This window comes from Nonomuraea sp. GTA35 (assembly GCF_041950525.1).
Taxonomy (GTDB): Bacteria; Actinomycetota; Actinomycetes; order Streptosporangiales; family Streptosporangiaceae; genus Nonomuraea.
The window spans coordinates 850707-962857 of sequence record NZ_JBGNUV010000002.1; the positions used below are offsets into that span (position 1 = coordinate 850707).

General features: G+C 71.8%; 104 protein-coding genes, 1 tRNA gene and 1 pseudogene (2 of these 106 cut by a window edge). 59 read left to right on the forward strand and 47 right to left on the reverse strand.

Going from position 1 to position 112151, the window contains the following annotated elements; translation table 11 throughout:
* The 3 genes from ACBJ32_RS10550 to ACBJ32_RS10560 form a co-directional block, all read left to right on the forward strand.
* Positions 1 to 507: the end of an AAA family ATPase gene (locus ACBJ32_RS10550; RefSeq protein ID WP_375126565.1), read on the forward strand. 936 nt of this gene lie to the left of the window's left edge; 507 of the gene's 1443 nt are visible here — the last part of the coding sequence; its start codon lies off the left edge, out of view; the stop codon is at positions 505 to 507.
* 22 nt (positions 508 to 529) lie between these two features.
* The gene (locus tag ACBJ32_RS10555; RefSeq protein WP_375126566.1) at positions 530 to 1246 is read left to right on the forward strand and encodes a glycoside hydrolase family 16 protein; all 717 of its coding nucleotides are present in this window, start codon (positions 530 to 532) and stop codon (positions 1244 to 1246) included.
* Between the two features lie 277 nt (positions 1247 to 1523).
* Positions 1524 to 2390 carry an alpha/beta fold hydrolase gene (locus ACBJ32_RS10560; RefSeq protein ID WP_375126567.1) on the forward strand — a complete coding sequence of 289 codons (867 nt, stop codon included), beginning with the start codon at positions 1524 to 1526 and terminating at the stop codon, positions 2388 to 2390.
* A gap of 123 nt (positions 2391 to 2513) precedes the next feature.
* Here the strand turns inward: ACBJ32_RS10560 and ACBJ32_RS10565 are convergent, their stop codons facing one another.
* On the reverse strand, positions 2514 to 3605 hold the full coding sequence (locus tag ACBJ32_RS10565) for a helix-turn-helix domain-containing protein (protein ID WP_357866260.1): 1092 nt from the start codon (positions 3603 to 3605) through the stop codon (positions 2514 to 2516).
* 76 nt (positions 3606 to 3681) lie between these two features.
* Here ACBJ32_RS10565 and ACBJ32_RS10570 point away from each other — a divergent pair, with 76 nt between their 5' ends.
* The 4 genes from ACBJ32_RS10570 to ACBJ32_RS10585 all read left to right on the forward strand — a co-directional run bounded on the left by ACBJ32_RS10570 (position 3682) and on the right by ACBJ32_RS10585 (position 7946).
* Positions 3682 to 4599, forward strand: coding sequence for a proline dehydrogenase family protein (locus ACBJ32_RS10570; protein ID WP_375126568.1), 918 nt, complete (start codon positions 3682 to 3684; stop codon positions 4597 to 4599).
* On the forward strand, positions 4600 to 6225 hold the full coding sequence (gene pruA / locus ACBJ32_RS10575; protein ID WP_375126569.1) for an L-glutamate gamma-semialdehyde dehydrogenase: 1626 nt from the start codon (positions 4600 to 4602) through the stop codon (positions 6223 to 6225).
* A 129-nt stretch (positions 6226 to 6354) separates the two neighbouring features.
* Positions 6355 to 7326: a GlxA family transcriptional regulator gene (locus tag ACBJ32_RS10580; RefSeq protein ID WP_375126570.1), complete on the forward strand. Its 972-nt coding sequence runs from the start codon at positions 6355 to 6357 to the stop codon at positions 7324 to 7326.
* Positions 7323 to 7946, forward strand: coding sequence for a DJ-1/PfpI family protein (locus tag ACBJ32_RS10585; protein ID WP_375126571.1), 624 nt, complete (start codon positions 7323 to 7325; stop codon positions 7944 to 7946). The genes ACBJ32_RS10580 and ACBJ32_RS10585 overlap by 4 nt, the downstream gene beginning before the upstream one ends.
* Before the next feature lie 597 nt (positions 7947 to 8543).
* On the opposite strand, the gene ACBJ32_RS10590 is transcribed toward ACBJ32_RS10585, so the two are convergent.
* The gene (locus ACBJ32_RS10590; protein WP_375126572.1) at positions 8544 to 9128 is read right to left on the reverse strand and encodes an ArsR/SmtB family transcription factor; all 585 of its coding nucleotides are present in this window, start codon (positions 9126 to 9128) and stop codon (positions 8544 to 8546) included.
* Positions 9129 to 9196: 68 nt separating this feature from the next.
* On the opposite strand from ACBJ32_RS10590, the gene ACBJ32_RS10595 reads away from it, so the two are divergent.
* The 3 genes from ACBJ32_RS10595 to ACBJ32_RS10605 all read left to right on the forward strand — a co-directional run bounded on the left by ACBJ32_RS10595 (position 9197) and on the right by ACBJ32_RS10605 (position 12402).
* Positions 9197 to 10444, forward strand: a complete 1248-nt coding sequence (locus tag ACBJ32_RS10595; RefSeq protein ID WP_375126573.1) for an MFS transporter — start codon at positions 9197 to 9199, stop codon at positions 10442 to 10444.
* Between the two features lie 56 nt (positions 10445 to 10500).
* Positions 10501 to 11307 carry a serine/threonine-protein kinase gene (locus ACBJ32_RS10600; protein ID WP_080040917.1) on the forward strand — a complete coding sequence of 269 codons (807 nt, stop codon included), beginning with the start codon at positions 10501 to 10503 and terminating at the stop codon, positions 11305 to 11307.
* 84 nt (positions 11308 to 11391) lie between these two features.
* Positions 11392 to 12402, forward strand: coding sequence for an ABC transporter permease (locus ACBJ32_RS10605; protein ID WP_375126574.1), 1011 nt, complete (start codon positions 11392 to 11394; stop codon positions 12400 to 12402).
* Between the two features lie 28 nt (positions 12403 to 12430).
* Here the strand turns inward: ACBJ32_RS10605 and ACBJ32_RS10610 are convergent, their stop codons facing one another.
* Positions 12431 to 13177: a lysophospholipid acyltransferase family protein gene (locus tag ACBJ32_RS10610; RefSeq protein ID WP_357866246.1), complete on the reverse strand. Its 747-nt coding sequence runs from the start codon at positions 13175 to 13177 to the stop codon at positions 12431 to 12433.
* Between the two features lie 210 nt (positions 13178 to 13387).
* Between ACBJ32_RS10610 and dhaK the strand changes: the two genes are divergently transcribed.
* From dhaK to dhaM, 3 genes are all read left to right on the forward strand, one after another.
* Positions 13388 to 14368 (forward strand): dihydroxyacetone kinase subunit DhaK, encoded by a 981-nt coding sequence (gene dhaK, locus ACBJ32_RS10615; RefSeq protein WP_375126575.1) that lies wholly within the window; start codon positions 13388 to 13390, stop codon positions 14366 to 14368.
* A complete protein-coding gene (gene dhaL, locus ACBJ32_RS10620; RefSeq protein ID WP_357867063.1) occupies positions 14368 to 14985 on the forward strand; it encodes a dihydroxyacetone kinase subunit DhaL in 618 nt (205 codons plus the stop codon). Before dhaK ends, dhaL begins: the two co-directional genes overlap by 1 nt.
* Before the next feature lie 123 nt (positions 14986 to 15108).
* Positions 15109 to 15483, forward strand: coding sequence for a dihydroxyacetone kinase phosphoryl donor subunit DhaM (gene dhaM, locus ACBJ32_RS10625; RefSeq protein ID WP_375126948.1), 375 nt, complete (start codon positions 15109 to 15111; stop codon positions 15481 to 15483).
* A 27-nt stretch (positions 15484 to 15510) separates the two neighbouring features.
* Here dhaM and ACBJ32_RS10630 read toward each other — a convergent pair whose 3' ends face one another.
* From ACBJ32_RS10630 to ACBJ32_RS10650, 5 genes are all read right to left on the reverse strand, one after another.
* Positions 15511 to 17202, reverse strand: a complete 1692-nt coding sequence (locus ACBJ32_RS10630) for a thiamine pyrophosphate-binding protein (RefSeq protein ID WP_375126576.1) — start codon at positions 17200 to 17202, stop codon at positions 15511 to 15513.
* Positions 17199 to 17972, reverse strand: coding sequence for a cyclase family protein (locus ACBJ32_RS10635; RefSeq protein WP_357866242.1), 774 nt, complete (start codon positions 17970 to 17972; stop codon positions 17199 to 17201). Before ACBJ32_RS10635 ends, ACBJ32_RS10630 begins: the two co-directional genes overlap by 4 nt.
* A 60-nt stretch (positions 17973 to 18032) precedes the next feature.
* The gene (locus tag ACBJ32_RS10640; RefSeq protein ID WP_375126577.1) at positions 18033 to 18893 is read right to left on the reverse strand and encodes an endo alpha-1,4 polygalactosaminidase; all 861 of its coding nucleotides are present in this window, start codon (positions 18891 to 18893) and stop codon (positions 18033 to 18035) included.
* Between the two features lie 214 nt (positions 18894 to 19107).
* Positions 19108 to 19782, reverse strand: a complete 675-nt coding sequence (locus ACBJ32_RS10645) for a hypothetical protein (protein WP_375126578.1) — start codon at positions 19780 to 19782, stop codon at positions 19108 to 19110.
* Positions 19783 to 19803: 21 nt separating this feature from the next.
* Positions 19804 to 20232, reverse strand: a complete 429-nt coding sequence (locus ACBJ32_RS10650; protein WP_185106564.1) for a CBS domain-containing protein — start codon at positions 20230 to 20232, stop codon at positions 19804 to 19806.
* Positions 20233 to 20370: 138 nt separating this feature from the next.
* On the opposite strand from ACBJ32_RS10650, the gene ACBJ32_RS10655 reads away from it, so the two are divergent.
* The 11 genes from ACBJ32_RS10655 to ACBJ32_RS10705 all read left to right on the forward strand — a co-directional run bounded on the left by ACBJ32_RS10655 (position 20371) and on the right by ACBJ32_RS10705 (position 31371).
* The gene (locus ACBJ32_RS10655) at positions 20371 to 21762 is read left to right on the forward strand and encodes an aminopeptidase P family protein (RefSeq protein WP_375126579.1); all 1392 of its coding nucleotides are present in this window, start codon (positions 20371 to 20373) and stop codon (positions 21760 to 21762) included.
* A gap of 136 nt (positions 21763 to 21898) precedes the next feature.
* Positions 21899 to 22690 carry an ABC transporter permease gene (locus tag ACBJ32_RS10660; protein WP_080040927.1) on the forward strand — a complete coding sequence of 264 codons (792 nt, stop codon included), beginning with the start codon at positions 21899 to 21901 and terminating at the stop codon, positions 22688 to 22690.
* Entirely contained in the window at positions 22690 to 23544 is an 855-nt protein-coding gene (locus tag ACBJ32_RS10665; protein WP_357866236.1) for an ABC transporter permease, read from the forward strand. The genes ACBJ32_RS10660 and ACBJ32_RS10665 overlap by 1 nt, the downstream gene beginning before the upstream one ends.
* A 4-nt stretch (positions 23545 to 23548) precedes the next feature.
* Positions 23549 to 24562 (forward strand): MlaD family protein, encoded by a 1014-nt coding sequence (locus ACBJ32_RS10670; protein WP_375126580.1) that lies wholly within the window; start codon positions 23549 to 23551, stop codon positions 24560 to 24562.
* Positions 24562 to 25605 carry an MCE family protein gene (locus ACBJ32_RS10675; RefSeq protein WP_375126581.1) on the forward strand — a complete coding sequence of 348 codons (1044 nt, stop codon included), beginning with the start codon at positions 24562 to 24564 and terminating at the stop codon, positions 25603 to 25605. Before ACBJ32_RS10670 ends, ACBJ32_RS10675 begins: the two co-directional genes overlap by 1 nt.
* Positions 25605 to 26630 carry an MlaD family protein gene (locus ACBJ32_RS10680; protein WP_375126582.1) on the forward strand — a complete coding sequence of 342 codons (1026 nt, stop codon included), beginning with the start codon at positions 25605 to 25607 and terminating at the stop codon, positions 26628 to 26630. Before ACBJ32_RS10675 ends, ACBJ32_RS10680 begins: the two co-directional genes overlap by 1 nt.
* The gene (locus tag ACBJ32_RS10685) at positions 26627 to 27652 is read left to right on the forward strand and encodes an MCE family protein (RefSeq protein ID WP_357866230.1); all 1026 of its coding nucleotides are present in this window, start codon (positions 26627 to 26629) and stop codon (positions 27650 to 27652) included. Before ACBJ32_RS10680 ends, ACBJ32_RS10685 begins: the two co-directional genes overlap by 4 nt.
* Positions 27649 to 28647 carry an MCE family protein gene (locus ACBJ32_RS10690; protein WP_375126583.1) on the forward strand — a complete coding sequence of 333 codons (999 nt, stop codon included), beginning with the start codon at positions 27649 to 27651 and terminating at the stop codon, positions 28645 to 28647. Before ACBJ32_RS10685 ends, ACBJ32_RS10690 begins: the two co-directional genes overlap by 4 nt.
* Entirely contained in the window at positions 28644 to 29984 is a 1341-nt protein-coding gene (locus tag ACBJ32_RS10695; protein WP_375126584.1) for an MCE family protein, read from the forward strand. The genes ACBJ32_RS10690 and ACBJ32_RS10695 overlap by 4 nt, the downstream gene beginning before the upstream one ends.
* Entirely contained in the window at positions 29981 to 30757 is a 777-nt protein-coding gene (locus ACBJ32_RS10700) for a hypothetical protein (protein ID WP_375126585.1), read from the forward strand. The genes ACBJ32_RS10695 and ACBJ32_RS10700 overlap by 4 nt, the downstream gene beginning before the upstream one ends.
* A gap of 17 nt (positions 30758 to 30774) precedes the next feature.
* Positions 30775 to 31371, forward strand: coding sequence for a 4'-phosphopantetheinyl transferase superfamily protein (locus ACBJ32_RS10705; RefSeq protein ID WP_357866224.1), 597 nt, complete (start codon positions 30775 to 30777; stop codon positions 31369 to 31371).
* Here the strand turns inward: ACBJ32_RS10705 and ACBJ32_RS10710 are convergent.
* Positions 31366 to 32298 carry a cation diffusion facilitator family transporter gene (locus tag ACBJ32_RS10710; protein WP_375126586.1) on the reverse strand — a complete coding sequence of 311 codons (933 nt, stop codon included), beginning with the start codon at positions 32296 to 32298 and terminating at the stop codon, positions 31366 to 31368. The genes ACBJ32_RS10705 and ACBJ32_RS10710 overlap by 6 nt on opposite strands.
* A gap of 34 nt (positions 32299 to 32332) precedes the next feature.
* Between ACBJ32_RS10710 and ACBJ32_RS10715 the strand changes: the two genes are divergently transcribed.
* From ACBJ32_RS10715 to ACBJ32_RS10725, 3 genes are read left to right on the forward strand one after another with little or no spacing between them, the layout of a single operon-like run.
* Positions 32333 to 32791 (forward strand): MarR family transcriptional regulator, encoded by a 459-nt coding sequence (locus ACBJ32_RS10715; RefSeq protein WP_357866220.1) that lies wholly within the window; start codon positions 32333 to 32335, stop codon positions 32789 to 32791.
* Positions 32792 to 32850: 59 nt separating this feature from the next.
* A complete protein-coding gene (locus ACBJ32_RS10720) occupies positions 32851 to 33501 on the forward strand; it encodes an LppX_LprAFG lipoprotein (protein WP_375126587.1) in 651 nt (216 codons plus the stop codon).
* 10 nt (positions 33502 to 33511) lie between these two features.
* Positions 33512 to 35179 carry an MFS transporter gene (locus tag ACBJ32_RS10725; RefSeq protein ID WP_375126588.1) on the forward strand — a complete coding sequence of 556 codons (1668 nt, stop codon included), beginning with the start codon at positions 33512 to 33514 and terminating at the stop codon, positions 35177 to 35179.
* Between the two features lie 60 nt (positions 35180 to 35239).
* Here the strand turns inward: ACBJ32_RS10725 and aspS are convergent, their stop codons facing one another.
* From aspS to ACBJ32_RS10750, 5 genes are all read right to left on the reverse strand, one after another.
* Positions 35240 to 36502, reverse strand: a complete 1263-nt coding sequence (aspS, locus tag ACBJ32_RS10730; protein ID WP_375126589.1) for an aspartate--tRNA(Asn) ligase — start codon at positions 36500 to 36502, stop codon at positions 35240 to 35242.
* Between the two features lie 296 nt (positions 36503 to 36798).
* Positions 36799 to 38193 carry a ribosome biogenesis GTPase Der gene (gene der / locus ACBJ32_RS10735; RefSeq protein ID WP_357866214.1) on the reverse strand — a complete coding sequence of 465 codons (1395 nt, stop codon included), beginning with the start codon at positions 38191 to 38193 and terminating at the stop codon, positions 36799 to 36801.
* 39 nt (positions 38194 to 38232) lie between these two features.
* Positions 38233 to 38889, reverse strand: a complete 657-nt coding sequence (gene cmk, locus ACBJ32_RS10740) for a (d)CMP kinase (protein ID WP_357866212.1) — start codon at positions 38887 to 38889, stop codon at positions 38233 to 38235.
* A 54-nt stretch (positions 38890 to 38943) separates the two neighbouring features.
* Positions 38944 to 40293 carry a carotenoid oxygenase family protein gene (locus tag ACBJ32_RS10745; protein ID WP_375126590.1) on the reverse strand — a complete coding sequence of 450 codons (1350 nt, stop codon included), beginning with the start codon at positions 40291 to 40293 and terminating at the stop codon, positions 38944 to 38946.
* Positions 40290 to 40919 carry a TetR/AcrR family transcriptional regulator gene (locus tag ACBJ32_RS10750; RefSeq protein ID WP_375126591.1) on the reverse strand — a complete coding sequence of 210 codons (630 nt, stop codon included), beginning with the start codon at positions 40917 to 40919 and terminating at the stop codon, positions 40290 to 40292. The genes ACBJ32_RS10745 and ACBJ32_RS10750 overlap by 4 nt, the downstream gene beginning before the upstream one ends.
* 118 nt (positions 40920 to 41037) lie before the next feature.
* Between ACBJ32_RS10750 and ACBJ32_RS10755 the strand changes: the two genes are divergently transcribed.
* From ACBJ32_RS10755 to ACBJ32_RS10765, 3 genes are read left to right on the forward strand one after another with little or no spacing between them, the layout of a single operon-like run.
* The gene (locus ACBJ32_RS10755; protein ID WP_375126592.1) at positions 41038 to 41886 is read left to right on the forward strand and encodes a glycosyltransferase family 2 protein; all 849 of its coding nucleotides are present in this window, start codon (positions 41038 to 41040) and stop codon (positions 41884 to 41886) included.
* On the forward strand, positions 41879 to 42775 hold the full coding sequence (locus ACBJ32_RS10760) for a glycosyltransferase (protein WP_357866206.1): 897 nt from the start codon (positions 41879 to 41881) through the stop codon (positions 42773 to 42775). The genes ACBJ32_RS10755 and ACBJ32_RS10760 overlap by 8 nt, the downstream gene beginning before the upstream one ends.
* A 20-nt stretch (positions 42776 to 42795) precedes the next feature.
* Complete coding sequence (locus ACBJ32_RS10765; protein WP_375126593.1) at positions 42796 to 42990, forward strand: DUF2795 domain-containing protein; 195 nt, start codon at positions 42796 to 42798, stop codon at positions 42988 to 42990.
* Between the two features lie 61 nt (positions 42991 to 43051).
* On the opposite strand, the gene ACBJ32_RS10770 is transcribed toward ACBJ32_RS10765, so the two are convergent.
* The 10 genes from ACBJ32_RS10770 to ACBJ32_RS10815 all read right to left on the reverse strand — a co-directional run bounded on the left by ACBJ32_RS10770 (position 43052) and on the right by ACBJ32_RS10815 (position 53880).
* Positions 43052 to 44200 carry an NAD(P)/FAD-dependent oxidoreductase gene (locus tag ACBJ32_RS10770; RefSeq protein WP_375126594.1) on the reverse strand — a complete coding sequence of 383 codons (1149 nt, stop codon included), beginning with the start codon at positions 44198 to 44200 and terminating at the stop codon, positions 43052 to 43054.
* Between the two features lie 74 nt (positions 44201 to 44274).
* On the reverse strand, positions 44275 to 45381 hold the full coding sequence (locus tag ACBJ32_RS10775; protein ID WP_357866201.1) for a prephenate dehydrogenase: 1107 nt from the start codon (positions 45379 to 45381) through the stop codon (positions 44275 to 44277).
* A gap of 88 nt (positions 45382 to 45469) precedes the next feature.
* A complete protein-coding gene (gene aroH / locus ACBJ32_RS10780) occupies positions 45470 to 45829 on the reverse strand; it encodes a chorismate mutase (RefSeq protein WP_375126595.1) in 360 nt (119 codons plus the stop codon).
* A gap of 69 nt (positions 45830 to 45898) precedes the next feature.
* On the reverse strand, positions 45899 to 47713 hold the full coding sequence (locus tag ACBJ32_RS10785; RefSeq protein ID WP_375126596.1) for a pseudouridine synthase: 1815 nt from the start codon (positions 47711 to 47713) through the stop codon (positions 45899 to 45901).
* Complete coding sequence (gene scpB / locus ACBJ32_RS10790) at positions 47710 to 48354, reverse strand: SMC-Scp complex subunit ScpB (protein ID WP_375126949.1); 645 nt, start codon at positions 48352 to 48354, stop codon at positions 47710 to 47712. Before scpB ends, ACBJ32_RS10785 begins: the two co-directional genes overlap by 4 nt.
* A gap of 457 nt (positions 48355 to 48811) precedes the next feature.
* Positions 48812 to 49630, reverse strand: a complete 819-nt coding sequence (locus ACBJ32_RS10795; protein WP_375126597.1) for a segregation and condensation protein A — start codon at positions 49628 to 49630, stop codon at positions 48812 to 48814.
* Positions 49627 to 50562, reverse strand: a complete 936-nt coding sequence (locus tag ACBJ32_RS10800) for a ParA family protein (RefSeq protein WP_375126950.1) — start codon at positions 50560 to 50562, stop codon at positions 49627 to 49629. The genes ACBJ32_RS10795 and ACBJ32_RS10800 overlap by 4 nt, the downstream gene beginning before the upstream one ends.
* A gap of 124 nt (positions 50563 to 50686) precedes the next feature.
* The gene (locus tag ACBJ32_RS10805) at positions 50687 to 51592 is read right to left on the reverse strand and encodes a site-specific tyrosine recombinase XerD (RefSeq protein WP_253746716.1); all 906 of its coding nucleotides are present in this window, start codon (positions 51590 to 51592) and stop codon (positions 50687 to 50689) included.
* Between the two features lie 15 nt (positions 51593 to 51607).
* Complete coding sequence (locus ACBJ32_RS10810; RefSeq protein WP_375126598.1) at positions 51608 to 52219, reverse strand: NUDIX domain-containing protein; 612 nt, start codon at positions 52217 to 52219, stop codon at positions 51608 to 51610.
* Positions 52216 to 53880 (reverse strand): CTP synthase, encoded by a 1665-nt coding sequence (locus ACBJ32_RS10815; protein WP_357866191.1) that lies wholly within the window; start codon positions 53878 to 53880, stop codon positions 52216 to 52218. Before ACBJ32_RS10815 ends, ACBJ32_RS10810 begins: the two co-directional genes overlap by 4 nt.
* A 110-nt stretch (positions 53881 to 53990) precedes the next feature.
* Between ACBJ32_RS10815 and ACBJ32_RS10820 the strand changes: the two genes are divergently transcribed.
* Genes ACBJ32_RS10820 through ACBJ32_RS10830 form a run of 3 tightly spaced genes read left to right on the forward strand, consistent with a single transcriptional unit; the run spans position 53991 to position 56631 of the window.
* Complete coding sequence (locus ACBJ32_RS10820) at positions 53991 to 54635, forward strand: DapH/DapD/GlmU-related protein (RefSeq protein ID WP_357866189.1); 645 nt, start codon at positions 53991 to 53993, stop codon at positions 54633 to 54635.
* 58 nt (positions 54636 to 54693) lie between these two features.
* Positions 54694 to 55821, forward strand: coding sequence for an NAD(P)H-dependent flavin oxidoreductase (locus ACBJ32_RS10825; protein ID WP_375126599.1), 1128 nt, complete (start codon positions 54694 to 54696; stop codon positions 55819 to 55821).
* 45 nt (positions 55822 to 55866) lie between these two features.
* Positions 55867 to 56631 (forward strand): GntR family transcriptional regulator, encoded by a 765-nt coding sequence (locus ACBJ32_RS10830; RefSeq protein ID WP_375126600.1) that lies wholly within the window; start codon positions 55867 to 55869, stop codon positions 56629 to 56631.
* Between the two features lie 28 nt (positions 56632 to 56659).
* Here the strand turns inward: ACBJ32_RS10830 and ACBJ32_RS10835 are convergent, their stop codons facing one another.
* Positions 56660 to 59020: an FAD-dependent oxidoreductase gene (locus tag ACBJ32_RS10835; protein WP_375126601.1), complete on the reverse strand. Its 2361-nt coding sequence runs from the start codon at positions 59018 to 59020 to the stop codon at positions 56660 to 56662.
* A gap of 68 nt (positions 59021 to 59088) precedes the next feature.
* On the opposite strand from ACBJ32_RS10835, the gene ACBJ32_RS10840 reads away from it, so the two are divergent.
* A complete protein-coding gene (locus ACBJ32_RS10840) occupies positions 59089 to 59997 on the forward strand; it encodes a phosphotransferase (RefSeq protein ID WP_375126602.1) in 909 nt (302 codons plus the stop codon).
* Positions 59998 to 60001: 4 nt separating this feature from the next.
* A complete protein-coding gene (locus ACBJ32_RS10845) occupies positions 60002 to 60610 on the forward strand; it encodes a DUF4126 domain-containing protein (protein ID WP_375126603.1) in 609 nt (202 codons plus the stop codon).
* 269 nt (positions 60611 to 60879) lie between these two features.
* Here the strand turns inward: ACBJ32_RS10845 and ACBJ32_RS10850 are convergent, their stop codons facing one another.
* Together ACBJ32_RS10850 and ACBJ32_RS10855 are read right to left on the reverse strand one after the other, a co-directional pair.
* Positions 60880 to 61677: an alpha/beta hydrolase gene (locus tag ACBJ32_RS10850; RefSeq protein WP_357866178.1), complete on the reverse strand. Its 798-nt coding sequence runs from the start codon at positions 61675 to 61677 to the stop codon at positions 60880 to 60882.
* Between the two features lies 1 nt (position 61678).
* Positions 61679 to 62488 carry a glucose 1-dehydrogenase gene (locus ACBJ32_RS10855; RefSeq protein WP_375126604.1) on the reverse strand — a complete coding sequence of 270 codons (810 nt, stop codon included), beginning with the start codon at positions 62486 to 62488 and terminating at the stop codon, positions 61679 to 61681.
* 119 nt (positions 62489 to 62607) lie between these two features.
* Between ACBJ32_RS10855 and ACBJ32_RS10860 the strand changes: the two genes are divergently transcribed.
* From ACBJ32_RS10860 to ACBJ32_RS10870, 3 genes are all read left to right on the forward strand, one after another.
* On the forward strand, positions 62608 to 63213 hold the full coding sequence (locus tag ACBJ32_RS10860; RefSeq protein ID WP_357866175.1) for a hypothetical protein: 606 nt from the start codon (positions 62608 to 62610) through the stop codon (positions 63211 to 63213).
* Between the two features lie 59 nt (positions 63214 to 63272).
* A complete protein-coding gene (locus tag ACBJ32_RS10865) occupies positions 63273 to 63848 on the forward strand; it encodes a Uma2 family endonuclease (RefSeq protein WP_375126605.1) in 576 nt (191 codons plus the stop codon).
* A 218-nt stretch (positions 63849 to 64066) separates the two neighbouring features.
* A complete protein-coding gene (locus ACBJ32_RS10870) occupies positions 64067 to 64942 on the forward strand; it encodes a serine protein kinase RIO (protein WP_375126606.1) in 876 nt (291 codons plus the stop codon).
* Between the two features lie 163 nt (positions 64943 to 65105).
* Here ACBJ32_RS10870 and ACBJ32_RS10875 read toward each other — a convergent pair whose 3' ends face one another.
* Positions 65106 to 65651: a PadR family transcriptional regulator gene (locus ACBJ32_RS10875; RefSeq protein WP_375126607.1), complete on the reverse strand. Its 546-nt coding sequence runs from the start codon at positions 65649 to 65651 to the stop codon at positions 65106 to 65108.
* A gap of 59 nt (positions 65652 to 65710) precedes the next feature.
* Between ACBJ32_RS10875 and ACBJ32_RS10880 the strand changes: the two genes are divergently transcribed.
* Positions 65711 to 66472 carry an alpha/beta fold hydrolase gene (locus ACBJ32_RS10880; RefSeq protein ID WP_375126608.1) on the forward strand — a complete coding sequence of 254 codons (762 nt, stop codon included), beginning with the start codon at positions 65711 to 65713 and terminating at the stop codon, positions 66470 to 66472.
* A gap of 37 nt (positions 66473 to 66509) precedes the next feature.
* Here the strand turns inward: ACBJ32_RS10880 and ACBJ32_RS10885 are convergent, their stop codons facing one another.
* From ACBJ32_RS10885 to ACBJ32_RS10905, 5 genes are read right to left on the reverse strand one after another with little or no spacing between them, the layout of a single operon-like run.
* Complete coding sequence (locus ACBJ32_RS10885) at positions 66510 to 67103, reverse strand: PepSY domain-containing protein (protein ID WP_357866169.1); 594 nt, start codon at positions 67101 to 67103, stop codon at positions 66510 to 66512.
* A gap of 58 nt (positions 67104 to 67161) precedes the next feature.
* On the reverse strand, positions 67162 to 69270 hold the full coding sequence (gene uvrB, locus ACBJ32_RS10890) for an excinuclease ABC subunit UvrB (protein WP_357866167.1): 2109 nt from the start codon (positions 69268 to 69270) through the stop codon (positions 67162 to 67164).
* Positions 69271 to 69305: 35 nt separating this feature from the next.
* The gene (locus ACBJ32_RS10895; protein ID WP_185106606.1) at positions 69306 to 69539 is read right to left on the reverse strand and encodes a helix-turn-helix transcriptional regulator; all 234 of its coding nucleotides are present in this window, start codon (positions 69537 to 69539) and stop codon (positions 69306 to 69308) included.
* A 14-nt stretch (positions 69540 to 69553) separates the two neighbouring features.
* Positions 69554 to 70408: an ABC transporter permease gene (locus ACBJ32_RS10900; protein WP_375126609.1), complete on the reverse strand. Its 855-nt coding sequence runs from the start codon at positions 70406 to 70408 to the stop codon at positions 69554 to 69556.
* Positions 70405 to 71319, reverse strand: a complete 915-nt coding sequence (locus tag ACBJ32_RS10905) for an ABC transporter ATP-binding protein (protein WP_375126610.1) — start codon at positions 71317 to 71319, stop codon at positions 70405 to 70407. The genes ACBJ32_RS10900 and ACBJ32_RS10905 overlap by 4 nt, the downstream gene beginning before the upstream one ends.
* A 140-nt stretch (positions 71320 to 71459) precedes the next feature.
* Here ACBJ32_RS10905 and ACBJ32_RS10910 point away from each other — a divergent pair, with 140 nt between their 5' ends.
* The 4 genes from ACBJ32_RS10910 to ACBJ32_RS10925 all read left to right on the forward strand — a co-directional run bounded on the left by ACBJ32_RS10910 (position 71460) and on the right by ACBJ32_RS10925 (position 76519).
* Positions 71460 to 73073, forward strand: coding sequence for an SPFH domain-containing protein (locus ACBJ32_RS10910; RefSeq protein ID WP_375126611.1), 1614 nt, complete (start codon positions 71460 to 71462; stop codon positions 73071 to 73073).
* 1 nt (position 73074) lies between these two features.
* Positions 73075 to 74316: an SPFH domain-containing protein gene (locus ACBJ32_RS10915; RefSeq protein WP_375126612.1), complete on the forward strand. Its 1242-nt coding sequence runs from the start codon at positions 73075 to 73077 to the stop codon at positions 74314 to 74316.
* 9 nt (positions 74317 to 74325) lie between these two features.
* Positions 74326 to 75099: a sporulation protein gene (locus ACBJ32_RS10920; RefSeq protein WP_357866158.1), complete on the forward strand. Its 774-nt coding sequence runs from the start codon at positions 74326 to 74328 to the stop codon at positions 75097 to 75099.
* Between the two features lie 67 nt (positions 75100 to 75166).
* A complete protein-coding gene (locus ACBJ32_RS10925; RefSeq protein WP_375126613.1) occupies positions 75167 to 76519 on the forward strand; it encodes a hypothetical protein in 1353 nt (450 codons plus the stop codon).
* Here the strand turns inward: ACBJ32_RS10925 and ACBJ32_RS10930 are convergent.
* Complete coding sequence (locus ACBJ32_RS10930; protein ID WP_375126614.1) at positions 76485 to 77270, reverse strand: class I SAM-dependent methyltransferase; 786 nt, start codon at positions 77268 to 77270, stop codon at positions 76485 to 76487. The two genes, ACBJ32_RS10925 and ACBJ32_RS10930, sit on opposite strands and share 35 nt — an antisense overlap.
* 160 nt (positions 77271 to 77430) lie before the next feature.
* Here ACBJ32_RS10930 and ACBJ32_RS10935 point away from each other — a divergent pair, with 160 nt between their 5' ends.
* The 4 genes from ACBJ32_RS10935 (at position 77431) to ACBJ32_RS10950 (ending at position 80232) form a co-directional block, all read left to right on the forward strand.
* Positions 77431 to 78456 carry a hypothetical protein gene (locus tag ACBJ32_RS10935; protein ID WP_375126951.1) on the forward strand — a complete coding sequence of 342 codons (1026 nt, stop codon included), beginning with the start codon at positions 77431 to 77433 and terminating at the stop codon, positions 78454 to 78456.
* Complete coding sequence (locus tag ACBJ32_RS10940; protein WP_375126615.1) at positions 78453 to 79070, forward strand: hypothetical protein; 618 nt, start codon at positions 78453 to 78455, stop codon at positions 79068 to 79070. The genes ACBJ32_RS10935 and ACBJ32_RS10940 overlap by 4 nt, the downstream gene beginning before the upstream one ends.
* Before the next feature lie 10 nt (positions 79071 to 79080).
* Positions 79081 to 79881, forward strand: coding sequence for an inositol monophosphatase family protein (locus ACBJ32_RS10945; RefSeq protein ID WP_375126616.1), 801 nt, complete (start codon positions 79081 to 79083; stop codon positions 79879 to 79881).
* A 108-nt stretch (positions 79882 to 79989) separates the two neighbouring features.
* Positions 79990 to 80232 carry a hypothetical protein gene (locus ACBJ32_RS10950; RefSeq protein ID WP_357866151.1) on the forward strand — a complete coding sequence of 81 codons (243 nt, stop codon included), beginning with the start codon at positions 79990 to 79992 and terminating at the stop codon, positions 80230 to 80232.
* An 8-nt stretch (positions 80233 to 80240) separates the two neighbouring features.
* On the opposite strand, the gene ACBJ32_RS10955 is transcribed toward ACBJ32_RS10950, so the two are convergent.
* The gene (locus ACBJ32_RS10955; RefSeq protein ID WP_375126617.1) at positions 80241 to 81413 is read right to left on the reverse strand and encodes an SLC13 family permease; all 1173 of its coding nucleotides are present in this window, start codon (positions 81411 to 81413) and stop codon (positions 80241 to 80243) included.
* 57 nt (positions 81414 to 81470) lie between these two features.
* Here ACBJ32_RS10955 and ACBJ32_RS10960 point away from each other — a divergent pair, with 57 nt between their 5' ends.
* Positions 81471 to 87032 (forward strand): TIR domain-containing protein, encoded by a 5562-nt coding sequence (locus tag ACBJ32_RS10960; protein ID WP_375126618.1) that lies wholly within the window; start codon positions 81471 to 81473, stop codon positions 87030 to 87032.
* Here the strand turns inward: ACBJ32_RS10960 and ACBJ32_RS10965 are convergent.
* Entirely contained in the window at positions 87029 to 88429 is a 1401-nt protein-coding gene (locus tag ACBJ32_RS10965; RefSeq protein WP_375126619.1) for a glycoside hydrolase family 43 protein, read from the reverse strand. The genes ACBJ32_RS10960 and ACBJ32_RS10965 overlap by 4 nt on opposite strands.
* Before the next feature lie 77 nt (positions 88430 to 88506).
* The gene (gene coaE, locus ACBJ32_RS10970) at positions 88507 to 89109 is read right to left on the reverse strand and encodes a dephospho-CoA kinase (protein WP_375126620.1); all 603 of its coding nucleotides are present in this window, start codon (positions 89107 to 89109) and stop codon (positions 88507 to 88509) included.
* A gap of 44 nt (positions 89110 to 89153) precedes the next feature.
* Between coaE and ACBJ32_RS10975 the strand changes: the two are divergent.
* Positions 89154 to 89285 (forward strand): annotated as a pseudogene (locus tag ACBJ32_RS10975) (Clp protease N-terminal domain-containing protein); the annotation flags it as partial.
* A gap of 445 nt (positions 89286 to 89730) precedes the next feature.
* Here the strand turns inward: ACBJ32_RS10975 and ACBJ32_RS10980 are convergent.
* The 6 genes from ACBJ32_RS10980 to polA form a co-directional block, all read right to left on the reverse strand.
* Positions 89731 to 90201, reverse strand: a complete 471-nt coding sequence (locus ACBJ32_RS10980; RefSeq protein ID WP_357867053.1) for a GNAT family N-acetyltransferase — start codon at positions 90199 to 90201, stop codon at positions 89731 to 89733.
* A 13-nt stretch (positions 90202 to 90214) separates the two neighbouring features.
* Positions 90215 to 91849, reverse strand: coding sequence for an alpha/beta hydrolase (locus ACBJ32_RS10985; protein WP_375126621.1), 1635 nt, complete (start codon positions 91847 to 91849; stop codon positions 90215 to 90217).
* Between the two features lie 129 nt (positions 91850 to 91978).
* Complete coding sequence (locus ACBJ32_RS10990) at positions 91979 to 93112, reverse strand: epoxide hydrolase family protein (protein WP_375126622.1); 1134 nt, start codon at positions 93110 to 93112, stop codon at positions 91979 to 91981.
* Positions 93113 to 93262: 150 nt separating this feature from the next.
* Positions 93263 to 94744 (reverse strand): 30S ribosomal protein S1, encoded by a 1482-nt coding sequence (gene rpsA / locus ACBJ32_RS10995; protein ID WP_253746805.1) that lies wholly within the window; start codon positions 94742 to 94744, stop codon positions 93263 to 93265.
* A 192-nt stretch (positions 94745 to 94936) separates the two neighbouring features.
* Entirely contained in the window at positions 94937 to 96046 is a 1110-nt protein-coding gene (locus ACBJ32_RS11000) for a polysaccharide deacetylase family protein (RefSeq protein WP_375126623.1), read from the reverse strand.
* A gap of 94 nt (positions 96047 to 96140) precedes the next feature.
* The gene (gene polA / locus ACBJ32_RS11005) at positions 96141 to 98831 is read right to left on the reverse strand and encodes a DNA polymerase I (RefSeq protein ID WP_357866139.1); all 2691 of its coding nucleotides are present in this window, start codon (positions 98829 to 98831) and stop codon (positions 96141 to 96143) included.
* Positions 98832 to 98962: 131 nt separating this feature from the next.
* Between polA and ACBJ32_RS11010 the strand changes: the two genes are divergently transcribed.
* The 6 genes from ACBJ32_RS11010 (at position 98963) to ACBJ32_RS11035 (ending at position 104300) form a co-directional block, all read left to right on the forward strand.
* A complete protein-coding gene (locus tag ACBJ32_RS11010; RefSeq protein WP_253759558.1) occupies positions 98963 to 99307 on the forward strand; it encodes a PaaI family thioesterase in 345 nt (114 codons plus the stop codon).
* Between the two features lie 586 nt (positions 99308 to 99893).
* Positions 99894 to 101033, forward strand: a complete 1140-nt coding sequence (locus ACBJ32_RS11015; protein ID WP_375126624.1) for a branched-chain amino acid ABC transporter permease — start codon at positions 99894 to 99896, stop codon at positions 101031 to 101033.
* A 16-nt stretch (positions 101034 to 101049) separates the two neighbouring features.
* Entirely contained in the window at positions 101050 to 102051 is a 1002-nt protein-coding gene (locus ACBJ32_RS11020; protein ID WP_357866136.1) for a branched-chain amino acid ABC transporter permease, read from the forward strand.
* The gene (locus ACBJ32_RS11025; protein ID WP_357866134.1) at positions 102038 to 103042 is read left to right on the forward strand and encodes an ABC transporter ATP-binding protein; all 1005 of its coding nucleotides are present in this window, start codon (positions 102038 to 102040) and stop codon (positions 103040 to 103042) included. The genes ACBJ32_RS11020 and ACBJ32_RS11025 overlap by 14 nt, the downstream gene beginning before the upstream one ends.
* On the forward strand, positions 103039 to 103833 hold the full coding sequence (locus ACBJ32_RS11030; RefSeq protein WP_357866132.1) for an ABC transporter ATP-binding protein: 795 nt from the start codon (positions 103039 to 103041) through the stop codon (positions 103831 to 103833). Before ACBJ32_RS11025 ends, ACBJ32_RS11030 begins: the two co-directional genes overlap by 4 nt.
* A 62-nt stretch (positions 103834 to 103895) precedes the next feature.
* Positions 103896 to 104300, forward strand: a complete 405-nt coding sequence (locus tag ACBJ32_RS11035; protein WP_375126625.1) for a hypothetical protein — start codon at positions 103896 to 103898, stop codon at positions 104298 to 104300.
* A 61-nt stretch (positions 104301 to 104361) separates the two neighbouring features.
* Here the strand turns inward: ACBJ32_RS11035 and ACBJ32_RS11040 are convergent, their stop codons facing one another.
* Positions 104362 to 105657, reverse strand: a complete 1296-nt coding sequence (locus ACBJ32_RS11040; RefSeq protein ID WP_357866130.1) for an ABC transporter substrate-binding protein — start codon at positions 105655 to 105657, stop codon at positions 104362 to 104364.
* A 326-nt stretch (positions 105658 to 105983) separates the two neighbouring features.
* On the opposite strand from ACBJ32_RS11040, the gene ACBJ32_RS11045 reads away from it, so the two are divergent.
* Positions 105984 to 106700 (forward strand): hypothetical protein, encoded by a 717-nt coding sequence (locus tag ACBJ32_RS11045; protein ID WP_375126626.1) that lies wholly within the window; start codon positions 105984 to 105986, stop codon positions 106698 to 106700.
* A 56-nt stretch (positions 106701 to 106756) separates the two neighbouring features.
* Here the strand turns inward: ACBJ32_RS11045 and ACBJ32_RS11050 are convergent, their stop codons facing one another.
* From ACBJ32_RS11050 to ACBJ32_RS11060, 3 genes are all read right to left on the reverse strand, one after another.
* Positions 106757 to 108061 carry an ABC transporter substrate-binding protein gene (locus tag ACBJ32_RS11050; protein ID WP_357866128.1) on the reverse strand — a complete coding sequence of 435 codons (1305 nt, stop codon included), beginning with the start codon at positions 108059 to 108061 and terminating at the stop codon, positions 106757 to 106759.
* A 229-nt stretch (positions 108062 to 108290) separates the two neighbouring features.
* A complete protein-coding gene (locus ACBJ32_RS11055) occupies positions 108291 to 109580 on the reverse strand; it encodes an ABC transporter substrate-binding protein (protein ID WP_375126627.1) in 1290 nt (429 codons plus the stop codon).
* A 152-nt stretch (positions 109581 to 109732) separates the two neighbouring features.
* Positions 109733 to 110317 (reverse strand): response regulator, encoded by a 585-nt coding sequence (locus ACBJ32_RS11060; protein WP_357866126.1) that lies wholly within the window; start codon positions 110315 to 110317, stop codon positions 109733 to 109735.
* A gap of 90 nt (positions 110318 to 110407) precedes the next feature.
* Between ACBJ32_RS11060 and ACBJ32_RS11065 the strand changes: the two genes are divergently transcribed.
* The 3 genes from ACBJ32_RS11065 to dapD form a co-directional block, all read left to right on the forward strand.
* A tRNA-Leu gene (locus ACBJ32_RS11065) sits at positions 110408 to 110481 on the forward strand.
* A 383-nt stretch (positions 110482 to 110864) separates the two neighbouring features.
* Positions 110865 to 111287, forward strand: a complete 423-nt coding sequence (locus tag ACBJ32_RS11070; RefSeq protein WP_357866124.1) for a pyridoxamine 5'-phosphate oxidase family protein — start codon at positions 110865 to 110867, stop codon at positions 111285 to 111287.
* Positions 111288 to 111442: 155 nt separating this feature from the next.
* Positions 111443 to 112151: the 5' portion of a 2,3,4,5-tetrahydropyridine-2,6-dicarboxylate N-succinyltransferase gene (gene dapD, locus ACBJ32_RS11075; protein WP_375126628.1), read on the forward strand. The gene runs 257 nt beyond the window's last position; only the first 709 of its 966 coding nucleotides appear in the window; it begins with the start codon at positions 111443 to 111445; its stop codon lies beyond the right edge, outside the window.

Genomic DNA, 112151 nt, shown 5'->3' on the forward strand with positions numbered 1-112151 from the left:
GTCGCCCACGAGCGCCGCTACTCCGAGGAGGGCAGCCCGCTGCTGTTCACGCTGTTCGACGCGATGGACGGCATCGGCGCCGACGCCGACGTCACGTTCATGCTCACCACGAACCGCGCGGACCTGCTGGAGGAGGCCCTCGCCGACCGCCCCGGCCGGGTGGACCTGGCCGTGGAGGTGCCCAGACCGGACCCGATCCGCCGGGCCGCGCTGCTGCGCCTGTACGGCGCCGGCCACCTGGCCGAACCGGACCTGGAGCGGCTGGTGACCAGGACCGAGGGCATGACCGCGTCGTTCTTCAAGGAGCTGCTGCGCCGGGCGGTGCTGGAGTCCCTGCGCGACGAGCCCGCCCCGGACAGGCCCGGCATGGAGCACCTGACGGTCGCGCTGGAGGAGATGCTGCGCGGCCACGAGGCCCTGACCCGTTCGCTGCTCGGCGCCCCGCGCACCGCCCCGCGTGCCGTCTCCAGAGTGACGGATGGGACAGAAGGGTTGTTATCCGAGTGAGATCTTTGCTTCGATGGACCGCATGCCTACACGCAGTCCGATCCTGGCGGCGGTGGCGCTCGCGGGCGTGGCCGTCCTCCCCCAGGCCGCGCACGCGCAGACCTCGGCGAGCTGGGGCCGCCCCGTCCTCGTGGAGAACTTCGACGGCTCCTCGATCGACACGAACCGCTGGATGGTCTACCACTCGCCCCAGGCCGCGCGTAACCCGCGCACGGGGAAGGCCGCCTCGGTCTCGGACGGCGTGCTGCGGCTGAAGGGCGGCCTGTACGGCGGCAAGGACCTGTCGGGCGGCGTGGCGACCCGGCTCGCCCAGGAGTACGGCCGGTGGGAGGTCAGGTTCAAGGCGGAGGCCGGGGCCGGGTACACGCCGGTGGCGCTGCTCTGGCCGGCCTCCCAGGACGGGGACTACTCCGAGGTCAACTTCGCCGAGATCGTCGACCCGAAGCGGCAGGGCGGCGGGATCTTCGTGCACAGCGGGCAGGGGCGTGCCAGGAAGGTGCTGCGGGGGGACTTCACGCGGTGGCACACGGTGGCGGTCGACTGGCTGCCGGGGCGGCTGACGTTCTGGATGGACGGGAAGAAGGTCTGGGACTATCGGGGAGCGCACGTGCCGGAGGGGCGGCGGATGGGGCTCGCGCTGCAGAACGACGTGGTGTGCGAGCCGCGCTGCCGCGACTCCGCCACGCCTGACACCGTGTCGATGTACGTGGACTGGGTGAAGGTCTACAAGGCTCGCTAGCGCGGTTCTTGCCCTGCCGCCTGGAACAGCGCCTCCATGCGAAGGTGGTGGCGGTGCAGGGCATCCGGCCGACGGTGGCCGCGTGGTCGCCGCGCATGTTCAGCGCCGGGCCGCTGCCCGGGATCCTCCCGTCCGCCCGGCATGAGAGCACCTGCTTCGCTGACCCGTGATGGGGTTTCGCGGTGTTGTACGCACCTGGCGGAGGCCGGGGTTCGAGCCGATGGGTTTCTGTCGGTTTCCTGGTCTAGATTGACGACCGACGAGAAGGAGCCACCCCATGACCGAGCCCAAGACCCACACCCTCGAGGTGCCCGGCGCCACCATCGCCTACGACGTGCGCGAGGCCGAGGGGAGCGGCGAGCCGATCCTGCTCATGATCGGCTCGCCGATGGACGCGACCGGATTCACCACCCTGGCCGGCCACTTCGAGGACCGCACGGTCGTGACGTACGACCCGCGCGGGGTCTCCCGGAGCAGACGGACCGACGGCCTGGCCGAGTCGACGCCCGAGCTGCACGCCGACGACCTGCACCGGCTGATCGACGCGATCGGCGGCGGCCCGGTCGACATCTTCGCCAGCAGCGGGGGCGCGGTGAACGCGCTGGCGCTGGTGGCGCGGCATCCCGGGCAGGTGCGCACGCTGGTGGCGCACGAGCCGCCGGTCGCCAAGGTGCTGCCGGACCGGGAGCGGGCGCTGGCCGCGATCAGGCACATGCGGCAGACGTACGAGCGTGAGGGCTTCGGGCCGGCGATGGCGCAGTTCATCTCGCTGACGAGCCACCGCGGCGAGTTCCCGGCGGATCCGAAGGAGCTGCCGGTGCAGGATCCGGCCATGATGGGCCTGCCGACGCAGGACGACGGGTCGCGCGACGACGCGCTGCTGGGGCAGAACCTCATCACCTGCACCCACTACGAGCCCGACTTCGAGGCGCTGCGGGCCGCCTCGACCCGCGTCGTGATCGGGGTCGGCGCCGAGTCGGAGGGGGAGATGGCCCATCGCGGGGGCGAGGGCGTGGCCGAGCGGCTCGGTACGAAGCCCGTGACCTTCCCCAGCAACCACGGGGGCTTCATGGGTGACGAGTTCGGCATGCCGGGCCAGCCCGAGGCCTTCGCCGTCACGCTGAGGCAGGTCCTGAGCGCGTGACGGCAGGGCCGCCTCGGAGCCGCACGGGCGCGCGGCCGGGCGACCTCCAGCCTCGTCAGCCGGACCGGTAACGGCCTCACCAGCCGGACCGGTAACGGCCTCTCAGCCGGGCGGCCCGCGGCCTCATGGGCGCGTAGCCGGGCGACCGTCCGGAGCCTCGTGGGCGCGTAGCCGGGCCGCCTTCAGCCCCATGTGCACGGCGAGCCGGTCGTCGCCGTCCGACAGGTCGCGGTGGATGAGGCGCTCGGCCTTGCCCAGCCGGTAGTAGAGCGTCTGGCGGTGGATGCCGAGCTCGGCGGCCGTCTTCTGCGCGTGGCCGCCGCGGTCGAGGTAGACCTCCACGGTCTGGGCCAGCTCGGTGTCCAGCGCCGCGGTCTCGTCGGCCAGCTCGCGCAGGTCCGCCTGGCTCAGCCGGGCCAGCAGGCGGTGCACGCCCAGGTCCTCCCAGCGGGCGATGGGCGCGTGGCGGGGGAAGTGCTCGGCGATGCGCAGCGCCTGGCGGGCCTCGCGCCAGCTCAGCCAGGCGTCGGCCGGGTCGGCGCGGGAGGCGCCGATGCCGGCCGCGGTGCCGTACGCGCTCTGCACGGTCTGCGCCACCTCCGCCGCCAGGTGGGCGGGGGCCAGCAGGGCGACAGGGGAGCCGGCGCGGGCCAGCACGCCGCGCGGGAGCGTCCAGAGTGCCGCCAGGCGCTCCTGCGACTCGCGGACGGCGATGGCCGCGACCGGGCCCGGCACCTCGATGGAGGCGCCGGCCCGCTCCTCCGGGTCGGCGGAGAGCAGGGCGCGCAGGCCGTGCCCGAGGTCCTGGCGGCTCCTGGCCTCCTGGGCGAGCGCGGCGGCGGCCCTGGCGACGAGCGGCGCGGCGGCGCGCAGGGTCTCGTCGGTCAGCTCGCCGGAGTCGAGCAGCCACAGGTAGCCGTAGGTGACGTCGGCGTGGCGCAGCGGCCAGCAGACTCTGGCCAGCACCTTGAGCTCGGCGTCGGCGGGGATCCTGACCGGGCCGCCGGCCCTGGCGATGCCGTAACGTTCGAAGTACTCGCGCACCTCCCCCGTGGCGCGCCGGCGCAGGATCGACTCCTGGCGGACCGTGTCGATGTCGCCGTGCTGCGCCCCGTACGCCAGCAGCCGGAACGAGCGGTCCTCCAGCGTCGCGGACGCGCCCAGCCGGGCGGCGATCTCGTCGACGATCTCTTGTAGGTCAGCCGAGTTGTGCATTTGTACGACAGCCTGCCACAAGCGGCGTTACGCCCGTCGATGGCCCCCTCTGAGCTGCGGTTTCTACACTGAACCCATGCTGGGTCAACTGCTGCTCGCCGCTTCGAGAAGCGGCGTCGTACGCCGCACCGTGTCAGGCTTCCCGCTCACGAAGAAGGTCGTGCAGCGGTTCGTCGCGGGCGAGGGCGTCCAGGAGGCCCGCGCCGCGATCGAGCGGCTGCGCGACGCCGACCTCGCCGTCACCGTGGACCACCTCGGCGAGGAGACGCTCGACGCGCGGGCCGCCGAGGACACCGCCAACGCCTACATCACGCTGCTGCAGGCCGTCGAGCCGCTCGGGCTCGGCGCCCGGGGCGAGGTGTCGGTGAAGCTGTCGGCCGTCGGCCAGCGGCTCGACGACTCGATGGCGCTGGAGCACGCCCGCGAGATCTGCGCCGCCGCGGCCGCCAACGGCTCGACCGTCACGCTCGACATGGAGGACCACACCACGGTCGACTCGACGCTGTCGATCCTGCGCAAGCTGCGCGAGGACTACCCGGCGACGGGCGTGGCGATCCAGGCGTACCTGTTCCGCAGCGAGCAGGACTGCCGCGACCTGGCCTCGGAGGGCTCCCGCGTGCGCCTGGTCAAGGGTGCCTACCGCGAGCCCGCGTCGGTGGCGCACCAGGGCAAGTCGGACGTGGACAAGGCGTACGTGCGATGCCTGCGGATCCTCATGGCGGGGAAGGGGTACCCCATGGTGGCGACGCACGACGACCGCATGATCGCGATCACCGAGCTGCTCGCCGACCGCTTCGGGAGGACGATCGGCGACCACGAGTTCCAGATGCTCTACGGAATCAGGACCGACCGGCAGGAGGCCCTGGCGGGAGCCGGTCACACGGTCCGCGTGTACGTCCCCTACGGCGACGACTGGTACGGCTACTTCATGCGCCGCCTCGCGGAGCGCCCGGCCAACGTCGCCTTCTTCCTTCGTGCCCTTGGGGGTAAGTAAATGGATGCCATCAGCAACGTCCCCGCACCCGCGAACGAGCGCGTGTACGGCTACGCGCCCGGCAGCGCCGAGCGGGAGACGCTGGCGGGCCGCATCAAGGAGCTGGCCGGCGCGTCGCTCGACCTGACCATGACCATCGGCGGCGAGCAGCGGCTCGGCGGCGGCGCCCCCATCGACGTGGTGCAGCCGCACAACCATGCCTCCGTCCTGGGCCGTACCAACGACGCTACGGCCCAGGACGTGCAGGACGCCATCGGGGCGGCGCTGAAGGCGGCGCCGGCGTGGCGGTCGCTGTCGTTCGACGAGCGGGCTGCGATCTTCCTGAAGGCCGCGGACCTGCTGGCGGGCCCGTGGCGGGCGACGCTGAACGCGGCGACCGTCCTGGGGCAGTCGAAGTCGGTGCAGCAGGCGGAGATCGACGCGGCCTGCGAGCTGATCGACTTCCTGCGCTTCAACGTGGCCTACGCCCGTCAGCTCTACGCCGACCAGCCGATCTCCTCGCCGGGCGTGTGGAACCGGATGGAGTACCGCCCGCTCGAGGGCTTCGTGCTGGCGATCACGCCGTTCAACTTCACCGCGATCGCGGGCAACCTGCCGACGTCGGCCGCGCTGATGGGCAACGTCGTGGTCTGGAAGCCGTCCCCGACGCAGCAGTTCGCCGCGCACTTCACGATGCGGCTGCTGGAGGAGGCGGGGCTGCCGCCGGGCGTGATCAACCTGGTGACGGGCAACGGGCAGGCCGTGTCGGAGGTGGCGCTGGCGCACCCGGCGCTCGCGGGCATCCACTTCACCGGCTCGACCGCGACGTTCCAGCACCTGTGGCGCACGATCGGCGAGAACATCTCCTCCTACCACGGCTACCCGCGCCTCGTCGGCGAGACCGGCGGCAAGGACTTCGTGCTCGCCCACCCCTCCGCCGACCCGGCCGTGCTCACGACGGCGCTGGTCAGGGGCGCGTTCGAGTACCAGGGGCAGAAGTGCTCCGCGGCGTCGCGGGCCTACGTGCCGCGCTCGCTCTGGAGCCGCATGCGTGACGACTTCGTCGCCACGGCCGAGTCGCTGACGGTGGGCGACGTGGCGGCGGACCTGTCGACGTTCATGGGCGCGGTCATCGACGGCCGGGCGTTCGCCAAGCACAAGGAGGCGATCGACCGGGCGCGCGCGGCCTCGAACATCGACGTGCTCACCGGCTCCTACGACGACTCCGTCGGCTACTTCGTCAAGCCGACCATCCTGGAGTGCGCGGACCCGGCCGACGAGATCTTCGTCAAGGAGTACTTCGGGCCGATCCTCGGCGTGCACGTCTACGAGGACCGCGACTACGACCAGGTCGTGGACCAGATGGAGGGCATCGCCCCGTACGCGCTGACCGGGTCGATCATCGCCCAGGACCGCTACGCCGTCGCCTCGGCCGCCGAGCGGCTGCGCTTCGCGGCGGGCAACTTCTACGTCAACGACAAGCCGACGGGCGCCGTCGTGGGCCAGCAGCCGTTCGGCGGCGGCCGCGCGTCCGGCACCAACGACAAGGCGGGCTCGATCTTCAACCTGACGCGGTGGGTGAGCGCCCGCGCGATCAAGGAGACGTTCGTGCCGCCGACCGACCACCGTTACCCGCACATGGGCTGAGCGCCCATCGCCGCCGAGAGCCCCCGGATCCTGCCTCCGGGGGCTCTCGGCGTTCTCGTCATGATCTTGGCGTAATCTGCAATATTCGTGTCGTTGACGCCACCCGGGCGCGCGACCAGCATGAAGGACATGCAGCGACGGATCCTGATCGTCGTCTTCCCCGGGTTCCAGCTCCTCGACATGGCCGGTCCGGCCGACGTGTTCGGGACGGCGGCACTGATCGCGCCCGGCGGCGGCTACGCGGTGGAGGTGGCGGCACCCGGCGGTGGCGCCGTGCCCGCGGGGAACGGCGTCACGGTCATGGCCGGCGCGCTCGGCGACGTCGCGGGGCCGGTCGACACGCTGCTGGTGGCGGGCGGGATGAGCGTGCCCGAGCACGTCGAGGACCGGGAGCTGATCGCCGGCATCGTCCGCCTGGCCGCCGGCGCGCGCCGGGTGGCCTCGGTGTGCAACGGCGCGTTCCTGCTGGCGGAGGCAGGGCTGCTGGACCACCGGCGGGTCACCACGCACTGGCTGTCCGCCGGCGAGCTCGGCAGCCGGTACGCGGCCGTCGAGGTGGACCCCGACCCGCTCTACATCGAGGACGGCGACGTCTGGACCTCGGCCGGCGTGCTGTCCGGCGTGGACCTGGCGCTGGCGCTGGTCGCCAGGGACCACGGCCACGCGCTCGCCAGTGACGTCGCCCGCGGCCTCGTGGTGTACCTGCACAGGCCCGGCGGGCAGAGCCAGTTCAGCACCCCGATGCGGGCCATGACGCCGCGCAGCGAGCCGCTCAGGGAGTTGCAGGCCTACATCGACGCGAACCCGGCCGCCGACCTCAGCGTGCCCGCCCTGGCCGCGCGTGCCGGGATGAGCGAGCGCCACTTCTCCCGCGTCTTCACCGAGCAGACGGGCCTGTCACCCGGCCGGTACGTCGAGCGCAGCCGGGCCGACACCGCCAGGCGGCTGCTGGAGGTGACCGGTCTCCCCCTGGCCGCGGTGGCCAGGCAGGCGGGCCTCGGCACGCAGGAGACGCTCTACCGGGTCTTCCGCCGGCACTGGCGGATCTCGCCCGGCGACCACCGCAGACGATTCCATGCCAAGGAAAGGCGAGGCCCATGAACGTAGCCATCCCGCTCTATCCCCGGTTCACCGCGCTGGACGCGGTGGGGCCGTACACGGTGCTGGCCTTCTCGCCGGGCTGCACGGTCACGTTCGTGGCCGGCCAGGCGGGGCCGGTCCCCGACGACCACGGCACGCTCACGATCAACGCCACCGCCTCGTACGCCGACCTGCCCGCGCCGGACGTGATCGTGGTCCCGGGCGGCAGCGGCACCTTCGACGCGCTGTCCGACGAGGCCCTGGTGGGGTGGATCAGGCAGGCGCACGAGCACACGCGGTGGACGACGTCCGTGTGCAGCGGCTCGCTGCTGCTCGGCGCGGCGGGGGTGCTGGAGGGGGTGCCGGCGACCTCGCACTGGGCGGTGCTCGACGAGCTCAAGAGGTACGGGGCCGAGCCGGTGAGCGAGCGCGTGGTCAGCGCCGGCAAGATCGTGACGGGGGCGGGGGTGTCGGCGGGCATCGACATGGCGCTGACGCTGCTGGGGCAGGCGAGGGACGAGGAGACGGCGCGGAGCGTGCAGCTCATGATCGAGTACGACCCGCAGCCGCCGTTCGACGGCGGCTCGGCGAAGACGGCCTCGCAGGCCATGATGGAGCGCGCCCTGAGCCTGCTCTCCTGAGCCTGCTCTCCCGGCCCGCTCCCCCGTTCCCGCTCCCCCGTTCCCGCTCCCCCGTTCCCGCTCCGCCGGCCGGCTTTCTCCGGCGCGGGGCAGGCGCCCCCGTCCCACCAGCCCGGGACGAGGGCGCCGCCCCTCCGGGCCCTATGTCCGGCGGGCCCGGAGGCCTCGCGCAGTGGTAAGGGCTACGGCGCCGCCGAACATTGCCCGCTCCGACGGCGGCGCCGCGCCCGGTCTCCTTCCCCGCGACCGCACGTGCCGGGGCCGCACGCGCCTGGACCGCACGCGCCGGGGCCGCGTACGGGCGCGCCCGATCGCGGGCGAGCCCCCGCCTGCCGCCCGCGGGAGCGTCCCGCGCCCTCCGGCCTTGGAGCGTTCCAGGAGGCCGGAAGGGCCGCGAGGCCCAGGGTCCGCGGTCCCGCCACCACCAGCGTCGGTGCTGCGTGCCATGGTCGACTCCTACGCCGGTCGAGCACTGCTCGTGACAGGCCGGGTGCCGAGAAAACTACGGCGTCGCGCGCAGCCCTGGCTTCAGGGCCGCACCTAGGGAAATCCCTAGGGTGAGATCGGCGCGGGCACCCCTGACCCGCGCCCCGCCGGTCAGCCGCCGTCTCCCGCGCCCACGGGCAGGACGTCGAAGTGCACGACGACGTGCCCGGCGCCTTCGCGGCCCCCGCCGTCCGACAGCGCCCGGTACCGCTCCAGCACCTCGAACACCTCGTCCCGCATCCGCGCCGTCTCCTGCGGGGTCAGCCGCAGTGAGCGCCGCCCGTACACGCTGGCCTGGACCCACTCCTCGGGCGCCGTGGCCGACTCCTCGCGCCAGCGGGCCAGTTCGGCGCCGCGCGTGCGTACCAGGTCGTCGAGCAGGTAGTCGAGCGCGCCCGCCACCTCGGGGTCGGCGGGGCGCGCCTCGCCGTAGGAGAAGCCGCCGGGCGTGACGCGCCAGTACTTCTCCTTGCCGCGGCCCATCCCGGCCACCACCTCGATCATGCCGTGCTTGGCGAGCTCCCTGAGGTGGTAGCTGGTGGCGCCGGTGTTCTGGCCGAGCAGGGCGGCCAGGCCGGTGGCCGTCGAGGGGCCGCGCTCCTCCAGCAGCTGGTAGATGCGCAGGCGCAGCGGGTGGGCGAAGGACTTCAGCGCGTTCGCGCCGAGCGTACGGGCGGAGAAGCTCTTGATCTGCATGACTGTGCAAGCCTATCTTTGCAAAGAAACCTATGCACACTTTTCCTTACACACTATCGGAGCAAGCCGTGGCGCGTCTCGGGCGATCGTTCGCCTTCCTGTGGTCATCCACGGGGCTGTCCAACCTGGCGGACGGCATACTCAAGATCGGGGCGCCGCTGCTGGCCGTGACGATGACCCGCTCCCCGACCCTGGTCTCCCTCGTGGGAGCGGCCGCCACGCTGCCGTGGCTGGTGCTGGCGCTGCACGCGGGCGCCATCGCCGACCGGGCCGACCGCCGCCGCGTCATGGTCCGCGCGAACCTCGTCCGCGCCGCCCTCCTCGCCTGCGTCACCGCCCTGGCCGCCCTCGGCCTGCTGAACCTGTGGCTGCTGCTCGCCGCGGTGCTGCTGGCCGGGGTGTGCGAGGTGTTCGCGGACCTGTCGGCGCAGTCCGTCCTGCCCATGACCGTCCCCGGCGGGGAGCTGACCAGGGCGAACGGCCGGGTGTCCACCGCCCAGATGATCGGCAACGACTTCGTCGGCGCCCCGGTCGCGGGCCTCCTCGTCGTGGCGCTGCCCGCCGCCGTCTTCGGCGCCCCCGCCGTCCTGTACGGCGCGGCGGGGCTGCTCCTGCTGGGCATGCGCGGCACGTACCGGCTGCCGGACCCGCCCGCGCGCCGCCCGATGCGGGCCGACATCGCCGAGGCGCTGCGCTACCTGTGGGGGCACCGGATCCTGCGCAGCCTCGCGATCACGGCCGGCCTGCTCAACCTCGCCAACGCCGGCTACTTCGCCGTCTTCGTGCTGTGGGCGGTCGGCGACGGGTCGCGGATCGGGCTGGAGCCGGGCGAGTACGGCCTCATGACCACGGCCTTCGCCGTGGGAGCGGTGTTCGGGTCGCTGCTGGCCGACCGGGCGGCGGCGGTCTTCGGCGAGCTCAGGACGCTCGTGGGCAACTGGCTGACCACCAGCGTGCTGCTCCTGGTGCCGGTGGTCGTGCCGTCGCCGTGGACGCTCTACCCCACCGCCGTGCTGTGGGGGGTGGTCGGCGCCGCGGGGAACGTCCTGGTGATCTCGGCCCGGCAGCGGCTGATCCCGGCCGGACTCCTCGGGAGGGTCAATTCGGCATACCGCCTCATCGGGATGGGTGGCATGCCGCTGGGAGCGGCCCTGGGCGGCGTCGTGGCGGAGCTCGCGGGGCTTACGGCCGCCCTCGTGGGCGCCACAGGAGTATGTTTGGTGGCAGTCGGACTGGTATGGCGCGCTTTGTCAGATCAATTTTCTGGGCCTCTGACCAGCGAACCTACACTTTCCGACATATCCAGATCACGTTAGGCACCCTACAGCCTGTGCTGAGGTGACATGATTATCCCCGAGCTTGAGGGGATGGTATGCGGAAGATCGGCGGACGGTACCTCCTGAACGAGGAGGCCGGTCGTGGGGGTATGGGAGTCGTCTGGCGGGCGTTCGATCAGCTCCTCCACCGTACGGTGGCGCTTAAGGAGCTGACCTTGGCCGGTGAGGCCGAGATGGTACGCCGCCGGGTGCTGCGTGAGGCGCGCATGGCCGCCGGGCTCACGCACCCGAACATCATCACGGTCCACGACCTGATCGAGGAGGGCGGCAAGCTCTGGATCGTGATGGAGTACCTCGACGGGCTCTCGTTGCACCAGTTGCTCTCGCAGGTGGGCACGCTGCCGGCCCAGTCGGTGGCGGCCATCGGGCAGCACCTGCTCGCGGCGCTGCGCACCGCCCACCAGGCCGGCGTGCTGCACCGTGACGTGAAGCCGGCCAACGTCATGCTGACCGGTGACCGGGTGGTGCTGACCGACTTCGGCATAGCGACCGCCGAGGGCGACATCCGCATGACCACCTCCCGCCGCCTGCGCGGCACGCCCGCCTTCATGGCGCCCGAGCGGCTGCACGGCGGGCCGGCCAGCAAGGAGGCCGACATGTGGTCCTTCGGCGCCACCCTCTACAGCGCCATCGAGGGCCAGCCGCCCTACCCGGGGCAGGACGCCGCCACGGTGCTCGGCATGGCCCGCAGCGGGCCGTACCCGCCGCCCCGGCGGGCCGGGGTGATGCGGCCGCTCATCGAGGGGCTGCTGCACCACGATCCGGTGCGGAGGTACACGCCGGAGCAGACGGCGGGGTTGCTGGCGGGCATGCGCGCCAGCGCGTACCAGGCGGCCATCTGACCGGTTGACGACCCGGTCGTCACAGGGCGGTTCCCGCGTGTCGGCGAGGGGACCGCGGCGCCCGCGTGCCTAGCGTGGGTGGGCATGGACGACCGGACGAGCCGCCGCTGGACGGCCTTCAAGGGGTCGCCGTACTTCCCGGCGACCGTGATCGTGCTGATTCTCGCCGCCGCGGCGGGGCTCTTCGCCGGGTCCTACACCTACGCCATGGCCGACCCGGCCCCGCACCGCGTCCCGGTCGCCGTGGTCGGGGTCAGCCATGAGACCGTGCGCGGCAGGGCCTTCGCCGCCGGTCTGGAGCAGGCGCTGGACGCCTCGCTCGCCCTGTCCTTCGACAACTCCTTCGAGCAGGCCGTCCAGGCGGTCGAGGAGCAGCGGGTCTTCGGCGTCATCGCGGTGCGCGGCGACCACGTCACGCTGAACGTGTCGAGCGCCTCGGGCGCGTCGGTGGCGCAGTTGCTCACCGAGGCGGCGCCGAAGGTGGCCCCGCGGGTCGGTGTGCGGCTGACCGTACGGGACATCAAGCCGCTGCAGCGGGGCGATCCGCGCGGGCTGGCGCTGTTCTACATCACCCTCGCGGCGGTGGTCATCGGGTTCATCGGGGCCGCCCAGCTCAGCGTCAACGCCGATGCGCTGGCCGCCGGGGAGCGCATCGCGTTCACCCTGGCGTACGCCGCGCTGGGCGCGCTGTCCATCGTGGCCGTCGTGGACTGGGGGCTCGGCGCGCTCGACCTGCCCCTGCTGGAGTCGTGGTTCATCCTGGCGCTGACCATGTTCGCCTCCGGGATGGTCTTCACCATGTTCAACACGCTCGTCCGGCGCTGGGCGATGGTGCCCACCTGGGGGCTGATGGTGCTGCTCGGCAACCCGTCCTCGGGCGGGGCGGTGTCCTGGCCGCTGCTGCCGTCGCCGCTGGGCGAGATCGGACGCTGGCTGCCGCCGGGGGCCTCCATCAACGCCCAGCACACCGCCGTCTACTTCGGCGGGCATCAGCGGCCGACGCCGTTCCTGGTGCTGGCCGCCTGGGCGCTGGTGTCGTGCGTCGTCTTCCTGATCTGGCGCGACCGCCACCCCCGGGGCCGTTCCGCCGAGTAGCCGCTCCCAGGGCCGGGACCGCCGGCCCTCAGTCGCGCCTGGCGCGGGCCTCGGCCTCGGCGGCGTCCATGGCCGCGGCCTCCTCGGGCGTCGGGGCCGTGCCGCCGAGGTGGGCGGGCTGCCACCACACCCCCTGCGGCACCTCCGGGTACGTGCGCTGCGCCCGATCCACCAGCTCCGACAGGCGGGCGTGCAGGTCGGCCGTGTGCTCGTTGACGTTCTCCCCGCGCTTGGGGTACATCGGCTCCCCCACCAGGATGGTGAGCGGCACGTGACGCTGCAGCAGCTTGCGCGGCCTGCCCTTGGTCCACAGCCGCTGGCTGCCCCACAGGCTCACCGGGATGATCGGGGTGCCGGTGGCCATGGCCATGCGGATCGCCCCGTTCTTGATCTCCTTGACGGTGAACGACCGGCTGATCGTGGCCTCGGCGAACACGCCGACCACCTCGCCCGCCTTCAACATCCGCAGCGCCGTCGCGTACGAGCCCGCGCCCGCCCCCCGGTCCACCGGGATGTGATGCATCCCACGCATGAGCGGCCCCGAGATCCGGTGCGTGAACACGTCCTCCTTGGCCATGAAGCGCACCAGCCGCTTCGACGGCAGCGCGGCGAACCCCGCGAAGATGAAGTCGAGGTAGCTGATGTGGTTGCTCACCAGCACCGCGCCCCCCGACCGCGGCACGTGCTCGGTGCCCTCCATGTGGAAGCGGATGTCGAGCACGCGAAAGAGGGTCCGCGCGGCGGCGATCACCGGCGGGTACACGATCTCAGCCATGTGCAGACGGTAACCTACTCGGGCGGGTGTCACGGTAGTCGGGAGGCTCACCGTGCCCCCGCAGGCCGCCGTGGGCGGTGCGCCTGATGCCGGTCGGATCGACGTCGTGGCCGGGCGTGACGGCCCTCGCCGGCTCCGGCTGCGGACGACATCCACCCCGCCCGCGCCACGACGCTTGCGCGGTCGTGAAAACGGGCAGATGTTTTGACCATGAAGAAGCTCATCAACTCGGCGGACTCCGTAGTTGAAGACGCGCTGAACGGCATGGCCGCGGCCCACCCGTCGCTCCGCGTCCACGACCGGGTGGTCTACCGGGCGGAAGGCCCCCGCCCGGGCAAGGTGGGCCTGGTCTCGGGCGGCGGCTCGGGGCACGAGCCGCTGCACGCCGGGTTCGTCGGTCACGGCATGCTGGACGCCGCCTGCCCCGGCGAGGTCTTCACCTCGCCGGTTCCCGACCAGATCATCGAGGCCACGAAGGCCGTGGACGGCGGCGCCGGGGTGCTGCACATCGTCAAGAACTACACCGGCGACGTGCTCAACTTCGAGATGGCCGCCGAACTGGCCGAGGGCGTCGAGGTGACCGGCGTGCTGGTGGACGACGACGTGGCCGTCCAGGACTCCCTCTACACGGCGGGCCGCCGCGGCACCGGCGCGACGCTGTTCGTGGAGAAGATGGCCGGGGCGCTGGCCGAGGAGGGCGCGCCGCTGGCCGAGGTCGCCGCCGTGGCGACCGAGGTGGACGAGCGCAGCAGGTCGTTCGGCGTGGCGCTGTCCTCCTGCACGGTCCCGGCGGCCGGGAAGCCCACCTTCGACCTGCCGGAGACGGACGTGGAGCTGGGCATCGGCATCCACGGCGAGCCCGGCCGGGCCAGGGTGCCGATGGTGTCGGCACGCGAGCTGGCGGGCGTGGCCATGGAGGCGATCCACGGCGACCTGCCGCTCCAGGGCGACCTGCTGGTGATGGTGAACGGCATGGGCGGCACCCCGCTCATGGAGCTGTACGTGGTGTTCGCCGAGGTGGCGGCGTTCGTCAAGGGCAAGGGGGCGCGGGTGACACGGTCACTGGTGGGCAACTACGTGACGAGCCTGGAGATGCAGGGCTTCTCCGTGACCGTCTGCCGGCTCGACGACAGGCTGACCCGGCTGTGGGACGCCCCGGTCGAGACGCCCGGCCTGCGCTGGGGGCGGTGATGGAGACCGCGCTGTTCGTGGCCTGGTTCGAGGAGTCGGCCAGGCTCGTACGCGCCGACCGCGACCGGCTGACCCGGCTGGACGCGGCGATCGGCGACGCCGACCACGGCACCAACCTCGACCGCGGCCTCACCGAGGTGCTCAAGGCGCTGGCCGACACGGCGATCGAGTCGGAGTCGCAGGTGCTGACGACGGCGGGCGCGACGCTGATCCGCCGCGTCGGCGGCGCTTCGGGGCCGCTGTACGGGTCGCTGTTCCGGCAGATGGGCAAGGCGCTGGAGACGCCGGTGACGCTGGCCGGGTTCGCCGCGGCGTTCGAGGAGGGCGTGGTCGCGGTCGAGCGGCTGGGCAAGGCCGCGCTGGGCGACAAGACCATGGTGGACGCCCTGGCCCCCGCCTCCCGCGCGCTGGCCCTGGCCGTACGCGACGGGGTCGGGGTACGCCAGGCGCTCGACCAGGCGGCGCGCGCTGCCGCGGACGGCGCCAAGGCCACGATCCCGATGCAGGCGAGGAAGGGGCGGGCCAGCTACCTCGGCGAGCGCAGCATCGGGCACGAGGACCCGGGCGCGGCGTCGGCGACGCTGTTCATGACGGCGCTGGCCACCGTGGCCGGATGACCGTGGCCGGATGACCGTGGCTGGATGACCGTGGCCGGATGAACGTGGCCGGATGAACGTGGCGGGACACACGGGTCCCGTGGTGGGCGGCGGGGCGACGACGGGAGGTGGCGGGGCGGCGTGATGGTGGGTTTGGTGCTGGTCTCGCACAGCGCCGGGCTGGCGGCCGAGACGGCGGCGCTGGTCCGCGGGATCGCGGGCGAGGACGCGCCCGTGGCGGCGGCCGGGGGCACGGAGGACGGCGGGCTGGGCACGAGCGTGGACCTCATCGAGGCGGCCGTGCGCGGCGTCGACAGCGGGTTCGGGGTGGTGATCATCCCGGATCTCGGCAGCTCGGTGCTGACCGCCCGGCTGCTGGAGGAGGACGGGCGGGTGGTGGTGGCGGACGTGCCGTTCGTGGAGGGCGCCGTGGCGGCGGCGGTGGCGGCCGGCGCGGGCGCCCCGCTGGCCGACGTGCTGGCGGCCGCCGAGGAGGCCCGCGCCTTCCGCAAGCTCTGAACACCCGCCCCCGCGGGCCGGGTGCGTTCAGTGCCCCTTGAAGGCCTCCTCCAGCCACCATGAGCCGCGCTCCCCCGCCACCTTGGCGTGCACGAGCAGCGGCCGGTCGCGCGGGCCGTCCAGCCAGCCGGCCACGCCCGCCAGGTCCTCCCGCCCGGTGACGGTCACGGCGGCCAGGCCGTGTCCGCGGGCGATGGCGGCCAGGTCGGCCGGCGGGAAGGTGACCGTGTCGAGCGGGTGACCGTGCGGCCCGAAGTGGTGCACCTCGGCCCCGTACGCCTCGTCGTCGTACACGACGATCACCATGGGCAGCCCGAGCCTGACCACGGTCTCCAGCTCGGCCAGGCCCATGAGCAGGCCGCCGTCGCCGAGCGCGGCCACCGGGAGGCGGTCGGGGCGGGCCAGGGCGGCGCCGATCGCCGTCGCCAGGCCCAGCCCGACCGACTGGAACGCCTGCGTGAAGCAGAACCCGCCCTCATCCGGGACATCGAGGAACATCGACGGGTATCCCATGAAATTCCCGGAGTCGACGGAGACGATCCGTTCCGGGGGCAGGAGCTCGTCCAGGCCGATCGTGAGCGTCCTCGGGTCGATCCGCCCGCCGCCGCTCTCGTCCTCGTACGGGACGGCCCGCCAGCGCCCCCCCGCCCGGATGCGCTCGGCCACCTCGGCCGTACGGTAGCCGGAAGCCTGCACGGCCCGGGCCGTCACCGCCCGGGCGACCGCGGCCACGTCGCCCACCACGCCCAGGTCGGCGGGGACGTGCGTCTTGAGCGCCGCGGCGTCGAGGTCCACCTTCGCCACCCTGGCGCCGGGCGCGACGAGCGAGCCGTGGCGGGTGGTCCACATGTTCAGCGCGCAGCCCCAGGCGACGACCAGGTCGGCCCCGCGGATCAGCTCGGCGGTCAGCGGCGTGGCGAACCCGCCGGACACGTCCAGGTCCCACGGGCTGCCGCGGAAGAGCCCCCTGGCCACCGCGGACGTCGCCAGCAGAGCGCCCGTCCGCCCGGCCAGCTCCTCCAGCTCGCGGCGCGCGTGCCTGGCGCCGCGCCCGGCGATGAACACCGGCCGCCGGGCCGCCTCCAGGGCCCCCGCCAGCGCCGCCGCCTCCTCCTCCGGCACCGGTCCGGCAGGCGAGCCGGCAGTCGAGCCGGCCCAGGACGAGGCGGCCTCACCCGGGCTGCCGGCCGGGCGCAGCAGCCCGGCGGCGAGCCCGGCCACGTCGCCGGGCCCCTCGTAGGGGGCGGACTGGACGTCGAGAGGCAGGTTCAGCAGCACCGTGCGGCGCTCCCCCACCGCCACCCGGTACGCCTCCACGGCCTGCTCCACGGCGGCCTGCGCCGAGGTGACCCGCAGCGCCACCGCTCCCACGGCGGTCGCCAGGGCGGCCTGGTCGATGTGGAAGTTGGACCGGGCCTCGGTGGCCTCGCCGGCGAGCACGATCAGCGGCGTACGGCTCTTGGCCGCCTCCGTGAGGCCCGTCATGGCGTTGGTGAGCCCCGGCCCCTGGTGCACCGACACCACGCCGGCCCGCCCGCTCATCCGGGCGTAGGCGTCGGCCATGGTGGCGGCGCCGCCCTCGTGGCGGGCGGCGACGAAGCGCGCGCCGCCCGCCACGAGGGCGTTGGTGACGTGGAAGTTGCCGCTGCCGACCACCCCGAAGACGGCCTCCGCCCCGCACGCGGCCAGGGCCCGGCCGACGGCTTCCGCGACGATCAACGTTCCACCAGGGCCAGCACGCGCACCGGGCTGCCCGAGCCGCCCACGATGGGCAGCGGCGGCGCGACCACGACGGCGCCGGTCACCGGCAGCCGGTCGATGTTGCGGAGCTGGGTGAGGCCGTACTTGCCCGCGCCCAGCAGGAAGGAGTGGCAGGGGAAGGCCGGGTCGAAGGAGTGGGCGGCGCCCGCGTCGGTGCCGACGGTCTCGACGCCGATGCCGAGGATGGGGCTCTCGGCGGCCAGCCAGCGCGCGCACTCCACGGAGACGCCGGGCGTGTGCGGCCCGGTCTCGTCGGCGTTCAGGAAGGCGGCCTGGTCGCCGGAGCGGGTGTCCCAGCCGGTGCGGTAAAGCAGCCAGCCGCCGTCGGGCAGCGGGCCGTTGGCCCGCTCCCACTCCTTGACGTGGTCGATCTGCAGGAGGAAGTCGGGGTCCTTCGACGCCTCCGCCGTGAAGTCGAGCACCACGGCGGGCGCGATCAGGCTGCGCGCGGGCACCTGGGAGACGTCGTGACCGTCGCGGCCGGTGACCCAGTGGACGGGGGCGTCGAAATGGGTGCCGGTGTGCTCGCCGGTGTGGATGTCGTTCCAGTACCAGCCCGGGCCGCGATCGTCGTACCGGCTGATCTCCTCCAGCCGGAACGGGATCGTGTTGCCGAACGGCTCGGGCAGCTGGAGGATCGGCGTCTGGGCAGAGAGGGGCGCCGTCAGATCGATCACTTCGATGGCACCGCTGCGCACGCTGTCCACGAAGCTCCGCAACACCGACATGTTTCCTCCTTGGTGGGTTGAGCGCATCCTCCTACGCTCGCCCTACCAGTGCCAACACCTCTACCGGCAGGCGGTGCGGGTCCCGTCCAGGTCGTAGGTCTTCTTCAGCGAGTTGAAGTTCTGGGCGTTGGACCTCGCGCAGAACCGGGAGGTCTTCAGCTCGTACTCGACGTGGAAGACGGCCTTGCCGGCCTTGACGAACTGGTCGTAGCCGTACGTGCCGTTCTGCGCGGTGGTGCACTCGGAGTACTGCCAGCACTGCTCGTTGACCGCGAAGTCGAAGTACGGCAGGAGCTGCGGGATCTGGGCCACGTCGTTCTTGAGCCCGACGGACAGGCCCCGCTTGTGCGCCTCGTTGGCGAACCAGGCGTTGTAGGCGAGCTGGTCGGCGGCCTTGAGCGGGAAGCCGCTGTCGTTGGTGTAGGCGTCGACGTTGTCGGGCTCCACGGCGTCGAACCCGGCGGCCTTGCACATGTCGAGCCTGGCCTTCATGATCTCGCCGAGCTTGCCGGTGTACTGGCGGATGTCGAGCCAGCGCTCGCCCTCCCACTCGTCCAGCGGCTTGCCGAGCACGCCGGACGGGAACCGGTCGGCGTCGGGGCGCCAGTCCTCGTGCGAGCCCGCGCTGATGTAGCAGACGAGCTTGCGGCCGGGCTTGGCGGCCTTGAGCGCCTTGACGATCGTGCCGTTCTCGGCGGCGGCGAAGCCGTCGATGTCGTACATCTGCACGTCGAGGAACGGCTTGGCCGGCAGGGAGGACAGCCGCCACTCCCAGCTCGTGTTCAGCGCGGGCTTCCAGCAGCCGTCGCAGGCGACGGGGGCCGGCAGGGCGGTGGCCGCCTGGACGGGGGTGGCGACGAGGGCGGTGGCGAGGGCGGTGGCGGCCAGGGCGGCCGCGGAGACGAGTACGGAAAGACGCATGGTCACTCCTCACGAACGAAAACGGTTCGGATCGGTGGCTCACGCGTGCTGTTCCGCACTCTCCGCTACGCGTCCTGGCCAGGGACGCCGGAGTGGCGTGGCCCATGGACCGCAGGGACGACACGCCAGCACGCCCGGGCGTGCCTCCTCTCTGTCGTCCGACAGAATTGCGCGTTTCTGCCGTGTTGTCCACCGCTTCGGTCAGGAAGGCGCGTCAGGCGCGGGTCCACTCCACGCAGCCGCCCGTCTGGAACGCCTTGTCCGTGGCCTGGATCGTGACGGTGGCCGGGCCGTTCGGCATGCCGGTGGCGATCACGCCGCCGGTCGTGGTGCGCAGCCTGGCCCAGTAGCACATCGGGAAGCCGGACATGGGGCCGGTCGTGCGGTACGTGCCGGGCTGGATGTCGGTGCCGACGACGAGCGTGCGCAGGAGGGAGGAGAGGTCGATGGCGGGAGCGGTGGCGCCACCCCCACCGCCCGGCGTCGTGACCCCGAGGCCAGGCTGGGTCTGGCCGGGCTGAGGCAGTCCTGTCTGCCCCGGCTGGGGCTGTCCGGTCTGGCCCGGCTGGGGCTGCCCTGTCTGCCCCGGCTGGGGCTGCCCGGTCTGGCCCGGCTGCGGCTGTCCCGTCTGGCCGGGCTGGGTCTGCGCCGGGGGCGGTGAGGTCTGCTCCGGGAGCGTCCCCTCCGGCGGGGTGTCCTCGACCGTCACCGTCACCTGGGGCTCGGGCTCCTCAGTCGTCGTCCCCGCCCCGAACCCGACGAGCACGCCCAGCAGGAACCCCAGCAACGCCGCCAGCCCCGAGACGAGCACGATGATCGGCGGACTGCTCGTCGCCCGCGGGTACTCGGGATACCGGGGATAGTCAGGAGGCGGGGGCCCGTACATCACGGACCAAGAGTGCCATCCCTGTCAACGGTGGAGATAGTCGACGAGCGACGCCTTCTCCGTCTCCAGCTCCTCGATGGCGCTCTTGACCACGTCGCCGATGCTGACGATGCCGATGAGCCGGCCGTCCTCGACCACCGGCATGTGCCGGAACCGCTGCGTGGTCATGGTGCGGCGCAGCGAGTCGACGTTCTCGCCGGGGCCGACCGTGGTGACCTCGGTCGTCATGATCGCCGAGACGGGGGCGTCGAGGATCGCGGCGCCGCGGTCGTGCAGGCGCCGCACGACGTCGCGCTCGGAGACGATCCCCTCGATGACCTCGCCGTCGGTCGAGACGACCACGGCTCCGATGTTGTGCTCCGCGAGCTTGGCGAGCAGTTCCCGCACGGTCGCCTCCGGCGCCACGGTCGTCACGCCACTGCCCTTGCCGCGAAGGATCGTCCCGATGAGCATGTGCACCACCTCTGCCCTCAGTCTTCCAAGCCTGCATCCAGGCAAACAAGCCCCTGGGGACGGAGTCAATGGGTCACGTAGGCTGCTTGGCGTACGAAATCCCGTACAAAGACCGAAATATCACCCAAGGACTGCGAGATGACCGAGCCGCTCAACACCGGAAGCCACGACCTGCCCGTCACTGAGGAGCTGGCCGCCTTCATGCGCACCGGCTGGGGGCGGCAGGGCCGGGCCGGGGTGAGCGCGCGGCCGATCGCCCCCTGGGCGGCCAAGCGGCGGGCCGCGCTGGCGCAGCGTTTCCCCGGCGAGCGGCTGGTGATCCCGGCGGGCACGCTGAAGGTGCGCAGCAACGACTGCGACTACCGGTTCAGGCCGCACAGCGCGTACTCGTACCTGACCGGGGCGACCGAGTCGGACGACGTGCTGGTGATCGAGCCGTCCGGCGAGGCGGTCCTGTACGTCAGGCCGCGCGCCCCGCGCGAGGAGGGCCAGGAGTTCTACCGCGACCGCCGCTACGGCGAGTTCTGGGCGGGCCCGCGCCCCGACCTGGCGGAGGCGGCCGAGCTGTACCAGATCGACTGCGCGCACATCCGCGAGCTGGACCTGAAGGGCCCGGCCAGGGTGCTGCGCGGGGTGGACGCCTCCGTGGACGCCCGGGTGCCCAGGGGCGACGGGGACGCCGAGCTGGAGTCGTTCCTGTCGGAGATGCGGCTGGTCAAGGACGAGTGGGAGCTGGGCGAGCTGCAGGGCGCCGTGGAGGCGACCGCGCGCGGCTTCGAGGACGTCGTGCGCGCGCTGCCCCGGGCGCTCGGGCACCCGAGGGGCGAGCGGTACCTGGAGGGCGTGTTCGGGCTGCGCTCGCGGCTGGAGGGCAACGCCGTCGGCTACGACAGCATCGTGGCCGCCGGCGCGCACGCCTGCGTGCTGCACTGGATCCGCAACGACGGCGCGCTCGACGCCGGCGACCTGCTGCTGATGGACGCGGGGGTCGAGGCCGACACCCTCTACACCGCCGACGTGACCCGGACCTTCCCGATGTCCGGCCGGTTCAGCGCCGTGCAGCGGCAGGCGTACGAGCTGGTGTACGAGGCCCAGACGGCCGCCATCGCCACCCTCAGGCCGGGTGCCCGCTTCCGCGACTTCCACCTCGCGGCCATGCGCGTCATCTGCGACGGGCTGCGCGACTGGGGCCTGTTCGACCAGTCCACGGACGAGCTGATGGAGACGGGCCTGTACCGGCGCTACACGCTGTGCAGCAGCGGCCACATGCTCGGCCTGGACGTGCACGACTGCGCGAAGTCGCGCGCCGAGGTCTACCTGGACGGTGTCCTGGAGGAGGGTCACGTGCTGACCGTCGAGCCGGGCCTGTACCTCCAGCCGGACGACCTGACGCTGCCGGAGGAGCTGCGCGGGATCGGCGTCCGCATCGAGGACGACCTGGTCATCACCGCCGGCGGCGCCACCCTGATGTCCTCCGCGCTCCCCCGACACCCGGACGAGATCGAGTCGTGGATGGGCGCCCTGCTGTAACGGAACGGCCACTATTCGTACCCGGCTGACAAGGCCCGACCGGGCCCTCATACCTTTCGCGCAAATTCCCGCCAAGCCATGGCCTACTGGACAGCCCGTCAGTAGGGTTGGCGATCCGTAGGCGGCGGAGGTGGTGATGGCCTGGTCCGGGTACGTCGGGCGGCGGGCCGGCTCGGCCCTCGGCCAGGTCGGTGACCTGTTCGTCATCGTGCTGGAGGGCCTGCGCCGGAGCTGGGACGTCAGGCGCTGGTGGTGGGAGTTCGTCGACCAGTGCTGGTTCCTGGCCCGCGTCACCAGCGTCCCCGTGCTGCTGGTCGCCCTGCCGCTGGGCGCCACCGTGGCCTTGCAGGTGGGCGAGCTGGCCAGGCAGCTCGGCGCCGGCTCGGCCACCGGCAGCGCGGTCTTCGTCGGCCTCATCCGCGAGGTGGCGCCGCTGGCCAGCGCGCTGCTCATCGCCGGGGCCGGCGGCAGCGCGATGACCTCCGACATCGGCGCGCGGCACATCCGCGACGAGCTGAGCGCGATGGAGGTCATGTCGGTCAACCCGATCCATCGCCTGGTCACGCCGCGCATGTGGGCGGCCAGCACGATCGCGGTCTGCCTGTGCCCGCTGGTCATCGTGGCGGGCGCGGCCGGAGGCTACTTCTTCAACGTCGTCGTGCAGGGCGTCACGCCCGGCGCGTACTTCGACGGGGCGCTGTCGCTGGTCGTGGCCTCCGACCTGTACGTGACGCTGTTCAAGGCGTGGATCTTCGGGTTCGTCGCGGCGGGCGTGGCCTGCTGGAAGGGCATGACGTGCGCGACCAGCCCGGTCGGGGTGGGGCGGGCGGTCAACCAGGCGACCGTGGTGACGTTCATGCTGGTGTTCACGTTCAACTACGTGATCTCGGCCGTGTACTTCCTGGCCTACCCGCCGAGGTCGCTCTGATGGTCACGCGGACCGCCGGCCTCCGGCTCGCCCTGAAGGGGCGGGACGCCGCCGAGCGGTTCGCGTCGCTGGCCGACTGGCCGCTGTTCGTGTGGCGGGTGCTGTTCTACTCCGTACGTGACGTCGTGCTGCGGCTGAAGTACTTCAAGGTCGTCCTCCGGCAGGTCAGCGACGTCGTCGTGGGCGTCGGGGCGACCGTCATCGGCGGCGGCATGATCTTCGTGGTGTTCACGATGGCGTTCGTCGTGGGCGCGACCGTGGGCCTGCAGGGCTACCAGGGGTTGCAGGCCATCGGCGCGGAGTCGTTCATGGGGCTGGTCGGCAGCTTCGCCAACGTCCGCGAGATCACCCCGATCATCGCGGCCACCGCGCTGGCGGCGCAGGTCGGCTCGTCGTTCACGGCCGAGCTGGGCGCGATGCGGATCTCCGACGAGATCGACGCGCTGGAGGTGATGGGCATCAACGCCTTCACCTACCTGATCTGCACCCGGGTCGTGGCGGCGCTGCTGGCGCTGGTGCCGATCTACCTCATCGCGCTGTTCGCCAGCTTCTTCGCCACGCGGCTGATGTGCACCGTGCTGTTCGGGCTGGCGCCCGGCGTCTACGACTACTACTTCTACCTGTACCTGCCGGTCAGCGACATCGTGTTCAGCGTCGCCAAGGTCGCGGTGTTCGCCTTCGCCGTCGTCGTGATCCACTGCTTCCACGGCTTCCACGCCACGGGCGGGCCTGTGGGCGTGGGGGTGGCGGCGGGCCGGGCCATCCGCCAGTCGATCGTCACGATCGTGCTGCTCAACCTGCTGCTGTCGTACCTGTTCTGGGGCGGCGGCGGCAACATACCGCTGACGGGGTGAGCCGGTGGCCCGAGCTGATCTCCCTCTCGCCGCCCGGCTGGGCATCGCACTGGCCGTGCTGGCCGTCTTCGCCGCCGCGGCCCTGTACGCCGTGCGCGCCGCCACGCAGGTCCCCGGCACCCGGATCGACGCCGTGTTCGGCCGGGCCGGCCAGGGCCTCGACACCGGCTCCCCCGTCAAGATCCGCGGCATCACGGTGGGCGAGGTGACGGACCTGTCGCTGGACGCCGAGGGCAAGGCCGTGGTCACCATGCACGTGACCGTCAGGCTGCCCGCGACCACGGTCGCCACCGTGGAGCCCGCGTCGGTGTTCGGCCCCAAGTTCGTCGGCCTGGAGCCCGGCTCCGGCGAGACCACCGGCCCCTACCTGGCCGCCGGCGCCGTCATCACCGACACCCGGGACCCGCTCGACCTGTCCGACACCCTCGGCGACGCCTACGAGGGCCTGGAGGCGGTCGATCCGCGCGAGGTCACGGTCATCGTGCACACGCTGGCCAAGGGGCTGGAGGGGCAGGGCAAGGACCTGCGCGAGCTGATCGGCGACGCCGGCACCGTCGTGGACGTGGCGCACCGGCACCGGCAGCGGGCCAGGCAGTTCCTGCACGACGCCGCGCTGCTGGGCACGGCGCTGTCGGACAAGGGCGACGACCTCGTCTCCATCTCCTCCGACGTCAACGTCATCACGCCGGACCTGCTGGAGCGGGCCGACAAGGTCCGCGTGCTGCTGCAGGAGATCACCTCGGTCTCCGGCCAGGTCACGCACGGCCTGCCCAAGCACCGGCGGAACCTGCGGGCCGGCGTGCACTCGGGCGAGCGGGTGGCCGCGCTCATCTACGCCCAGCTCGGCCTGGCCGGCGACGGCGTGCGCGGCCTGAACAGGCTGGTCGACCTGCTCAACGAGCTGATCGAGGCGCCGGGGCCGGGCAACAGCCGGCAGCTCCAGGTGGAGGCGTTCGTGGCCACCGACATCTGCGAGCTGATCGTCGGCGCCTGCGGCCCGACCGACGGGAGGCGCTGATGGAACGCGTGCGCCGCCGCTGGACCTTCCTGCGCTTCGTGCTGTTCATCGGCCTGACCGCGTCGCTGATCGTGTTCATCGCCGTGCAGATCGCCCGGGTGAGCACGGGCGGCGGCTACCGGCTGACCGCCGTCTTCGACGACGTGTCGGGGCTGGTCGAGGGCGACCAGGTGAAGATCGCCGGAGCGCCGGTCGGCCAGGTGGACACGATCAGGGTCGTGGACGGGCGGGCGGAGGTGACGATGGAGGTGCAGGACGCGGTCAGGGTTCCCACGGACACCGAGGCCGCGATCCGCTGGCGCAACGCCGTCGGACAGCGGGTGGTCTACCTGCTGCCCGGCACCGCGCCCGGCAGGCTGCCGCCCGGCTCGCGCATCACCCGCACCTCCTCCGTCGTGGACATCGGCGAGCTGGTCAGCGACCTCGGCCCGCTCACCCGCAGCCTGGACCCCGAGCAGATCAACCAGCTCCTGACGGCCGCCGCCACCTCGCTCAAGGGCAACGACCGCAACATCCCGCGCCTGCTCGACAACGTCAACGCGATCACCACCACGGTCACCGAGCGCAGGCAGACCATCGAGCGGCTCCTGGAGGACTACGCCACCGTCACCGGCGTGGTGGCCAAGCGGGACCAGCAGATCGAGCGGCTGGTGGACAACCTGGTCACGCTGTCGGAGGCGTTCGCCGACAACCGGCAGCTCGTGGACGACGCGCTGGTGGAGCTGTCGGCCACCTTCCACACCTCCAACGAGGTGCTCGGCAAGAACGCCGGCGAGCTCGGCCGGCTGGTGGACAACCTGTCGGGGCTGACCGGGGGCATCAGGCGGCACGTGGGCGAGATCGACAAGGTGGTCGACACCTTCCCGCCGCTGCTCACGCGGGCGTACTCGTCGGTCAACCGGGGCCACTACTTCATCACCGCCGTCCCCTGCCTGGCGCTGAGCGCCGCGCCCTGCCCGTACGGGATGCAGACGCCGCCGCCGCTGCGCAACACCCGCATCCAGAGCGAGAAGGACCTCAGGAAGCTGCTGGTGGGCCGGTGATGGCGCTCAAGTCGTTCCGGGATCGCAACAAGCACGCCGTCGGCCTGGTCTCGCTGGCCACGCTCACCGTGGTCCTCGCGGCCACGTTCCTGGTCGGCAACCTGGGGCTGCTGGAGGGCGGCTACACCGTGTCCGGCGTGTTCGTGGACTCCGGCGGGCTGCGCACCGGCAACGACGTGCGCGTCGCCGGGGTGCGGGTGGGCAAGGTCACCGAGGTGCGGGCCGACTACGGCCAGGGGCACGTGGTCGTGACCTGGAAGGTGGACGACGGCGTGCGGCTCGGCCGCTCCACGCGGGCCGACATCGCCCTGTCCAACCTGCTCGGCGGCCGGTACGTCAAGCTCACCGGCGCGGTCGCGCCCCCGTACCTGGACCAGCTCCCCGAGGCCCAGCGGCGCATCCCGGTGCAGCGGACCGGCGTGCCCACCCTGATCAACGACGCCGTCAAGGACGCCACCAGGCTGGTCGAGCGGCTCGACACCGAGGCCGTGGACGACCTGCTCGCCGAGCTGGGCAAGCTGGACACCTTCAAGCACGGGCGCGTCACCCGGCTCCTGGACAACATCGGCGACCTGTCGGAGACCATCAGCAGGAGCGAGCCGCAGCTACAGGAGCTGCTCGACAACGGCACCCGGGTCATGGAGCTGCTGGAGAAGAAGGACGCGCAGCTCGGGCGGCTCATCGACGCCGTCGAGGTGATGCTGAGCGAGCTGCGCAGGCGCCGCAACGAGCTGCGCACCATCCTCGGCGACGGCAGCGACCTGGTGCAGAGCACCACCCGGCTGATCACCGAGCACGAGAGGACGCTGGTGCGCGTGCTCGACGACAACGCGGCCATCACCACCCGGCTCAGCGGCAGCACCGGGCGGCTCAACTCGCTGCTGGCGTGGGCGGGGCCGACGTTCTCCGGGCTGGCCACGATGGGCGGGCAGGGGCCGTGGCTGGAGGCCATCGCCACCGGCCTCGGGCCGATCAACCCCGAGGTGCTGGCCGCCATCGCCGAGGACAGGGAGAACGACCGATGAGGCGGCTCGCGGCGGTGCTGCTCGCCTGGACGCTCCTCGCCTCCGGCTGCTCGGTGGGCGGGGCGGGGCCGTACCTGCTGGTGGCGATCTTCAGCCAGGCGCCCTCCCTGTACGAGGAGGCGCGGGTCAAGGTGATGGGCCTGGACGCCGGCTACGTGGACCGGATCCGGATATCTGGCGACAAGGTACGGGTCGAGCTGCGGATCGACCGGCACGTGCCGCTGCCGTCCGGCGTCAAGGCCGTGGTCGCGCCGCAGAACACGCTGGGCGAGCGCAACGTCGTGCTCTACCCCCCGTGGAAGCCGGGCGACCAGCGGATCCAGGCCGGGGCGACGATCCCGCTGGAGCGCACCGACCTGCCGGTGGAGATCGACGAGGCGCTCGACGCGTTCACCAAGCTGACCGACGCGCTCGACGACGAGAAGCTGGGCGACGTGGCGGGCGACCTGGCCGACGGGGTGCGCGGGCGCGGCAAGACGATCAACGACGCGATCGCCGACACCGCCGACCTCACCGGCGTCCTGGCCAAGCAGGACCAGCAGCTCGTGGACCTGGCCAGGAGCCTGAACGAGCTGGCCACCAGCCTCAACGAGCGCGAGCGCCAGGTGACCGGCGCCATCGACGCCTTCTCCGAGGCGAGCGCGATCCTGGCGGAGGAGCGGCGGCGGCTGCGCGGGTTCGTCACGGCCATGGCCGGGTTCGTTCGGCGCGGCGACGTGATCATCGAGCAGTACGCCGAACGGCTGCCCAGGGCAGCCACGACGCTGGCCGAGCTGGTGCTGACGGTCCGGGCCAACAGCGCCTCCACCGCGCGCGCCGTCAAGGGCGCCGCCGACTTCGCCGACATCCTCATCGACTCCTGGGACCGCAAGCAGCACGTGCTGAAGATCCGCGTCGTGCTGAACGCGATGACCAGGGCGTGGCTGACGCCGCTGTTCGACGCACTGAACCTGGGCCCGGTGCCGTGCCTGCCGGCCGGGCTGAGCAACTGCCCCTTCGAACGCCGGGGAGGCTCGCGATGATCAGGCGGCTGGCCGCCGGGCTGGCGGCGCTCGCCCTGGCCGCCGGGTGCTCCCTGCAGACGCTCGGCGCGACCACCGGCGACCTGACTCTGCACGCCGTCTTCGACGACGTGCAGAGCCTGGTGACGGGGCACAGCGTGCAGATCGCCGACGTACGCGTGGGCACGGTCACCGGCATCCGGCTGGAGGGCTACCGGGCCAGGGTGACCATGTCGGTGCAGTCGGCGCACCGGGTGCCCGAGGGCAGCACGGCCACCGTGGCCAAGACGTCCGTGCTCGGCGAGAACTACGTCCGGCTCGCCCCGCCCGCCGGGAAGAACCTCGCCACGGGCCCGTACCTGAAGGACGGCGCCACGATCGCCGGGACGTCGGTCGAGCCGGACATCGAGCAGGTCACCGCCAAGGCCGGGCCGCTCATCGAGGCGCTCGGCGCGCAGGACGTCAACGCCATCCTCGAGGCCGCCTCCACCGCCTTCGCCGGCCAGGGCGACGAGGTGAACCGGCTGATCAGGCAGACCGCGCAGGTCACCGACGCCTACGCCGCCGCCCGCCGCGACCTCGGCACCTCCATCGACGCCCTGGCCAGGCTCGGCGACGACCTGGCCGAGGGCAGCGCCGAGCTGGACCGGCTGCCGGGCACGCTGGCCGCGGCCACCGAACGCCTCGCGCACGGCCGCAGGCACGTCAAGCGGACGATCGTCGCGCTCACCAAGCTGGCCGAGCAGGCCAACCTCACCGTCTACCCGCGCCACGCCGAGCGGCTGCGCACGCTGCTGCGCGAGCTGGAGGCCGTCTCGACGGCCATGCAGCGCGGCAAGGAGGACCTGAAGGCGCTGGTGGCCAAGCTGCAGGCGTTCATCGACACGCCGCCGATCACCGTGAACGGGCAGGTGCTGATCTACGTGTGGCTGAAGGGCCTGCTGCCGAGCGTGCGCGGAACCCCCGTACGCGAGCGCGGCGGGGACTTCAGCCTGCTGCTGGAGCCGCCGCGATGAGAAGCCGCATCTACGTGAACCTCGGGTTCTTCGTGCTGCTGGGGATCGTCATGACGATCTGGGCGTTCAGCACGATCATCCGGCTGGACGCGATCGAGCGGCCGTACCGGGTGTCGGCCGAGTTCGTCTCCTCCCCCGGGCTGATCCGCGGCTTCGACGTGGCGTACCTGGGCGTCCGGGTCGGCAAGATCGGCGACGTGCGGCTGGCGCCGGGCAGGATCGTCGTGGGGCTGGACATCGACAGGGAGATCCGGCTGCCGAAGGGCGTCACGGCCGAGGTGCGGCGCCGCTCGGCCATCGGGGAGCCGTACGTGGCGCTCTCGCCGCCGCCCACCGGCGTCGCCGGGCCCGCGCTCGCCCCCGGCGACACGATCCCGCTGGCCAGGACGACGGTGCCGCTGGACTACAAGAAGCTGTTCGAAGGGGTCGGCAAGCTGCTGAACGCGGTGCCGCCCGAGGACGCCGACACCATCGTGCACGAGCTGGCCGTCGCCCTGGACGGGCGGGCGCCCGCGATCAGGCGCATCGTCGACGACGCCCACGCCCTGACCGGGACCCTCGCCGACAACGCCGAGCTGCTCGACGACCTGTCGGTGCAGCTCACCCGGCTCACCCACACGCTGGCCGGCAAGCGCGGCGAGCTGGCCTCCGGGATCTCGGACCTGAGCGCGGTGACGGCGGCGCTGCGGGCGTCCCGCAGCGACCTGAACGCCTTCCTCGACCAGGGGCCCGGCGTGTTCGCGCAGCTCGACGCGGCCGTGCGGACGTCCAGGCCGGGATTCTCGTGCCTGCTCACGGCGGCGGGGCTGCCGCACCAGCCCGCCTTCTCGGCGGCGACCGGGCGGAACGTGCACCACCTGCTGAGCATCGTGCCGACCGCGCTCACCCTGGCCGACGACATCAGCGACCGGCGCGGGGGGACCGTGTACGGGAAGGCGTCGTTCATCTTCAGCGTGCCGGGCGGGCCGACGCCGGCCGAGGAATACGCGGGCCCCCTCGGGCCGCCCACCGTGCCCGAGGTGCGGTCCTGCCCCTCCCGCGCGCCCGCACCCGACCCCGGCCCCGACGCCGGGCCCGCCCCGGACGCCGACCGGCACGCCGACGCCTCCCGGCCCACCGGGCACCCCAGTGGCGAGGAGGACACCCCGCAGCCCTCCCAGGAGAGCACCGGCACCGAGTCGCCCAAGGCCGCGGCCGGCACCCGGACCGCGTCCGGAACCCCGATGAACATCGTCCCGCTGGTTGCCGCGATCTTCCTCGCCGTGGTGGTGAGCGGTGGCATCGTGGGCTGGATCGCGGCGGGCCGGGCCGCCCGCCGCCGTGAGGAGTCACCATGACCGACGAGCCCGAGGCCACCACCCCGGCCACCGAGGCCCGGGAGGACGGCGCGCCGGCCGCCGACGTGCCCGAGCCGAAACCCGAACCGGAGCCCGAGGCGAAGTCCGAGGCGAAGTCCGAGGCGAAGTCCGAGCCGGAGCCCGAGGACGCCCCGCCGGGCGAGCCGGACGCGGGCGCCGCGGCCGGCGGCGAGCCGCCCTCCCGGGGCAGGCGCTTCACGCGGGCCAAGGTCGTCGGGGCGCTGGCCGCGATGCTGGTGACCGCGATCACCGCCACCGCCGTCCTGCAGTGGATCTCCGCCGCCCAGGCCGAGGACGCCCGCGCCGGCCTGGAGTCGGAGCGCGCCCTGCGCCTGGAGGTGTCCGGCGCGGCGAGCGCGTTCAGCCGCGCCCTGCTCAGCTACGACTACCAGAACCTCCAGAACACCCGCTCCACCCTCGCCGCCCAGGCCACGGGCGACTTCCTGACCACGTACGACGCGGCGTTCGGCGGCGCGATGGCCCAGGTCATCGTCAAGCTCAAGGCCACCTCGCAGGCCACCGTACGCGAGGTCTACCTGGCGGACGTGGACGAGGCCACCGCCCACGCCATCGTCGTGGTGGACCAACAGGTGAACACTTCGGAGGCGATCCGCTCGGTCAAGGACTCCCACCTTAAGATCAGCCTTGTCAAGGAGAAGGGGACCTGGAAGATTCATGACGTGACCGTGCTCGGCGCGGCGTCGGAGGACCAGTACAACCTCAACGGCGACGACAAGAAGAAGAAGGACTGACGATCGGCCCCTTAGCGATGGGTGGCCGCCCCGACGAGGTGCGCGCCCCCGACGAATGGCTCACCGAGGTGGAGCAGGAGCGGGCCGCCCGCTTCAAGTTCGACCACGACCGCACCATCTTCATCGCCGCCCACCTCCTCGTCCGGCTCTGCGCCGCCGAGGTGCTCGGCGCCGACCCTGCGGAGCTCACGCTGCTGCAGTACTGCGACCTGCACGGCTTCGGGCACGGCAGGCCGTCCATCGAGCAGGCCCCCGACCTCGGCGTCAGCTTCAGCCACACGCGCGGCTACGTGTGCGCGGCGGCAGGCCCGGGCAAGGTCGGGGTGGACGCCGAGCGCGTCCGCCCGGGCCCCCTGGACACGGTGCTGGCCGACCGCGTGCTCACCCCGCGCGAGCGCGCGATGGTCACCGGCAACGACGAGCTGATCAGGCACTGGACGCGCAAGGAGGCGCTCATCAAGCGGGGCGAGCTGACGCTCGACAAGGTGAGCGAGGGCGGCGAGGACCTGACCGGCCGGCACCTGCTGGAGTGGAGCGCCGGCCCGGACATCAGGGTGGCGGTCATCACCGACAGCCCCGCCCGGCGCGTGCCCGTCCCGGGCCAGGACTCATGAACGGCGGCGGGTCGGGGTCGGGTCGAGGAAGACCTGCCTGACCCCCGGGAACCGCTCCCGCAGCCGCCGGTCCACCTCCTCGCAGGCGATCTCCACGCCCCCCGCACTGGCCTCGTCCCTGAAGTCGATCTTCGCGGCGACCAGCACCTCGCCCGGCCCGATCATCATGGTCAGCAGCTCCACCACGTCCTCCACCTCGGGCTGGGCCAGCAGCACGGCGCGGATGCCGGTCTCGATGCCCTGCGGCGCGGCCTGGCCGATGAGCAGCGACAGGTTCGACCGGATCAGGACGAGCGCGACGACCAGCAGGAGCAGCCCGATCGCGACCGACGCGGCGCCGTCCCAGAGCGCGGAGCCGGTCAGCTGCGAGCCGAGCAGCCCCCCACCGGCGATGAGCAGCCCGGCCAGCGCGGCGGCGTCCTCGAACAGCACGGCCTTCAGCGCGGTGTCGGAGGTGAGCCGCGCCAGCCGCAAGGGGCTCACGTCGTAGCGGCGCGCCTCGCCCTGCAACTGCCTGTACGCCTTGGAGAACGAGACGGCCTCGATGACGAACGAGACGGCCAGCACGACGTAGGACGGCGTCAGGTTGGACAGCTCCTCGCCATGGCCGATCTCGTGCAGCCCGTGCGTGACGGAGAACCCGGCCCCGCCCACCAGCGTCGCGACCGCCGCCATCATGGCCCAGAGGAAGCCGGCCTTGCCGTACCCGAACGGGTGCCGCCGGTCGGCGGGCTTGCCCGAGCGGCGCACCGCCACCAGCAGCAGGAGCTCGGTGACGGTGTCGGCCGCCGAGTGCGCCGCCTCCGACAGCATGGCCGCCGAACCGCCGATCAGCCCGGCGACGAGCTTGGCCAGCGCGATGGTGAGGTTCGCGGCGCCGGCGACGAGCACGGTGCCCAGGCTCTCCCCTGACTTGCCCTCTCCCATGGCGTTCAACTGTACGTGCGCTAGATTGGGGATCATGAGCGCGCCTCGCTGGCTTTCACCCGCCGAACAGCGTGCCTGGCGTACGCACCTGGCGCTGCACAAGCTGCTCATGCACCGGCTCGACCGGGAGCTGCAGGAGCACTCGCTCTCGTTGAACGACTACGAGATCCTCGTCAACCTCTCCGAGAGCCAGGGCAGGCGCATGCGGATGAGCGACCTGGCCGACGCGACGATCCAGTCGCGCAGCCGGTTGTCGCACCAGATCTCCCGCATGGAGGCCAAGGGCCTGGTGGTCAGGGAGGACTGCCGCGACGACCGGAGGGGCACGTTCGCGGTGCTGACCGACGAGGGGTGGGACACGATCCAGCGGGTGGCTCCGTTCCACGTGGCGAGCGTGCGCGAGCACTTCGTCGACCGGCTCACCGACGACCAGCTCGACGCGATCGAGGAGGCGTACGCGCCTCTCGTGGAGCATCTGAAGAAGCTGCGCTGACACCCAACCGATACCGGCGACGGCGCACGGCCTCCGCCGGTGGTCGATACGATCCGGTCATGCTCAGAAGACTCCTCGTCGTGGCCGCGCTCGCGTCAGTGGCGGCGTGCTCATCGGGCGGCGGCGGGGCCGAGCTGCCCGCCGGGCCCGAGCTGATGAAGAAGGCCTCCGAGTCCATGAAGGCCGTCAAGTCGGCCGGCTTCTCGATCGCGACCGAGGGCAAGCCGCAGGTGCCGGTCAAGAAGGCCGACGGCCGGCTGACGGCGGAGGGCGACGCCGACGGCACGCTCACGCTCGACGTCCTCGGCACGCTGCAGGAGGTCTCCTTCGCCCTGGTCGGGGAGACGGTGCACTTCAAGGGGCCGACGGGCGGCTTCCAGAAGATGACGCGGGCGCAGCTCGCGCAGTTCTACGACCCGTCGGTGATCCTGGAGCCCACCAAGGGCATCGCGCAGTTGCTGGCCTCGGCCACCGACCCCAAGGTGGAGGGCGTCGAGGACGGCTCCTACCGGGTCGCCACCACCTTCCCCGCGAACGTCGTCGCGCCGATCGTGCCGGGCGTCACGCAGGGCGTGAACGGCAAGGTCTGGCTCGACCAGGCCACCAGCCGGCTCACCAGGGCGAGCCTGCCGTTGCAGGGCGGTACGGTCACGGTGTCGTTCAGCGACTACGACGCCCCTGTGACTATCACGCCGCCCGCCGCCGAGTGAGGCCGGCGAGATGAGGCGCGCCCGCCGGGTGGTGCTCGGCACGGGCGGCGCGGTGGTGCTGCTGGCGGCGCTGGACGCGTACGTGGTGGTGACGGTCCTCATCGACATCGCCGAGGACGTCGGCATCCCGCTCAACCACCTGGAGCGGGCCACGCCGATCGTGACGGGCTTCCTGCTCGGGTACGTCGCCGCGATGCCGCTGCTCGGCCAGCTCTCCGACCGGTACGGCCGGCGTCCCCTCATCCACGCCTGCCTGGCGGCCTTCGCGCTCGGCTCGGTGCTGACCGCGCTGGCGGCCGGGGAGGTCATGGTGGTGGCCGGGCGTGCCGTGCAGGGGGTGGCGGGGGGCGCGCTGCTGCCGATCACGATGGCGCTCATCGGGGACCTGTGGGACGAGCGGGAGCGGCCGGCCGCCCTGGGCGCGGTGGGGGCGGCGCAGGAGCTGGGCAGCGCGCTCGGGCCCCTGTACGGCGGGCTGCTGGCCGGGGTGCCCGGCGCCGTGGTGGCGGGGATCGAGCTGGGCGGCTGGCACGCGATCTTCTGGATCAACGTCCCGCTCGCCGCCCTGGCCGCCCTCGCCATCCACTTCACCGTCCCGCCCCGCACCCTCGCCCCCGTCCCGGCGTCCGCCGGCGAGGAGGCCACGTCCCCCGGCGCGGGCCCTGCGGCGGCGACCAGCACGGACGCGGGCGCTGCCTCGCGCAGCGGGCCGGGCACGCCGGGCGCGGCCCCGGCCGGCGAACCGAGCACGGCGGCCTCTGACGGGCCGGACGCGCGCACGATCGCCCCAGAGGCGGCGGCCGGGAGGGTGGACGTGGTCGGCGGGGCGTTGCTCGCGCTGGCGCTGGCCCTGCTGGTCGTGGGCCTGTACAACCCCGACCCCGCCACCGCCGTCCTCCCCCCGTGGGGTCCACCGGTGATCGCGGCCGGGGTGCTGGTGGCCGTGGCGTTCGTCTGGTGGGAGATCCGCTCCCCCGTACGCCTGCTCGACCTCACCACCACCCGCAAGGGTCCGCTGCTGGCCACCCTGGGCGTGAGTTTCCTGGCCGGGGCCGCGCTCCTGGTGACCATGGTGTTCGTCCAGCTCGCCGCCCAGACCCTGCTGGGCAAGGAGGCGCTGGCGGCGTCGCTGGTCCTGGCCAGGTTCCTGGCGGCGCTGACGGTCGCGGCCCTGCTGGGCGGGCTCCTGGCGCGCAGGCTGGGCGACCGGGTCGTGGCGGTGGCGGGCATGGCGCTGGCGGCCGGAGGCTACTGGCTGATGAGCCGCTGGCCGCTCGACCTGGCCGGTTCGGGTCTGGTGATGGACCGCGACCTGGTGCTCGCCGGTCTGGGTCTGGGCCTGGTGATCGCGCCGGTGTCGTCGGCGGTGCTGCGGGTGAGCACGGCGGCGCAGCACGGGGTGGCGTCGGCGGCGGTCGTGGTGGCCAGGATGATGGGCATGCTGATCGGCATCGCGGCCGTGTCGGCGTGGGGGTTCTACCGGTTCCAGTCGCTGACGGCCCAGCTGGACACGCCGCTCCCGTTCGGCGTGGATCCGGAGACGTACCAGCGGCGGCTGGCCGACTACACCGCCCAGGTGCAGGCGGCCCTGCACACCGAGTACACCGAGATGTTCCTGGTGACGTCGTTCATCTGCGTGGCGGGCGCGGCGGTCGCCGTCCTCATGCCGCGCCGCTGAGGCACGCCCGGGCGGGAAGCGCGCCCGCCCCGCTGCGGGAGCGGGGCGGGCACGCGGAGGTCATGGCGAGAGCCGGTGCAGGTCGCGCGGGAACGCGGTGGTCTGGCGGACGTTGGCCGCGCCCGTCAGCCGCGCCGTCCACCGCTCCAGCCCCAGCGCGAACCCGCCGTGCGGCGGCATCCCGTACCGGAAGGCCTGCAGATACCCTTCGTACGCCCCCGTCCCCTCGCCCCGCCCGGCCAGCGCCCGCACGTAGTCGTCGTACCGGTGCAGCCGCTGCCCGCCGGTGACCAGCTCCATCCCGCGGAAGAGCAGGTCGAACCCGTTGGAGTAGGCGGGCCGTTCGGGGTCGGGATGGGTGTAGAACGGCCGCTTGCTCATCGGGAACCCGGTGACGAACAGGAAGTCGGACCCGTGCTCCCGCTCCGCCCACCGCGACAGCCACCGCTCCTGCGCGGGCGCCAGGTCGGGCTCGTCGGAGGAGGTCAGCCGCTGCGCCTCGGTGAAGTGGATGGCGGGGATCTCGGCGGGCACCGCGGGAAGGGCGACATCCAGCAGGTCGAGTGCGGCGGCGGCACGCAGGCGTACCGACTCCAGCATGCCCGCCACGGTCTCCCGCAGCACCGCCATCACGTCCCGATGGTCGCGGACGAAGCCCAGCTCGGCGTCCAGGCTGGTGTACTGGGCCAGGTGCCGTACGGTGTCGTGCGGCTCGGCGCGGAAGACGGGCCCCACCTCGTAGACCCGCTCGAACACCCCGACCATCGCCTGCTTGTAGAACTGGGGCGACTGGGCGAGGTAGGCGGGCCGCCCGAAGTAGTCGATGCCGAAGACGTTCGCGCCTGACTCGGTGGCCGAGCCGACGATCTTGGGTGTGTGGATCTCGGTGAAGCCGAGCCGGTCGAGCGTCTCGCGGAAGCCGGCCACGCTCGCCGCCGAGATCTCCAGCCCGGCCCGCAGCAGCGGGTGCCGCAGCGCGACCGGCGCGTGGTCGAGCACGGTCGGCAGCGCCGCCCCGACGACGGGCCGGTACAGGTCGAACGGCGGCGCCGCGCACGGCTGCGCGAGCACGTCCACCTCGGGCGAGACCAGCTCGTAGCCGCCCGGCGCCTGCTCGCCGGCGACGACGGTGCCGGTGACCCGCACGACGCTCTCCTCGGGCGGCAGGTCGCCGGCGGCGACCACCTGCGCCAGCCCGGTACGGTCCCTGACGACGAGGAAGGACACGGATTTGAGTTGCCGGCGGCGATGGACCCAACCGGCGATCGTCACTCGTTGGCCGGCGTGCTCAGCGAGCTCCGCCGACATGACACGAGAGATCATCACAGCTCCTGTCGAGGAAGTGCATGACCCCTTGGGAGTGCGGGAGAGAAGGGAACTCTCGGTGCCACCGCACTTTCGCCGCCCCGCGACGGGGACGGCCTCGACGACCCGATGACGGGGGTCAGGCCGGCGGGGCATTTCCTCCCCGCACTCGGGAGTGTCTTCACCAGCGGGGCACGGTGCCGCCTTCGCAGCTACCGGCGGCTCTCTCGGCCCGTGCGGGGCCGCTGGCTACTCGTCTCCGTCAACGCGTTACCGCCGATCCTACGATCAACGCGGGACCGGCGGCAAAACGATTACTTGTCCTTCTTGGCGCGCTTCTCGCGGATCTTCATCGTCACCTCGATCGGCGACCCGGCGAAGCCGAACTCCTCGCGGATGCGCCGCTCGATGAAGCGCCGGTAGGTGTCCTCCAGCCATCCGGAGGTGAACAGCACGAACTTGGGCGGCTCGACGGACGCCTGCGTGGCGAAGAGGATCTTCGGCTGCTTGCCGCCCCGCACCGGCGGCGGGGTCTGCTGCACCAGCTCGGTCAGGAACGCGTTGAGCCGGGCCGTCGGCACCCGCGTGGACCAGGAGTCGAGCGCCTTCTCCAGGGCCGGGACGAGCCGGTCGACGTGCCTGCCGGTCTTGGCGGAGATGTTGACCCGCAGCGCCCACGGGGTGCGGACGAGCTGCCGGTCGATCTCCTTCTCCAGGTAGTAGCGCCGGTCCTCGTCGACCAGGTCCCACTTGTTGAAGGCCACCACCATGGCCCGCCCGGACTCGATGACCAGGCCGATGATGCGCAGGTCCTGCTCGGTGAGCGGCTCGCTGGCGTCGATGAGCACGATCGCCACCTCCGTGCGCTCCAGCGCCGCGCGGGTGCGCATGGCGGCGTAGAAGTCGGCGCCCTGCAGCTCGCGGTCGCGCCGCCGGATGCCGGCGGTGTCGACGAAGCGCCAGGTGCGCCCGCCGAGCTCGATCAGCTCGTCCACGGGGTCGCGGGTGGTGCCCGCCATGGGGTCGACCAGCACCCGCTCCTCCCCGGCCAGCTTGTTGAGCAGGGAGGACTTGCCGACGTTGGGCTTGCCGAGCAGCGCGACGCGGGCGGGCCCGCGCTCGGTGCCGAACGTGACCTGGGGCGTCTCGGGCAGCGCGTCGAGCATCACGTCGAGCAGGTCGCCGCTGGATCGGCCGTGCAGGGCCGAGACAGGGTACGGCTCGCCGAGCCCGAGCGACCACAGCGCGGCGGCCTCCAGCTCGAGCTGCTGGTTGTCGACCTTGTTGGCGGCCAGGATGACCGGTTTGCCGGACTGACGCAGCACGGAGCCCACGATCTCGTCGGCGTCGGTCGCGCCCACGGTGGCGTCCACGACGAACACGATGACGTCGGCCAGCTCGACCGCGACCTGGGCCTGCTCGGCGATGCGCAGGTTCATGCCCGTGGCGTCAGGGTCCCAGCCGCCGGTGTCGACCACGGTGAAGCGGCGGCCGCGCCAGTTGGCGTCGTAGGTGACGCGGTCGCGGGTGACGCCCGGCACGTCCTCGACGACCGCCTCGCGGCGGCCGATGATGCGGTTGACCAGCGTGGACTTGCCGACGTTCGGCCGTCCGACGATGGCGACGACCGGCAGCGGCGCGCTGTGGTGCTCCTGCTCGTCGATCTCCAGCTCGTCGAGGTCAGCCTCGACCCAATCCCCCGTTGACATGATTTTTCGTCCTTAAGGTGAGTACCGCACCTGAACGGTTCAGGTGCGCTCCTTGACCAGTCTCAGCACCTCCGCGATGACCTCGTCCAAGGTCAGCGTGGTGGTGTCGAGCTCGATGGCGCCAGCCGCCATCGAGAGCGGGTCCGTCTTACGTGTTGAGTCCAGGGTGTCACGCCTGGCCAGGGCCTCCTGCTGCGCCTCCACCGTGGAGCCGGCGACCTCGGCGCTGCGCCTGCGGGCGCGGGCCTCCGCGCTGGCCGTCAGGTAGATCTTGACGGCGGCCTGGGGCCAGACGACCGAGCCGATGTCGCGGCCCTCGACCACGATGTCACCGGCACCGATGATCTCCCGCTGCAGCGCGACGAGCCGCACGCGCACCTCGGGCACGGCGGCGACGGCCGAGACCGCGCCGGTGACGTCGGCCTGCCTGATCGGCTCCGCCACGTCGACGCCGTCGACGTGGATGGCGGGGCCGCCGGGGTCGGTGCCGGAGACGATGGCGGGCTCGCCGCAGCGGGCCGCGACGGCGGCGGGGTCGGCCAGGTCGACGCCCTGCTGGAGCATCCACCAGGTCATCGCGCGGTACATCGCCCCGGTGTCGAGGTAACGCAGGCCAAGCGCGCGGGCGGCTCCGCGCGACACGCTCGACTTACCCGACCCCGAAGGGCCGTCCATGGCGACGACCAGACCGGTCACGGCCTCTCCCTCTTCACGTGTTTGGTCCAACTTGAAGAGGCTACCGCCTCCGGGTCAGTCGGCGATCCAGCTCCCGTGGAAGCCGAGCGGCACCCGGGCGGGCAGGTGCACGGTGGCGACCGGCTCGCCGGTGAAGTCCTGCGCGGAAAGGATCACCAGGTCCGCGGCGCCCCGGGACGGGTCGTTGACGAACGACAGCACGTAACCGTCGTCCTCGGCCTCGCCCGCGGCGACGAAGACGGGCTCGCCCGCGTACGCGCCGCGCCCGAGCCGCCGCGACTCCTGCGTGCCCCGCCGCAGGTCGTGCTTGATGAGCGTGTTGTCGAACGCGTCGTCCGGCAGGTCCTCCAGCTCGCCGCCCACCACGTCGACCAGCTCGCGGGTGGCGGCGGTGTAGCCGTAGCGGTGGGGCCGGCCGGTGCGGCGCTCGTCGATGCGCGGGAACTCCTGGGGGCGGTCGTCGAGCCGAGTTTGCCCGACCCGGCCGGTGGCGAGGTCGATCCGCCACCGGTCGAGCGTGGGCCGGCCGCCCCGGTCGAGCCGCGCGTCCACGAACCCCCTGGGGTAGCTGACCACGTCCACGACCACCTCGCCGCCGTCGTCGTAGGCGTTGAGCGTGTGGAAGACCCAGCACGGCGGCGCGTCCACCCAGCGCAGGTCGCCGCTCTCGCGCGACATGAGCCCGATGCGCGCGGGGTGGTCGTCGTTCCACGCGTACGGCAGCCGGTCGCCCCGCTCCGCGTGGGCCATGCTGAACGTGACGGGCAGGTCGTAGATCACCACGAACCGCTCGGTGAGCGCGAAGTCGTGCACCATCGGCTTGTCGGCGACCGGGATGTCCGTGACCCGCTGGACCACGCCCTTGGGGTCGAGCACGAGGTGCTGGTGGTGGTCCCAGCCGAAGAAGTACGCCAGCGCGTGCAGCTCGCCGGTGACCGGGTCGAGGTGGGTGTGCGCGGCGAACCCGCCCGGCAGCCCGCCGTCGAAGTCGCACGCGCCGATGGTGTCGAGCTCGTACCCCAGCTCGTACGGCAGCGCCCCCGCCTCCACGGTGGCGAACGTGCGCCCGCCGAGCCCGATGACGTGGGTGTTGGCCGAGAAGTCGAGGCCGGCGTGCACGGGCCCCGGCCTGGCCTCCTCGCCGAGCCGCTCGGCCACGCGCGCGCTGCGGACCCACCGGTTGCGGTACCACTCGGCGCGGCCGTCGCGCAGCCGCACGCCGTGCACCATGCCCTCGCCGAAGAACAGGTGGCCGGCGCTGGGGTCGTCGAGGCTGAGCGGGTTGGGGCCGTTACGCAGGTAGCGGCCGTTGAGCTCGGCCGGGATGCGGCCGGTGACGTCGAGGTCGAACGCGGTGATCTCCTCGCTCACCGGGGCGAATCCGTCCTTGAACGGAGTGGTCATGGGGTGCCCCTTTCGTCGTCGGGAACCAGGAACGGCGTCAGCACCGAGGCGCAGAGAAGGCGGTAACGCCGCGCGGCCACGTCCCGGTCGAAATGGCCCAGGATCTCCAGGCTCACGGCGCCGTGGACGGCCATCCACAACACGTCGGCGATCTCCGCGGCCTCGGCCCCGCGCAGCACCCCGGCCTCCAGGCAGTCGGCCACCTCGCGCACCAGGAGCTCGAACGTGCGCCTGGCCGCCCGCACCGCCTCGGGCCGCGGCTTCAGGCCCGGCAGCGCGCCCAGGAACATGACCCGGTAGTAGTCGGGCTCGCCCAGCGCGTACTCCCGGTAGGCCATGAGCCCCCGGTGCAGCAGTTCGAGCGGATCGTCGTGCGGCGGCACCGCCAGCAGCGCCCGCTCGAACCGCGCGAACCCCTCCAGCCAGAGCGCCTCGCCGAGCCCGTCCTTCCCGCCGAAGATCGTGTAGATCACCTTGGTCGAGCAGCCCACCTCGCCGGAGATCCGCCGCACGGTGAGCGCGGCCGGCCCGTCGGTGACGAGCAGCCGCTTGGCCGCGTCGAGGACGGCCGCCCTGACGACGCTCTGCCCCTCCCGCTGGGCCTGCTGGTACGCGGAAACCGTCATGGTCGGTAACGCCGTTTCTTCCCGGTAACACTGTTACCTCCTCTATACGCCTCACCCGGAGACCCGTCAACGGGCCCGGAGGAGGAGTAAGGCCGTCCACTCCGGTAAGTGACACCGTGTGAAGAACGGAGCCCGCGTCACGGTGGTCGTGGCGAGCAAGGACAGGCTGCGGGCGCTGACCCGCTCGCTCCCCCTGCACCCGCGCCCGGTGATCCTCGTGGACAACGGCTCCACCGACGGCACCGCCACGTTCGTCCGGCGCCACTTCCCCGACGTCCACGTGGTCGAGGCGGGCAGGAACCTGGGCGCCCCCGCCCGCAACATCGGCGTCCAGATGGCCGAGACGCCCTACGTCGCCTTCGCCGACGACGACTCCTGGTGGGCGCCGGGCGCGCTGGAGCGGGCCGCCGACGTGCTGGACGCCTACCCGCGGCTCGCGGTCCTGGGCGCGCGCGTGCTGGTGGGCCCGGAGGAGCGGCTGGACACGGTGTCGGAGCAGATGCGCGACTCCCCGCTCGGCGTCGAGCCGGACCTGCCGGGGCCGAGCGTGCTGGGGTTCCTGGCGTGCGGGGCGGTGGTCCGCAAGGAGGCTTACCTCGATGCGGGAGGGTTCGACGACGTGATCTTCTTCTTCGGCGAGGAGGAGCGGCTGGCCATGGACCTGGCCGCGAAGGGATGGGGGCTGGCGTACGTGGACGACGTGGTGGCGCACCACCACCCCTCGCCGGCCAGGGACCCGCGCGGCAGGCAGGTGCTGGCCGCGCGCAACGCCGTGCTGACGGCCGTGCTGCGCCGCCCGTGGCGGGTGGTGGCCAGGCGCTCGTTCGAGGCGCTGCGCGGCGGCTCGGCGGGCCGTGAGGGGCTGCGTACGGCGGTGCGCAGGCTGCCCCGGGCGCTGGCGGAGCGGCGCGGGCTGCCGGTCTCCGTGGAGCGGGCCCGGCGCACGCTGGAGCGGGCCGATGGCTGACCCGCGCGTGGGCGCCGTCGTGATCACCTGGAACCGGCGCGAGGAGGCGCTCACCGCGCTGGGCCGCCTGCTCGCGCTGCCTGAGCGGCCCCAGGTGGTGCTGGTGGACAACGGCTCGGCCGACGGCACCGCGCAGGCGGTGGCCCGGGCCTATCCCGAGGTGGACGTGGTCGCCCTGGACGAGAACCTGGGCGCCGTGGGCCGCAACGTGGGGGTGGAGCGGCTGCGCACGCCGTACGTGGCCTTCGCCGACGACGACACCTGGTGGGCCCCCGGCTCGCTGGAGCGGGCCGCCGACGTGCTGGACGCCCATCCCCGCCTGGCCGTCGTGACGGCGCGCATCCTGGCGGAGCCCGGCGGGCGCGACGACCCGATCGTCGCCGAGCTGCGCGACTCCCCCGTCCAGGGCCCTGACTGGCTGCCCGGCCCCGCGCTGGGCAGCTTCCTGGCGGGGGCGTCGGTGCTGCGGCGGGAGGCCTTCCTCGAATGCGGCGGCTTCTCGCGGCGGCTGTGGCTGGGCGGCGAGGAGGAGCTGCTGGCCGTGGACCTGGCCACGGCGGGCTGGGAGCTGTGTTACCTGGAGGAGCTGACGGTCCACCACCAGGCCTCGGCGCAGCGGGACGCGCACGGCAGGAGGCGGGTGGGGCTGCGTAACACACTCTGGTTCACGTGGCTGCGGCGGCCGTTGCGCGCGGCGCTGCGGCGTACCGCGCACCTGGCCAGGACGGTGCCGCGCGACCGCGTCTCGGCGCTGGCGGCCCTGGACGCCCTGCGCGGGCTGCCGTGGGTGCTGGCCGAGCGGCGGCGCGTGCCACCGCGGGTGGAGGCCCGGCTGGCGAGCCTGGAGGCGTCCCAGGAGAACTCGCGGGCCCGCCGTTACGTCTCGTGAACGCGGGGCAGCAGGCAGGCATGAGCACTGCACCGAACCCGATCGACCTGCAGAAGCACCTGAGCGGGGTGGACTACCCCGCCAGCAAGGACGACCTGGTCAAGGCCGCCCGCGAGCACAACGCGGGCGACGACATCGTCCAGGCGCTGCAGAACATGCCCGACCGCCAGTACGACGGCCCGAACGCGGTCAGTGAGGCGGTCACCAGACGCTGATTCGTGGGGGTGCGGTGGGCGGGGCCGTGCACGGCCCCCCCCCCCGCGCGTCCGCGCCCGCTCACGAGAGCCCGGCCGTCAGCCCGAACGTCCAGACCGGCACCAGGTCGCGCTTGAGCAGCTTGAACAGGGTGATCGGGCTGCTGCTGACCGTCTCCTTGTAGGCGATGGCCGCGCGGCCGGTCAGGTACCACCGGCGCGGGGTGTCGTCCGGGCGGGTGAACTGGATGACGGCGTCCCGCCTGCCGAGGCTGACGGGCTGGTGCACGTACCCGAACTTGAAGGCCGGGGGCGTCTTGCCGCGCAGCGTGGCGGCCAGCGAGTCGGCCGCGCCCAGACCCGTGGGGATGCCGCCCTGGCAGGTGCCGTGCATGACGCCGAACTTCTGGGTGATCGCGGCGGCGTCGCCGACGGCGTACACGTCCGGGTGGGAGACCGAGCGCAGCACCTCGTCCACCACGATCCGGCCGCGCTCGTCCACGCTCAGGCCCGACTCGGCGGCCAGCGGGAGCCCCCTGGTGCCGGTCGTCCAGAGCGTGGCGTCGGAGTGGATCAGCTCGCCGTCGCCCAGCTCGACGCCGTCGGGCAGCACCTTGGTGATGTCCGCGCCCGCGCGCACCTCGACGCCGAGCCGCTCCAGCACCCCGTCCAGGTACGCCCGCGCGCCCCGGCCCATCATCGAGCCGGGCCGCCCCCTGGTCAGCAGGACGACGCGCAGGTGCGGGCGGGCCTCGGCCAGCTCGGCGGCCGACTCGACGCCGGTCAGCCCGCCGCCGGCGACGACCACCGTGCCGCGGGTGAGGGTGTCCAGGTGCCGCGAGAGGCGCAGGGCGCCCGCGTGGTCGTCGTAGACGTGGGCGTGCTCGGCGACGCCGGGGACGGCCGCGTCGGTCACCGTGCCGAGCGCGTAGATCAGCTTGTCGTAGCCGAGGGTGCGGCCGGCGTCGAGCCGTACCTGCCGCCGTACCGGATCGATCGCGGCCACCCGCCCCAGCACGAACTCGACGCCGCTGCCCGCCAGCACGCCGGTCAGCGAGTGGTCGGCCAGCCGCTCACCCGCCGCCGTCTGGTGCAGGCGCAGCCGCTCGGTGAACCTGGGGGACGCGTTCACCAGCGTGACGCGCGCGCCCGTGGAGCGGGTCCTGCGCGCGACCCTGATGGCCGCCGCGACGCCGGTGTAGCCTCCGCCGAGTACCAGGATGTCGGTCATCTTCCTTGCCTCCTCGATTCGTGCTTGCAGACGGATCGAGGAGGCGCGGATGTGACATCGGCGCGGAGAAGTTCCTAAGGAACCTGCCAGCCGCGCTCGTGCAGGGCCTCGGCGAGCGTGCCGGCCGCGTCGGGCTCCACCGACAGCTCGGCGATGCCCAGGGGCAGGCCGGGGGCGTGCTCCAGGCGCACGTCCTCGACGTTGACGCCGACCTCGTCGCACACCTGGAACAGCCGGGCGAGCTGGCCGGGACGGTCGCCGATCACGACCTGGACGACGGCGTAGGAGGAGGCCGGGCCGCCGTGCTTGCCGGGGATGCGGTCGTGGCCGGCCACACCGCGCTTGAGCAACTGGGTGATCTCGTTGGTGGCGGTGCCGTCGCCCTCGGCCAGGGCGCGCAGCGCGCTCGCGGCGTCGGCCAGGTCGTTGGCCACGGCCTCCAGCACCTCGGCGACCGGGGACGCGTTGCCGGACAGGATGCCCAGCCACAGCCCCGGGTCGCTGCCCGCGATCCGCGTGACGTCGCGTACGCCCTGCCCGGCCAGCCCCAGCGCGACGTCGGTGGCGTCGGCCAGGCGGGCGGCCACGGCGGAGGCGGCCACATGCGGCGCGTGGGAGACCACGGCGACCGCGCGGTCGTGGTCGATCGCGCTGACCTCGACCGCGTTGGCGCCGCACAGCTCGATCAGCCGCAGCACCGCCGCCTTCGCCTCGGGGTCGGCCTCCTCGGTCGGGCACAGCGCCCACGGCCGCCCGAGGAACAGGTCGTCCCTGGCCGCGCCCGGCCCGGACTTCTCGCGGCCGGCCAGCGGGTGGGAGGCGACGTAGGTGGCCAGGTCGCAGCCGAGCTGCGCGGCCCGGTGGATGGGCTCGGCCTTGACGCTGGCGACGTCGGTGTAGAACCGGGCCGCTTCGATGCGCTGCAGTTCCAGCAGCTCGGTCGCCACGTACGCCGGAGGCACCGCGATGATCGCCAGGTCCACCCGCTCGGACGCCTGCGCCGTGGCCTGCCCGCCCTTCATCGGCTGCCACTCCTCGCCCGCGCCGAGTTCCCGGGCCAGCCGTACGGCGCCCGGGTCGCGGTCGGCGAGCAGCACCCGCACCCCGCGCTTGCGCAGCGCCAGCGCCGCGGAGGTGCCGATGAGGCCGGTGCCGACGACGAGCACGGTACGAAGATCCATCTCGATGTCCTGATTTATCGGGTCGTACGGGCTGGTGGTGTCGCGCGGCCGGCTTGCCGCGCGCCTGACGGGGTGCTACGGGTGCGGGCTACTGGGCGATGTCCTGGCGCAGCGCCACCGCGCCGCGCAGATAGACGTGCTGGATCTCCGAGCGCGGGCGGTCGGTCTCCACGTGGGCCATGAGCCGTACGACGCGGGGCAGCGCGCCCGGCACGTCGATCTCGGTGCAGCAGATCAGCGGCACCTCGTGGAAGCCCAGCTTGCGCGCCGCGAGCGCCGGGAACTCGGCCGTCAGGTCGGGTGTGGCCGTGAACAACACGCTGATCACGTCGTCCGGGGTCAGGCGGTTACGCTCCATGATCGCGCTGACCAGGTCGGTCGTCCCGGAGATGACCGAGTCGCGGTCGTTGGCGTCCACCTGGATCGCCCCACGGATCGCCCGCACCATGTGGTTCGTCCCCTTCCATAGCCGCGAAGCCCGTGCGGAGGTTCGCACGGGCTCCTTCGTCCGGCCAGATTACAGCTTCACGGCCGCGTACAGCTCGCCGACTTCCTTCAGGCTCAGCGCCCTGACGGTGCCCGGCTTGGTCCTGCCCAGCTTCACCGGGCCGAACTCGATCCTGGCCAGGTCGATCACGCGGTGACCGGCCTCCTCCAGCATCCGCCGCACGACGTGCTTGCGTCCCTCGTGCAGCACGACCTCGACCAGCGCCTGCTGGCCGTGCTCCTGCACGATCGAGAACGCGTCGGCCCTGGCGATGCCGTCCTCCAGCTCGATGCCCTGCTTGAGGCGGCGCCCCAGGTCGCGCGGGATCGGCCCCGGCACCTTGGCCCAGTACTTCTTCTGCACGCCGTAGCTGGGGTGCGTCAGCCTGTTGGCCAGCTCGCCGTCGTTGGTGAGCAGCAGCAGGCCCTCGGTCTCGGTGTCGAGCCGGCCCACGTGGAACAGGCGCGGCGCCAGCTCCTCGACGTAGTCGGCCAGGCACGGGCGGCCCTGCGGGTCGTCCATCGTGGAGACGACGCCGATGGGCTTGTTCAGCGCGTAGTAGACCAGGTCGGGCGCGGTCGGGATGCGCTTGCCGTCCACGTGGATGACCTGCGCCGCGGGGTCGACCTTGGCGCCGAACCTCCGTACGACCTGGCCGTTCACGGTGACGCGGCCGTCGCCGATCATCTCCTCGCAGGCCCTGCGGCTGGCCACGCCCGCCTGGGCGAGCACCTTCTGCAGCCGCACGCCGCCCGGAACCTCGGTGGTGTCGCGCTCGTCGGTGTAGCCCTCGGGGTAGAGGTCGCGGTCGCGGATGGGCTGCCGCGCGGCCTTCACCCGGTCGTGCTGCGGGCTGCCGTAGCTCGGCGAGCCGCCGCCGCGCCTGCCGCCCGCGCCGATGGTCTGGACGTCGTCGCGGCGCGGCGTACGGGGTGCGCGGCGGTCGCCGGCACCGCCCTGCCGCTCGTCGCCGTCGCGCCTGCCGTAGCGGGAGCGGGTCGAGCTCGCCGCCGCCCTGGGGGCTTCGTCGCGACGCCCGCTCCGCCCGGCCCGGACGTCACGCCGGTCGTCACGCCGGTCATCGCGCCGGTCATCGCGCCGGTCATCACGGCGGTCATCACGGCGGTCGTCGCGCCGGTCGTCACGGCCCTCGGGGCGGTAGCCGCCGCTCCGCTCGTCGCGACGGGGGGTGCGCTCGTAACGCTCACCACGCCCGTAGCGCTCGTCGCGGACGGGACGCTCACCACGGCCGGCGAACCGGTCGCCACCGGCAGGACGGTCACCACGGCCGGCGAACCGGTCACCACCGGCAGGACGGTCACCCCGGCCACCGAAGCGATCCTCGCGCTCACCCCGGCTGCGGAACCGGTCGTCGCGGTCGCCGCGGCCGGCGAACCGGTCGCCACCGGCAGGACGGTCACCCCGGCCGGCGAACCGGTCGCCACCAGGACGGTCACCCCGGCTGCGGAATCGATCGTCGCGGTCGCCGCGGCCACCGAACCGGTCATCGCGACCGAACCGGTCCTCACGACCGGGCCGCTCTTCGCGGCCGAACCGCTCGTCGCGGCCGGGACGGCCCTCGTTCTCGCCGTCGCGCCTGCCTCCGTACCGGGCGCGGGTACCGCCCCGGTCGGCGCGCAGGGAGTCGCTGCGGCGAGCGTCATCGCGGAAGCCACTCTCGCGGCGGGGGCCGCCGCCGCGGGAATCGTCGTCGCGGCGGAAACCGCCACGGGTGCCGCCACGGGTGTCGTCGGAGCGGAAGGCGGGACGCCCACCACGGCCGGAGCCGCCCGCACGTCCACGACCGCGTCCATCACCGGACGGGGTGCTACGCCTGTTGATCACTTTGTCGTCTCCTCGAGATTTTCCACGTCGTCCGGGAGGAAGGGCGCGAGCTCGGGGAGCTCGCTCAGGTCCCGCAGTCCCAGACGTTCAAGGAAGTATGAGCTTGTCCGGTAGAGCACTGCCTGGCTCTCCGGGTCGGTGCCGGCCTCCTCGACCAGCCCCCTGGCGACGAGCGTCCGCATGACGCCGTCGCTGTTGACACCGCGCACCGCGGCGACGCGGGCACGGCTCACCGGCTGCCGGTAGGCCACGACCGCGAGTGTCTCCAGCGCGGCCTGGGTCAGCCGCGTCTGCTGGCCGTCGCGTACGAACCGCTCGACCATTGGCGCGCAGTCGGCTCGCGTGTAGAACCGCCAGCCGCCCGCGACTTCTCTCAAGTCAAAACCCCGCCCGGCCGCGGTGTATTCCGCCGCCAGTCCGCGCAGCGCGGCGCTCACCTCGTGCGTGGGCCGCTCCAGCACCTGGGCGAGGGTCACCTCGGCGACGGGCTCGTCAACCACAAGCAGGATAGCCTCCAACGCCGCCTCCAGCGTCGGCCCCGCCTCACTCCCGAGCCCCGGCCCGGCCTCACCCGCGGAGTCGTCCGGCTCAGCGGCCTCCTGCGCCTCGGGCTCACCAGCCTCACGCTCGCCGGCCCTCAGCGCCTCGGGCTCACCGGCCTCCTGCGCCTGCTCACCGAGCAGCACCGCGGCCTCGGCCGCCCCCTCGGCGGGAGCGTCATCGACCGCACGCGACGCGTCGGCCCGCTCGGCCTCCGCCGCGCCCGCCTCCTCGGACGCGCCGGTCGCGCCGGTCGCGCCGAGCTCCTCCGCGCCACGCCCCGCCGACCCGGCGCTCTCCAGCCCCGCATCGGAACCACCGGCGGCATCGCGGAGCGCCTCGTCCGCGGGCCACTGCGGCGCGGCGCCCGCAGGCACCGGGCCCTCCGGCGCAGCGTCCCGGTGGCCCGTCTCCGCCTCCGCCGGGGCCGGCGGTGCGGCGGCCTCGGCTTCCACCTCGGGCGCGCCCGGCTGGGCGAGGGAGCCCGGGAGGGTCATCCAGGCGGGCAGGGGCGGCTCCGAGTCCGGGGAGCGGCGGGGGTTGGGCAGCGGGTTGTCGTCAGTCATGGGATGGTTTCTCCGCGGATTCCTCGTAGTCGTCGCCCACCGCGACGTCCCCCTCGTCGGAGCCCGTCCACGTCACGTGCAGGTCGCCCAGCGGCTCGATCTGCTCGAACGTCACCGCCGACTCCCGGAAGAGCTCCAGCACGGCCAGGAAACGTGCGATGACCTCGATGGTGCCGTCGCAGTCGGCCACCAGCGCGCGGAAGGTGGCGCGCCGGAGCCGGCGCAGGTGCATGACGAGGATCGCCGCCTGCTCCTTGACGCTGGCCAGCGGCTGGTAGACGTGCCCCAGGTTGACGGTGGGCGGCAGCTTGGGGGTGAAGGCCTTGGCGGCGATGCGGGCGAGCTGCTCGGGCCCGATGCCGAGGATCAGCTCGGGCAGCAGGGTGGCGAACTGCTCCTCCATCGTCACGGTGCGGGGGAAGCGCAGCGCCTCCTCCGCCATCCGCCCGGCGAAGACCTTGGCCACCTCCTTGTACGCCTTGTACTGCAGCAGCCGCGCGAACAGCAGGTCCCTGGCCTCCAGCAGCGCCAGGTCCTCCTCGTCCTCCACCTCGCCGGTGGGCAGCAGGCGGGCCGCCTTGAGGTCGAGCAGGGTGGCCGCGACCAGCAGGAAGTGGCTGGTCTGGTCGAGGTCCCACTCGGGGCCGCGGGAGCGGATGTAGGCGATGAACTCGTCGGTGACCTTGGAGAGCGAGACCTCGGTGATGTCGAGCTTGTGCTTGGCGATGAGGCCGAGGAGCAGGTCGAACGGACCCTCGAAGACGTCCAGGTGGACCTGGAAACCCTGGGGCGGCGGCTGCTCGGTGGTCACCTGGCCATTGTGGCAGGCGCCGGCCAGCGCGAGAGCACCTCGCGGGCCAGCTCACGGTAAGCGTTCGCGCCGAGGGACGACGGGTCGAAGGTGGTGATCGGCTCACCGGCCACCGTCGCGTCGGGGAAGCGCACCGTGCGGTTGATCACCGTGTGGAAGACCTTGTCGCCGAACGCCTCCACGACCCGGGCCAGCACCTCGCGCCCGTGCAGGGTGCGGGCGTCGTACATGGTGGCCAGCAGGCCCTCGATCTCGAGCTCCTCGTTGAGCCGCTCCTGGACCTTGGAGATGGTGTCCATGAGCAGGGCGACGCCGCGCAGGGCGAAGAACTCGCACTCCAGCGGCACCATCACGCCGTGGGCGCAGGTGAGGGCGTTGATCGTGAGCAGGCCGAGTGACGGCTGGCAGTCGATGAGGCACACGTCGTAGTGCGGCAGCAGCGGCTTGATGACGCGGCCGAGCACCTGCTCGCGGGCGACCTCGGTGACGAGCTGCACTTCCGCGGCGGACAGGTCGATGTTGCTGGGCAGCAGGTCGAGGCCCTCGACGCCGGTCTGCAGCAGCACCTCCTCCGCGGTGACGCCGCGCTCCATGAGCAGGTTGTAGACGGTCAGGTCGAGCTGGAGCGGGTTGATGCCCAGGCCGACGGACAGGGCGCCCTGCGGGTCGAAGTCGACCAGCAGCACCTTGAGGCCGTACTCGACGAGCGCGGCGCCCAGGTTGATGGTGGTGGTGGTCTTGCCGACGCCACCCTTCTGGTTGACCATCGCGACCACGCGCGCGGGGCCGTGCACCGCCGGCGGCACCGGCTCCGGGAACACCGGCCGGGGCCGCTGCGTCGGCCCGAGATTGACGCCGTTGGAAGGCGCGTTGGTCTTCGTGTCGCCCCAGGGGTTGTCGGGGGTCCCCGGGGTCGAACCCTTGGTCGTCACAGTCACCAGCTCGAACCTCCCTGACGATCCCGAACCGGACCGTCCGGACGGACACTATGGCGTCACCACTTAACGCGGCAAGGCGGCACGCCGTGGGCCGGCGCACGTCCCAAAAGACTATAGATCACTGCCGGGCACGCGGATGCGCTGCGGCGTAGACCTCGCGGAGTTTGTCGACCGTGACCAGGGTGTAGACCTGGGTGGTCGTCACAGAGGCATGGCCGAGCAACTCCTGTACCACCCTAACGTCCGCGCCGCCGTCTATCAGGTGGGTTGCGAAGGAATGCCGGAGTACGTGGGGGCTTATCCCGTCGAGTCCAGCGCGTTCGGCGGCGGCCTGGAGCACTTCCCAGGCTCCTTGCCTGGTCAGGCGGCCGCCGCGGGCGTTGAGGAAGACCGCGGGGGTGCCGCGCCCGTGGGCGAGCAGCCCGGGCCTGGCCCGTACGAGGTAGGCGTCCAGCGCCGACCGGGCGTATCTCCCCAGGGGCACGACGCGGGTGCGGCCGCCCTTGCCGTGCAGGCGCACCTGGTCGTCCTCCAGGTCGTCCACGGCCAGGCCGACGGCCTCGGAGATGCGGGCACCGGTGCCGTACAGGACCTCCAGCAGGGCGCGGTTGCGCAGTGTGAGGGGTGCGCCGTCGGGGCCGGAGGCGGCGATGAGGCGCTCGACCTCGTCCACGCCGATGGCCTTGGGCAGCCGGCGGAGCTGGCGCGGCGGGCGTACCTGGTGGGCGGGGTCGTGCGCCGTGACGCCTTCGCGCAGGGCGAACCGGTGCAGCCCGCGCACGGCGGAGACGGCGCGGGCGGCGGAGCTGGCGACCAGGGCGGGGTGCTCCCCGTCGCCCTCGCGCAGCGCGGCGAGGAAGGCCAGCACGTCGGCCTCCCCCACCTCGCCGAGCTCCAGGCGCCCGCGCGCCTGGAGGTGCTCGAAGTATCGGCGCAGGTCACGACGGTAGGACGCGAGCGTGTTGGCGGCCAGGCCGCGTTCCACGGCCAGATGGGCGAGGTAGCTGGAGAGCACCGCCTCCACGAACTGGTCCTTCCGTCACGCCTCCGGGGCGTCGGCCGGGCGAAGCAGGGCATGCCCCTCGACCGAAGCCGCATATGCGGCGAGGATACCGGCCACGGTCGAGGAATTGTGGATCATTCCCATGAGCGCCTTCTCGACCGCGTCGGCCAGAGGGACCCATTCGACCGGCATGTCGATTTCCTCGTGCCGGTGTTCGAAGCCGTTCTCCTCGTCGGGGATCTTGCTCAGGCCGCGCGCGAGGAACACCCGTACGCGCTCGTCGGTCATGCCCGGCGAGGAGCGCAGGTCGACGAGCGTGTACCAGGTGTCGGCCCGGTAGCCGGCCTCCTCGGCGAGCTCGCGGGCGGCGGTGGTGACGAGCGGTTCGCCTGCCACGTCGCGGATCCCGGCGGGCAGCTCCCACATGAGGTGCCGCGTCGGATGGCGGTACTGCCTGATCATCAGGACGCGGTCGCGCTCGTCGAGGGCGAGCACGGCGACGGCTCCCGGGTGGACGACGTAGTCGCGGTCGGCCACCTCGTCGCGGGGCATCTTGACGCTGTCGGTGACGACGTCGATCACGTGACCCTTGAACCGGTGCCGGGATTCGACGACGTCCCACGCCTCGGGCGTGTCTTCGACCCTCATGGGCCCACCTTGGCACCGACGCGGCTGTCGGCGTAGACCAGGGCGGCGTTGATGAGGCCCTTGAACATCGGGTTGGCCCGGGTGGGCCGGGAGCGGAACTCGGGGTGGGCCTGGGTGCCGATGAAGAAGGGGTGCACGTCGGTCGGCAGCTCGGTGTACTCGACCAGGCGGCCGTCGGGCGACAGGCCGGAGAAGACCAGGCCGACCTGCTCGAGCTGCTCGCGGTAGGCGTTGTTGACCTCGTAGCGGTGGCGGTGACGCTCGTCTGCCTTGGCCTTGCCGCCGTAGAGCTGCCTGGCCAGGGTGCCCTCGCCGAGCTTGGCGGTGTAGCTGCCCAGGCGCATGGTGCCGCCCATGTCGCGCTCGCCGGCGACGACGTCCTCCTGGTCGGCCATGGTGGAGATGACCGGGTGCTTGGTGTCGGGGTCGAACTCGGCGGAGTTGGCGTCCTCGATGCCGGCCATGTGGCGCGCGGCCTCGATGACCATGCCCTGCATGCCGAGGCAGATGCCGAGCAGCGGGATCTTGTTCTCGCGGGCGTGGCGGATGGCGCCGATCTTGCCCTCGATGCCGCGTACGCCGAAGCCGCCGGGGATGAGCACGCCGTCCACGCCGTCGAGCTCGCGCTCGGCGCCCTCGGGCGTCTCGCAGTCGTCGCTCTTGACCCAACGGATGTTGACCCGGGCGTCGTTGGCGAACCCGCCGGCGCGCAGCGCCTCGGTGACCGACAGGTACGCGTCGGGCAGGTCGATGTACTTGCCGACGAGCGCGATCGTGACCTCCTTGGCCGGCCGGTGCACGCGGCGCAGGAGCTGCTCCCACTCCTTCCAGTCGACGTCGCGGAAGGGCAGGCCGAGGCGGCGCACGACGTACGCGTCGAGGCCCTCGGAGTGCAGCACCTTGGGGATGTCGTAGATGGAGGCGGCGTCCACGGCGGAGACGACGGCGTCCTCGTCGACGTCGCACATCAGGCTGATCTTGCGCTTGATCGCCGTCTGCACGGGCCGGTCGGAGCGCAGCACGATCGCGTCGGGCTGGATGCCGATGCTGCGCAGCGCCGACACGCTGTGCTGGGTGGGCTTGGTCTTCAGCTCGCCGGACGGGCCGATGTACGGCAGCAGCGACACGTGCAGGAAGAACACGTTGTCGCGCCCGACCTCGTGCCTGATCTGCCGCACGGCCTCCAGGAACGGCAGCGACTCGATGTCGCCGACCGTGCCGCCGACCTCGGTGATGACGACGTCCACGTCAGGGCCGGCCATTCCGCGGATCCGGTCCTTGATCTCGTTGGTGATGTGCGGGATGACCTGGACGGTGTCGCCCAGGTACTCGCCCCGCCGCTCCTTGGCGATGACGTTGGAGTACACCTGGCCGGTGGTCACGTTGGCCGAGCCGTGCAGGTGGGTGTCGAGGAACCGTTCGTAGTGGCCGACGTCGAGGTCGGTCTCGGCACCGTCGTCGGTGACGAACACCTCGCCGTGCTGGAACGGGTTCATGGTGCCGGGGTCGACGTTGAGGTAAGGGTCGAGCTTCTGCATGGTGACCCTGAGACCGCGCCCTTTGAGCAGGCGACCGAGGCTGGATGCCGTGAGCCCCTTGCCGAGACTGGAGGCGACACCGCCGGTGACGAACAGATGCTTGGTTTGCGATGCGCTGCGCAAAGGGGCTCCCGTGGCTCGAGGTGTGGTCGAAGTGTCCACGGGCTCTCAGGATATCAAACAACGCCCCTCACATGCCCGAACGGCATGACCTAGCGGTAACTTTGGTGCCTATGTCAGTAGTTCGGCGGGCCTTGGGCGCGTTGATTCACCGTACCTACGCGGCGATCCGCCACGCCGGCGCGATCTCTGCCGAGAGTCCCGCCGGTTACCGGTTCCGCCGGCTCGGCGACGGGGTCAGCATCGCGTTCCCGCCCGGCGCGATCTTCGGCGAGCAGTGGATCGAGATCGGCGACCACACGCTCATCGGTGAACGGGTGTCGATCTCGTGCGGCATGGTCCCCGATCGGGATCTCGGCCCGGACGCGATCCTGCGGATCGGCGGGAGCTGCTCGATCGGCCGCGGCTCGCACATCGTCGCCCACCAGTCGGTCGAGATCGGCGACGACGTCTTCACCGGCCCGTACGTCTACATCACGGACCAGAACCACGTCTACGACGATCCCGACATCCCGATCGGGCGCCAGTGGCCGCGCAACAGCCCGGTCTCCATCGGCTCGGGCTCCTGGCTGGGAACCGGCGCGATCATCCTGCCGGGCACCACGCTGGGGCGGCACTGCGTGGTGGCGGGCGGCGCGGTGGTGCGCGGCGAGTTCCCCGACCACAGCGTGGTGGCGGGGGTGCCCGCCAGGCGCGTGCGCGGCTACACGCCGGAGCTGGGCTGGCACACGCCGATCACGCTGGACGTCATGCCCTGAGCCGCCACCTGGACGCCACCCCTGGACCGAACAAGGTTCTGACAGTTAGCGTCGTTGCATGCGGACCGCCATCTGTGAGCGCTTGGGCATCGAGTTCCCGCTGTTCGCCTTCAGCCACTGCCGCGACGTGGTGGCCGCCGTCACGAACGCGGGCGGTTTCGGGGTGCTGGGCGCGGTCGCGTACTCGCCCGAGCAGCTCGACACGGAGCTGACCTGGCTGGACGAACGGGTGGGCGGCCGCCCGTACGGCGTGGACGTGCTCGTCCCCGGCAAGATCGACGCCTCCGCGCTCGACCGCCGCACGCACCTGCTGGAGGCCGTCCCCGACCGCCACCGGGACTTCGTCACCCACCTCCTGGCCAAGTACGGCGTCAGCGCCCCCGGCCAGCCCATGACGGCGGTGGCCGACGAGTTCGGCAGGCGGGTGACGGCCGCCGGGGCGACGGGCCTGATCGATGTGGCGCTCAAGCACCGCATCGGGCTGATCGCCAGCGCCCTGGGGCCGCCGCCGCCCGAGATGGTCTCCAGGGCCAGGGAGGCGGGGGTGCCGGTGGCCGCGCTGGTGGGCACGGTGGAGCACGCCCGCAGGCAGGTGGCCGCGGGCGCGGACCTCGTCGTGGCGCAGGGCACGGAGGCGGGCGGGCACACCGGCGACGTCTCCACGATGGTGCTGGTGCCGCAGGTCGTGGACGCGGTCGCGCCGGTCCCGGTGCTGGCGGCGGGCGGGATCGCCTCGGGGCGGCAGATGGCGGCGGCCATGGCGCTCGGGGCCGAGGGCGTGTGGTGCGGCTCGGTGTGGCTGACGACCGAGGAGGCCGAGACGGCCCCGGCGGTCAAGGCCAAGTTCCTGGCGGCGTCGTCGCTGGACACGGTCCGGTCCCGGTCCCGTACGGGGAAGCCGGCCCGCCAGCTCAGGTCCGCCTGGACCGAGGAGTGGGACTCGGGCCAGGAGAGCCCGGGCGCTCTGGGGATGCCGCTGCAGATGCTGCTCGCCGAGGGCGCGATGGCGCGCATCGGGGCGGCGGCCGAGAAGGGCGAGCCGGGGGCGGTGGAGCTGGTCAACTACTTCGTGGGGCAGGTCGTGGGCCAGCTCGACCAGGTGAGACCGGCCAGGGACGTGGTCTACGACATGATCAGCGAGTTCGGCGAGGCGGTCGAGCGGCTGCGCCGCCTGTCTGCGGAGTGAGACACGGGCGTTTGCCCGTTCTTTGCCAGAAGGTAACCTGCGCCTGTGGTCGGGACTCCGCCTGAGCTGGAACGCGGCACCGGCGTCCCCGCGCACGTGCAGATCGAGCGCTGGCTCCTGGCCTCGATCGCCGCCGGAGAGCTGGCGCCGGGTGACCGGCTGCCCGGTGAGCGGGCGCTGGCCGGGCGGCTCGGCGTGAGCAGGATGACGCTGAGGCAGGCGCTGGCCTCGCTGGAGCGCGACGGCGTACTGCTGCGCGTGCCGGGCAGGTCGGGCGGCGCGTTCGTCGCCGAGCCGCGCCCCGAGCCGCGCATCGACTGCGACCTGACCGGGCTGGCCGGGTTCACGGAGCAGATGCGCCGCGCCCACCTGCGGGCCGAGGCGCGGATCCTGCGGGCCGCGACGGTGCCCGCGCCCGCCACCGCGGCCAGGGCGCTGGGCCTCGCGACCGGCTCGCCGGTGCACGAGGTGGCGCGGGTGCGCTCGGCGGGACGGTCGCCGGTGGCGCTGGAACGCTCGTACTTCCCCGCCCTGCCCGGCCTGCTCGACCACGACCTCACCGGCTCCCTGTACGCGCTGCTGGCCACCCGGTACGGCCTGGAGCCGCGCACCGCGGTCGAGCACCTCGACCCGGTGATCGCCCAGCCGGCCGAGGCCGCCGAACTGGGCATCGCGCCGGGCACGCCGCTGATGCGGATCGAGCGCACCGCCTACGCGGCGGGCGGCACGCCGGTGGAGTACGCGCTCGACCTGTTCCGCCCCGACCGCGTCCGCATCTCGGTACGCAGCGGCGTCACGGAGACCGCCTGAACCGCCGCCGCGTCACGACACCCCAGTGTCACGGCACCAGCGGGCCCTTGACCACCACCCCCGGCACCCACCGCCCCTCGATCTCGACCTCGACCGGCGTCCCCGGCTCCGCCCCCAGGTAGGCGTAGGCGATCGACTCCCGCGCGGTGTACCCGTACCCGCCGGAGGTCACCCGGGCCTCGACCCGCCCGTCCACGCGCACCGGCTCGTTGCCGAGCGCGACGGCGCGCGGATCGCCCAGCGTCAGGCAGCGCAGCCGCCGCGCGGGCGCGGGGTCGAGGGCGTCCCTGCCGAGGAAGTCCTTGTCGTTCCTGACGCAGAACCCCAGCCCCGCCTCGTACGGCGTCGTCTCGGGCCCGATGTCGGCCCCCCACACCCGGTACCCCTTCTCCAGCCGCAGGCTGTCGATGGCCCGGTACCCCCCGGCCACCAGCCCGTACGGTTCCCCCGCCCGCCACAGCGTCTGCCAGAGCCCGAGCCCGTACTCGCTGGAGCAGTACAGCTCCCACCCGTGCTCCCCCACGAACGTCACCCGCAGCGCCAGCACCGGCACGTCCCCCACGGTGAGCTCGCGCGCGGACATGAAGGGGAAGTCCAGCGGGTCGGGGGTCAGCCCGCCGAGCACGTCGCGGGCCCGCGGCCCCCACAGCGCGAAGCACGCGTACTGGCCGGTCACGTCCGCGATCCTGGCCCTCGACCCCGTGAGCGCCGCCTGCTTGCGCAGCCAGCCCATGTCGTGCGAGCCGAACGCGGTGCCGGTGACGACGAGGAACTCCTCCTCGCCGCGCCGGGTGACGGTGAAGTCGCACTCGATGCCGCCGCGCCGGTTGAGCGCCTGCGTGTACGTGACGGCGCCCACGTGCCGGGCGACCCGGTTGTCGCACACCCATTCCAGCAGCGTGGCGGCGTCGGGCCCGGTGACCTCGATCTTGGCGAACGAGCTCTCGTCGAACAGCCCGGCGGCCGTGCGCGTGGCCCGGTGCTCGGCTCCGATCGCGGACGACCACAGCCGCCCGGCCCACCCGTGGGGCCGCTCCTCCTCCCCGGGAAGGGCGTTGCCCGCGTAGTAGTTGACCCGTTCCCACCCGGACTTCTCGCCGAAGACGGCCCCGTGGGCGGCGTGCCAGCCGTAGGCGGGCGAGACCCGCAGCGGCCGGCCCGCCGACCGCTCGTGACCGGGGTAGCGGATGTCGTAGTACGTCTCGTAGTTCTCGACCGCCCGCTTGATCGTGTACGACGGCGAGCGGTAGTGGCGGCCGAAGCGGCGCACGTCCATGTGCCACAGGTCCATGCCGGGCTCGCCCTCGACGATCCACTCGGCCATCACCTTGCCGATGCCGCCCGCGCCCGCGATGCCGTGCGCGCAGAAGCCGGCCGCGACGAAGAACCCGGCGGCCTCGGTCTCGCCCAGGCAGAACTCGTTGTCGGGGGTGAACGCCTCGGGCCCGTTGATCAGCTTGCGGATGCCGACGTCGGCCATGGCGGGCACGCGGATCCGGGAGTTGTCCGAGATCTCCTCGAACCTCGGCCAGTCCTCCGGCAGGAGGCGGCCGTTGAAGTCGCCCGGCACCGCGTCGTAGGCGTTCCGGCCGGCCGTCCAGGGCGCGCACTGGCGCTCGTACCCGCCCATGACCAGGCCCTGGACCTCCTGGCGGTAGTAGATGAGCAGGTCGGGGTCGCGCAGCGTGGGCAGCCCGGTGTGGTCGTGGAAGGCGTCGCTGACGACGTACTGGTGCGACATGGGCACGATCGGGACCCGCACCCCGGCCATGCGGCCGATCTCGGCGGCGAACATGCCGCCGCAGTTGACCACGATCTCGCAGGCGATGTCGCCCTGGTCGGTGCGCACGCCCGTGACGCGGCCCCGCTCGACGGTGATCCCGAGCACGCGGGTGCGGGTGCGCACGGTGACGCCGCCCTCGCGGGCCCGGGTGGCCAGGGCGTAGCAGAGCTGGGAGGGGTCGATCTGCCCGTCGGTCGGCAGGTACGCCGCCCCGACCACGCCCTCCGGGTCCATGAGCGGGAACAGCTCCACGGCCTCGGCCACGGAGATCTCCTCCAGCGGCAGCCCGAACGTGCGCGCCCAGCCGATCTGGCGGCGGATCTCCGCCATCCGCTCGGGCGTGGAGGCGAGCTTGATGCCGCCGCACTCGGTCCAGCCGGCGTCGAGGGTGCGGTAGAGCTCGACGGAGTACTGGTTCATCCGGGTCAGCGTGGGGTCGGCGCGCAGTTGCCCGACGAGCCCGGCGGAGTGGAAGGTGGAGCCGCTGGTGAGCTCGTCCCGCTCCAGCAGGACGACGTCGCGTTCGCCGAGTTGGGTGAGGTGGTAGGCGACGGACGCGCCGCCCACCCCGCCACCGATGATCACGATGCGGGCCGAGTCGCTCATGGTCGCGAGGCTAACCGGCACGCCCTTAAAGGTCTAGACCGTTCGGGACGGCGGGGCTAGCATCGAGCATGGCCGCGCCCGAGGTCCTCGATCGCATCCCCCTGCTGTCCGGCGTGCCGCGCTCCGTGGAGGAGCTGCCCGGCGGGCTCACCAACCACAACTACAAGATCACGACGCCGTCCGGCGCGTACGTGGTGCGCGTGTGGGCCAGCGACGGCGCGCTGCTGGCCATCGACAGGGACGCCGAGCACGCCAACTCGATCGCGGCGGCGCGTGCGGGGGTCGGCGCGCCGGTGCACGACTACCTGCCGGAGCTCGGGGTGCTGGTGGTGGGGTTCCTGCCGGGCTGCCGCACGTTCACGGAGGCCGACCTGCACGACCCGGCGAACCTGCCGCGCGTGGCCGAGGCGTGCCGGCGGCTGCACGCCGGACCGCGGTTCGTGCGCGACTTCGACATGTTCGAGGTGCAGCGGCGCTACCTGGAGATCGTCCGCGAGCGCGGCTTCCGGCTGCCGCCCCGCTATCTCGACTTCCTGCCCGCCGTCACCCAGATCCGGAAATGTCTCGCTGTCAGGGACGAGGGAACGGTTCCGTGCAACAACGACCTGCTGCCCGGCAACATCCTGGACGACGGCGAGCGCCTCTGGCTGATCGACTACGAGTACGCGGGCAACAACGACCCCTGCTTCGAGCTCGGCAACATCTGGAGCGAGTCCGCCCTGCCGCTCGGGCACCTGGAGCAGCTCGTCACCGCCTACTACGGCCGCCACCTGCGCAACAAGGTCGCCCGGGCGCGCCTGCTGGGCCTCATGTCCAAGTACGGCTGGACGTTGTGGGCCTCCATCCAGGACGGCGCCAACGAGGCCATCGACTTCGACTTCTGGTCGTGGGGCATGGAGAAGTACGAGCGGGCGGTGGCCGAGTTCACCGATCCCGGCCTGACGGGCCTCATGGACGAGGCGGCGCGGGCAGACTAGGGGCATGCTGGCCGCTTTGACCGGTCTGGGGCTCTCCACGGCCGCCGGGCTGAACGCGTACATCCCGCTCCTGGTCGTGGGGGTGCTCGCGAACGTCACCGACGCCGTGCGGCTGCCCGACGGCTACTCCTGGCTGTCGAACTGGGGCGTGCTCGCCATCCTCGCGGTGCTGCTGGTGGCCGAGATGGTGCTCGACAAGGTGCCCGCCGTCGACAGCGTCAACGACGCCATCCAGACCGTGGTGCGCCCGGCCTCGGGCGGCGTGGTCTTCTCCGCCACGAGCGCCGCCGCCGAGCTGGAGAACTCGACCTGGATGACCGAGCGCCCCTGGGTGGGGTGGCTGCTGGGCATCGTGCTGGCGCTGGCCGTGCACGCGATCAAGGCCGCCGCCCGTCCGGTGATCAACGCGGGCACGGCGGGCGTCGGCGCGCCGGTCGTCAGCACGGTCGAGGACGCCGGGTCGTTCGGGATGAGCCTGATCGCGGTGTTCCTGCCCGCGCTGGTGATCGTCGCGTTGCTGGTGCTCGCGGTGGGCGCGTGGTGGCTGCTGCGGCGGGTACGCCGCTTCCGCGCCCGCAGGAGGGCGGCCCGGGGTCATCACCCGCCAGGCTGACCCGGGATCCGCCCGCAGGCTGACGTGCCGGCGCGGCTGGGCCGCCTACGGTTGGGGCGAGGTAGCGAACAAGGGATGGAAACGTGTGGGCGGCAATCCGTGGCCCCCAACCCTGGCACGCTCACACGCGTGGGCGCCCGGCGGCACCTCTCGTGCCGCCGGGCCCTTCACCGCTTCTCACCGGCGCCGTGCCCAGCCCGTCACAGGCGCCGTGCCCAGCCCGTCACAGGCGGCGTGACCGGGCCCCCTCACGACAGCGTGACCGGCCCTCACAGGCGGCGTAACCAGCCCTCCAGCGCGTTGACGAAGTCGTCGGGCCGCTCCTCGTGCAGCCGGTGGCTCGTGCCCTCCCACGACAGCACCACCGACGCCGGGTCCTTGAGCAGCCCGGCCTCCCAGCTCGCCCGCCCGGCGTCGGCCCAGATCGACAGCACCGGGCACCGCCTGCGGGCCAGGTAGCCGTCGCTGGCCGGGCGCACCCCGATGGCGTCCGGGCCGGTGAACATGGCCTCGAACGCCTGGACGAGCACGTGCGGCGGCATGCCGTACAGCCTGCGCTTGTGCCAGCGCCTGATGACGGGCGGGGTGGCGGCGTTCGTGCACCACTCGTCGATGCGCTCGGCCGCCTCGTGGGGGCGCTCGCCCCGCAGGCCCGCGATCATCCTGGGGAAGCCGCGGGCGAGCTCGGCCGACATGCCGTAGCCCGGGTCGAGGGTGACCAGCGCCCGCACCCGCTCCGGGTGCTCGACGGCCAGGATGGAGACCACCTGCCCGCCCATCGAGTGCCCGACGGCGACCACCTGGGGGATGCCGAGGCGGTCGAGCAGGACGTTCAGGTCCTCGGCCATCGCGCGCGGCGTGTTGCCGCTCTCCGGGACCGAGGAGTAGCCGTGGCCGCGCAGGTCCACGGCGAGCACGCGGTGCGCGGGGGTGAGCGCGTCGATGTGCCACGACCACTGGTGCGAGTCGGCCCCCCAGCCGTGGACCAGCAGCAGCGGCGCCGGGCCGCCCGCGCCGTCGTCGGTGTAGAAGAGCCGGACACCCTCCCCGACCTCCGCGTACGGCACGCTATGCCTCCGGTGCCTTCGGCGCCTTCCACGGGGGCAGCAGCGAGCCCTCCCCCGCGGTCCAGCCGCCGTCGATGGCCAGCTCGGCGCCGGTGACGTACGAGGCGGCGTCGGACAGCAGGAACGCGATCGCCTCCGCCACCTCCTCCGGCTCGCCCCAGCGCCCGGCGGCGGCCAGCCCGAACGTGCCCTCCCCCGACACGGCCCCCAGCCCCTGCGTCATCGGGGTGACGATCATCCCGGGATGCACGGAGTTGACCCGGATCCGGTCCCGCCCGAACTCCAGCGCCGCGATCTTCGTCAGCCCGCGCACCCCCCACTTGGAGGCGCCGTACCCGCCGGTCATGGGCAGCGCGAACAGCCCCGCGACCGACGACAGGTTCACGATGGCGCCGCCGCCCTGCTCGCGCATGGGCCCGACCACGGCCTTCAGCCCCAGGAAGGTGCCGACCAGGTTCACCTGCAGGACGTTCTGGAACTCCTCCAGGGGCTGCTGCTCGATCGGCAGCATGGTGGCGATGCCGGCGTTGTTCACCAGGCCGTCGACCCGCCCGTACGCCTCCAGGGTCTCGGTGACGACGGCCGCCCAGGCGTCCTGGCTGGTCACGTCGTGCGCGATGAAGCGGGCGTCGAGCTCCTTGGCGGTCGCCGTGCCCTCCTCCACCAGCACGTCGGTGACCACGACCCGCGCCCCTGCCGCGACGCAGCGCCGGGCGGTGGCCGCCCCCATGCCACGGGCGCCGCCTGTGATGATCACAACCTTGCCGTCAAGCACCCTTAATGCCCTCTCTAGGGATGGTTGGGGAGACATGTGCACTGAAACACACCGGTCAGGTCTGATCAAGAGCTTGCTTGCTCACCGTGGCGCCCGCGGGGCGCGCCTGAACCGCCGAGTCCGACTATCCTTCAAGACACCAACACCAACAGGAGGTGGCGAAGATCGGCGAGTTCCTTGTCATCGTGCTGGTGATCCTGGCGTTCCTCCTGCTGCTCGGCGGCGTCGGCATCTACCTCCTGGTCAAGCTGGGCAGGAAGGCGGCGGTCAAGGCCAAGCAGGCCACGGTCCGCCTCAGCACGCACGTCAACGCGATGGGCACGGGCGACGCCGCCGAGGTCGAGCGGCTCCGGCTCGACCTGCGCCGCGAGGTCTCCCTCACCCGGCAGGCCGTCGAGCACGCGCAGAGCCTGGGCTGGGGCCTGGGCGACCTGCCCCGGCTCCTGGCCGACCTGACGGCGCAGGCCGACGTGCACGACGGGCAGCTCGGCATGTACGCCCAGCAGCGCCGCGTGTCGCCGTACGTGGACCACGCCACCCTCGACCGGCTCAGGGAGCACCAGGCCAAGCTGACGGCGATGTGCGCCCGCATCCGCGCCGACCTCCTCGGCGACCAGGTGCAGCACACCGCCACCGGCATCGCGGACCTCACCTCCCGCACCGACCTGGAGATCGAGGCCCGCCGCCGCGCCCCCGACCCGCTGGACGAGATCGACGAGCTCTACCGGCGCTCGATGGAGGAGCGCAGGGACCGGCCCTGAGGGTTACGGTATGTGGCATCATAGATGCGACGCGTGAGATTCGCTGAGGAGGTGCTCCGATGAGCACGGCCCTTCCCGAGTGGTTCTACCCGGGGCCTCCCGGTGGATGGACCGCCGACATGCTCGATCACCTTCCCCCTGACGCGCCTCGGCACGTCGAGCTGCTCGACGGGTCGCTCATCATGACGGCGCCGCAGACCGGCTTCCGCATGCTCATGCTCCGCCTGCTGGAGCGGTCGCTCCGTCCGCCCGACGAGCTCATGGTGGCCCGGGAGATGACGGTGACGCTGGGCCTGCGCCAGCGACCGGAGCCGGACATCCTCATCGTCAAGAGCTCCGCCTTCACCACGAGGGTCACCTCGTTCACGCCTGAGGACGTCCACCTGGCCGTCGAGGTCGTCTCGGACGAATCCAGGGAGCGCGATCGCACCACGAAGCCGATCAAGTACTCCGACGCGGGCATCAAGCATTTCTGGCGGGTGGAACAGGAAGACGGCATGCCCGTCGTGTACACGTTCGAGCTCGAACCCGCAGTCAGGGCGTACGTCCCCACAGGCATCCACCGCAAGCGGCTGCGGACGAACATCGGCTTCGACGTGGACGTCGATCTCGACCTGGACAGAGCCCTGCGCTGAGCGCACGCGGGCGGTAAACGGGTTGCGCCCCTTCCCGCCGCATCGCCATACTCGACGATCGTATCGATCGCCGCCTGATCACCGCTGCACGAAGGGAGGATGAGACTGTGACGACGACTGTTCGCGTGCCGTTTTCCGCGTCCTCATTCCTTCCCACCGGGCGTCAGCCGACCTGATCGCGACCGGCCGGTGGGCCGCAGACCTGGAGTCATCCCACCGTGCCGAAGCACTCGCAACACCGCCGCCGTGGCAAGCACGCCCTCGACGCCGACGACCTTGAATGGCTGGAGTCCGCCCCCGAGACGTACGACGGCCCGCCGGAAGGCGACCGCTGGTCCACCTGGGACCAGAGCACGCCGACGGAGAAGGGCCCGCGGCCCTACCCTGACTGGCTCGTCACCGAGCTGGCCGCCGTCGACACCGAGCACGGCATCCTCAAGACGGGCAAGGAAGCCGACGTCCACCTGATCTCCCGGGGCGTGCCGGGCACCGACCGGGTCTGCCTGCTGGCGGCCAAGCGGTACCGCTCCGCCGAGCATCGCCTCTTCCACCGCGACGCCGGCTACCTGGAGGGCCGCAGGACCCGCGACGACCGCATGAACCGCGCCATGGCCGGCCGCACGGCCTTCGGCAGGCAGGCCATCGCCGCGCAGTGGGCGGTGGCCGAGTTCTCGGCGCTGTGCCGGCTGTGGGAGCTGGGGGTGCCGGTGCCGTACCCGGTGCAGATCGTCGGGACGGAGATCCTGCAGGAGTTCGTCGGGACCCGCGACGGGTACGCGGCGCCGCGGCTGGCGCAGGTGACCGAGGGGCTCGGCGAGCTGTGGGAGCAGCTCGTGGCGGCCATGGTCACGCTGGCCCGCGAGGGGCTCGCCCACGGGGACCTGTCGCCGTACAACCTGCTGGCCCACGAGGGCAGGCTGGTGGTCATCGACCTGCCGCAGATCGTGGACGTGATCGCGCATCCGGTGGGCCCGTCGTTCCTCGACCGCGACGCGCGCAACGTCGCCACCTGGTTCGCCGCCAAAGGCGTCGGCGCCGCCGACCCGGACGCCCTGGCCACCCTGCTCCGCAAGGAGGCCGGGCTCCTCCCCTGACACGGGACCGCCTCGCCTGCCCTGGCTTGCCTTCGAGCCGGCGCGAGGCCGCCTCGCCCACTCTGACGCGGCCCTTCACAGCGGGCGGGACCGGCGCCCGACAGGGTCAAGCGCCGCGTCGTCGGGCGTCGGGCGTCAGGCGTCAGGCGTCAGGCGTCAGGCGTCAGGCGTCAGGCGGAGCTTGCGTGCTCTCGAGGGTTTCGACGGTGGCGTGCAGCCAGGCGAGCTCCGCCTGGCTGGTGGCGTGGGCGATGGTCAGCAGGCCCTGGCGGAAGGGGTCGGCGAACTCCTCGGCCGCCATCGGCCGGTCCCCGTCGTAGAAGAAGCTTGTCGGCTCCTCCAGGAACGCCAGCCGCCTGCGCAGCACCGCCACCTGCTCCTTGGGCTCGTCCAGGTGGCGGAGGAAGGCGAGCAGGGTGAACCACCGGTTCTCGTCGCTGATGTCGAGCTCACCCGGATCCCGCAGCCGGCGCTCCAGCTCCGTGCGGCCCTCGGGCGTCAGGTACAGCATGCGCCGTGGCGCGGCGGCCACGCCCGGCTCGTCCTTCCTGACCAGCCAGCCGGCTGCGGCCATCCGCTTGATGGCCGGGTAGAGCGTGCCGTCGGCCACCGGGCGCACGTGCCCCATCAGCGCCGCCACCCTGCGGCGCAGGTCGTAACCGTGTAACGGCCGATCCCTGAGGAACCCGAGTATCGCCAGCTCCAACATGGCTGTCAGCATACCTCGGCGCCGATATATATTGGCCCCGATACATGAGGAGATCCGTCATGCACGATGCCATCGTTCATCCCAGCGGCGCTCGCATGCGCTGGGTGGAGTTGCCCGGCGAGGAGCCGGCGCGTGTCTACGTCCACGGTCTCGGCGCCACCTCGGCCCCCTACTACGCGGAGGTGGCGGCGCACCCCCTCCTGCCCCGGCACCGGTCGCTCCTGATCGACCTGCTCGGGTTCGGTGTCAGCGACCGGCCGCGGGATTTCTCGTACACGCTGGAGGCCCACGCCGACGCCCTGGCGGAGGGGTTGCGCAAGGCCGGGGTGGCGGGGGCCTCGGTGGTCGCGCACAGCATGGGCGGGGCGGTGGCCACGATCCTGGCCGCGCGCCATCCCGAGCTGGTCGCCCGCCTGGTCCTGGTGGACGCCAACCTCGACCCCCATCCCCCCACGCCGGTCCCGCCGGGCGGCAGCGGCATCGCGGCCTTCGGCGAGGAGGAGTTCGTGGCGGGAGGGTGGAAGGAGGTGCGCGATCGGGTGGGGCCGCACTGGTGGTCCACGATGCGCCTGGCCGACCTGCGCGGCCTGCACCGTACGGCGGTCAGCCTGGCCGAGATGCCTGCGCCCACCGTTCGGGAGCTGCTGGTGGAGCTGGCGATCCCCCGCGCCTTCCTGCACCCGGAGGGCGGCGAGCCGGCCGGGGCCGCGGAGCTGCGCGAGGCGGGCGTGCGGGTGCTGGAGGTTCCGGAGTCGGGGCACAACATCATGCTCGACAACCCCGAGGCCTTCGCCCGCACGCTCGCGACCCTGCTCCCCTGACCACCACCCGGCCCGCAGCGCCGCGGCGCGGCGCGGGTCAGGTGGTGGCGCTGTTGGTCCTGGTGACCGCGCCCGTGGCGGCGTCCACCGCCACCTCGTGCTTCGTCCCGTCCGGCGCGATCACGTCCGCCTCCCACACGGTCTTGCCCTGCTCCGTGTCCAGGTTCAGCTCCGTGACCCGCCCTTCCGGCACCGCCGCCGCGATCTTGTCGGCCGCCTGCGCGTAGTCGAGCTTGGCCGCCGACACCCGCGCGCGGTGCTTGGCCTTGTCGGCGTTGTCCTCCTGCTCGGTGGTGGGGCCGCTGACGACCTTGCCGGACTCCACGTCCAGCTGGTGCTCGGTGCCGTCCTCGCCGACGACCTGCACCTCCCACAGACGGCCGTTCTCCTCGGTCTCGATCGAGATGAGGGTGGAGCCCGGCACCGCGTCCAGCGCCGCCTGAGCGGCCTGCTTGAGGTCGCCCGCCCCGGGGGAGCCCGTGGGGCTCCCCTGAGGCGCGGTGGTGGCCGTGGGGGTGCCGATGGTCGGCGAGGACTGGACGGCCAGCCGCTCCGCCTCGCGCAGCACGGTGCCGCAGCCCCCCGCCAGCACCGACGCGCCGACCAGGGCCCCAATGATCGTCTTGTTCATACCATGGACGCTGCCCACCAACAGGTGAAGCATTCGCCCAGGTCAGAAGGCATACGACCTATTGAACCCCGGCCTCGCGCATGTCGCGCAGCTCGCGCTTGAGCTCCTTGATCTCGTCGCGCAGCCGGGCCGCCACCTCGAACTGGAGGTCGGCCGCCGACTGGTGCATCTGCTCGGTCAGCGACTCGATCAGCGACTCCATCTGGGCGCGCGGCATCTCACCGGCGATGGTCTTGGCGTGCTGGCCGGCCTGCCGGGCGGCGAACCCGGGCACGGGGGCCTTGCCGCGCGACTGCTGCCGGCCGCCGCCCATGAGCTGCTGGGTGTCGGCGTCCTCGCGCGACAGCGAGTCGAGGATGTCGGCGATCTTCTTGCGCAGCGGCTGCGGGTCGATGCCGTTGGCCTCGTTGTAGGCGATCTGCTTGGCCCGGCGCCGGTTGGTCTCGTCGATGGCCCGCTCCATCGACGGGGTGACCTTGTCGGCGTACATGTGCACCTGGCCCGAGACGTTACGGGCGGCGCGGCCGATGGTCTGGATCAGCGACGTCTCCGAGCGCAGGAAGCCCTCCTTGTCGGCGTCGAGGATGGACACCAGCGACACCTCGGGCAGGTCGAGACCTTCACGCAGCAGGTTGATGCCGACGAGCACGTCGAACTCGCCGGTGCGCAGCTCGCGCAGCAGCTCGATGCGGCGCAGCGTGTCGACCTCGCTGTGCAGGTAGCGGACCCGGATGCCGAGCTCCAGGAGGTAGTCGGTGAGGTCTTCGGACATCTTCTTGGTCAGCGTGGTGACCAGGACGCGCTCGTCGCGCTCGGCCCGCTCGCGGATCTCGTGGACCAGGTCGTCGATCTGGCCCTTGGTGGGCTTGACCACGATCTCGGGGTCGACCAGGCCGGTCGGGCGGATGACCTGCTCGACCACGTCGCCCTTGACCCGCCCCAGCTCGTACGGCCCCGGCGTGGCCGACAGGTAGACCGTCTGGCCGATCCGCTCCAGGAACTCCTCCCACTTCAGCGGCCGGTTGTCGAGCGCCGACGGCAGCCGGAAGCCGTGCTCGACCAGCGTGCGCTTGCGCGAGGCGTCGCCCTCGTACATGGCGCCGATCTGCGGCACGGTCTGGTGGGACTCGTCGAGGACCAGCAGGAAGTCTTCGGGGAAGTAGTCGAGCAGCGTGTTGGGCGCGCTGCCGGCCTCGCGGCCGTCCATGTGGCGCGAGTAGTTCTCGATGCCGGAGCAGGTGCCGACCTGGCGCATCATCTCGATGTCGTACGTCGTGCGCATGCGCAGCCGCTGCGCCTCCAGCAGCTTGCCCTGCCGCTCCAGCTCCGCCAGCCGCTCGGTCAGCTCCGCCTCGATGCCGGCCACGGCGGCGGCCATGCGCTGCTCGCCTGCGACGTAGTGGGAGGCGGGGAAGATGTAGAGCTCCTCGTCCTCGGTGATGACCTCGCCGGTGAGCGGGTGCATGGTCGAGAGCTTCTCGATCTCGTCGCCGAACATCTCGATGCGGACGGCGAGCTCCTCGTACTTCGGGATGATCTCGATCGTGTCGCCGCGCACCCGGAAGGTGCCCCTGGTGAAGGCCAGGTCGTTGCGGGTGTACTGCATGTCGACGAGGCGGCGCAGGAGCTGGTCGCGGTCGGTCTCCATGCCGACGCGCAGCCGGGCCATGCGGTCGACGTACTCCTGTGGCGTGCCCAGGCCGTAGATGCACGACACCGAGGCGACCACGATCGTGTCACGGCGGGTGAGCAGCGAGTTGGTGGCCGAGTGGCGCAGCCGCTCGACCTCGTCGTTGATCGAGGAGTCCTTCTCGATGTAGGTGTCGCTCTGCGGGACGTACGCCTCGGGCTGGTAGTAGTCGTAGTAGGAGACGAAGTACTCGACCGCGTTGTTGGGCAGCATCTCGCGCAGCTCGTTGGCGAACTGCGCGGCGAGCGTCTTGTTGGGCTGCATGACCAGGGCCGGCCGCTGCAGGCGCTCGATCAGCCAGGCGATCGTGGCCGTCTTGCCCGTGCCCGTGGCGCCCAGCAGGACGTTGTCCTTCTCCCCGGCCTTGACGCGGCGCTCCAGCTCGGCGATGGCCGTCGGCTGGTCGCCCGATGGAGTCATCTCGGTGACGACCTCGAAGGGCGCCACCTTCCGCTGCAAATCAGTGACCGGTCGCATGCTGCCACTGTAGGCGGCCCCACTGACAGAAAGGGTCAGGCCGTACGCTCGCCTATCCGGGGGAAGGGCGTGGTGGAGAAGACCACCTCGACGGGCACCTCGAAGTACTCGGCGATGCGCAGGGCCAGGTAAAGGCTGGGGCTGTATTCGCCCCGTTCGAGATAGCCGATGGTCTGGTAGTGCACCCCCAGCGCGTCGGAGAGCTGCCTGCGGGTCACGTTCCGCTCTGCGCGCAGCAGCGCGATGCGGTTGTAGACGGTCTCACTCATCAGGCCGTAGTTTCTCAGGTCACGCGCTGCATCGCCCGGTGACGGCGCTCTTCCATCGCCGAGCCGGACTCGCGCCTGGCCATCCTGCGCAGGATCGGCGGCGCCAGCAGCAGCCCCGCCACGGCCCAGGCGAGCAGCACGAGCGTGGTCTCCACGGGCCGCCACGAGCCGCCGATCTCCGCGGCGGCGGCCGCGTCGGGCAGCAGCGCCGAGCGCATCCCCAGGCCGAGCCAGTAGAGCGGGAAGGCGTGGGCCAGGGCCTGGAGCCAGCCGGCCAGCGCCGCGATGGGATAGAAGATGCCCGAGATCGCGGTGAGCGCGCCGACGGTGAGCATGGACAGCCCGGCCGCGCTCTGCGGGCTCTTGGCCAGGGAGCCGATGACCGCTCCGATCGGCAGCGACGACAGCAGCCCCAGCAGCCCGATCCAGGCGAGGGTGAGCCAGTTGCCCAGGCCGATCCCGAGCAGCCCCGGCACGAAGAACAGCCCGGCGGCGAGCATCACCACCACGGCGCCGACGGTGGTGATGGACAGCATCACGATCCGGCCGACGAGGTAGCCGACCATGCCCTGGGGCACGGCCTTGGCCCTGAGCAGCGTGCCGTCCTCCCGCTCGACCGACAGCGCGCCCACCGCGCCCATGAGCGCGTTGAAGGGGATCAACAGGCCGACCACGCCGGGCAGCGTGGCAGCCGCGAGCGAGATGTCCGTGCCGGGCACCGTCGCGTCGCGCTGGAAGTACATCGTGACGACCAGGGCCGCGGTGCTCACCACGGTGAAGCCCATGTCCTGCGCGCTGGTGAGCTGCTGCTTGAACTCGATCCACCCGCGGGACACCCCGAGCCGGGCGGCGTGCAGCGTGGGGTTCACCCTTCCTCCTTCCTGACGATCGCCATGTAGGTGTCCTCCAGCGTGGCCCGGCGCACCTCCAGGTCGCCGATCTGGCCGCCGTACTGCTCGAACAGCTCGCGGACGAAGCCCGTGGCGTCCTGGGTGGCGTGCACGAAGTGCTCGCCGTCGCGGCTCCAGCGCACCTGGGCGTCGCGGGAGAACTCGCGGGCCAGCCTGTCGGGGCTGCCGTCGGCGACGATCCGGCCGCCGGACAGGATGAGGATGCGGTCGGCGAGCTTCTCCGCCTCGTCGAGGTCGTGCGTGGTGAGCAGGATCGTGGTGTCGTCCAGGTCCGACAGGCGGTGCACGAGGTCGTGGAAGTCGCGCCTGGCCTGCGGGTCGAACCCGGCGGTCGGCTCGTCGAGGAAGAGCACCTCGGGCCGGCCGACGATGCCGATGGCGACGTCGAGCCTGCGCCGCTGGCCGCCCGACAGCTGCCTGATCCGCTGCCCGGCCTGCTGGGTGAGCCCGACCGCCCCGATCAGCTCGGCGGTGTCGAACGGCGGCCGGTCCGGTCGCGCGTACGGCTCGTAGTAGCGGCTGAGGTGGTGCAGGAGCTGGTGCACCCGCCAGCGGCCGTGGTCGCGCCACGACTGGAGCACGACGCCCAGCCTGGCGCGCCAGCGCTCGTCGCCGCGGGCGGGCTCGACCCCCAGCACCCGGACGTGGCCCGCGGAAGGTTTCCTGAAGCCCTCCAGGATCTCGATCGTGGTGGTCTTGCCGGCGCCGTTGGGCCCGAGCAAGGCGATCACCTCGCCCGGGCTGACGGTGAAGGTGACGTCCCGCAGGACCTCCTTCTCGCCGTACGCCATCCGCAGCCCCGCGACCTCGATGGCGGCGGCGCTCCTCCCGAGGTCGAGGCCGCCTGCGAGCTCTTTCACCGCGCCCATCAATCCTCCACGTAGTAGGTCTACTACATCTATAGCACACCTACTACAGACTGCAATACACATATGACACCGCATTGCAAGCGAACAGTAAGTCACACCCGATACGGTCGGAATCGCCTGTAGCGGAAAAGGAAGGTTCGATGTCACGACCCAGAGAGGCACTGATCCAGGCAGGGCAGGGCGTAGCCCGCGCGGTGGCCCAAGGGGGTGACGTGAGGCAGGCCATGGGGCAGGCCGTCGGCCAGGTCGTCGACCAAGCGGGGCAGCTGGCCGGCCAGGCCCCGGGCTTCAGGCTGAACCCGCACGACTTCGCCGCCGCCCGCGACGGCGGCGCCTCCGTCGGCACCCTCATCGAGGCGAGGTCGGCGTCGCTCAACGAGGCCGGCGAGATCGTCAACCGCAGCTTCGCCGAGAACGGCATGCACGTCATCTCACCCGTGGTGATCCCCAAGGGCAGCACCGCCAAGGTGATCGTGCCGCTGGGCATCCTGGTGGCGCTCGGCCTCATCGGCGCGCTCGGCAACATCGTGCCGAACGCCGACGTGGTCTTCGGCCCCCACTACTGGGTCGTGCTGGTGCTGGCCGCCGTGTTCCTGTGGTGGCGGCGCAGCGTGGTGATGGTGCCCGAGGGCTGCAAGGCGCTCATCACCCAGTTCGGCAAGCTGGTGCACATCGCGGACCCGGGCCGGGTGACGCTGTTCAACCCGTGGAAGCGGGTCAGCTACATCGTCAACACCACCCGCGAGTACCCGTTCAACGCGCCGATCAGCGAGGCCCCCACCCAGCAGGGCGTCAAGGCCAGCGTGGACCTGTTCCTGCAGTTCAGGATCGAGAACCCGGCGGAGTTCATCTTCGTGCTCGGCTCGGTCAGCGGCTTCCAGTCCAAGCTCCAGAACGCCATCAGCGAGGTCACCCGCTCGCTGATCTACGCCCAGCGGGCCGAGGAGATCTACGACCTGGTCGGCGAGAGCACGCTCGGCATGCTGGAGAGCCTCAACCAGCAGTTCCTGCCCGCCGTGCGGCTCACCGACGTGAACATCACCCACGCCGAGCCGTCCAGCCAGGAATACCGCATGGACCTGGCCGCGCCCGAGATGGTCCGCGTGGCCAAGGAGGCCTACACCTACGAGTACGAGCTCCAGCTCCGCAAGGAGCAGAACGAGGGCGACCTGATCAAGGAGCTGGCGGGGCTGCAGGAGACGCTGAGCGCCATCCAGGCCGAGATCGCCGGCTACCAGGCCCGCATGGACACCGCGCTCGAACGCGCCACCCACCAGGCCACCGCGCAGGCGAGGCAGCGCCTGGTCGAGGCCGAGTCCACGGCCAACGCCAACGCCGCCCTCCTGGAGGCGCAGGCGCTGGACATCAGGGCGCTGTCCGCCGCCGAGGCGCCCGAGATCCTCGACTACCGCTTCCAGCAGGACCTGCTGACCAAGCTGGAGTCCGTGGCCACCAGGCTGCCGCAGGTGGTGCAGGTGGGCGAGCAGACCGACATCGACTTCCTGGCCCTGGCCCAGCAGCTCGTGGGCGGCAAGGACGCGGTGCTGTTCTCCGCCGAGGACATGGCCGCCATCCGCGGCAGGCTCGACGAGATCGCCACCCGCGTGCGCGACCGCGAGGACGAGATCGCCTCGCTGCTCACGAAGGCCGCCGCCGACGTGGCCGAGCCGCCCCCGATCCCGGTCGTGACGCCGGAACCCCCATCGGACCTGGCACGCACCGTCGAGCGCCCGCTGCCCGGGAAGGAGATCTGAGATGAGCCGCGAGTTCTCGAAGATCAAGGAATCGCTGGCCTCCTGGGGAGAGATCCGCCAGCTCCTGCGCGGCGGCGAGCAGGGCCAGCTCGTGCCCGTCGTCATCCCCAAGGACCGGCGCGGCTTCGCCTGGATGACGCTGGTGTTCCTGGCGATCTACTTCGCCGGCCTGGCCGCGCTGACCGGCTTCAAGCTCGCCGGGGCGTTCGCCGCGCTGCTGTTCCTGCTGCTGGCGCTGCTGACGATGTGGCGCAAGGCCATCATCGAGATCGAGGAGGGCACCACCGGCGTGCGCAGCCGCTGGGGCGCCATCACCGGCACGCTGCCGCCGGGCCGCCACTACCTCTGGCTGCCGTGGGACCGGGTGGACGCGGTCGTCGACACCTCCACCGAGATCCCGTACTCGGCACCGATCGTGGCCTGCCCCACCGCCGAGAACGTGCCGCTGAAGTCCATCGAGTTCTTCCTGAAGTTCAGGATCGTGGACCCCGTCGCGTTCGTCCGCACGATCGGCGCGGGCAACTTCGACCTGGTGCTGTCCAGCGCGGTGCAGGACGCGATCAGGCAGCGCAGCCGCAGGGTCAACACCGAGCGGGCCTACGACCTGCGCGGCTCCGACGTCGGCGACATGCAGGACGCGCTCAACCGCCAGCTCGGCCGCTACGGCGTGCGCATCACCGGCGCCAACATCCCCGACGTGCAGCTCCCCGACCAGTACCAGCAGCACCTGGCCACCCGCGAGAAGGTGGCCAAGGAGCTGTCGGCCTACGAGCGCGAGTGGGAGCTGACCCGCAAGCGCCGCATCGACACGCTCCTGATGGAGATCGAGCGCTCCAAGAAGACCCGCGACGCCCGCGTGGTCGAGGTCAAGGCCGCCCACAACACGGCGCGCAAGGACGTGGCGCGCATGCTGGAGGAGCAGGAGACCGAGGCGCAGCGGGTGACGTGGGAGATCGAGGCGCGCGGCAGGGCCGAGCTGACCGCCGCCGAGAACGAGGCCAAGGCGCTGCGCCGGCTGGCCGATTCGTACCGGGACAACCGGGCCGTGCTGCAGTACGAGCTGGCCCGCAGGCGCCTCGACGTGGGCGCCAAACTGGCGGAGAACGCACCCCAGCCGCTGGTCGTACGCACCCAGCAGGGACAGGCGGACTCCGCGCTCTCCACCCTTCTCCTGGCCCAGTTGCTCCCCCGCATCTCGGGTACGGGAACAGGCCACATGAACGGCCACACACCTTCCGCTTAGGAGAACCCCATGGTGTTCCGCAAGTTGATGGCCGCGTTCGGCGCGGGCGTCGAGGTTGACACGGTGTTGACCAACACGGGAGTGCGCCCCGGCGAGCCGCTGCGCGGCGTCGTCCACTTCCGTGGCGGCAACTCCGACTACAAGGTCGAGGGCATCTACATCGACCTGACCGCCGTGGTCGAGGTCGAGCAGGGCGACAACGAGTACAAGACGTCCTACAGCTTCCTGCGCCAGCAGGTGGCCGGGACCTTCCAGCTCGCGGCGGGCGCGCAGCACCAGCAGTCGTTCGAGATCCCGATCCCGTGGGAGACGCCGATCAGCGCGATCGCCGGGCATCCGCTGCACGGCATGAAGCTGGGCGTCCAGACGGAGCTGGCGCTGGCGGGGGCGCTCGACAAGGGCGATCTCGACCCGTTGTTCGTCAGCCCGCTGCCGGCCCAGGAGCACGTGATCGGGGCGCTCGACCGGCTGGGCTTCCAGTTCAAGAAGGCCGACCTGGAGCGGGGCACGCTGTACGGCTCGACCATGCCGTTCTTCCAGGAGATCGAGTACTACGCGGGCGGCCAGTGGCGGCGCTACTTCAACGAGCTGGAGCTGACGTTCATCGCCGGGCCGCGGCAGATGGACGTCATCCTGGAGGCCGACAAGCGGGGCGGCTTCCTGACCTCCAGCCACGACGCGTACAACCGCTTCACGGTCCGCTACGACCAGTCGCCGCAGGAGGCGGACGCGGCCCTGCAGCGCGGCCTGGAGCAGATGGCCCGGCACCGCGGCTGGTTCTGATCCGGCGGATGGCGGGCGGCTCGGCGCCCGCCATCACCTGTCGGCCCGGCCCGCTAGTGTTCCGGCCGTGTCATGGAGATCCCGGTTATGGTGGGCCGCCGCGCTGGCGCTGAGCGTGGCGGGCGGGGCCTACGTCGCGGCGGCGCCGGAGAGCGGGTTCGCGTTCTTCGGTTACGGCGGGTTCTGTCCCGGCAACGAGTTCTACCTGTTCCATCTGAGTCGTCTGTGGTCCGTCGCCTTCGCGGTGCCGCTCCTCGGCCATGCAGGCGCGCCCCTGCTGGTGCTCGGCTTCGCCGCCCACTGGCTGGTCACGCGCCGGGCGCGGCCCGGGCTCGGCCGGGTGCTCGCGCGGATCGCCGCCGCCGTCGTGCTGATCGTGTACGGCGCGGGCCCGCTGGCCTTCGCCGTGGACGTGGCCATCGACCGTGACTGCGTCGGGGCATGGGGCGGGCTCGCCGGGCTGTGGTTCTTCCTCGGCCCCTGCCTCGCCCCCGTGCTCGCCGCGCTGTGCGCGCTGGCGGCCGTGCGCCTGCCCCGTCACCGGTTGCGGAGGCTGCTCCTGGGGCGCCGCTTCCGGCGGGGAGTGGCCGTCGTGCCGGTGCTGGGCCTGCTGGGGTTCGTCCCTGCGGCCGACCTGGCGTCGGGTCCCATCAGGCCCCTGGTGTGCGAGCCTTCCTACCCCTACACCGAGACCGCTTCGACGGGCGAGAACGCCTTCCTGTGCCAGGCCCGCCGGAACGGGGCCTACCCCACCCTCCCCGATCACCGGCTGCTCGCCCATGGCCGCGAGCAGTGCGCCCGCTACCCGGCGACGACCGTCCTCGCGTACCTGCTCGCCCCCATCTGCCCCCGGGCCGCGGCCGACTGGAAGCGCGAGCTCGACGCGGAGGAGGCCGAGTTCGCCCGCAAGGAGGCCGCCAGCCGGGCCGAGTGCGACCGCTTCCGCCACCGGCCGCTGGTCAAGCCGGTCCGGGTCGCGCGGATCCTCGAGTTCAGCGAGATCGGGCTGGAGGCGTACGAGGACCACGAGGACAGCGAGGACGACCCGGTCATGCACCAGGACCTGGCAGGCAGCGCGACGGGAGTCCTGCGGATCCATCTCGCGGCCGACTTCGAGCAGTGCGTCACCACCGAGACCTACCGGCGCCGCCCGCCCGTGGAGGTCGAGGGCTGGGACAAGGTGATCGAGATCGGCTACCTCAGCCCCACCGGGGACTTCACGCTGCGGGACCCGTTCGACTCGCCGCAACTGCCCAACCTGGCGGTCACCGGCAAGGGCCACTACCGCGTGCGGGTCCACTACCGCGAGCCGGGCTGGGAGACGTGGACCCCTCAGCATCTGCTGGTCATGGTCTACCCCGGGCGCGGTGACGAGGTGGTCGACCTCAAGCGGACGAAACGGCCAGCAGGTGGCCGCTGACGCCCAGCAGCGACGGCTCGCACTCCAGGCGGCGGGCGGCATCGAGCAGCAGCTCGCGCCGGTCGTCGTCGTCCAGCCAGTCGTCGACGTCCCCGTACAGCCAGAAGGCGCCCTCCAGGCCGTAACGGCGCGGCTCGGGCAGCCCCGCCTCGGTGAACTCCGTGAGGATCTCGTCGATGTCGTGGCCGTACCCGCGGAAGCCGCCCTCCTTGGGCGAGATGAGCAGGCCCGTCTCCAGGGCCTCGTACTCGGCCGCCTGCCGCCCCTCCCGCAGGAGGTAACCGTGGTAGACGCTGTCGTGCAGGGCCGCGTACCGGGAGATCACGGCGGCGGCCACCAGCCCGCCGGGGCGGGCGGCGCGGCGGGCCTCCGACAGTGCCCGCAGCCGGTCGGCGCGCTCGGGCAGGTGGTAGAGCGGGCCGAGCAGCAGCACCGCGTCGGCCTGCCCGTCGGGCACCGGCAGCGCTCGGGCGTCACCCTGGCGGGCGATCACCCCTGGCAGCTTCGCGGCCTCCTCGACGTGCAGCGGCACCGGATCGACGAGCTCGACGTCGTAACCCTCGGCGGCCAGCCACTCGGCGTGCACGCCGGTGCCGCCGCCCACGTCGAGCACCCGCGCGGGCGCCGGCGGCAGAACGCGGCGCAGCACGTCGCGGGTGCGCCAGTACTCCAGGCGGCCCCGGCCCTGCCGCAGGCGCGTCAGCTCGCCCCCACGCGCGTAGTACCCCATGACGGCGGGATCCATGATCATGCCATCCGATCCTAGAGTCGCCGGTGATCAGGACGCGAAGCAATATTGCGGGGCATCTTCCGCTAGCAGATCGTGTGCTGACAGTCTCATGACGCCGTCGTTACCATGACCTCGGGAACTGATTGATCGTCGGACGGCGGGGCGAGCGATGGCACGGTTCATGGCGGCGTTGAGGAGAACCGTCCCATGGGCGGCGCGTAACGCGGACGGCGCCATCGCGCTGAGCCTGGCGATCGTGGTCGGCGTGCTCGGCATCATGCCCGACAAGATCTTCGGGCCGCAGGGCGACGAGATCCAGCGCCAGCTCGTGACCGCCGCGACCCTGGTGATCCTGGCACTGGTGGCCACCGCGCTGCTGCGCGACCGCGCCCGCCAGGCCCCGGTCGAGAAGACGATCACCTCGGGCGCGCTGGCCGAGCTGCCCGTGCGCCTGGCGCGCCTGGAGGAGATCGAGACCCTGGTCCACAGCACCCGCAAGGCACTCGACTCCCTGCAACTCGTCAGGGTGCTGGGCAGCAGGCAGGAGATCGCCCACTCCCTCGCCGAGGCCCGCAGGGACACCACCCGGTGGAGCTTCAAGGGCGGCACGGGCACCTACCTGCGGGCGGTCACCCTGCCCGAGTGCGTCGCCGCCGCGCGCAGGGACAAACGGCACCTGAGGGTCAGCGTCGAGATCATCGACCCGGCCAGCGTGGAGGTGTGCGAGACCTACGCCCACTACCGCCGCTCGCTGTCGGACGCCCCCGACGGCACCGGCGAGACGTGGACGACCGACCGGGCCAGGAAGGAGTCGTACGCGACCATCCTGGCCGCCTTCTGGCACCGCCAGCGCTACGGGCTGCTCGACATCGAGGTGGGCCTGTCCTCGACGATGACCACGATCCGCTGGGACCTGTCCTCGACCCGGCTGATCATGACGGTCGAGGACCCGAACATGGCGATGACCGCGCTGGCCGAGACGTTCTACTACGAGAACTGCGACACCGAGCTGCGGCTGAGCCTGGAGCAGGCGCGGCGGGTGCCGCTGGAGATGTACAAGAAGGTGCCGCTCGGCGACGAACCGACCATCGAGGAGGTGCAGGAGCTGTTCGAGCGGATCGGGGTGCCCCTGCCCAAGTCCTACAACGGCCGCGACGTCGTCGACATCGCCCGCAAGGCCCTGCGCGCCGTGGACCCGTACTCATGAGCCTGAGCAGCGTGCACGAGGTCCTGCTGGCGGGGAAGGCCAGGTCGTGGGCGCTGGCGGAGCTGTCGCGGCCGGGCCTGACGGCCGTACGCCACCCGCTCGGTTTCGTCTGCCTGCCGCTGGAGCGTGAGGGCGGCGAAGGGGTATGCCTGCATCTGTGGACCGACTCGCTCGCGCACGCCGAGAGCACCACCTCGCAGATCCACTGCCACAGCTGGGACCTGGTCAGCCACGTGCTCTACGGCCAGGTGCGCAACGTGCACGCCGTGGTCGACGACGCCGGTGAGGAGGCCACGCACCGCGTGTACGAGGTGGTCAGCGGCGCCGACGGCGACCGCATCTCGCCCACCTCCCGCACCGTGCGGCACACCACGGGCCTGGTGGAGGTCTTCGGCCCCGGCGACACCTACGCGCTGGCCGCCGACCGCTTCCACAGCAGCGTGGTGCCCGAGGGCGGCGAGGCGGCCACGATCGCGCTCGGCCGCGGCCGGCCCGGCAGCCACGACCTGTCGCTCGGCCCGCTGGCCGGCGGCCCCCACCACGTGTCCAGGCAGCCGCTGGACGCCGAGGAGAGGGCCCTGGCCATCCGCACGATCACCGCGCACCTGACCTGAGAGGGCCCCGATGGACCTGGATCACGCTCGTACGGTCGCCGTCGAAGCCGCCGAGGCCGCGGGCGCGCTGCTCCTGGAGGGCACGCGGGGCGCGCTCGGCACCCGGGCCAAGGGCGAGGCCGGCGACGTGGTCACCGATCTGGACCTGGCCTCGGAGAAGCTGCTGCTGGAGCGGATCCTGACGGCGTACCCGTCGCACACGGTGATCGCCGAGGAGTCGGGGCTGGTCGGGGCGGCGGGCGGCGAGTGGACGTGGCTGGTCGACCCGCTCGACGGCACCAACAACGTGGCCATCGGGCTGCCGACGTACGTGGTGGGCGTGGCGCTGTGCAGGGACGGGCTGCCGCTGCTGGGCGTGGTGCACGACCCGGTCTCCCGCCAGACGTGGTCGGCCCTGCGCGGGAAGGGGGCGGTCGCCTCCTCGGGCGTGCGCCTGGCGCCCCCGTACGCGCCGAGCCCGCACGGGCCGCTGCTGGCCTGGACCCAGGGGTACGGCATCGCCAGGGACGACCCCACCGTGCGGCGGCTGAAGACGGCGCTCGACCTCAACGCCCGCCGGGTGCTGCAGCTCTGGGCACCCCTGCTGGCCTGGGCGATGCTGGCGCGCGGCGACATCGACGGCATCGTGGGCTACCGGGCGGGGATGGTGGACCTGCCGGCGGGGGCGCTGCTGGCGCAGGAGGCGGGCATCGAGATCCGGGCGCTGGACGGTGGCCGCTACGACGAGTGCGTGGACGCTCCCGGTGGAGAGCGCAGCTTCGTGGCCGCCCACCCGCGGGCCCTGCCCGGGCTGCTCTCGCTCCTCCAGTGAGGAAAAGTCCGCAGATGATGTGTGTCGTTCGTCGATGAGTTCCGCCGCCGTTCGACGTCTACTCAGAGGGTGCCGGGGAACGGCACCACCCGCGGAGAGGAACCCGACATGTTCACCACCACCGACCTGGCCCAGGTGCTCTTCGTCACCACCCTCCAGCCGTCCGACGAGCTGTCCCCGGTCCGGATCCGCGAGGCCGTGGACGAGCGGCTGTGCGCGTGCGGCGGCGACCCGTCCTGGTGCGCGGCGTTCGTGGCGCAGGAGGCCGGCGACCACCCCGAGGCGTACGTGCGCCGGATGCGCTGGGCCCTGGACGCGGTCGCCGGCGCCTACGCCCTGGCCGCCGCCTGACCGTCGTCTCAGCCGAAGGCGACCAGCGCCCAGACGGTCGCCGGCAGCCCCACGACGGCCAGGCCGGCCCCGGTGAGCAGGAAGCGGCGCATCGGGACCCGGACGTCGTGGCGGCGGCACGACTCGAACCACAGCAGCGTGGCCAGCGACGCCCACGGGGTGACGACGGGGCCGACGTTGGTGCCGGCCAGCAGGGCCAGCAGGCGGTCCTGGTCGGCGGCCGGGATGACGGTCTCGACGGCCTGGTAGGCGGGCAGGTTGTTGATCAGGTTGGACAGCCCGGCGCCCACGGCGGCGGTGCGGTAGGGGTCGCCCTCCGTACCGATCATCCAGGTCATCAGCGCGGACAGGCCGTGGATGCTGAGCGTGGGCACGACCAGGAACAGGCCGGTCACGAAGATGACGAGCTGCCAGGGGATCAGGCTCCACGTCAGGCGCTCGCGGGCGCGCAGCACGAACGCGGCCACCACGATCGCGGCCGCCGCCGTGGCGGCGATCGCGACGTGCGCCTCCACCAGCAGCAGGGCGATGAACAGCAGGCACGCCGCCGACGCGGCCCCGAACAGCACGCGGTCGGCCACCGGCTCCAGCACCGGCGGGGTGTATCGCAGGTCGCGCCGCTCGCCGCGCCGCCAGTAGAACGCCCACAGGAACGCCATCGTCACCGCGATCGCGACGGCCTGCGGCGCCCACATGCGGGCGGCGAACTCGGTGGCGTCCAGGCCGATCTTCCGCATGCCGAGCAGGTTCGTGAGGTTGGAGACCGGCAGCAGCAGGCTGGCGGTGTTGGCCAGCCAGATCGTGGTCATGGCCAGGGGGAGGGCGGCGATGCGGGCCCGGGGCGCCAGGGCGAGCATGACGGGGGTGAGCAGGACCGCCGTCGTGTCCAAGTTCAGAAATATCGTGACAAATGACCCAAAAGCGACACAAAGAAAGAACAGAGCGGCGTAGTTGCCGCGCCCGAGCACCGCCATCCTGGCCGCGATGACGTCGAAGACCTGCGCCTTCTTGGTGAGCTCGGCCAGCACGATGATCGCCACCAGGAAGATCAGCAGCGGGCCGATCCCGCTCAGGCTGGTGACCGCGTCGGCCCAGGGCAGCAGCCCGGTCGCCACGAAGATCAGACCGAGGACCAGCAGCCCGACCCTGATCCAGTCGAGCACGCCAAGACGCCGCCACACCCGACGATGATCGCACACGGACTGCCGAACCCCGACCCGGCAGGGGATACTGAACGAATGGCACGCGACGGCAGGCCGACCGACATCTTCGTGAGCTACTCCCCCGCCGACACGGCATGGGCGACCTGGATCGCCTGGGAGCTCGAGGCCGCGGGCTACCGCACCATGATCCAGGCATGGGACTTCGTGCCCGGCACCAACTTCATCGACTTCATGGACCGCGGGGTCAGCGAGGCGAAACTCGTCGTGGCCGTGCTCTCGCGCAACTACCTGGGCTCCCGCTACGGCCGGATGGAGTGGCAGGCGGCACTGCGCGCCGACCCCGACAACCCCTCCAACAAGCTCGTCACGATCAGGCTGGAGGACGTCCCCCTGGAGGGGCTGCTGTCCACGATCACCTGGGTCGACCTGCTGGGCGTCACCGATGCGGGCCAGGCCAGGGCGCTGCTGCTCGGCCGGGTCAGGGAGGCGCTGGCGGGCCGGGCCAAGCCCGAGGCCGCGCCCGCCTTCCCCGACGGCTCCGTCGTGCCCACGCCCCCGCCGCTTCCCAGCCTGCCGCCGCCCGCCGAGCGGGCCAGGGCCCGGCGCACCCCGGTCACGCCGCCCACGTTCCCCCCGGCGGCCGGCGAGAGCCGGGGCCGCGACTCGATCAGCGTGCTGCACATCGGCGGCCCCCGCTTCGGGCGGGCGCTGCCCGACCCCGGCGAACCGTTCACGCCCGAGGACATGCAGGCGCGCATCTGGGCCGACCTGACCGCCCTGTACGACCGGGGCATGCCCCGCCCCGACCTCATGGTCGTCAGCGGCGACCTGACCGAGTCCGGCAGCCTGGGGCAGTACGCGCAGGCGACCCGGTTCGTGACCGACCTGCGGCTGCTGCTCGGCCTGGAGCCGCACCGGCTGGTGCTGCTGCCCGGGCCGCGCGACGTCACCAAGGCCGCCGCCAGCGCGTACTTCATGACCTGCGAGGCCGACGACGTGAGCCCGCAGCCGCCCTACTGGCCCAAGTGGCGCCACTTCGCCACCCTGTTCGCCGAGCTGTACCAGGGGCTGGACGACCGCGTGTTCGACGGCGGGCAGCCGTGGACCCTGTTCGAGGTGCCTGATCTTCGGGTGGTCGTGGCGGGGCTGAACTCGACGATGGCGATGAGCCATCTGGAGCGCGACGCGTACGCGATGCTCGGGGAGGCGCAGGCGGCCTGGTTCGCGGAGCGGCTGCGGCCGTACGAGGAGCGCGGGTGGCTGCGCCTGGGCGCGATGGGGCACTCGCCGGCGGAGCTGACGGACGCGCCGGCGTTCGAGCGGCTGCTGGGCCGCCGGCTCAACCTGCTCTTCCACGGCGGCACCGGGCAGCCGGCCGAGGGGCGCGTCGCCGCGCCGCGCTCGGGACGGCACCACCTCGTGGAGATCGGCCCCGACGGGCTGCGCACGTGGGTGCCCGACAAGGAGCGTCCCGAGCCGGTACGCGTCCGCTGGCGGGCCGCGCAGGCGACGTTCACCGGCGAGAGCCCGCCCGAGCAGCCGCCCGCCGGCAAGCCGGAGGAGCGCGTGCCGAGCCCCGTGGAGCTGCTGCTCGACCGGGTCACCGAGGTCTGCGAGGCCAGGCACGAGCGCGCGAAGATCCGCAGGTTCGCCACGCATCTGGTGGTCACCCAGGCCGAGGACGGCTTCGTCCGCCAGACCATGATCGGCGCACACGTGGGCGCGCTGGACGAGGAGGCGGTGGCCGGGTTCGTCCGGCTGGCGCACGCCGGCGGGCTGGCCGCCGAGCTGGTCTACCAGGGGCCGCCGGCGCCGCGCGCGCTGCGCGAGGACCTGATGCGGATGGGCGTGCGGCTGCGCAGCTTCACCGAGTTCCAGGGGCTGCTCGACCTGAGCGGCTACGTCGCCGAGCAGACCGCCAGGCTGACCTCCGACCGGCGCTACCCGCCCGCCCTGTACGTCCCGCAGCGCTACCGCGAGCTCGACCGCCCCGGCAGCCAGATCCGGCACGGCCTGACCGACGAGCTGATGCGGCTGCTGGCCGCCGACCACGGCCGGTTCCTGCTGCTGCTGGGCGACTTCGGCCACGGCAAGACGTTCGCGCTGCGCGAGCTGGCCCGGCGCATCCCCGCCGAGCTGCCGCACCTGACGCCGATCCTCATCGAGCTGCGCGCCCTGGACAAGGCGCACTCCGTGGACGCGCTGGTGGCGGCGCACCTGGCGGGCCACGGCGAGGAGGTCATCGACCTCAAGGCGTTCCGCTACCTGCTGCGGCAGGGGCGGATCGTGCTGCTGTTCGACGGGTTCGACGAGCTGGTGACCCGGCTGACCTACGACCGGGCGGCCGACCACCTGGCCACGCTGCTGGCGGCGGCCGAGGACAAGGCGAAGATCGTGGTGGCCAGCCGCACCCAGCACTTCAAGTCGCACAGCCAGGTGCTCACCTCGCTCGGCGAGATGGTCGGGGTGCTGCCGCAGCGGCGGGTGCTCGGCGTCGAGGACTTCACGCCCGACCAGATCCGCTCCTATCTGGCCAACCGGTTCGGCGGCGGCGAGGAGGCCGGCGCCCGCATGTCGCTGATGGGGGAGATCGAGGACCTCCTGGCGCTGGCCCAGAACCCGCGCATGCTCAGCTTCATCGCCGACCTCGACGCCGACCGCCTGCGTACGGTCGCCGAGGCCCGCCACACCATCAGCCCCGCCCTGCTGTACGAGGAGATCCTCACCTCGTGGCTGGTCTTCGAGGAGCGGCGGGCCCGGGTCCCCGGCTCCCCCGCGAGCTTGAGCGTCGAGGACCTGTGGCAGGTGGTGACGGCACTGGCGGTGCGGCTGTGGGAGTCCGGCGAGGCGCTGCTGGCCCTCGACGAGCTGACCGAGATCGGCGAGACGCTGACCGGCCTGGCCGACGGCCAGCTCACCGCCGCGCACGCCGCCTTCCGCATGGGCTCGGGCAGCCTGCTGGTGCGCACCGACGAGGGGATGTTCGGATTCATCCACGCCTCGGTCATGGAGTGGCTGGTCGCCCGGCGCATCGCCACGACGCTGGACCACCCGGTGCTGCTGGCGCGCCGGCCGCTGTCGGCGCTGACCGTGGAGTTCCTGTGCGACCTGGCCGACGTGCGGGCGTTGCGGGCGTGGGTGAACGACCCGCCGCCCGACGACGTGGCCAGGGCGAACGCGGTCAAGATCTCCGCCAGGCTGCGCACGCCCGCCAACGCCGACCTGCGCGGGGCCAACCTGAAGGGCGAGGACCTGTCGGCCAGGGACCTGCGCGAGGTCGACCTCACCGGCGCCGACCTGTCGGAGGCCACGCTCGCCGGTACGAACCTGTCCAGGGCCACGCTGCGCGACGCCAGGCTGATCGGCGCGCGGCTCGACGGCGCCCAGCTCACCGGGGCCGACCTGCGCGGCGCCGACCTGTCGGGGGCGCGGCTGGCGCAGGTGGACCTGAGCGACGCCGAGGTCGAGGGCGCCCGCTGGCACCGGGCCTCGCTGATCAACGTGACCGGCACGCTGCCGCGCCTGCCCGGCGCCGCCGTGGTGCCGGGGCAGCCGGTCGAGGTGCAGTTCGCGCCGGCCGGCATCGGCGTCCCGTACGGCTACCACTTCCAGACCAGCCGCCTGCCCGAGCCGATCGCCTACAGCCCCGACGGGGTCACGCTCGCGGTCGGCAACGAGGACGGCGGCGTGCTGATGTGCGTCGGCGGCGCGCCGGTGCGCACGCTCCAGGGCCACCGGGGCCGCGTGTACGCGGTGCAGTTCGCCGGCGACCTGCTGGCCACGGGCGCCGCCGACGGTGACGTGCTGCTGTGGGACGCGCTGAGCGGCGAGCTGCTGCGCAGGCTGGAGTGCCACCCCGGCGGCGTCTGGCCGCTGCGGCTGAGCCCCTCCGGCGACCTGGTGGCGGCGGGCGGCGGCGACGGCGTCGTCCGCGTGTGGGAGACGGCCACCGGGCGGCTCGCGCACGAGCTGGCGGGGCACCGGGCACCCGTCTACACCGCATCGTTCGGCGGCTCCGCGCTGGTGACCGGCGACTCGGCGGGCGTGGTGCGCGTCTGGGACCTCGGCTCCGGGCAGGTGAAGGAGACGCTCGGGGAACACCGCGGCAGCGTCTACCGCGCCGTGCACAGCCCCGACGGGCGCCTGCTGGCCACCGGCGACGAGGCGGGCACGGTCAGGCTGTGGGACACCCGCACCTGGCGGCTCGCCCACGCGCTGGCCGGGCACCTGGGCAGCGTCTACTGCGTGGCGTTCTCCCCCGACGGCTCGCTGCTGGCCACCGGTGACACGGCGGGCGGCGTACGCGTGTGGGAGACCTCGGGCGAGGCCCGCGGCGTGCACACCACGCATGCCGCGGCTGTCTACCAGGTCGCCTTCGGCCCCGACGGGCAGAGCCTGGCCAGCGGCGACGCCAACGGCGTGGTGCGGGTGCAGCGGCTCGGCGCGGGCCAGCGGGTGGAGCTGACGGGGCACCGCAGCTCGGTCTGGCCGTTCGCGTTCAGCCCCGACGGGCAGCAGCTCGCCACCAGCAGCAACGACGGCACCGTGCGCCTGTGGGACCCGGAGACCGGCCAGTGCCAGCGGGTGCTGCGCGGCCACGGGCGGCGGATCTCCTCCGTGCGCTTCAGCGCCGACGGCACGATGCTGGCGACCAGCGGCAACGACGGCGTCGTACGGCTGTGGGAGCCGCGCACCGGGCGGCGGCTGCGCGAATTCACCGGCACGGCCGACCGGCTGATCTCGGCCTCGTTCTCCCCCGCCGGGCCGGTGCTGGCCACCTCCAGCAACGACGGCGGCGTGCACTTCTGGAACGCCGCCACCGGCGACTACGAGCGCGAGCTGAACGCCGAGACCGACCACGTGTGGGCCGAGGCGTTCAGCCCCGACGGGAACCTGCTGGCCACCGCCAACGACGACGACAGCGTGCGGATCTGGTACCGCCCGACGGGGCGGCTGGCGGGCGAGTTGCTGGGCCACCGGGGGCGGGTGCGCTCGATCGCGTTCAGCCCCGACGGCGCGTACATGGCCACCGGCTGCGACGACCACGCGGTGCGCGTGTGGGAGGCGAGCTCCGGCCTCCGGCTGGCCAAGCTGGAGGGGCACAGCGACCGGGTCTACTCCGTCGCGTTCTCCCCCGACGGCCGGTTCCTGGCCAGCGCCGGCAACGACGGCAGGGCCCTGGTGTGGGAGCGCCGTCACGGCCGCCTCGTGCACACGCTCGACGCGCACGAGGGGCGGCTGTGGAGCCTGGCCTTCGACGCCTCCGGCGAGCGCCTGGCGACCGGCGGCGACGACACGCTGGTGCGCGTGTGGGAGGCCGCCACCGGGCGCCTGCTGCACACGCTGGCCGGGCACGCCCGCAGGATCTGGTCGGTGGCCTTCAGCCCCGCCGAGGACCTCCTGGCCAGCGCCGGCGACGACGGCCTGGTGATCCTCTGGGCGGGCGGCGAACGGCGGGCGACCCTGCTCGGGCTGCCCGAGGGGTGGGCGGCGCTGGCGCCCGACGGGCGGTACAAGGTGCAGGGCGAGCCCGGCGGGCAGTTCTGGCACGTGGTGGGCATGTCGCGGTTCGAGCTGGGCGAGCTGGATCCGTACCTGCCGGGGGTGCGGCAGGTGCCGCTCGACTCGCCCTTCTAGAACACCTCGATCCGGTCCATGCTGATCACCGTGCTGCCCGAGGCGGGGTTGCGCTCGCCTGTCACCCGCACCCGCAGCGTGTGCTGCCCGCGCGGCAGGACGGGGCTCAGGTAGTTGAGCTGCTCGCCCACCCGGATGCCGCTGTAGTAGTCGACGCGCTGCTCGGGGCCGCCGTCGATGGAGACGGCGGCGATGCCGTTGCCGCGGTCGCGCACGCTGAGCAGGGCCACGCGGCTGCCGGTGAAGGTGACCGTCGCGGTCGCCCCGGCCTGGCCGCTCCAGTGGTCGTCGCTCCAGAAGCACTGGTTGCCGCAGCCGGAGCCGGACTGCCACGTGCCAGCGTACGTGACCTGCGGGTCGAAGTCGTTGATCACCGAGGTGGCGGCGCCCGGGTCGCCGGACGGGAGTTGCTGGGTGGCGCCGGCGGCCAGGGGGCGGCCGAAGTCCGGGGTGCCGCCGGCGTTCCAGGTGAACCTCTGCACCCGGGTGGTGCGGAAGTCGTAGGTGTAGGCGCTGGTGTTCTTGCCGTGGTAGGCGATCCAGTCCTCCGTGCCGTCGGGCGAGCGGAAGAACGAGTGGTGCCCGGGGCCCCACACGCCGGTCGCGTCGTTGCGGGAGAACACCGGGCCCGGGTGCTGCCTCCAGTTCGCCGCCACCATCGGGTCGGCGCCGTTCGCGATGCTCTTCATCCAGAGCTGGTAGTCCGGCTTGCCGGTGTCGCAGGTGGAGTAGGTGAGGAACGTCCTGCCGTTCCGGTAGAGCGGGGTCGGGCCCTCGCGCACCTCGGTGCAGCCGCCGTCCGCCGGGATCGCGACCCGGCCGCCGGTGACCGTCCACGGGTTGCTCATCCTGGCGATGTAGAGCTGGGCGGGGCCGCCCAGGCCGCGGCCCGGGCCGCTCCAGACGAAGTAGGACTGCCCGTTGTGGGTGATCGGCTCGCCGTCGATGGCGTACTCGCCGAAGTCGGCGATCTTGGCCTTGAACGTGTACGGGCCCATCGGGTCGTCGCCCGCCGACTCCAGGACGTACATGCGGTGGTTGGCGTCCACGCCGTCGGAGGCCGTGTAGTAGAGGTACCAGCGGGAGCCGACGTGACGGAACGCGGGCGCCCACATCTGCTGGTTGCGGCCGGGGTCGCTGTCGCGCCAGACCACCTGCTCGGGGGCGGCCAGCAGGGTGGCGAGGCTGGGCGAGCGCCAGATGCCGATCCGGTCGCCGCGCGTGGTGGCCACGTAGTAGCCGCCGTTGTGGTGGATCAGGCTGGGGTCGGCGGACGGGTTCACCGGGTTGCGGAACGACTGCGTCGCCGCGCCCGCCTCTCCGGCCGGGACGAGCACGGTCATGGAGACGGTCAGAGCGGTCAGAGCGGCCAGGGCGGCACGCCAGGGACGCGGCATCGGCGGTCCTTCCGGTGATCCTGCCGGGCGATCTTTCCGATCGTCATGGATACCGGTCAGGCCGTCAACCCGCCGGTTCAGCCGCGGGCGGCACGCCTGAGCAGCTCCTGCCAGACCTCCGCCACCCGCGCGTCCAGCTCCTCCAGCGAGCCGTCGTTCGGGATCACGAAGTCGGCCGCCGCCAGCCGCTCCTCGCGGGTCGCCTGGGCGGCGATGCGCGCCTTGGCGTCGGCCTCCGGCATGCCGCGGTGCTCGGCCAGCCGCCTGATGCGCAGGTCGTCGGGGGCGTCGACGACGATGACGACGTCGTACATGGGGGCCAGGTTGTTCTCCACCAGCAGCGGCACGTCGTAGACCAGGATCGTGTCGTCGGCGGCGGCCCGCTGCAGCTCCGCCACCCGCTCCCCCACGAGCGGGTGCACGATCGCGTTCAGCGCCGCCAGCCTCTCGGAGTCGGCGAACACCACCGAGCCCAGCTTCTCCCTGTTGAGCGAGCCGTCCGGCCGGAGGACCTCCTCGCCGAACGTGGCCACCACCCGCGCCAGGCCGGGTGTCCCCGGCTCCACCACCTCACGCGCGATCCTGTCGGCGTCGATCACCATGGCGCCCGCGGCCGACAGCCGCCTGGCCACCTCGCTCTTGCCGGAGCCGATGCCGCCGGTCAGTCCGATCTTCAGCACCCCAGAAGCCTATCCAAGGCGCCTCGGCGGAGCATGATGAGAGCATGGTGAGCTGGATCGTACGGGCCGCCCACGAGCAGGCGGCGGCCGCCGGAGACGACTGGGTGGGGCCGGGGCACGTGGTGCTCGCCCTTCTGAGCGGCGACTCGCTCGCCGCGCGGGTGCTGAACGAGGCCGGGCTCGACCACGGGCACGCCCTGGAGCTCCTGCCCCGTCACGGGCGGCCCGGGCACCACCGGGGCGGCGGCTTCGCCAATCCGGCCTTCCACAAGCTGTCCGGCATCGCGACCGGCCTGGCCCTGGCCGAGGGCGAGCGCGTGCCGTCGCCGGAGCACTGGCTGATCGCGCTGGCCCACGACACCGAGGTGGAGCGGGGGGCGACGCCGCTGCACCTGTTCGGGGTCTCGCCGCAGGAGGTGCTGGCGGCGCTGCGGCGCCACGGGGTGCGGGTGCCGCCGCTGGACGCGCCCGAGCACGTGCCGTGGCGGGGCCGGCACCAGATCGTCGTGCCCGCGGCCGAGCTGCAGGCCGTGCTCGACCGGCTCAACGCCGGGCATCCGGCCGGCTCGGAGTGGCGGTGGGGGTGGAACTGGGTGGACGACGACCTGGGCCGCGCCGTGATCATCGCGGAGGAGGGGATCGATCTGGCGTCCTACGCAGGTAGACCACCGTCAGATGATCGTCCATCCGCTCGCGGCTCGTCTCCCGGTAGCCCAGACGGCGGTAGAGCCGCAGGTTCCCCTCCGACAGGTGGCCCGTGAACAGGTCGAACGCCTCGGCCTCCGGCAGCTCCTCGTGCAGGGCGCGCAGCAGGGCCGTGCCCACGCCCTGACCCTGCCGGTCGGGGGCGACGACGAGGCGGCCCACCAGGCAGGTGGCGCCGGAGAGCCGGCCGCGCACGGCGCCGACGATCCGCGTGCCGTCGAGCGCCTTGAGCACGAGCGCGCCCTCGATGACCTTGCGCACCTGCTCCAGCGACTCGACGAGGGGCGGGATGTACGGGTCGCCGTAGAGCTGGGCCTCGCTGAGGTACGCCGCGCGCTGCAGGGTGAGGATCTCGCCCGCGTCCGCGGGCTCCGCTCGTTCGATCACCACCTGCGGCAGCCTATCTCACGGCCGTCAGCTCTCCCGGGCAGCGCGTACGGGCCCGGGGCGGGGTGCCGTTGACGAGGAAGTCGTGCACGCGGGTGCGCAGGCAGGCGGCGCGCAGCTTGGCGGCGCCCTGCAGCAGGTACGCGCCGTGCCCGTCACCGTGCCGGAGCACCGCGGCCCCGGGGATCCGGCCGGCCGCCCGCGCGGCGCCGGAGGCGGGGCTATCGATGTCCAGCCGCCCGATCCCGACCAGCACGGACGGGGGCTTGCGCGCCCCTACCCTCGCCGCGGACTCGCCGCCGGTCACGGAGTCGCCGCCGGTCACGGAGGGCGGCCGGCTCGGGCGGCCGGCGATGCCCAGGCAGCGGCCGACCTCGTACCTGCCGGTCAGCCAGCCGACCCGCGGCGCGATCGCCCGCAGGCGCGACTCCATCGCCAGGAACCGCCGGTAGCCGGGCACGGCGGGCATGAAGTCGTGGCAGTGCAGCGACCGCGTCACCATCGCCGGCGCCACGGGCTGCCCGGGGGCCGCCATCGCCGCCAGCGCGCTAGCGTCCCCGGCCTCGGCCGCCGACAGGGCGCGGCCCAGCTCGGGCCAGCGCTGCGGAACGAGGCCGGCGAGCACGGCGACCACGATCTCGCGGGCGTCCACCGCACGGCCCGGATCCGCCGTCGGTTGCCCGGCGTCCAGGACACGGCCAGAACCCGCGGACGGCCGGCCGGCGTCCACCGCACGGCCGGGGCCGGTGGGCAGGGGTGCCCGTTCGAGCAGGCCGTCGAGCACCTCCACGGCGTCGTCTCCCCCGAGAGGGCAGCCCATCCGCCCCGCGCACCAGTCGCGGAAGGCGGCGAGCTGCCGCTCGGCCGCCCGCGCGTGCGCGATCAGCCGCCGCCCCACGCTGGGCTGGCCGTGGTCGGGCACTCCCTCCAGGTACATCCGCTCCACGCGCCGGGGGAACAACTCCAGGTACGCCTGCCCGTACACGGCCCCGTAGGCGTTGCCGAAGTAGCGCAGCCGCGGCTGCCCGAGCGCGGCGCGTACGGCGTCGAGGTCGTGAGCCACCTGCCAGGACGTGAGGCCCGCGTAGGCGGGCCCGGCGGCGATCCGGCAGCTCCGGTCGTAGGCGGCGTTGTCGCGGGCGTAGGCGCGCCATGCGGCCGCTCCAGGGGTGAGCTGGAGCCGGCGGGGGTCGGGCTGGGGCACGGAGCAGCGTACGGTGGCGGCGCTCCCCCGGTCGCCGATCCCGCGCGACTCGACGAACACCACGTCGAACCAGCGCGCCAGCTCGCTCACGGCGTCGGGCCGCGCCCGCACGCCCTGGATGGTGGACTCGGCGCCGGTGCTGACGACCATCGGGCCGAGGCTGCCGCGGGGGTCGCGGGCGGGCATCCTGGCCAGATCGATCTCCGTACGCGGCCCGCGCGGCCTGGCCCAGTCGACGGGCACGGACAGCTTCGCGCACTCCAGCCCGTCCCCGCACCCCCACCACACCGGCCCGGCGGGTGACGCGACCCCGGAGGCGGCAGCGGTGGCCGGCGCCGAGGCGGCCGGGAGGGAGGTGGCCGGGAGGGAGGTGGCACGCGCCGCCGGAGCGGCCGGGACGGAGGCGGAGACCGCCGTCGCCAGCACGGCCGCCGCCCGGATCATCCGCTGAACCATGCCCACTGCGTCACCCCTGGGAGAGTCGCGACCACCAGCGCCGCCGCCCAGTTTCCCAGCGCATGATCCCGCAGGTCAGGGCCTTGCAAAGACCCTTGGGTAAAATCTGCGGCCGCCTCAGCGAATCATCCGGAAAAACTCCCGTATGCCCGCCACCAGCGTGTCGGGCGCCGCCATGCCGACCATGTGGCTGGGGCTCTGCGCCTGCCCCCAGTACACGATGTCGTTGCCGCGCTCGGCGACCCGCCGCATCACCTCGGGCCCGCCGTGCGTGATCCCGGTGGGCACGGCGCGCTGGGAGATCGGCAGTCCGGCGGCACCCTCGTAGTACGTCCAGGAGGAGGAGCCGCCCGTCGCCGTGAACCAGTACAGGCTGGCGTTGGTGAGCACCAGGTCCCGCCCGACGGGCTCCTCCCCCGGCCCCCACCCGTCGAACTCCTTGAACCTCTCCACCAGGTACGCGAGCTGCGCCACCGGCGAGTCGGCGAACCCGTACGCGAGCGTCTGCGGCCTGGCCGCCAGGTACGGCCCGTACCCGCTGCCCCCGGTCATCCAGGCGGCCATCTCTTCCAGCTCGGCCAGCTCCTTCTCGCCGAGCCCGTCGAGCTCGCCCGGCTCGCCCGTGGGGATGCCGAGCCCGGCGGTGATGAGCGAGCCCACCACGTGCTCGCTGTCCAGCGCGGCCAGTTGCGGCGTGACGAGCGCCCCTGCGTCGTTGCCGTGCGCGCCGTACCGCTCGTACCCGAGCCCGCGCATGAGCTGCGCCCACGTCCGCGCCACCCGCTCGACGCTCCACGGCCGCTCGTCGGCGGGCTCGGGGAACGGCGAGAACGCGAACCCGGGCAGTGACGGGGCCACGACGTGGAAGGCGGGAGCCGACTCGAGCCCGTGCCCGCGCGGGTCGGTGAGGGGGCCGATCACCTCCAGGTACTCGGCCACGGAGCTGGGCCAGCTGTGCGTCATGATCAGCGGCAGGGCGTCCGGCTCGGGCGAACGCACGTGCAGGAAGTGGATCGGCTGCCCGTCGATGACGGTGGTGAACTGCGGGAAGGTGTTGAGCCTGGCCTCCTGGGCCCGCCAGTCGAACCCGTCGGCCCAGTACTCGGCCAGCTCGCGCAGGTACCGCACGGGCACGCCCCTGCTCCACCCGCCGGGCAGCTGCTCGGCCCACCTGGTCCGCCGCAGGCGTGCGCGCAGGTCGTCCAGGTCGGCCTGCGGGATGTCGACACGGAAAGGCTTGATCTCGTTCATGCCCCGAACGTAGACCTCAATGCGGCAAGGATCGTTCCGCATTGTCCAGAGGAACGCAGCCGGGCATGCGAAAGGCCCCGCACGGCGAACCGTGCGGGGCCTTCCTGACTACCTGTGCCTCAGGCGGCCGAAGTCCTCAAGGAGAGGACCTCAGCTCTGGCCGCCCGCGAGCTTCTCGCGCAGAGCCGCGAGCGCCTCGTCAGAGGCGAGCGCGCCGCTGGCGGGAGCCGACGAGGAACTGCCGGCCTGGGCCGGCGTCTCGCCCTGGTAGGTCGAGGGAGCGGCCTCGCCGGCCTCCGCCTCGGCCTTGCGGGCCTCCTCGATCTGCTTCCGGTGGGCCTCGAAGCGCTGCTGGGCCTCGGCGTACTGCCGCTCCCACTCCTCACGCTGCTTGTCGAAGCCCTCGAGCCACTCACCCGTCTCGGGGTCGAAGCCCTCGGGGTAGATGTAGTTGCCCTGGTCGTCGTAGGTGGCCGCCATGCCGTAGAGGGTCGGGTCGAACTCGACCTCGGTGCCGACACCCTCGTTGGCCTGCTTCAGCGAGAGGCTGATGCGGCGACGGTCGAGGTCGATGTCGATGATCTTCACGAAGATCTCGTCGCCGACCTGGACGACCTGCTCCGGGATCTCCACGTGGCGCTCGGCCAGCTCGGAGATGTGGACCAGGCCCTCGATGCCCTCCTCGACCCGGACGAACGCGCCGAACGGCACCAGCTTGGTGACGCGGCCCGGCACGACCTGGCCGATCTGGTGGGTGCGGGCGAACTGCTGCCACGGGTCTTCCTGAGTGGCCTTGAGCGACAGGGAGACGCGCTCGCGCTCCATGTCGACGTCGAGGACCTCGACCGTGACCTCCTGGCCGACCTCGACCACCTCGGACGGGTGGTCGATGTGCTTCCAGGACAGCTCGGACACGTGGACCAGACCGTCGACGCCGCCGAGGTCCACGAACGCACCGAAGTTGACGATCGAGGAGACGACGCCCTTGCGGACCTGGCCCTTCTGGAGGGTGTTGAGGAACGTCTGGCGAACCTCGGACTGCGTCTGCTCGAGCCAGGCGCGGCGCGACAGGACCACGTTGTTGCGGTTCTTGTCGAGCTCGATGATCTTCGCCTCGAGCTCACGGCCGACGTACGGCTGCAGATCGCGGACACGGCGCATCTCGACCAGGGAAGCGGGGAGGAAGCCCCGCAGGCCGATGTCGAGGATGAGACCACCCTTGACGACCTCGATGACGGTGCCGGTAACGATGCCGTCCTCGTCCTTGATCTTCTCGATCGTGCCCCAGGCGCGCTCGTACTGAGCCCGCTTCTTGGACAGGATCAGGCGCCCTTCCTTGTCCTCCTTCTGGAGAACCAGGGCTTCGACGTGCTCCCCGACCTCCACGACGTCAGCGGGATCGACATCGTGCTTGATCGAAAGCTCGCGCGAGGGGATGACACCCTCGGTCTTGTAGCCGATATCGAGAAGAACCTCGTCTCGATCGACCTTGACGACGGTGCCCTCGACGATGTCGCCGTCGTTGAAGTACTTGATGGTCTCGTCGATCGCCGCGAGGAAGGCTTCCTCGGACCCGATGTCGTTGACCGCTACCTGCGGGGTGCTCGAGGTGGCCTCAGTGCTGGACGTCATGTGTGGAATTGCTCCGAACGCGGACAGGATGTCGATGTGGCGGATGCGCGGCAGGCCCTCTTCCGCATCAAGCCGAGGAATTACGACATCGACGTGACCGAGCGCGAGCCCGCTCCGTCTGAGGCGCGCGCGAGCCCACAGCGCAGCGATCAGCATATGAGACCTTCGCCACTGGGTCAATCCGGGGAGACGTCAGTAGGCAATGACCTGGAGCTTTCGCTTGGCGTCGATATTACCTCGGAGTGCCTCCGGTATGGAGATCCGCTCCGGGTCACCGTCGCTCACGTAGCGCTCGCCAGGGTGCTTGTCCAGCCATTCCAGCCAGTACTGCGAGCACCACTTGCGGCACTCGCCCTTCTTGCCGTTGCTCTGGATCCGCTGGATCGCCCCGCGATCGAACTTTTTCGCGTAGGGCGAAAGCGACGGCTCGGCTCCGGCGAGGAACACGCCCGCGAAATCATACCTCGTGCCGTCCCATGATCCGCTACGCGCGGCCTTCTTGGTCCGGGGCATCGACCCGTACGGCAGGGCCATCGTCTGCGACGGCGGCGCGCCGAGCTTCTTGAGCAGGCGTTCGATCCTGACGATCTGCTCGCCGACCTTCTTGCGCTTGAGCATCCTCAGGTTGGGGTGGCCCCAGGTGTGGTTGGCCACCTCGTAGCCGTGATCGACCAGCCACCGCACGGCGGCCTGCTGCGAGGCCGTGTCGCGCAGCCCGAACGGCTCCCTGTTGACCCAGAACGTGGCGACGGGCCGGAAGCCGGGATAGCGGCCGGCCACCTCCTGGATCACCGCCACGGCGGTGCCGGGCAGCGGGCGGCCGTTCGCGTCGAGCCCGAAGTGGCTGGGGTGCCCGTCGTCGAACGTGAGCACGACGGGGTGCTTCCCGGCCGGCACCCGGATGTCCCCGGCGGCGAACTCCCTGGCGGTGATCGGCACGTAGCCCCGCTCGGCCAGCTTCTCCAGCTCCTTCCTGAGCTGGTCGGGCGTGCGGTCGAGCGAGGCGTGCCGCTTGGCCAGGATGCGGTGGTACATCAGGACCGGCACCAGCCCCGCCTCGTTGGCGCGCACCTGCCGGGCGAACTCGGGGGTGGCCACCACCCCGGGCGGCTGCCCGACCGGGCTGGCGGACGGAGCCGGGGAGCCCGCCGGGGCGGGGCTCCGCCCGGCCTCGGCGACGGCCTTCGGCTTGGCCTGGGGCCGCGGCTCGCCGGGCAGGAGGCTCAGGCCGACGACGGCCACCGTGATCACGGCGATGTTCGCGATGCCGATGATCCGCGGAAGGGACCCTGGTATCCGCACGAAACCCCCGGCCGCTCGGTGAAGACGGTTTCCCCAGGTTAGTGGAGAATCCGGGGCACAAGCGGCGCTTCCGCGCCGCCTCGGCGGACCTCGGTCAGTGCCCCGCGTCCTCCCAGGTGCGGCCCACGCCCACGGAGACCTCCAGCGGCACCCGCAGGTGGTAGGCGGCGTTCATCTGGTCGCACACGAGCTGGGTGAGCCGCTCCAGCTCGCCCGGAGCCACCTCGAACACCAGCTCGTCGTGGACCTGCAGCAACATCCGCGAGGCCAGCCCCTCCTCGCGCAGCGCCTGGTGCACGTGGAGCATGGCGACCTTGATGATGTCGGCCGCCGAGCCCTGGATGGGGGCGTTGAGCGCCATCCGCTCGGCCATCTCGCGGCGCTGGCGGTTGTCGCTGGTGAGGTCGGGCAGGTAGCGGCGGCGGCCCATGATCGTCTCGGTGTAGCCGTCGGTGCGGGCCTGGGAGACGATGGCGTTCAGGAAGTCGCGCACGCCGCCGAACTCCTGGAAGTACTCCTCCTTCAGCGCCCGCGCCTCGGACACCGGGATGTTGAGCTGCCCGGACAGCCCGAAGTCGGACAGGCCGTAGGCCAGGCCGTAGTTCATCGCCTTGATGCGGGCCCGCAGCTCGCCGTCGATCTGCTCGGGCGGCAGGTCGAAGACCCTGGCCGCGGTGGCCTGGTGGAAGTCGTGCCCCGACTCGAACGCCTCGATCAGCGACTCGTCGCCCGACAGGTGGGCCATGATGCGCAGCTCGATCTGGCTGTAGTCGGCGGTCAGCAGCGTCTCGTAGCCCTCGCCGACCGTGAAGCCCTGCCGGATGCGGCGGCCCTCGGCGGTGCGGATCGGGATGTTCTGCAGGTTGGGCTTCTCCGACGACAGCCGGCCGGTGGCGGCGATGATCTGGTTGAACGTGGTGTGGATGCGCCCGTCGTCGGAGATCTCCTTGATCAGGCCCTCCACCGTGGTGCGCAGCTTCTGCTGGTCGCGGTGGCGCAGCATGATCGTGGGCAGCTCGTGCTCGGTCTGGGTGGCGAGCCAGGCGAGCTGGTCGGCGTCGGTGCTGTAGCCGGTCTTGATCTTCTTGGTCTTGGGCAGGTTGAGCTTGGTGAACAGGATCTCCTGGAGCTGCTTGGGCGAGCCCAGGTTGAACTGCTCGCCGACCGAGCGGTGCGCCTCCTCGACGGCGTGCTTGACCGCGGCCCCGAACTCGGCCTCCAGGCCGGCGAAGTACTCGCTGTCGACGGCGATGCCCGCCCGCTCCAGCTCGGCCAGCACCGACAGCAGCGGCAGCTCCACGTCGGCCAGGAGCTGGGTGCCGCCGCGCCCGGCCAGGAAGGTCTCCAGGGCCTCGGCCAGCTCGCGCACGGCGTGGGCGCGCAGCGCGAGGTCCTTGGCCGGGGCGTCCTCGTCGTCGCCGAACAGCGCGGCCTGGCCGTTGGGCTCCTCCTCGGCCCGCAGGTCGCGGTGGAGGTAGCGCCTGGCCAGGTCTTCCAGGGCGAACGTGCGCTGGCCCGGCATGGCGAGGTAGGCGGCCAGCGCGGTGTCGCAGCTCAGGCCGCGCAGCTCCATGCCCTGCGCCCAGAGGGCCAGGATGGGCCCCTTGGCGTCGTGGACGGCCTTGGGCTTGGTGTCGTCGCCCAGCCAGGCCCTCAGGGCCGCCTCGTCGGCCTCGGTGAGCTTGACGGGGTCGATGTGGGCGGCGGTGCCGTCGGGCGAGGCGACGGCGATGGCGTCGATGCGGCCGGTGCCGCTGCCGTACGCGCCCTTGAAGGCGAGGCCGGCGCGGCCCTCGGGCAGCGCGGCCAGCCAGCCGGCGACCCGGTCGGGGCCGAGCAGCACGGTCTCGACCTCGAAGCCCTGCTCGGGCTCCTGCTCGCCGGTGCCGAGCACCTTGAACACCCGCTCGCGCAGCTCGCCGCGGATCTGCAGGGTGTCGAACAGCTTGTTGATCTCCTCGCGCTCCCAGGTGCCCTGCTGGAGGTCGCCGAGCTCCACCTCGAGCGGCACGTCGCGCAGCAGCTCGGTGAGCCGGCGGTTCATCAGGACCTGGGCGACGTGCTCGCGCAGCTTGTCGCCGACCTTGCCCTTGACCTCGTCGACCCGGTCGACGAGGGCGGTCAGGGAGCCGAACTCGCGCACCCACTTGGCGGCGGTCTTCTCCCCCACGCTGGGGATGCTCAGGAGGTTGTCGCTGGGGTCGCCGCGCAGAGCGGCGAAGTCCGGGTACTGGGCGGGGGTGAGGCCGTACTTCTCCTCCACCGCCTCCGGCGTGAACCGGGTCATGTCGCTGATGCCGCGCCGCGTCATCAGGACGGTGACGTGCTCGTTGACCAGCTGCAGCGCGTCGCGGTCGCCGGTGACGATCAGGACGTTCATGCCCTGCTCGGCGGCGCGGGTGGCCAGGGTGGCGATGAGGTCGTCGGCCTCGAAGCCCGCCTTGGACAGGCGCGGGATGCGCAGCGTGTCGAGCAGCTCGAAGATGAGCTGCATCTGACCGCGGAAGTCCTCCGGGGTCTCGCTCCTGTTGGCCTTGTACTCGGCGTACTCCTCGTGCCGGAACGTCGGCTCCGACCGGTCGAAGGCCACCGCGACGTGCGTGGGCTGCTCGTCGCGCAGGATGTTGGTCAACATCGAGGTGAACCCGTAGACCGCCTCGGTGTGCTGACCGTCGGTGGTCATCAGGTTGGCGTCCTTGAGCGCGTAGAACGCGCGATAAGCCAGGGAATGCCCGTCAAGCAGCAGCAGGCACGGGCGGCTGGGGGTCACTTCACTCTTCGGCACGTACGCAGCCTAGTCTGCGTCTCCGACAGAAAACCCGAGCTCGGAAGAGTGGAGGCGGCACTTTGACGCAGACCAATCCCTTGGATGTCTCGATATTCGGCGACCTGCACGAGGGCACGCTCGCCGACAAGATGGGCATCCAGTTCCTGGAGGTCACGGCCGAGCGGGTCGTGGGCCGCATGCCGGTCGAGGGGAACACGCAGCCGTACGGGCTCCTGCACGGCGGGGCCTCGGCGGTGCTCGCCGAGACGCTGGGCTCGGTGGGGGCGGCCGTCCACGCCGGTCCCGAGCGCATCGCCGTGGGCATCGAGCTGAACGCCACCCATCACCGCTCGGCCACCTCCGGGTACGTCACGGGGGTCGCGACGCGGTTGCACGGCGGTCGCACCTTGGCGACGTACGACATCGAGATCACCGATGAGCAGGGCCGTCGCGTCTGCACCTCACGCCTCACCTGCATGCTGCGCGACCGGTAACACTTACGTCACGCTGTTTCCTTTCGCCGACCCTTTGCGCATGGCCCCCGCGGGTCGCTACCGTGGTCGCAACAGAGCCCGCGGGGAGGCCCAGTAGAAAACGTGTTCGGCCCCACGTTCGCGAGGGTGCTCTCGCGGACGCCACGGGGATCCCTACATGGCCCCAAAGGCCGCCCCGCGGGCTCGACACGTCATACGCTGATCGTTATCGATTCGTTCCCCGCAGCGCCAGGCGTCTCGCCTCATTTAGGCCCTGACCAGGCTCGTTGATTCCTCACATCAGTGACACACACATGTCACTAATTGGTGACGAACGATACTGAACCGGGCGCTGCCGGAATAAGCTCCCGCCATTGCATCCCAGTTGTGCCTGCGATGCGCGCGTGTCGAGATGGAGGGGCACAACCCCGCCTTGACCTACTTTGAGGGAGCACCATTGCGCAGAGCCGTGATCGCGTTCACGGCCTTCCTGGGTGGACTCATCTTCCTGCTGGCCGGGCCCGCCCACGCGGGTCCCGCCGATTGCCAGGGACTGAGGGGAACACTCAAACTCCAAGGCCAGCCAGTGAACGGCGCCAAAATCGCTGTGACCACAGAGGGCGGACAACCCGTCAAGGAGGTCACGACAAACGCCGAAGGCACCTGGGACGTACAGGTCGACAAGCCAGGCAAGTACAAGGTCACGCTGGATGCCGCCAGCCTTCCGCAGAACGCCGAGGTGCGGGGTGGCAACAACGTCCGCACGCCGACGGTGTACGAGGGCAACTGCTCCACGGTCCTGTACGCGCTGCAGCCGAAGGGCACCACGAACCAGCAGCAGCAGGGCGGCGGTGAGACCAGCACCTTCTGGACGCAGGCGGCGCAGCTCACGTTCGAGGGCCTGAACCTCGGCCTGATCATCGCCCTGGCCGCGCTGGGCCTGTCGCTCATCTACGGCACCACCGGCCTGACCAACTTCGCCCACGGCGAGCTGGTCACGCTCGGCGCCATCCTCGCCTACGCCTTCAACATAGGCTTCGGGCTGCATCTCATCCCGGCAGCGCTGATCGCCGTCATCGTCGCCGGCGTCCTCGGCTACCTCCAGGACCGATTGTTCTGGGGGCAGTTGCGCAGGCGCGGCACCGGCACGATCGCCATGATGATCATCTCGATCGGCGTGGCGCTCTTCCTCCGGTACGTGTTCCTGATCTTCTTCGGCGGCCAGACCGAGGCCTACGCCCAGTACACCGCCCAGCCCGGCGTCGAGTTCGGCCCGATCACGGCCGCCCCCAAGAACTTCGTGGCCATGGGCATCGAGCTGGCGGTCCTGATCATCGTCGGCATCGCGCTGCTGCGCACCCGCACGGGCAAGGCGGCCCGCGCCGTGGCCGACAACCCGGCGCTGGCGGCCTCGTCCGGCATCAACGTCGACCGGGTCATCAGGATCATCTGGACGTTCGGCGGCGCCATCGCCGCGCTGGCCGGCATCATGCTCGGGCTCTCCCAGAACCTGAAGTACACGATGGGCCAGGACGTCCTGCTGCTCATCTTCGCCGGCGTGACGCTCGGCGGGCTCGGCACCGCCTTCGGCGCCCTGGTGGGCTCGCTCGTGGTCGGCCTGTTCATCCAGGTCTCGACCCTGTGGGTGCCGCCGGAGCTGAAGAGCGTGGGCGCGCTCGCCGTACTCATCATCGTGCTCCTCGTCCGGCCGCAGGGCATTCTCGGCCGCCGCGAGCGGATCGGCTGATCGGGGGAGGATCAGAATGGACTGGATCACGATTTTCAGCACCACCATCAAGGCCGCTGTGGGGGTCGAGACGGTGCTGTACGCCATCGGCGCCATCGGCCTGAACGTGCACTTCGGCTACACCGGCCTGCTCAACTTCGGCCAGGCCGCGTTCATGGGCGTGGCGGGCTACGGGCTGGCCGTCACGGTCACCGTCATGGGCCTGCCGTTCTGGGTCGGCATCTTCGTCGGCCTGGTCGCCGCCGTCATCCTGGCGATCCTGCTGGGCATACCGACGCTGAAACTGCGCGCCGACTACCTGGCCATCGTCACCATCGCCGCGGCCGAGATCGTCCGCCTCATCTTCCGCTCGGTGCAGTTCAAGGGCGTCTTCGGCGGCTCCGACGGCCAGCGCGGCTTCTCCGACGGCTTCTACGCGCTCAACCCGTACCCCGAAGGGGAGTACGGCTTCAACCTCGGGCCCGTGCCGCTGCTCTTCGGCCACCGCACGATGTGGGTGCTGACGGTGGGCTGGGTGCTCATCGCCCTGTTCAGCTTCGTCGTGTACCTGCTGATGAAGAGCCCGTGGGGCCGCGTGCTCAAGGCCATCCGCGAGGACGAGGACGCGGTGCGCAGCCTGGGCAAGAGCGTGTTCTCGTACAAGATGCAGGCGCTCGTGCTGGGCGGCGTCATCGGCTGCTTCGGCGGTTTCATCTACGGTCTCGGCTACGCCTCGGTGCAGCCCGACGTGTTCGGCACCGAAACCACGTTCTACATGTACACGATGCTCATCCTCGGCGGTGCCGCACGCGTGCTCGGCCCCGTGATCGGCTCGATGATCTTCTGGGTGCTCCTGGTCCTGTTCTACAACGTGATGACCGAGGCGGTCGCCGCCGGGTACATCACGTTCCTGGACACCAACCAGGTCGGCGCCATGCGCTGGATCCTGGTCGGCCTCGGTCTGATCCTGTTGCTCATCTTCCGGCCGCAGGGCATTTTGGGTGACAAGAGGGAGATAGCGATCGATGCGCGACGCTAAGACGACTGTGACCGCCGGGGCCACCGACCGCAAGGCGGCGGCGCTGGCCGCGTTCAAGGACCTGGCCCGCGACCCCGGGGTGCCCAAGCCCGACCCGATCCTCGTGGTGGACAACGTGGTGCGCCGCTTCGGCGGCCTGACCGCCGTCGAGGTGAACCACGTCGAGGTCCAGCGCGGCTCCATCACCGCGCTGATCGGCCCCAACGGGGCGGGCAAGACCACGTTCTTCAACCAGCTCACCGGCTTCGACACGGCCGACTCCGGCACGTGGACGTTCAACGGCCGGGCCATGAACGGCGTGCCCGCGCACAAGGTGGCACGTGCCGGCATGGTGCGCACGTTCCAGCTCACCAAGGCGCTCTCGCGGCTGACCGTGCTGGAGAACATGCGCCTGGGCGCCCAGCAGCAGAAGGGCGAGAACTTCTGGCGGGCCCTCGTGCCCCGCTTCTGGCGCGCCCAGGAGGAGGAGATCACCGAGCGGGCCGAGGAACTGCTGGCGCGCTTCAAGCTCGACGCCAAGCGCGACGACTTCGCCGGGTCGCTGTCCGGCGGCCAGCGCAAGCTGCTGGAGATGGCCCGCGCGCTCATGGTCCGGCCGGAGCTGGTCATGCTCGACGAGCCGATGGCCGGCGTGAACCCGGCGCTGACGCAGTCGCTGCTCGGCCACGTCAAGGACCTGCGCGAGCAGGGCATGACCGTGCTGTTCGTGGAGCACGACATGGACATGGTCCGCGACATCAGCGACTGGGTGATCGTCATGGCGCAGGGCGCGGTCATCGCCGAGGGCCCGCCCTCGACGATCATGTCCGACGAGCGCGTGATCGACGCCTACCTGGGCGCCCACCACGACGCCCCGCTGTCGGAGAGCGAGCTGGAGGCCCAGCTCCACGAGGCCGAGGCGGCGCTGGAGGCGGAGATCCACGAGACCGACGGCACCACCGGGGCGACGACCGCCCCCGAGCCCGAGACCGCAGAGGAGAGGCAGAAGTGAGCGCCGACGAAGCGCCCGTCCAGTCGAAGGCCGCCGTCACCGACCGCAGCGCCCACCTGGAGGGCGCCGAGGACGCGGTGCTGCGCTGCGACGAGCTGATCGCGGGTTACCTCCCGGGCGTCAACATCCTCAACGGCTCCGACCTGTACGTGAAGGACGGCGAGCTGATCGGCATCATCGGCCCCAACGGCGCCGGGAAGTCGACCCTGCTCAAGGCCATGTTCGGCCTGGTCACCATCCGCAGCGGCACGGTGCTGCTGAAGGGTGAGAACATCACGAACATGAAGGCGCACTCCCTGGTCGCCCGCGGCGTCGGCTACGTGCCGCAGACCAACAACGTCTTCCCCAGCCTCACCATCGAGGAGAACCTCGAGATGGGCGCCTTCCAGGTGCCGGGGAAGTTCAAGGAGCGCTTCGAGTTCGTGGCCGAGCTGTTCCCCGCGCTCAAGGAGCGGCGCAAGCAGCGCGCCGGCTCCCTGTCGGGCGGTGAGCGGCAGATGGTGGCGATGGCCAGGGCCCTCATGACCGAGCCCTCCGTGCTGCTGCTGGACGAGCCGTCGGCGGGCCTGTCGCCCAAGCTGCAGGACCTGGTCTTCATCCAGGCCCAGCAGATCAACAAGGCCGGCGTGACCGTGATCATGGTGGAGCAGAACGCGCGGCGCTGCCTGCAGATCTGCCACCGCGGTTACGTTCTCGACCAGGGCCGCAATGCCTACACCGGCACCGGCAAGCAGCTCGCCAACGACCCCAAGGTCATCGAGCTGTACCTCGGGACGCTGGCCAAGGCGTAACCGGGCACGAAAACGGAGAAGGGGCTCCCCGTGGGCCCCTTCTCCGTTTTTTAATGAGCGGTGTGAGACGTTCAGTGGCAGTCGCGCTCCTCCTGCCCGCCCTGCTCGCCGGCTGCCAGGAGGGCGCCTCCTCCGCGCGGAAGTACAGCACCGGCGGCGACCCCGCCGACAGCCCCTGCGACCGCGTGGTCTCCGCCCTCGGGTACGCCGGCCTCATGCTGGAGCCGAAGGGCCAGGAGGAGCGGCAGAACTTCGAGGACGCCGTGATCGGCCGCCTCGCCGAGGCCCACGGCATCACGATGGAGTTCGGCGACCGGCTGCCCGGCTCGCTGCGGGCCGCCGCCGAGACCGTGAAGAGCACCACCGCGGCCCTGTCGAAGAGCGACGTGCCCAGGCAGCGGCAGGTGGCGCTGCTGAAGCAGTACCGCGCCGCCGCCGACCGCATCGTGGCGGGATGCGGAGGATAGCGGGAAGGGCCCGGCCGAGGCGGCCGGGCCCTTCTCCGTCATGCCTGGATCGTGTACGTGATCAGCCGGCGATGTTGCCGCTGCGGTACTCCAGCGCCTTCACCGGGTACTTGTTGTTCTCCTCGAACTGGTAGATGCCGATGGTGGCGACGGCCGGGTCACCGGCCTCGTTGAACTCGACCGGGCCGCTGACACCCTCGTAGTTGATGTCCGTGCCGGCCTTGAGCAGGTCGACGCACTCCTTGAAGCTCTTGCAGGCCGTGCCGCCCTTGCTGACCTCCATCAGCTTCGCGGCGATGTCGACGCCCGCGTCGCTCTTGGCGGCCTCGGCGGCCAGCGCGACCAGGTTCGCCGCGTCGTAGGACTCGGGGGCGTAGGTGAAGTCCTCGAGCTTCGGGTTGACGCCCATCAGCTTCTGCCGGAACTCCTCCGGAGCGGCGGCGCCGGGGTAGGTGCCCTTGACGCCGGTCAGCGTGCCCTTGGGCATCTTGGTGTAGTTGGTGTTCGACATGTTGCCGTCCACCATGTACCACTTGTACTTGCTGGCCGGCATGCCCTGCTTGACCAGCTCCTGGACGACCTTGGCGGTCTCCTCGAAGCCGATCAGGACGATGCCCTTGGGGTTCTTCGCCTTGATCTTGGCGACGTCGGCGGAGAAGTCGGCGGCCTTGGGGTCGTAGTCGACGCGCTCGACGACTTCGGCGCCGCCCTCGGTCACGGTCTTCTGGACCTGGTCGGCCAGGCCGGTGCCGTAGGAGTCCTGCATGGCCATGATGCCCACGGTGTCGTTGCCGTCGGCGATGATCAGGTCACCCAGCACGCGCCCCTGCAGCTTGTCCGGCGGCGCGGTGCGGAAGTACAGGCCCTTGTCCTCGATCGTGGTGAACTTGTCGGAGGTGTTGGCCGGGGAGAAGTGCACCACGCCGGCGCCCGTGATCTTGTCGATCACCGACTCCGACACCGACGAGGACGCCGCGCCGATGATGGCGTCGGCCTTCTGCGCCAGCAGCTTGTCCACCGACTGCGAGGCGATGTTGGTGGTGGTGTCGCCCGAGTCCGTGTCGAACTTGGCCACGGGCTTGCCGAGCACGCCGCCGGCCTCGTTGATCTCCTTGAGGGCGAGGTCGACGCCCGCGAACTCGGGCGGGCCGAGGAAAGCCAGCGAACCGGTCTGGGGCAGCAGCGTGCCGAGGGTCAGCGTGCCATCACCCTTCGCCGCGGGCGCGGATGAGGCAGGCGCGGCACTCTGGGAAGCCTGAGTGGCGGTGTCACCGCCGCCACCACCGCAGGCTGTCAGGGCGAGGCTGGTGGCAGCCACGACAGCCAGCGCCCGCCCCACGGGAGCAATGCGGATCATGAAGTGTCTCCTCCGATTCCAGGCCGGGATCCTCAGCACCGCCGAGCGTTCCCGATCGAATGCAGGAAACGTACAAAATTGCTGCACACTCCAACCAGATCCCCTGGAGAACTGTCGGCACTTGGATGCGGAGTCGTAATCACTCCTCAACTTACGAGAGCTGCGCACGGACGCTTAATGTGCGACAGGTGAAGCGCAAAACGCCTCTTCTCGTGACGATCGCGCTGGCCTCCGGTTGCGGCTCCCCGGAGCCGCCCTCTCCGCCGCCCGCCGGACCGCCGCCCGGGGTATCGGTCTCGCTGGCCCAATATCGCTCGGACGAACCGATGCACGCGCTTCAAGTGGCCGTCCGAAATACCAGTGAAACGCCCGTTTATTTCGCTGATGTCCAGCTCGTCACGCCGTCCTTCAAGACGCTGCCGCCGCAGCAGGCCGACGCCGTCATCAGGAAGACCGAGCGCACGGACCTGCCCATCACCTACGGCGCCGCCAACTGCCTGCCCCAGGGCCTGCCCGAGGTGCAGCCCGCGACCGTCGTGGCGCACGTGCGAACCGGCTCCGAGCAGCCGCGCAAGGTGGTCTTCGCCGTGCCGCACCCCGACCCGCTGCTGGCCAGGCTGCTGCGCGACGAGTGCTCGGAGTTCCTCGTCAAGCAACGCGCCAGCATCGAGTTCGGCCCCACCTGGACGGAGTCCGGGCCGAAGTCCGATCGGGTCATGCGCGGGAGCCTGGTGGTCACGCGGCGCGGCCAGGGCGCCGTGACCCTCGCCGACGTCGGCGGCACCACCCACTACATCGTCACCCCTGGCAGCAAACCCCTGGGCACGCTGGCCGCCGGGGAACAGCGGCTGGAGGTGCCGCTCGAACTCACCCCGGCCCGCTGCGACGGGCACGCCTTCGCCGAGGCCAAGAAGGCGTTCCTGTTCCCGGTGCGGGCATCGGTGGACGGCGGCGAGGAGCGCGTGGTGATCGTCACCCCGCCCAAGCCCCTCCAGGACCGCTTCCTCGCCTACGCCCGGCGCGCCTGCGACCTCGGCTCCTGACCCGCCGGGCCGCTCCCTCCCCGCCCGGGGCGGGGAGGGAGCGGGCGGATGAGGGCCTAGCCCTCGATCTTGCCGGTACGGTACTCCAGCGCCTTGCCGGCGTACTTGTTGTCGTCGCCGTACTGGTAGACGCCGATGGTCGCCACCGACGGGTCACCGGCGGCGTCGAACTCGACGGGCCCGCTGACGCCGTCGTAGTCGATGTCCTTGCCGGCCTTCAGCAGGTCGACGCACTCCTTGAAGCTCTTGCACTTCTCGCCGCCGCCGCTCACCTCGGCCAGCTTGCCCGCGATGGACGTGCCGCTGTCGTCCTTGGCGGCCTCGGCGGCCAGCGCGATGAGGTTCGCCGCGTCGTAGGACTCCGCGGAGTAGGTGAAGTCGTCGAGCTTCGGGTCGAGCTTCTTCAGCTTCTCCCTGAACTCCTCGGGCGCCTCGGCGCCCGGGATGGTGCCCTTGACGCCCTTGAGCGTGCCCTTGGGCATCTTCAGGTAGTTGGTGTTCGACATGTTGCCGTCCACCATGTACCACTTCACCTTGTCGGCGGTCAGCCCCTGCTTGACCAGCTCGGCGACGACCTTGGCGCCCTCCTCGAACCCGATCAGCACGACCGCCTTCGGGTTCGCGGCCTTGATCTTGGCCACGTCGGCGGAGAACTCGGCCGCCTTCGGGTCGTAGTCCACCCGCTCCACGACGCTGGCGCCGGCGGCCTCGGCCGTCTTGGTGATCTGGTCGGCCAGGCCGGAGCCGTAGGAGTCCTGCATGGCCAGGATGCCGACGGTGTCGTTGCCGTCGGCCGCGATCAGGTCGCCCAGCACGCGGCCCTGCAGCTTGTCCGGCGGCGCCGTGCGGAAGTACAGGCCGTTGTCCTTGATCGTGGTGAACTTGTCGGAGGTGTTGGCCGGCGAGAACTGCACCACCCCCGCACCCGTGATCTTGTCGATGATCGACTCCGACACCGACGACGACGCGGCGCCGATGATGGCGTCGGCCTTCTGCCCCAGCAGCTTGTCCACCGACTGCGAGGCGATGTTCGTGGTGGTGTCGCCGGAGTCGGTGTGCACCTTGGTGACCGGCTTGCCGAGCACGCCGCCGGCCTCGTTGATCTCCTTGACGGCCTGGTCCACCCCGGCGAACTCGGGCGGGCCGAGGAACGCCAGCGAACCGGTCTGCGGCAGGACCGTGCCGATGGTCAGCGTGCCGTCACCCTTCGCCGCCGGCGCCGAGGAGGCCTCCGTCGACGTCGCGGCGGACGGCGCGGTGGCGGCGGACTGCTCGCCCGTGTCGCCGCCGCAGGCCGTCAGAGCCAGGCTCGCCGCGGCCGCCACGGCCAGCAGGCGCCCCATCGGAGCAATGCGGTTCATAGAAGAAACTCCCCCTATCTCGGCGAAGAGACGATCACCTTCGCCGGGTTTTCCGAGCTCAGCATGCCTGTCCGGCGCGGGGATGGGGAGTTCTTACCCGACTTTTATACTGGATCGTAATGTCCTAAATACCCAGAGTTATGGTCTGTTTCAGGAGAGTTACGGACAGGTCCCTAAAGCAGAGCGCCCTGGCCCGGAATATCCGGACCAGGGCGAGAAAACGCGCGGTTCAGCCCTCGATCTTCCCCCGCCGATATTCGATCGCCTTGGCGGCGTCGAACGTGTTGTCGGCCCTGTACTGGTAGACACCGATCGTCGCGACCGACGGGTCACCCACGTCGTTGAAGTCCACCGGCCCGCTGACGCCTTCGTAGTCGATGTCCGTGCCCGCCTTCAGCAGGTCGGCGCACTCCTTGAAGCCCGCGCACTTCGTGCCGCCCTTGCTCACCTCCACCAACTTGCCCGCGATCGCCGCGCCCGTGTCCGCCTTGGCCGCCTCCGCGGCCAGCGCGATGAGCGTCACGGCGTCGTACGACTCCGCCGCGTAGGTGTACTCGGTCAGCTCCGGGTTCACCTTCAGCAGCCGCTTCTGGAACGCCTCGGGTGCCTCGGCCCCCGGCAGCGTGCCCTTCACCCCGTCCATGGTGCCCTTCGGGGTCTGGGCGAAGTTGGTGTTCGACATGTTGCCGTCCACCATGTACCACTTGTGCTTGTCGCTGGTCAGCCCCTGCTTGACCAGCTCCTGCACGACCTTCGACGTCTCCTCGAACCCGATCAGCACGATGCCCTTGGGGTTCGCGGCCTTGATCTTGGACACGTCGGCGGAGAAGTCGGCCGCCTTCGGGTCGTAGTCCACCCGCTCCACGATCGTCGCGCCGCCCTCCTGGGCCGTCCGCGTCACCTGGTCGGCCAGGCCGGAACCGTAGGAGTCCTGCATGGCCAGGATCCCGATGGTGTCGTTGCCGTCGGCGACCACCAGATCACCCAGGACCCGCCCCTGCAGCTTGTCCGGCGGCGCGGTGCGGAAGTACAGGCCGTCGTCCTCGATCGTGGTGAACTTGTCGGAGGTGTTGGCCGGGGAGAACTGCACCACGCCCGCCCGCGTGATCTTGTCGATGATCGACTCCGACACCGACGACGACGCGGCGCCGACGATCGCGTCCACCTTCTGCGCCAGCAGCTTGTCCACCGACTGCGAGGCGATGTTCGTGGTCGTGTCCCCCGAGTCCGTGTCGGACTTGGCGACCGGCTTGCCGAGCACGCCGCCGGCCTCGTTGATCTCCTTGAGCGCCAGATCGACGCCCCCGAACATGGGCGGGCCCAGGTAGGCCAGCGACCCCGTCTGCGGCAGCACCGTGCCGATGCTCAGCGTGCCGTCGCCCTGCGCCGCCGCCGAGGGCGGCTGCGCGGAAGCCGAGCCGGAGGTGACGGTGCCGGCGGTGGTGTCGCCGGGCGAGCACGCCGCCAGCGCCAGAACCGCCGCGGTGACGGCGAGCGGCGCGCGAAGAATGCGGATCATGGAGTGCGTCTCCGATCGAGATGAGCGGATCTTCCGTCCGACCATCAGTTACGCGCCGGGACGCCCCCCACGTAAGCGGCCGAAGCCGGTTGGATGCCCACTCGTGACCGCACCACAACCCGCCGGGCCAAATCACCTGATATAGGGCTTTTTCAGGATCGCTCCGCCGCGTCGTCGATAACGATCTGAGCAACCTCGCGCATGCTCAGCCGCCGGTCCATCGACGCCTTCTGGATCCATCGGAACGCCTGCGGCTCCGTCCAGCCGTGCTGCGCCATGAGCTGGCCCTTGGCCCGCTCGACCAGCTTCCTGGTCTCCAGCCGCTCCGACAGGCTGGAGACCTCGGCCGCCAGCGCCACCATCTCCTCGTGCCTGCTGACCGCCATCTCGATCGCCGGCACCAGGTCGGCCTTGGTGAACGGCTTGACCAGGTAGGCCATCGCCCCCGCGTCCCTGGCCCGCTCGACCAGGTCGCGCTGGGAGAACGCGGTCAGGATGAGGCAGGGGGCGATCCGCTCGGACACGATGCGCTCGGCCGCCGAGATGCCGTCGAGCACCGGCATCTTCACGTCGAGGATGACCAGATCGGGCCTCAGCTCGGCGGCCAGCCGGATCGCCTGCTCGCCGTCACCGGCCTCCCCCACGACGACGTAGCCGTCCTCCTGGAGCATCTCCTTGAGGTCGAGGCGGATCAGGGCCTCGTCTTCCGCGATCACTACTCGCCGCTGCGTACTCACGAGCAGAAGAGTACAGACGTCCGGTAGATTAGATCCACGCCGGTGCGGCTCGGAGCGCTACGCTACGAGATCACAGCCCGGACATTCGCCGCCCCGGTAGACCAATCGGCAGAGTCGATGGCCTCAAAATCCATTCAGTGTGGGTTCGAATCCCACCCGGGGCACCGAGGTGACACCGACACGACCGCCCGGCTTCCGAGCCCGGCGGTTTTGTCATGCCCGGATGCGACACTCTCCGCATGCACGATAGCGCACTCCGTGGCCGATGGCCGAAAATGCTGACCGTAATTCCGGGTCGCCCTCATCAGGTCACGGGCCCGCCGTCGTCGAAGAAGCCTCCCGTCGGCCCGCAGGATCCAGGGTGAGATGACGGCCGCTCTCTCCGAGGCCGCGCGGGTGATGGCGAACGGCAGGCCCTCGGTGACGCAGGCGCCCGGAACGGCGGCGGAGGTCGCGGGCCGCGTACCCGATGCGGTGGCGACTTTTCGGGATCGCTCCCACCGGGAATAGCCGTCTCAAGATCGAGGAACACGGGGGGTGGGGCGGGATGCCGTTGAACGTGGCGGAGCGGGAGGCGTTCCTGGCGGAGTCGCACATCGCCAGCCTGGCGGTGGAGGCGGGCGACGGCCGGGCGCCGCTGGTCGTGCCGGTCTGGTACGACTACGACCCCGGCGGCGAGATCCGGTTCCTGACGGACGGCGACTCGCGCAAGGCCAGGCTGATCGCGAAGGCGGGCCGGTTCTCGATACTGGCGCAGCGGGTCAGCCCGACCTACCGCTACGTGTCGGTGGAGGGCCCGGTGGTGCGCTCGGGCCCGACGACGCTGGACGACCTCACCCGCATCTCCTCCCGCTACCTGCCACCGGACGCGGTGTCCGGCTACGTCCAGGGCTCGGACCTGCACGTACTGGTGACCTTCAGGATGCGCCCGGAACACTGGCTCTCGGCCGACCTGGGCGCCCTGAGCTGACACCGGCGGCCCATGATCACCGCGGGCCGAGGCCGGCAGCCTTCCGAGGCCGACAGCCTTCCGAGGGCGGCAGCCTTCCGAGGCCGGGGCCGGCAGCGGCGGGAGCCTGGGGTGCCTGCGGGCCCGCGCACCTGGGAAACGGTATTTTTGGGGCCGTGACTGCTATCGATCCCACCTCGACCGGCGCGTTCGGCGCCGGCCTCGCCACCATCGCCGCCGACGGCACCGTACTCGACACCTGGTTCCCCGCCCCCGAGCTGGGCGAGGCGCCCCACTCGGGCACCCAGCGGCTCTCCGCCGACGAGGCCGGGGAGCTGGCCGAGCTGGCCGGCCCCGACGCGGCGCGGGGCGTGGAGGTGGTGGCCGTGCGCACCGGCATCGCCAAGCTCTCCGAGGCGCCCGTGGACGCGCACGACGTCTACCTGCGTCTCCACCTGCTCTCGTCCCGCCTGGTCCAGCCGCACGGCGTCAACCTGGACGGCATCTTCGGCCTGCTGGCCAACGTGGTGTGGACGAACTACGGCCCGTGCCCGGTGCCGGACTTCGAGCGCACGCGGCTGCGCCTGCGCGCCAGGGGCGCGGTGACGGTGTACGGGGTGGACAAGTTCCCCCGGATGGTCGACTACGTGCTGCCTTCCGGTGTCCGGATCGCCGACGCCGACCGGGTCCGGCTGGGCGCCCACCTGGCCGGCGGCACCACGGTCATGCACGAGGGCTTCGTGAACTTCAACGCCGGCACGCTCGGCAGCTCCATGATCGAGGGGCGGGTCTCGGCCGGCGTGGTCGTCGGCGACGGCTCCGACGTGGGCGGCGGCGCCTCCATCATGGGAACCCTGTCGGGCGGCGGCAAGCAGGTCATCTCGG

Coding starts and splice junctions, on each gene's coding strand:
- ACBJ32_RS10555 (WP_375126566.1), top strand. CDS start 530: ATGCCTACACGCAGTCCGATCCTGGCGGCGGTGGCGCTCGCGGGCGTG.
- ACBJ32_RS10560 (WP_375126567.1), top strand. CDS start 1,524: ATGACCGAGCCCAAGACCCACACCCTCGAGGTGCCCGGCGCCACCATC.
- ACBJ32_RS10565 (WP_357866260.1), bottom strand. CDS start 3,605: ATGCACAACTCGGCTGACCTACAAGAGATCGTCGACGAGATCGCCGCC.
- ACBJ32_RS10570 (WP_375126568.1), top strand. CDS start 3,682: ATGCTGGGTCAACTGCTGCTCGCCGCTTCGAGAAGCGGCGTCGTACGC.
- pruA (WP_375126569.1), top strand. CDS start 4,600: ATGGATGCCATCAGCAACGTCCCCGCACCCGCGAACGAGCGCGTGTAC.
- ACBJ32_RS10580 (WP_375126570.1), top strand. CDS start 6,355: ATGCAGCGACGGATCCTGATCGTCGTCTTCCCCGGGTTCCAGCTCCTC.
- ACBJ32_RS10585 (WP_375126571.1), top strand. CDS start 7,323: ATGAACGTAGCCATCCCGCTCTATCCCCGGTTCACCGCGCTGGACGCG.
- ACBJ32_RS10590 (WP_375126572.1), bottom strand. CDS start 9,128: ATGCAGATCAAGAGCTTCTCCGCCCGTACGCTCGGCGCGAACGCGCTG.
- ACBJ32_RS10600 (WP_080040917.1), top strand. CDS start 10,501: ATGCGGAAGATCGGCGGACGGTACCTCCTGAACGAGGAGGCCGGTCGT.
- ACBJ32_RS10605 (WP_375126574.1), top strand. CDS start 11,392: ATGGACGACCGGACGAGCCGCCGCTGGACGGCCTTCAAGGGGTCGCCG.
- ACBJ32_RS10610 (WP_357866246.1), bottom strand. CDS start 13,177: ATGGCTGAGATCGTGTACCCGCCGGTGATCGCCGCCGCGCGGACCCTC.
- dhaK (WP_375126575.1), top strand. CDS start 13,388: ATGAAGAAGCTCATCAACTCGGCGGACTCCGTAGTTGAAGACGCGCTG.
- dhaL (WP_357867063.1), top strand. CDS start 14,368: ATGGAGACCGCGCTGTTCGTGGCCTGGTTCGAGGAGTCGGCCAGGCTC.
- dhaM (WP_375126948.1), top strand. CDS start 15,109: ATGGTGGGTTTGGTGCTGGTCTCGCACAGCGCCGGGCTGGCGGCCGAG.
- ACBJ32_RS10635 (WP_357866242.1), bottom strand. CDS start 17,972: ATGTCGGTGTTGCGGAGCTTCGTGGACAGCGTGCGCAGCGGTGCCATC.
- ACBJ32_RS10640 (WP_375126577.1), bottom strand. CDS start 18,893: ATGCGTCTTTCCGTACTCGTCTCCGCGGCCGCCCTGGCCGCCACCGCC.
- ACBJ32_RS10650 (WP_185106564.1), bottom strand. CDS start 20,232: ATGCTCATCGGGACGATCCTTCGCGGCAAGGGCAGTGGCGTGACGACC.
- ACBJ32_RS10655 (WP_375126579.1), top strand. CDS start 20,371: ATGACCGAGCCGCTCAACACCGGAAGCCACGACCTGCCCGTCACTGAG.
- ACBJ32_RS10660 (WP_080040927.1), top strand. CDS start 21,899: ATGGCCTGGTCCGGGTACGTCGGGCGGCGGGCCGGCTCGGCCCTCGGC.
- ACBJ32_RS10665 (WP_357866236.1), top strand. CDS start 22,690: ATGGTCACGCGGACCGCCGGCCTCCGGCTCGCCCTGAAGGGGCGGGAC.
- ACBJ32_RS10675 (WP_375126581.1), top strand. CDS start 24,562: ATGGAACGCGTGCGCCGCCGCTGGACCTTCCTGCGCTTCGTGCTGTTC.
- ACBJ32_RS10680 (WP_375126582.1), top strand. CDS start 25,605: ATGGCGCTCAAGTCGTTCCGGGATCGCAACAAGCACGCCGTCGGCCTG.
- ACBJ32_RS10685 (WP_357866230.1), top strand. CDS start 26,627: ATGAGGCGGCTCGCGGCGGTGCTGCTCGCCTGGACGCTCCTCGCCTCC.
- ACBJ32_RS10690 (WP_375126583.1), top strand. CDS start 27,649: ATGATCAGGCGGCTGGCCGCCGGGCTGGCGGCGCTCGCCCTGGCCGCC.
- ACBJ32_RS10695 (WP_375126584.1), top strand. CDS start 28,644: ATGAGAAGCCGCATCTACGTGAACCTCGGGTTCTTCGTGCTGCTGGGG.
- ACBJ32_RS10700 (WP_375126585.1), top strand. CDS start 29,981: ATGACCGACGAGCCCGAGGCCACCACCCCGGCCACCGAGGCCCGGGAG.
- ACBJ32_RS10705 (WP_357866224.1), top strand. CDS start 30,775: ATGGGTGGCCGCCCCGACGAGGTGCGCGCCCCCGACGAATGGCTCACC.
- ACBJ32_RS10710 (WP_375126586.1), bottom strand. CDS start 32,298: ATGGGAGAGGGCAAGTCAGGGGAGAGCCTGGGCACCGTGCTCGTCGCC.
- ACBJ32_RS10715 (WP_357866220.1), top strand. CDS start 32,333: ATGAGCGCGCCTCGCTGGCTTTCACCCGCCGAACAGCGTGCCTGGCGT.
- ACBJ32_RS10720 (WP_375126587.1), top strand. CDS start 32,851: ATGCTCAGAAGACTCCTCGTCGTGGCCGCGCTCGCGTCAGTGGCGGCG.
- ACBJ32_RS10725 (WP_375126588.1), top strand. CDS start 33,512: ATGAGGCGCGCCCGCCGGGTGGTGCTCGGCACGGGCGGCGCGGTGGTG.
- aspS (WP_375126589.1), bottom strand. CDS start 36,502: ATGATCTCTCGTGTCATGTCGGCGGAGCTCGCTGAGCACGCCGGCCAA.
- der (WP_357866214.1), bottom strand. CDS start 38,193: ATGTCAACGGGGGATTGGGTCGAGGCTGACCTCGACGAGCTGGAGATC.
- ACBJ32_RS10745 (WP_375126590.1), bottom strand. CDS start 40,293: ATGACCACTCCGTTCAAGGACGGATTCGCCCCGGTGAGCGAGGAGATC.
- ACBJ32_RS10750 (WP_375126591.1), bottom strand. CDS start 40,919: ATGACGGTTTCCGCGTACCAGCAGGCCCAGCGGGAGGGGCAGAGCGTC.
- ACBJ32_RS10760 (WP_357866206.1), top strand. CDS start 41,879: ATGGCTGACCCGCGCGTGGGCGCCGTCGTGATCACCTGGAACCGGCGC.
- ACBJ32_RS10765 (WP_375126593.1), top strand. CDS start 42,796: ATGAGCACTGCACCGAACCCGATCGACCTGCAGAAGCACCTGAGCGGG.
- ACBJ32_RS10770 (WP_375126594.1), bottom strand. CDS start 44,200: ATGACCGACATCCTGGTACTCGGCGGAGGCTACACCGGCGTCGCGGCG.
- ACBJ32_RS10775 (WP_357866201.1), bottom strand. CDS start 45,381: ATGGATCTTCGTACCGTGCTCGTCGTCGGCACCGGCCTCATCGGCACC.
- aroH (WP_375126595.1), bottom strand. CDS start 45,829: ATGGTGCGGGCGATCCGTGGGGCGATCCAGGTGGACGCCAACGACCGC.
- ACBJ32_RS10810 (WP_375126598.1), bottom strand. CDS start 52,219: ATGAGGGTCGAAGACACGCCCGAGGCGTGGGACGTCGTCGAATCCCGG.
- ACBJ32_RS10820 (WP_357866189.1), top strand. CDS start 53,991: ATGTCAGTAGTTCGGCGGGCCTTGGGCGCGTTGATTCACCGTACCTAC.
- ACBJ32_RS10825 (WP_375126599.1), top strand. CDS start 54,694: ATGCGGACCGCCATCTGTGAGCGCTTGGGCATCGAGTTCCCGCTGTTC.
- ACBJ32_RS10835 (WP_375126601.1), bottom strand. CDS start 59,020: ATGAGCGACTCGGCCCGCATCGTGATCATCGGTGGCGGGGTGGGCGGC.
- ACBJ32_RS10840 (WP_375126602.1), top strand. CDS start 59,089: ATGGCCGCGCCCGAGGTCCTCGATCGCATCCCCCTGCTGTCCGGCGTG.
- ACBJ32_RS10845 (WP_375126603.1), top strand. CDS start 60,002: ATGCTGGCCGCTTTGACCGGTCTGGGGCTCTCCACGGCCGCCGGGCTG.
- ACBJ32_RS10855 (WP_375126604.1), bottom strand. CDS start 62,488: ATGTCTCCCCAACCATCCCTAGAGAGGGCATTAAGGGTGCTTGACGGC.
- ACBJ32_RS10865 (WP_375126605.1), top strand. CDS start 63,273: ATGAGCACGGCCCTTCCCGAGTGGTTCTACCCGGGGCCTCCCGGTGGA.
- ACBJ32_RS10875 (WP_375126607.1), bottom strand. CDS start 65,651: ATGTTGGAGCTGGCGATACTCGGGTTCCTCAGGGATCGGCCGTTACAC.
- ACBJ32_RS10880 (WP_375126608.1), top strand. CDS start 65,711: ATGCACGATGCCATCGTTCATCCCAGCGGCGCTCGCATGCGCTGGGTG.
- ACBJ32_RS10885 (WP_357866169.1), bottom strand. CDS start 67,103: ATGAACAAGACGATCATTGGGGCCCTGGTCGGCGCGTCGGTGCTGGCG.
- uvrB (WP_357866167.1), bottom strand. CDS start 69,270: ATGCGACCGGTCACTGATTTGCAGCGGAAGGTGGCGCCCTTCGAGGTC.
- ACBJ32_RS10895 (WP_185106606.1), bottom strand. CDS start 69,539: ATGAGTGAGACCGTCTACAACCGCATCGCGCTGCTGCGCGCAGAGCGG.
- ACBJ32_RS10905 (WP_375126610.1), bottom strand. CDS start 71,319: ATGGGCGCGGTGAAAGAGCTCGCAGGCGGCCTCGACCTCGGGAGGAGC.
- ACBJ32_RS10910 (WP_375126611.1), top strand. CDS start 71,460: ATGTCACGACCCAGAGAGGCACTGATCCAGGCAGGGCAGGGCGTAGCC.
- ACBJ32_RS10915 (WP_375126612.1), top strand. CDS start 73,075: ATGAGCCGCGAGTTCTCGAAGATCAAGGAATCGCTGGCCTCCTGGGGA.
- ACBJ32_RS10920 (WP_357866158.1), top strand. CDS start 74,326: ATGGTGTTCCGCAAGTTGATGGCCGCGTTCGGCGCGGGCGTCGAGGTT.
- ACBJ32_RS10930 (WP_375126614.1), bottom strand. CDS start 77,270: ATGATCATGGATCCCGCCGTCATGGGGTACTACGCGCGTGGGGGCGAG.
- ACBJ32_RS10935 (WP_375126951.1), top strand. CDS start 77,431: ATGGCGGCGTTGAGGAGAACCGTCCCATGGGCGGCGCGTAACGCGGAC.
- ACBJ32_RS10940 (WP_375126615.1), top strand. CDS start 78,453: ATGAGCCTGAGCAGCGTGCACGAGGTCCTGCTGGCGGGGAAGGCCAGG.
- ACBJ32_RS10945 (WP_375126616.1), top strand. CDS start 79,081: ATGGACCTGGATCACGCTCGTACGGTCGCCGTCGAAGCCGCCGAGGCC.
- ACBJ32_RS10950 (WP_357866151.1), top strand. CDS start 79,990: ATGTTCACCACCACCGACCTGGCCCAGGTGCTCTTCGTCACCACCCTC.
- ACBJ32_RS10960 (WP_375126618.1), top strand. CDS start 81,471: ATGGCACGCGACGGCAGGCCGACCGACATCTTCGTGAGCTACTCCCCC.
- ACBJ32_RS10965 (WP_375126619.1), bottom strand. CDS start 88,429: ATGCCGCGTCCCTGGCGTGCCGCCCTGGCCGCTCTGACCGCTCTGACC.
- ACBJ32_RS10985 (WP_375126621.1), bottom strand. CDS start 91,849: ATGATCCGGGCGGCGGCCGTGCTGGCGACGGCGGTCTCCGCCTCCGTC.
- ACBJ32_RS10990 (WP_375126622.1), bottom strand. CDS start 93,112: ATGAACGAGATCAAGCCTTTCCGTGTCGACATCCCGCAGGCCGACCTG.
- rpsA (WP_253746805.1), bottom strand. CDS start 94,744: ATGACGTCCAGCACTGAGGCCACCTCGAGCACCCCGCAGGTAGCGGTC.
- ACBJ32_RS11010 (WP_253759558.1), top strand. CDS start 98,963: ATGGGCATCCAGTTCCTGGAGGTCACGGCCGAGCGGGTCGTGGGCCGC.
- ACBJ32_RS11020 (WP_357866136.1), top strand. CDS start 101,050: ATGGACTGGATCACGATTTTCAGCACCACCATCAAGGCCGCTGTGGGG.
- ACBJ32_RS11025 (WP_357866134.1), top strand. CDS start 102,038: ATGCGCGACGCTAAGACGACTGTGACCGCCGGGGCCACCGACCGCAAG.
- ACBJ32_RS11040 (WP_357866130.1), bottom strand. CDS start 105,657: ATGATCCGCATTGCTCCCGTGGGGCGGGCGCTGGCTGTCGTGGCTGCC.
- ACBJ32_RS11045 (WP_375126626.1), top strand. CDS start 105,984: ATGCACGCGCTTCAAGTGGCCGTCCGAAATACCAGTGAAACGCCCGTT.
- ACBJ32_RS11050 (WP_357866128.1), bottom strand. CDS start 108,061: ATGAACCGCATTGCTCCGATGGGGCGCCTGCTGGCCGTGGCGGCCGCG.
- ACBJ32_RS11055 (WP_375126627.1), bottom strand. CDS start 109,580: ATGATCCGCATTCTTCGCGCGCCGCTCGCCGTCACCGCGGCGGTTCTG.
- ACBJ32_RS11070 (WP_357866124.1), top strand. CDS start 110,865: ATGCCGTTGAACGTGGCGGAGCGGGAGGCGTTCCTGGCGGAGTCGCAC.